The sequence below is a fragment of the Pseudomonas sp. FGI182 genome (assembly GCF_000511325.1).
GTDB lineage: Bacteria > Pseudomonadota > Gammaproteobacteria > Pseudomonadales > Pseudomonadaceae > Aquipseudomonas > Aquipseudomonas putida_Z.
On sequence record NZ_CP007012.1, the window covers coordinates 1 to 112,445 of the forward strand.

The 112,445-nt window shown below is 63.0% G+C and carries 106 protein-coding genes and 1 pseudogene; 55 read left to right on the forward strand and 52 right to left on the reverse strand.

What is annotated here, in order from left to right:
* Window positions 1-9 precede the first annotated feature (9 nt).
* Entirely contained in the window at window positions 10-351 is a 342-nt protein-coding gene (locus C163_RS26980; protein WP_155951600.1) for a hypothetical protein, read from the reverse strand.
* 168 nt (window positions 352-519) lie between these two features.
* On the opposite strand from C163_RS26980, the gene dnaA reads away from it, so the two are divergent.
* From dnaA to gyrB, 4 genes are read left to right on the forward strand one after another with little or no spacing between them, the layout of a single operon-like run.
* Window positions 520-2,058 carry a chromosomal replication initiator protein DnaA gene (gene dnaA, locus C163_RS00005; RefSeq protein WP_025337171.1) on the forward strand — a complete coding sequence of 513 codons (1,539 nt, stop codon included), beginning with the start codon at window positions 520-522 and terminating at the stop codon, window positions 2,056-2,058.
* Between the two features lie 40 nt (window positions 2,059-2,098).
* The gene (dnaN, locus tag C163_RS00010) at window positions 2,099-3,202 is read left to right on the forward strand and encodes a DNA polymerase III subunit beta (protein ID WP_003260019.1); all 1,104 of its coding nucleotides are present in this window, start codon (window positions 2,099-2,101) and stop codon (window positions 3,200-3,202) included.
* Window positions 3,203-3,217: 15 nt separating this feature from the next.
* Complete coding sequence (recF, locus tag C163_RS00015) at window positions 3,218-4,321, forward strand: DNA replication/repair protein RecF (protein WP_025337172.1); 1,104 nt, start codon at window positions 3,218-3,220, stop codon at window positions 4,319-4,321.
* A 4-nt stretch (window positions 4,322-4,325) separates the two neighbouring features.
* Window positions 4,326-6,746, forward strand: a complete 2,421-nt coding sequence (gene gyrB / locus C163_RS00020) for a DNA topoisomerase (ATP-hydrolyzing) subunit B (RefSeq protein ID WP_013970249.1) — start codon at window positions 4,326-4,328, stop codon at window positions 6,744-6,746.
* Between the two features lie 63 nt (window positions 6,747-6,809).
* Here the strand turns inward: gyrB and C163_RS00025 are convergent, their stop codons facing one another.
* Together C163_RS00025 and C163_RS00030 are read right to left on the reverse strand one after the other, a co-directional pair.
* Window positions 6,810-7,217 carry an RcnB family protein gene (locus C163_RS00025; protein ID WP_025337173.1) on the reverse strand — a complete coding sequence of 136 codons (408 nt, stop codon included), beginning with the start codon at window positions 7,215-7,217 and terminating at the stop codon, window positions 6,810-6,812.
* 227 nt (window positions 7,218-7,444) lie between these two features.
* The gene (locus C163_RS00030; RefSeq protein ID WP_025337174.1) at window positions 7,445-8,737 is read right to left on the reverse strand and encodes a sigma-54-dependent Fis family transcriptional regulator; all 1,293 of its coding nucleotides are present in this window, start codon (window positions 8,735-8,737) and stop codon (window positions 7,445-7,447) included.
* Window positions 8,738-8,959: 222 nt separating this feature from the next.
* Here C163_RS00030 and C163_RS00035 point away from each other — a divergent pair, with 222 nt between their 5' ends.
* The 3 genes from C163_RS00035 to C163_RS00045 are packed head-to-tail and all read left to right on the forward strand — an operon-like array spanning window position 8,960 to window position 11,970.
* Window positions 8,960-9,844: an MBL fold metallo-hydrolase gene (locus C163_RS00035; RefSeq protein ID WP_025337175.1), complete on the forward strand. Its 885-nt coding sequence runs from the start codon at window positions 8,960-8,962 to the stop codon at window positions 9,842-9,844.
* 39 nt (window positions 9,845-9,883) lie between these two features.
* Window positions 9,884-11,155: an FAD/NAD(P)-binding oxidoreductase gene (locus C163_RS00040; RefSeq protein WP_025337176.1), complete on the forward strand. Its 1,272-nt coding sequence runs from the start codon at window positions 9,884-9,886 to the stop codon at window positions 11,153-11,155.
* Window positions 11,152-11,970, forward strand: a complete 819-nt coding sequence (locus C163_RS00045; RefSeq protein WP_013970254.1) for a sulfite exporter TauE/SafE family protein — start codon at window positions 11,152-11,154, stop codon at window positions 11,968-11,970. The genes C163_RS00040 and C163_RS00045 overlap by 4 nt, the downstream gene beginning before the upstream one ends.
* Here the strand turns inward: C163_RS00045 and C163_RS00050 are convergent.
* Window positions 11,959-12,846 carry a LysR family transcriptional regulator gene (locus tag C163_RS00050; RefSeq protein ID WP_013970255.1) on the reverse strand — a complete coding sequence of 296 codons (888 nt, stop codon included), beginning with the start codon at window positions 12,844-12,846 and terminating at the stop codon, window positions 11,959-11,961. The genes C163_RS00045 and C163_RS00050 overlap by 12 nt on opposite strands.
* Before the next feature lie 297 nt (window positions 12,847-13,143).
* Here C163_RS00050 and C163_RS00055 point away from each other — a divergent pair, with 297 nt between their 5' ends.
* Window positions 13,144-14,790, forward strand: coding sequence for a GMC family oxidoreductase (locus C163_RS00055; RefSeq protein WP_025337177.1), 1,647 nt, complete (start codon window positions 13,144-13,146; stop codon window positions 14,788-14,790).
* A 99-nt stretch (window positions 14,791-14,889) separates the two neighbouring features.
* Window positions 14,890-16,509 (forward strand): MFS transporter, encoded by a 1,620-nt coding sequence (locus tag C163_RS00060; protein WP_025337178.1) that lies wholly within the window; start codon window positions 14,890-14,892, stop codon window positions 16,507-16,509.
* Between the two features lie 323 nt (window positions 16,510-16,832).
* Here the strand turns inward: C163_RS00060 and C163_RS00065 are convergent, their stop codons facing one another.
* From C163_RS00065 to glyQ, 4 genes are read right to left on the reverse strand one after another with little or no spacing between them, the layout of a single operon-like run.
* A complete protein-coding gene (locus C163_RS00065) occupies window positions 16,833-17,618 on the reverse strand; it encodes a 1-acyl-sn-glycerol-3-phosphate acyltransferase (protein ID WP_025337179.1) in 786 nt (261 codons plus the stop codon).
* Window positions 17,619-17,664: 46 nt separating this feature from the next.
* Window positions 17,665-18,192, reverse strand: coding sequence for a D-glycero-beta-D-manno-heptose 1,7-bisphosphate 7-phosphatase (gene gmhB / locus C163_RS00070; RefSeq protein WP_025337180.1), 528 nt, complete (start codon window positions 18,190-18,192; stop codon window positions 17,665-17,667).
* 3 nt (window positions 18,193-18,195) lie between these two features.
* Entirely contained in the window at window positions 18,196-20,247 is a 2,052-nt protein-coding gene (gene glyS, locus C163_RS00075) for a glycine--tRNA ligase subunit beta (protein WP_025337181.1), read from the reverse strand.
* Window positions 20,244-21,191, reverse strand: a complete 948-nt coding sequence (gene glyQ, locus C163_RS00080) for a glycine--tRNA ligase subunit alpha (protein ID WP_025337182.1) — start codon at window positions 21,189-21,191, stop codon at window positions 20,244-20,246. The genes glyS and glyQ overlap by 4 nt, the downstream gene beginning before the upstream one ends.
* Window positions 21,192-21,274: 83 nt before the next feature.
* Between glyQ and C163_RS00085 the strand changes: the two genes are divergently transcribed.
* Both C163_RS00085 and C163_RS00090 read left to right on the forward strand, forming a co-directional pair.
* Window positions 21,275-21,826: a DNA-3-methyladenine glycosylase I gene (locus tag C163_RS00085; protein ID WP_003260004.1), complete on the forward strand. Its 552-nt coding sequence runs from the start codon at window positions 21,275-21,277 to the stop codon at window positions 21,824-21,826.
* 41 nt (window positions 21,827-21,867) lie between these two features.
* Window positions 21,868-22,755 carry a lysophospholipid acyltransferase gene (locus C163_RS00090; RefSeq protein ID WP_025337183.1) on the forward strand — a complete coding sequence of 296 codons (888 nt, stop codon included), beginning with the start codon at window positions 21,868-21,870 and terminating at the stop codon, window positions 22,753-22,755.
* Window positions 22,756-22,872: 117 nt separating this feature from the next.
* Here the strand turns inward: C163_RS00090 and C163_RS00095 are convergent, their stop codons facing one another.
* Genes C163_RS00095 through def form a run of 5 tightly spaced genes read right to left on the reverse strand, consistent with a single transcriptional unit; the run spans window position 22,873 to window position 27,396 of the window.
* The gene (locus C163_RS00095; protein ID WP_025337184.1) at window positions 22,873-23,181 is read right to left on the reverse strand and encodes a tetratricopeptide repeat protein; all 309 of its coding nucleotides are present in this window, start codon (window positions 23,179-23,181) and stop codon (window positions 22,873-22,875) included.
* An 11-nt stretch (window positions 23,182-23,192) separates the two neighbouring features.
* Window positions 23,193-24,566 (reverse strand): Trk system potassium transporter TrkA, encoded by a 1,374-nt coding sequence (trkA, locus tag C163_RS00100; protein WP_013970264.1) that lies wholly within the window; start codon window positions 24,564-24,566, stop codon window positions 23,193-23,195.
* A 23-nt stretch (window positions 24,567-24,589) separates the two neighbouring features.
* On the reverse strand, window positions 24,590-25,900 hold the full coding sequence (rsmB, locus tag C163_RS00105; protein ID WP_025337185.1) for a 16S rRNA (cytosine(967)-C(5))-methyltransferase RsmB: 1,311 nt from the start codon (window positions 25,898-25,900) through the stop codon (window positions 24,590-24,592).
* The gene (fmt, locus tag C163_RS00110; RefSeq protein WP_025337186.1) at window positions 25,897-26,829 is read right to left on the reverse strand and encodes a methionyl-tRNA formyltransferase; all 933 of its coding nucleotides are present in this window, start codon (window positions 26,827-26,829) and stop codon (window positions 25,897-25,899) included. The genes rsmB and fmt overlap by 4 nt, the downstream gene beginning before the upstream one ends.
* A 60-nt stretch (window positions 26,830-26,889) precedes the next feature.
* On the reverse strand, window positions 26,890-27,396 hold the full coding sequence (gene def / locus C163_RS00115) for a peptide deformylase (RefSeq protein WP_003260000.1): 507 nt from the start codon (window positions 27,394-27,396) through the stop codon (window positions 26,890-26,892).
* Between the two features lie 207 nt (window positions 27,397-27,603).
* Here def and dprA point away from each other — a divergent pair, with 207 nt between their 5' ends.
* The 3 genes from dprA to C163_RS00130 all read left to right on the forward strand — a co-directional run bounded on the left by dprA (window position 27,604) and on the right by C163_RS00130 (window position 30,056).
* Window positions 27,604-28,701, forward strand: a complete 1,098-nt coding sequence (gene dprA, locus C163_RS00120) for a DNA-processing protein DprA (protein ID WP_025337187.1) — start codon at window positions 27,604-27,606, stop codon at window positions 28,699-28,701.
* Window positions 28,702-28,743: 42 nt separating this feature from the next.
* Window positions 28,744-29,301, forward strand: coding sequence for an L-threonylcarbamoyladenylate synthase (locus C163_RS00125; RefSeq protein WP_025337188.1), 558 nt, complete (start codon window positions 28,744-28,746; stop codon window positions 29,299-29,301).
* A 446-nt stretch (window positions 29,302-29,747) separates the two neighbouring features.
* Window positions 29,748-30,056 (forward strand): hypothetical protein, encoded by a 309-nt coding sequence (locus tag C163_RS00130; protein ID WP_031324379.1) that lies wholly within the window; start codon window positions 29,748-29,750, stop codon window positions 30,054-30,056.
* Window positions 30,057-30,215: 159 nt separating this feature from the next.
* On the opposite strand, the gene C163_RS00135 is transcribed toward C163_RS00130, so the two are convergent.
* A complete protein-coding gene (locus C163_RS00135; RefSeq protein WP_025337189.1) occupies window positions 30,216-31,193 on the reverse strand; it encodes an NADPH:quinone reductase in 978 nt (325 codons plus the stop codon).
* Between the two features lie 134 nt (window positions 31,194-31,327).
* Here C163_RS00135 and hemF point away from each other — a divergent pair, with 134 nt between their 5' ends.
* Both hemF and aroE read left to right on the forward strand, forming a co-directional pair.
* A complete protein-coding gene (gene hemF / locus C163_RS00140) occupies window positions 31,328-32,239 on the forward strand; it encodes an oxygen-dependent coproporphyrinogen oxidase (RefSeq protein ID WP_019098072.1) in 912 nt (303 codons plus the stop codon).
* A gap of 25 nt (window positions 32,240-32,264) precedes the next feature.
* Window positions 32,265-33,089, forward strand: a complete 825-nt coding sequence (gene aroE, locus C163_RS00145) for a shikimate dehydrogenase (RefSeq protein ID WP_025337190.1) — start codon at window positions 32,265-32,267, stop codon at window positions 33,087-33,089.
* Between the two features lie 138 nt (window positions 33,090-33,227).
* Here aroE and C163_RS00150 read toward each other — a convergent pair whose 3' ends face one another.
* The 3 genes from C163_RS00150 to betC all read right to left on the reverse strand — a co-directional run bounded on the left by C163_RS00150 (window position 33,228) and on the right by betC (window position 37,399).
* Window positions 33,228-34,793 (reverse strand): SulP family inorganic anion transporter, encoded by a 1,566-nt coding sequence (locus C163_RS00150; protein WP_025337191.1) that lies wholly within the window; start codon window positions 34,791-34,793, stop codon window positions 33,228-33,230.
* A gap of 144 nt (window positions 34,794-34,937) precedes the next feature.
* On the reverse strand, window positions 34,938-35,867 hold the full coding sequence (gene choX, locus C163_RS00155) for a choline ABC transporter substrate-binding protein (RefSeq protein ID WP_025337192.1): 930 nt from the start codon (window positions 35,865-35,867) through the stop codon (window positions 34,938-34,940).
* A 14-nt stretch (window positions 35,868-35,881) separates the two neighbouring features.
* Complete coding sequence (gene betC / locus C163_RS00160) at window positions 35,882-37,399, reverse strand: choline-sulfatase (protein WP_025337193.1); 1,518 nt, start codon at window positions 37,397-37,399, stop codon at window positions 35,882-35,884.
* A gap of 108 nt (window positions 37,400-37,507) precedes the next feature.
* On the opposite strand from betC, the gene C163_RS00165 reads away from it, so the two are divergent.
* Window positions 37,508-38,407 (forward strand): LysR family transcriptional regulator, encoded by a 900-nt coding sequence (locus C163_RS00165; protein ID WP_025337194.1) that lies wholly within the window; start codon window positions 37,508-37,510, stop codon window positions 38,405-38,407.
* A 109-nt stretch (window positions 38,408-38,516) separates the two neighbouring features.
* Here the strand turns inward: C163_RS00165 and C163_RS00170 are convergent, their stop codons facing one another.
* Window positions 38,517-39,134 (reverse strand): NAD(P)-dependent oxidoreductase, encoded by a 618-nt coding sequence (locus C163_RS00170; protein ID WP_025337195.1) that lies wholly within the window; start codon window positions 39,132-39,134, stop codon window positions 38,517-38,519.
* A gap of 52 nt (window positions 39,135-39,186) precedes the next feature.
* Between C163_RS00170 and C163_RS00175 the strand changes: the two genes are divergently transcribed.
* Window positions 39,187-39,519, forward strand: coding sequence for a DOPA 4,5-dioxygenase family protein (locus C163_RS00175; RefSeq protein ID WP_013970278.1), 333 nt, complete (start codon window positions 39,187-39,189; stop codon window positions 39,517-39,519).
* A gap of 120 nt (window positions 39,520-39,639) precedes the next feature.
* On the opposite strand, the gene trpA is transcribed toward C163_RS00175, so the two are convergent.
* Both trpA and trpB read right to left on the reverse strand, forming a co-directional pair.
* The gene (gene trpA, locus C163_RS00180) at window positions 39,640-40,449 is read right to left on the reverse strand and encodes a tryptophan synthase subunit alpha (RefSeq protein ID WP_015268450.1); all 810 of its coding nucleotides are present in this window, start codon (window positions 40,447-40,449) and stop codon (window positions 39,640-39,642) included.
* Entirely contained in the window at window positions 40,446-41,663 is a 1,218-nt protein-coding gene (trpB, locus tag C163_RS00185; RefSeq protein WP_015268451.1) for a tryptophan synthase subunit beta, read from the reverse strand. The genes trpA and trpB overlap by 4 nt, the downstream gene beginning before the upstream one ends.
* Before the next feature lie 110 nt (window positions 41,664-41,773).
* Between trpB and C163_RS00190 the strand changes: the two genes are divergently transcribed.
* A complete protein-coding gene (locus tag C163_RS00190) occupies window positions 41,774-42,670 on the forward strand; it encodes a LysR family transcriptional regulator (protein ID WP_025337196.1) in 897 nt (298 codons plus the stop codon).
* Here C163_RS00190 and C163_RS00195 read toward each other — a convergent pair.
* Window positions 42,667-42,990, reverse strand: a complete 324-nt coding sequence (locus C163_RS00195) for a YqjD family protein (RefSeq protein ID WP_003261039.1) — start codon at window positions 42,988-42,990, stop codon at window positions 42,667-42,669. The two genes, C163_RS00190 and C163_RS00195, sit on opposite strands and share 4 nt — an antisense overlap.
* A 150-nt stretch (window positions 42,991-43,140) precedes the next feature.
* On the opposite strand from C163_RS00195, the gene C163_RS00200 reads away from it, so the two are divergent.
* Together C163_RS00200 and C163_RS00205 are read left to right on the forward strand one after the other, a co-directional pair.
* Window positions 43,141-43,356 (forward strand): dodecin, encoded by a 216-nt coding sequence (locus C163_RS00200; protein ID WP_013970282.1) that lies wholly within the window; start codon window positions 43,141-43,143, stop codon window positions 43,354-43,356.
* 101 nt (window positions 43,357-43,457) lie between these two features.
* Window positions 43,458-43,679, forward strand: coding sequence for a DUF1161 domain-containing protein (locus tag C163_RS00205; RefSeq protein ID WP_003261041.1), 222 nt, complete (start codon window positions 43,458-43,460; stop codon window positions 43,677-43,679).
* Window positions 43,680-43,777: 98 nt separating this feature from the next.
* On the opposite strand, the gene C163_RS00210 is transcribed toward C163_RS00205, so the two are convergent.
* On the reverse strand, window positions 43,778-44,782 hold the full coding sequence (locus tag C163_RS00210) for an LLM class flavin-dependent oxidoreductase (protein WP_025337197.1): 1,005 nt from the start codon (window positions 44,780-44,782) through the stop codon (window positions 43,778-43,780).
* 152 nt (window positions 44,783-44,934) lie between these two features.
* Here C163_RS00210 and C163_RS00215 point away from each other — a divergent pair, with 152 nt between their 5' ends.
* Both C163_RS00215 and C163_RS00220 read left to right on the forward strand, forming a co-directional pair.
* The gene (locus C163_RS00215; RefSeq protein ID WP_013970285.1) at window positions 44,935-45,360 is read left to right on the forward strand and encodes an OsmC family protein; all 426 of its coding nucleotides are present in this window, start codon (window positions 44,935-44,937) and stop codon (window positions 45,358-45,360) included.
* A 73-nt stretch (window positions 45,361-45,433) separates the two neighbouring features.
* Window positions 45,434-45,667, forward strand: a complete 234-nt coding sequence (locus C163_RS00220; RefSeq protein WP_025337198.1) for a DUF1161 domain-containing protein — start codon at window positions 45,434-45,436, stop codon at window positions 45,665-45,667.
* 95 nt (window positions 45,668-45,762) lie between these two features.
* On the opposite strand, the gene C163_RS00225 is transcribed toward C163_RS00220, so the two are convergent.
* Both C163_RS00225 and C163_RS00230 read right to left on the reverse strand, forming a co-directional pair.
* On the reverse strand, window positions 45,763-46,176 hold the full coding sequence (locus tag C163_RS00225; RefSeq protein ID WP_013970286.1) for a hypothetical protein: 414 nt from the start codon (window positions 46,174-46,176) through the stop codon (window positions 45,763-45,765).
* Window positions 46,177-46,231: 55 nt separating this feature from the next.
* Window positions 46,232-46,645, reverse strand: a complete 414-nt coding sequence (locus C163_RS00230; RefSeq protein WP_015268455.1) for a hypothetical protein — start codon at window positions 46,643-46,645, stop codon at window positions 46,232-46,234.
* Between the two features lie 85 nt (window positions 46,646-46,730).
* Here C163_RS00230 and C163_RS00235 point away from each other — a divergent pair, with 85 nt between their 5' ends.
* Window positions 46,731-47,804, forward strand: a complete 1,074-nt coding sequence (locus tag C163_RS00235) for an aminopeptidase (protein ID WP_025337199.1) — start codon at window positions 46,731-46,733, stop codon at window positions 47,802-47,804.
* Window positions 47,805-47,922: 118 nt separating this feature from the next.
* Here C163_RS00235 and C163_RS00240 read toward each other — a convergent pair whose 3' ends face one another.
* Window positions 47,923-48,573, reverse strand: a complete 651-nt coding sequence (locus C163_RS00240; RefSeq protein ID WP_025337200.1) for an HAD family hydrolase — start codon at window positions 48,571-48,573, stop codon at window positions 47,923-47,925.
* 118 nt (window positions 48,574-48,691) lie between these two features.
* Window positions 48,692-49,240 (reverse strand): gamma carbonic anhydrase family protein, encoded by a 549-nt coding sequence (locus C163_RS00245; protein ID WP_003261048.1) that lies wholly within the window; start codon window positions 49,238-49,240, stop codon window positions 48,692-48,694.
* A 66-nt stretch (window positions 49,241-49,306) separates the two neighbouring features.
* On the opposite strand from C163_RS00245, the gene prlC reads away from it, so the two are divergent.
* From prlC to C163_RS00275, 6 genes are all read left to right on the forward strand, one after another.
* Entirely contained in the window at window positions 49,307-51,394 is a 2,088-nt protein-coding gene (gene prlC / locus C163_RS00250) for an oligopeptidase A (protein ID WP_177325752.1), read from the forward strand.
* Window positions 51,391-51,672 carry a YheV family putative zinc ribbon protein gene (locus C163_RS00255; protein WP_013970292.1) on the forward strand — a complete coding sequence of 94 codons (282 nt, stop codon included), beginning with the start codon at window positions 51,391-51,393 and terminating at the stop codon, window positions 51,670-51,672. The genes prlC and C163_RS00255 overlap by 4 nt, the downstream gene beginning before the upstream one ends.
* A gap of 124 nt (window positions 51,673-51,796) precedes the next feature.
* Window positions 51,797-53,791, forward strand: coding sequence for a M3 family metallopeptidase (locus C163_RS00260; RefSeq protein ID WP_025337202.1), 1,995 nt, complete (start codon window positions 51,797-51,799; stop codon window positions 53,789-53,791).
* A 77-nt stretch (window positions 53,792-53,868) separates the two neighbouring features.
* A complete protein-coding gene (locus C163_RS00265) occupies window positions 53,869-54,927 on the forward strand; it encodes a PA0069 family radical SAM protein (RefSeq protein WP_025337203.1) in 1,059 nt (352 codons plus the stop codon).
* 423 nt (window positions 54,928-55,350) lie between these two features.
* Window positions 55,351-56,070, forward strand: coding sequence for a carbonic anhydrase (locus tag C163_RS00270; RefSeq protein ID WP_013970295.1), 720 nt, complete (start codon window positions 55,351-55,353; stop codon window positions 56,068-56,070).
* Window positions 56,071-56,261: 191 nt separating this feature from the next.
* Window positions 56,262-57,788, forward strand: coding sequence for a SulP family inorganic anion transporter (locus C163_RS00275; protein WP_025337204.1), 1,527 nt, complete (start codon window positions 56,262-56,264; stop codon window positions 57,786-57,788).
* A 2-nt stretch (window positions 57,789-57,790) separates the two neighbouring features.
* On the opposite strand, the gene C163_RS00280 is transcribed toward C163_RS00275, so the two are convergent.
* The 4 genes from C163_RS00280 to C163_RS00295 all read right to left on the reverse strand — a co-directional run bounded on the left by C163_RS00280 (window position 57,791) and on the right by C163_RS00295 (window position 61,904).
* Entirely contained in the window at window positions 57,791-59,362 is a 1,572-nt protein-coding gene (locus tag C163_RS00280; RefSeq protein ID WP_025337205.1) for a M48 family metallopeptidase, read from the reverse strand.
* 5 nt (window positions 59,363-59,367) lie between these two features.
* On the reverse strand, window positions 59,368-59,730 hold the full coding sequence (locus C163_RS00285; protein ID WP_025337206.1) for a hypothetical protein: 363 nt from the start codon (window positions 59,728-59,730) through the stop codon (window positions 59,368-59,370).
* Window positions 59,727-61,109 carry a CHASE2 domain-containing protein gene (locus C163_RS00290; RefSeq protein ID WP_025337207.1) on the reverse strand — a complete coding sequence of 461 codons (1,383 nt, stop codon included), beginning with the start codon at window positions 61,107-61,109 and terminating at the stop codon, window positions 59,727-59,729. The genes C163_RS00285 and C163_RS00290 overlap by 4 nt, the downstream gene beginning before the upstream one ends.
* A gap of 144 nt (window positions 61,110-61,253) precedes the next feature.
* The gene (locus C163_RS00295) at window positions 61,254-61,904 is read right to left on the reverse strand and encodes a hypothetical protein (RefSeq protein WP_025337208.1); all 651 of its coding nucleotides are present in this window, start codon (window positions 61,902-61,904) and stop codon (window positions 61,254-61,256) included.
* A 369-nt stretch (window positions 61,905-62,273) separates the two neighbouring features.
* Between C163_RS00295 and coxB the strand changes: the two genes are divergently transcribed.
* Genes coxB through C163_RS00315 form a run of 4 tightly spaced genes read left to right on the forward strand, consistent with a single transcriptional unit; the run spans window position 62,274 to window position 66,515 of the window.
* Window positions 62,274-63,401, forward strand: coding sequence for a cytochrome c oxidase subunit II (gene coxB, locus C163_RS00300; RefSeq protein WP_015268462.1), 1,128 nt, complete (start codon window positions 62,274-62,276; stop codon window positions 63,399-63,401).
* A gap of 43 nt (window positions 63,402-63,444) precedes the next feature.
* Entirely contained in the window at window positions 63,445-65,034 is a 1,590-nt protein-coding gene (gene ctaD / locus C163_RS00305; RefSeq protein WP_025337209.1) for a cytochrome c oxidase subunit I, read from the forward strand.
* 10 nt (window positions 65,035-65,044) lie between these two features.
* On the forward strand, window positions 65,045-65,611 hold the full coding sequence (locus C163_RS00310; RefSeq protein ID WP_015268464.1) for a cytochrome c oxidase assembly protein: 567 nt from the start codon (window positions 65,045-65,047) through the stop codon (window positions 65,609-65,611).
* Window positions 65,612-65,627: 16 nt separating this feature from the next.
* The gene (locus C163_RS00315; protein WP_003258926.1) at window positions 65,628-66,515 is read left to right on the forward strand and encodes a cytochrome c oxidase subunit 3; all 888 of its coding nucleotides are present in this window, start codon (window positions 65,628-65,630) and stop codon (window positions 66,513-66,515) included.
* A gap of 173 nt (window positions 66,516-66,688) precedes the next feature.
* Here C163_RS00315 and C163_RS00320 read toward each other — a convergent pair whose 3' ends face one another.
* Complete coding sequence (locus C163_RS00320; protein ID WP_025337210.1) at window positions 66,689-66,892, reverse strand: twin transmembrane helix small protein; 204 nt, start codon at window positions 66,890-66,892, stop codon at window positions 66,689-66,691.
* A gap of 63 nt (window positions 66,893-66,955) precedes the next feature.
* Between C163_RS00320 and C163_RS00325 the strand changes: the two genes are divergently transcribed.
* From C163_RS00325 to C163_RS00345, 5 genes are read left to right on the forward strand one after another with little or no spacing between them, the layout of a single operon-like run.
* Complete coding sequence (locus tag C163_RS00325) at window positions 66,956-67,693, forward strand: SURF1 family protein (RefSeq protein ID WP_025337211.1); 738 nt, start codon at window positions 66,956-66,958, stop codon at window positions 67,691-67,693.
* Entirely contained in the window at window positions 67,662-68,243 is a 582-nt protein-coding gene (locus C163_RS00330) for a hypothetical protein (RefSeq protein WP_025337212.1), read from the forward strand. The genes C163_RS00325 and C163_RS00330 overlap by 32 nt, the downstream gene beginning before the upstream one ends.
* 9 nt (window positions 68,244-68,252) lie before the next feature.
* Window positions 68,253-69,332, forward strand: coding sequence for a heme A synthase (locus C163_RS00335; protein ID WP_025337213.1), 1,080 nt, complete (start codon window positions 68,253-68,255; stop codon window positions 69,330-69,332).
* On the forward strand, window positions 69,317-70,210 hold the full coding sequence (cyoE, locus tag C163_RS00340) for a heme o synthase (RefSeq protein ID WP_025337214.1): 894 nt from the start codon (window positions 69,317-69,319) through the stop codon (window positions 70,208-70,210). Before C163_RS00335 ends, cyoE begins: the two co-directional genes overlap by 16 nt.
* Window positions 70,207-70,839, forward strand: a complete 633-nt coding sequence (locus tag C163_RS00345; protein ID WP_025337215.1) for an SCO family protein — start codon at window positions 70,207-70,209, stop codon at window positions 70,837-70,839. The genes cyoE and C163_RS00345 overlap by 4 nt, the downstream gene beginning before the upstream one ends.
* Window positions 70,840-70,962: 123 nt before the next feature.
* On the opposite strand, the gene C163_RS00350 is transcribed toward C163_RS00345, so the two are convergent.
* The 3 genes from C163_RS00350 to C163_RS00360 form a co-directional block, all read right to left on the reverse strand.
* Window positions 70,963-71,733, reverse strand: coding sequence for a MetQ/NlpA family ABC transporter substrate-binding protein (locus C163_RS00350; RefSeq protein ID WP_025337216.1), 771 nt, complete (start codon window positions 71,731-71,733; stop codon window positions 70,963-70,965).
* A 64-nt stretch (window positions 71,734-71,797) separates the two neighbouring features.
* Window positions 71,798-72,469 (reverse strand): methionine ABC transporter permease, encoded by a 672-nt coding sequence (locus C163_RS00355; RefSeq protein ID WP_013970307.1) that lies wholly within the window; start codon window positions 72,467-72,469, stop codon window positions 71,798-71,800.
* Window positions 72,469-73,476 (reverse strand): methionine ABC transporter ATP-binding protein, encoded by a 1,008-nt coding sequence (locus C163_RS00360; protein WP_003256960.1) that lies wholly within the window; start codon window positions 73,474-73,476, stop codon window positions 72,469-72,471. Before C163_RS00360 ends, C163_RS00355 begins: the two co-directional genes overlap by 1 nt.
* 226 nt (window positions 73,477-73,702) lie before the next feature.
* On the opposite strand from C163_RS00360, the gene katE reads away from it, so the two are divergent.
* The gene (katE, locus tag C163_RS00365; protein ID WP_025337217.1) at window positions 73,703-75,838 is read left to right on the forward strand and encodes a catalase HPII; all 2,136 of its coding nucleotides are present in this window, start codon (window positions 73,703-73,705) and stop codon (window positions 75,836-75,838) included.
* A gap of 109 nt (window positions 75,839-75,947) precedes the next feature.
* Here the strand turns inward: katE and C163_RS00370 are convergent, their stop codons facing one another.
* The 4 genes from C163_RS00370 to zur form a co-directional block, all read right to left on the reverse strand.
* Entirely contained in the window at window positions 75,948-76,655 is a 708-nt protein-coding gene (locus C163_RS00370; protein ID WP_025337218.1) for a PA5502 family lipoprotein, read from the reverse strand.
* Between the two features lie 127 nt (window positions 76,656-76,782).
* Complete coding sequence (gene znuB / locus C163_RS00375; RefSeq protein WP_003253007.1) at window positions 76,783-77,565, reverse strand: zinc ABC transporter permease subunit ZnuB; 783 nt, start codon at window positions 77,563-77,565, stop codon at window positions 76,783-76,785.
* Window positions 77,558-78,334, reverse strand: a complete 777-nt coding sequence (znuC, locus tag C163_RS00380; protein WP_025337219.1) for a zinc ABC transporter ATP-binding protein ZnuC — start codon at window positions 78,332-78,334, stop codon at window positions 77,558-77,560. The genes znuB and znuC overlap by 8 nt, the downstream gene beginning before the upstream one ends.
* A complete protein-coding gene (zur, locus tag C163_RS00385) occupies window positions 78,331-78,816 on the reverse strand; it encodes a zinc uptake transcriptional repressor Zur (RefSeq protein ID WP_025337220.1) in 486 nt (161 codons plus the stop codon). The genes znuC and zur overlap by 4 nt, the downstream gene beginning before the upstream one ends.
* An 18-nt stretch (window positions 78,817-78,834) precedes the next feature.
* Between zur and C163_RS00390 the strand changes: the two genes are divergently transcribed.
* Window positions 78,835-79,791, forward strand: coding sequence for a zinc ABC transporter substrate-binding protein (locus C163_RS00390; RefSeq protein WP_049866745.1), 957 nt, complete (start codon window positions 78,835-78,837; stop codon window positions 79,789-79,791).
* Window positions 79,792-79,903: 112 nt separating this feature from the next.
* On the opposite strand, the gene C163_RS00395 is transcribed toward C163_RS00390, so the two are convergent.
* Together C163_RS00395 and C163_RS00400 are read right to left on the reverse strand one after the other, a co-directional pair.
* Window positions 79,904-80,854: a homoserine kinase gene (locus C163_RS00395; RefSeq protein WP_025337222.1), complete on the reverse strand. Its 951-nt coding sequence runs from the start codon at window positions 80,852-80,854 to the stop codon at window positions 79,904-79,906.
* A gap of 69 nt (window positions 80,855-80,923) precedes the next feature.
* A complete protein-coding gene (locus C163_RS00400; RefSeq protein WP_013970316.1) occupies window positions 80,924-81,211 on the reverse strand; it encodes a DUF2782 domain-containing protein in 288 nt (95 codons plus the stop codon).
* A 75-nt stretch (window positions 81,212-81,286) separates the two neighbouring features.
* Here C163_RS00400 and polA point away from each other — a divergent pair, with 75 nt between their 5' ends.
* Window positions 81,287-84,034: a DNA polymerase I gene (gene polA / locus C163_RS00405; protein WP_025337223.1), complete on the forward strand. Its 2,748-nt coding sequence runs from the start codon at window positions 81,287-81,289 to the stop codon at window positions 84,032-84,034.
* Window positions 84,035-84,435: 401 nt separating this feature from the next.
* On the opposite strand, the gene yihA is transcribed toward polA, so the two are convergent.
* Window positions 84,436-85,068: a ribosome biogenesis GTP-binding protein YihA/YsxC gene (gene yihA, locus C163_RS00410; RefSeq protein ID WP_025337224.1), complete on the reverse strand. Its 633-nt coding sequence runs from the start codon at window positions 85,066-85,068 to the stop codon at window positions 84,436-84,438.
* A gap of 201 nt (window positions 85,069-85,269) precedes the next feature.
* On the opposite strand from yihA, the gene C163_RS00415 reads away from it, so the two are divergent.
* The 7 genes and pseudogenes from C163_RS00415 (at window position 85,270) to C163_RS00445 (ending at window position 92,677) form a co-directional block, all read left to right on the forward strand.
* Window positions 85,270-85,572 carry a cytochrome c5 family protein gene (locus tag C163_RS00415; RefSeq protein WP_015268479.1) on the forward strand — a complete coding sequence of 101 codons (303 nt, stop codon included), beginning with the start codon at window positions 85,270-85,272 and terminating at the stop codon, window positions 85,570-85,572.
* A 31-nt stretch (window positions 85,573-85,603) separates the two neighbouring features.
* Window positions 85,604-86,221, forward strand: coding sequence for a cytochrome c (locus C163_RS00420; protein WP_003256951.1), 618 nt, complete (start codon window positions 85,604-85,606; stop codon window positions 86,219-86,221).
* Between the two features lie 285 nt (window positions 86,222-86,506).
* The gene (gene dsbA / locus C163_RS00425; protein WP_025337225.1) at window positions 86,507-87,139 is read left to right on the forward strand and encodes a thiol:disulfide interchange protein DsbA; all 633 of its coding nucleotides are present in this window, start codon (window positions 86,507-86,509) and stop codon (window positions 87,137-87,139) included.
* 34 nt (window positions 87,140-87,173) lie between these two features.
* Window positions 87,174-88,006 (forward strand): annotated as a pseudogene (locus C163_RS00430) (endonuclease/exonuclease/phosphatase family protein).
* A 27-nt stretch (window positions 88,007-88,033) separates the two neighbouring features.
* The gene (locus C163_RS00435) at window positions 88,034-89,977 is read left to right on the forward strand and encodes a diguanylate cyclase (RefSeq protein ID WP_025337227.1); all 1,944 of its coding nucleotides are present in this window, start codon (window positions 88,034-88,036) and stop codon (window positions 89,975-89,977) included.
* An 80-nt stretch (window positions 89,978-90,057) separates the two neighbouring features.
* On the forward strand, window positions 90,058-90,846 hold the full coding sequence (locus C163_RS00440; RefSeq protein ID WP_025337228.1) for an N-acetylmuramoyl-L-alanine amidase: 789 nt from the start codon (window positions 90,058-90,060) through the stop codon (window positions 90,844-90,846).
* A 226-nt stretch (window positions 90,847-91,072) separates the two neighbouring features.
* Window positions 91,073-92,677, forward strand: coding sequence for an EAL domain-containing protein (locus C163_RS00445; RefSeq protein WP_025337229.1), 1,605 nt, complete (start codon window positions 91,073-91,075; stop codon window positions 92,675-92,677).
* A 162-nt stretch (window positions 92,678-92,839) separates the two neighbouring features.
* On the opposite strand, the gene C163_RS00450 is transcribed toward C163_RS00445, so the two are convergent.
* Entirely contained in the window at window positions 92,840-94,621 is a 1,782-nt protein-coding gene (locus C163_RS00450) for a KinB sensor domain-containing domain (RefSeq protein ID WP_025337230.1), read from the reverse strand.
* Entirely contained in the window at window positions 94,618-95,964 is a 1,347-nt protein-coding gene (gene algB / locus C163_RS00455) for a sigma-54-dependent response regulator transcription factor AlgB (RefSeq protein ID WP_025337231.1), read from the reverse strand. Before algB ends, C163_RS00450 begins: the two co-directional genes overlap by 4 nt.
* Before the next feature lie 213 nt (window positions 95,965-96,177).
* On the opposite strand from algB, the gene C163_RS00460 reads away from it, so the two are divergent.
* From C163_RS00460 to C163_RS00485, 6 genes are all read left to right on the forward strand, one after another.
* Complete coding sequence (locus tag C163_RS00460; protein ID WP_025337232.1) at window positions 96,178-96,999, forward strand: BON domain-containing protein; 822 nt, start codon at window positions 96,178-96,180, stop codon at window positions 96,997-96,999.
* 174 nt (window positions 97,000-97,173) lie between these two features.
* The gene (locus C163_RS00465) at window positions 97,174-97,464 is read left to right on the forward strand and encodes a hypothetical protein (protein ID WP_025337233.1); all 291 of its coding nucleotides are present in this window, start codon (window positions 97,174-97,176) and stop codon (window positions 97,462-97,464) included.
* A gap of 41 nt (window positions 97,465-97,505) precedes the next feature.
* Complete coding sequence (locus tag C163_RS26045) at window positions 97,506-97,667, forward strand: DUF1328 domain-containing protein (RefSeq protein WP_003252966.1); 162 nt, start codon at window positions 97,506-97,508, stop codon at window positions 97,665-97,667.
* A gap of 2 nt (window positions 97,668-97,669) precedes the next feature.
* Window positions 97,670-98,140, forward strand: a complete 471-nt coding sequence (locus tag C163_RS00475) for an inhibitor of vertebrate lysozyme family protein (RefSeq protein WP_025337234.1) — start codon at window positions 97,670-97,672, stop codon at window positions 98,138-98,140.
* A gap of 746 nt (window positions 98,141-98,886) precedes the next feature.
* A complete protein-coding gene (gltP, locus tag C163_RS00480) occupies window positions 98,887-100,215 on the forward strand; it encodes a glutamate/aspartate:proton symporter GltP (RefSeq protein WP_025337235.1) in 1,329 nt (442 codons plus the stop codon).
* 271 nt (window positions 100,216-100,486) lie between these two features.
* The gene (locus tag C163_RS00485) at window positions 100,487-101,716 is read left to right on the forward strand and encodes a nucleoside recognition domain-containing protein (protein ID WP_025337236.1); all 1,230 of its coding nucleotides are present in this window, start codon (window positions 100,487-100,489) and stop codon (window positions 101,714-101,716) included.
* 157 nt (window positions 101,717-101,873) lie between these two features.
* On the opposite strand, the gene C163_RS00490 is transcribed toward C163_RS00485, so the two are convergent.
* From C163_RS00490 to C163_RS00530, 9 genes are all read right to left on the reverse strand, one after another.
* On the reverse strand, window positions 101,874-102,491 hold the full coding sequence (locus tag C163_RS00490) for an ABC-type transport auxiliary lipoprotein family protein (protein WP_025337237.1): 618 nt from the start codon (window positions 102,489-102,491) through the stop codon (window positions 101,874-101,876).
* Window positions 102,488-103,426: an MlaD family protein gene (locus C163_RS00495; RefSeq protein WP_025337238.1), complete on the reverse strand. Its 939-nt coding sequence runs from the start codon at window positions 103,424-103,426 to the stop codon at window positions 102,488-102,490. Before C163_RS00495 ends, C163_RS00490 begins: the two co-directional genes overlap by 4 nt.
* A gap of 3 nt (window positions 103,427-103,429) precedes the next feature.
* A complete protein-coding gene (locus tag C163_RS00500; protein WP_015268492.1) occupies window positions 103,430-104,221 on the reverse strand; it encodes an ABC transporter ATP-binding protein in 792 nt (263 codons plus the stop codon).
* Window positions 104,218-105,351 (reverse strand): ABC transporter permease, encoded by a 1,134-nt coding sequence (locus tag C163_RS00505; RefSeq protein WP_025337239.1) that lies wholly within the window; start codon window positions 105,349-105,351, stop codon window positions 104,218-104,220. The genes C163_RS00500 and C163_RS00505 overlap by 4 nt, the downstream gene beginning before the upstream one ends.
* Before the next feature lie 217 nt (window positions 105,352-105,568).
* Entirely contained in the window at window positions 105,569-106,591 is a 1,023-nt protein-coding gene (locus C163_RS00510; protein WP_025337240.1) for a DUF5924 family protein, read from the reverse strand.
* A 123-nt stretch (window positions 106,592-106,714) separates the two neighbouring features.
* Window positions 106,715-108,121 carry a pitrilysin family protein gene (locus C163_RS00515; protein ID WP_025337241.1) on the reverse strand — a complete coding sequence of 469 codons (1,407 nt, stop codon included), beginning with the start codon at window positions 108,119-108,121 and terminating at the stop codon, window positions 106,715-106,717.
* A gap of 30 nt (window positions 108,122-108,151) precedes the next feature.
* Entirely contained in the window at window positions 108,152-109,810 is a 1,659-nt protein-coding gene (locus C163_RS00520) for a Na/Pi cotransporter family protein (RefSeq protein ID WP_025337242.1), read from the reverse strand.
* Window positions 109,811-110,155: 345 nt separating this feature from the next.
* A complete protein-coding gene (locus C163_RS00525) occupies window positions 110,156-110,926 on the reverse strand; it encodes a TerC family protein (RefSeq protein ID WP_025337243.1) in 771 nt (256 codons plus the stop codon).
* A gap of 71 nt (window positions 110,927-110,997) precedes the next feature.
* Window positions 110,998-112,305 carry a CitMHS family transporter gene (locus tag C163_RS00530; RefSeq protein ID WP_015268498.1) on the reverse strand — a complete coding sequence of 436 codons (1,308 nt, stop codon included), beginning with the start codon at window positions 112,303-112,305 and terminating at the stop codon, window positions 110,998-111,000.
* Window positions 112,306-112,445 lie beyond the last annotated feature (140 nt).

Consider the following 112,445-nt stretch of genomic DNA (forward strand, 5'->3'; position numbering starts at 1 on the left):
GCCCGTAGGTCAATTTCCAACCAGTCTTTCCATATAGAGCACGTGATGGACGGTGCGTGCTTGTCCATCCCCGAAGGGTGCTTGATCGGACACACGAATTGGGGACAACATGAAAAAAAAGAAGAGACATATAAAAAGCTTTTCTGAAGAATCTATAAATCTTAAGTGGATAACCTTCTGTGGATAACCTGCTTGAGGCCATAAAATCCGGGCTGTACAGAGTTTTACAACTGTGTTCTCAACCGGTGCTGCGCTTGTTTTCTTCGTGGTCAAAAGCTGTGGATTAAATAGCTGCTTATCCACAGCAGAGTTATCAACAGGCTTGACCTCAGGGTTGTGCATAGCGCTCATGGCTGCTTATCCACAGGGCTTATTCACAGTGCGAAGAAGCCGTTTTGGTCGATAAATGGCTGTTTTGTCATGGTTCCTAACGTGTCCACATGTGGATAACTGAACGCTCGACCGGTACAATGGCGGTTTGTTTTTGCCTCATCCGGCTTTCAAACTCAGGGGATATCCGTGTCAGTGGAACTTTGGCAGCAGTGCGTGGAGCTTCTGCGCGATGAACTGCCTGCCCAGCAATTCAACACCTGGATCCGTCCGCTACAGGTCGAAGCCGAAGGCGACGAGTTGCGCGTCTATGCGCCTAACCGTTTCGTTCTCGATTGGGTCAATGAAAAGTACCTGGGTCGTTTGCTCGAGCTGTTGGGCGAAAACGGCAGCGGCATTGCGCCTGCCCTTTCCTTGTTGATCGGCAGCCGTCGCAGCTCTGCGCCACGTGCCGCACCCAACGCGCCAGTAAGTGCTGCGGTGGCCGCCTCGCTGGCCCAGACCCAGGCCCAGAGCCAGACACAGAAGGCAGTGCCGGCAGCGGTCGAACCCGTCGCCGTGGCGGCTGCCGAGCCTGTGCTGGTCGATGAACTGGCCGAGCCATCCTCGCGTGACAGCTTCGATGCCATGGCCGAGCCGGCTTCAGCGTCGGCCGGCAGTGCCCGGACCGAACAGCGCACCGTGCAGGTTGAAGGTGCGCTCAAACACACCAGTTACCTGAACCGCACCTTCACGTTCGACACCTTCGTCGAAGGTAAGTCGAACCAGCTGGCGCGCGCGGCTGCCTGGCAGGTGGCAGACAACCCCAAGCATGGTTACAACCCGCTCTTCCTTTATGGTGGTGTGGGCCTGGGTAAAACCCACCTCATGCATGCTGTGGGTAACCACCTGCTGAAGAAGAACCCGAACGCCAAGGTCGTGTACCTGCATTCGGAGCGCTTCGTCGCGGACATGGTCAAGGCGCTGCAGCTCAACGCCATCAACGAATTCAAGCGTTTCTACCGCTCGGTGGATGCGTTGCTGATCGACGATATCCAGTTCTTTGCCCGTAAAGAGCGCTCGCAGGAAGAGTTTTTCCACACCTTCAACGCCCTGCTCGAGGGTGGTCAGCAGGTAATCCTTACTTCTGACCGCTACCCCAAGGAGATCGAAGGCCTGGAGGAGCGTCTGAAGTCGCGCTTTGGTTGGGGCCTGACGGTTGCCGTCGAGCCACCAGAGCTGGAAACCCGCGTGGCGATCCTGATGAAGAAGGCCGACCAGGCCAAGGTCGAACTACCGCATGACGCGGCCTTCTTCATTGCCCAGCGCATCCGTTCCAACGTCCGTGAACTGGAAGGCGCATTGAAGCGGGTGATCGCTCACTCGCACTTCATGGGCCGCGACATCACCATCGAACTGATTCGTGAGTCGCTCAAGGACCTGCTGGCGCTCCAGGACAAGCTGGTCAGTGTGGATAACATTCAGCGTACCGTCGCCGAGTACTACAAGATCAAGATCTCCGATCTGTTGTCCAAGCGTCGTTCGCGTTCCGTGGCGCGTCCACGCCAGGTGGCCATGGCGCTGTCCAAGGAACTTACCAACCACAGTCTGCCGGAAATCGGCGACATGTTCGGTGGTCGCGACCATACGACCGTGCTGCACGCCTGCCGCAAGATCAACGAACTGAAGGAATCCGACGCGGACATCCGCGAGGACTACAAGAACCTGCTGCGGACGCTGACGACCTGATGGCCGTCTGCGCAGCTAATTGAAGGCAAGGGACTAGACCATGCATTTCACCATTCAACGCGAAGCCCTGTTGAAACCCCTGCAACTGGTCGCCGGTGTCGTCGAGCGCCGCCAGACCTTGCCGGTCCTGTCCAACGTATTGCTGGTCGTGCAAGGCCAGCAACTGTCGTTGACTGGTACCGACCTGGAAGTCGAACTGGTAGGCCGCGTGCAACTGGAAGAGCCGGCCGAGCCTGGCGAAATCACTGTCCCGGCACGCAAGCTGATGGACATTTGCAAAAGCCTGCCTAACGACGCCCTGATCGATATCAAGGTCGACGAACAGAAACTGTTGGTCAAGGCCGGTCGCAGCCGCTTTACCCTGTCGACCCTGCCAGCCAATGACTTCCCGACCGTGGAAGAAGGCCCGGGCTCGCTGACCTGCAACCTGGAACAGAGCAAGCTGCGCCGCCTGATCGAGCGCACCAGTTTCGCCATGGCCCAGCAGGATGTGCGCTACTACCTCAACGGTATGCTGCTGGAGGTTTCCCGCAACACCCTGCGAGCTGTGTCCACTGACGGTCACCGCCTGGCGCTGTGCTCCATGAGCGCACCGATCGAGCAGGATGATCGCCACCAGGTCATCGTGCCACGCAAAGGTATCCTCGAACTGGCACGCCTGCTGACCGACCCAGAAGGCATGGTCAGCATCGTCCTGGGCCAGCACCACATTCGCGCCACCACTGGTGAATTCACCTTCACTTCCAAGCTGGTGGACGGCAAGTTCCCGGACTACGAGCGCGTACTGCCCAAGGGCGGTGACAAGCTGGTGGTCGGCGACCGCCAGGCGCTGCGTGAAGCCTTTAGCCGTACTGCGATTCTTTCCAACGAAAAGTACCGCGGTATCCGCCTGCAACTGGCTGCTGGCCAACTGAAAATCCAGGCCAACAACCCCGAGCAGGAAGAAGCTGAAGAAGAAATCAGCGTGGACTACGAAGGTAGCTCGCTGGAGATCGGCTTCAACGTCAGCTACCTGCTGGACGTGCTGGGCGTAATGACTACCGAGCAAGTTCGTCTGATCCTGTCTGATTCCAACAGCAGTGCCCTGCTGCAGGAAGCTGGCAATGACGATTCTTCCTACGTTGTCATGCCGATGCGTCTGTAACCCGTAGCAGGCGAAATGTCTCTTCGACGTATCATGGTCACCGCGGTGCGCAACTTGCACCCGGTGACACTCTCACCGTCCCCCCGCATCAACATCCTTTACGGCGCCAACGGCAGCGGCAAAACCAGCGTGCTTGAGGCCGTGCACCTGCTCGGGCTGGCGCGCTCGTTCCGCAGCACCCGCCTGAACCCGGTTATCCAGTACGAACAACCGGCCTGTACCGTGTTCGGCGAAGTGCAATTGGCCGAGGGTGGCAGCAGTAACCTGGGTGTATCCCGGGAGCGGCAGGGGGAGTTCACTATTCGCATCGATGGGCAGAATGCGCGGAGTGCGGCGCAACTGGCTGAATTGCTACCGCTTCAGCTCATCAATCCAGACAGTTTCCGCTTGTTGGAAGGCGCTCCGAAAATACGCCGCCAGTTCCTGGATTGGGGGGTGTTCCACGTGGAACCTCGTTTTCTGCCAGCCTGGCAACGGCTGCAGAAGGCACTGCGGCAGCGGAACTCATGGTTGCGGCATGGTACACTTGACCTAGCTTCGCAAGCCGCCTGGGACCGGGAATTGTGCCTGGCCAGCGCGGAAATAGATGAATACCGTCGCAACTACATCAAGGCCTTGAAGCCCGTCTTCGAGCGAACCCTGAGCGAACTGGTCGAGCTGGACGGGTTGACCCTTAGCTACTACCGAGGCTGGGACAAGGACCGGGAACTGCAAGAAGTACTCGCTTCCTCTCTCCTTCGCGATCAGCAGATGGGCCACACCCAGGCCGGTCCGCAGCGTGCTGATCTGCGTCTTCGTCTGGCTGCCAACAATGCAGCCGACATCCTGTCGCGTGGTCAGCAAAAGCTGGTGGTGTGCGCATTGCGCATTGCCCAAGGCCACCTCGTTAGTCAGGCTCGCCGCGGTCACTGTATTTATCTCGTGGATGACTTGCCGTCCGAACTGGACGACCAGCATCGCCGCGCGCTGTGTCGCTTGCTTGAAGAATTACGCTGCCAGGTGTTCATCACCTGTGTAGATCACGAATTACTGAGGGAAGGCTGGCAGACGGAAACGCCAGTTGCTTTGTTCCACGTGGAACAAGGCCGTATCACCCAGACCCACGACCATCGGGAGTGAATGCATGAGCGAAAATCAAACGTACGACTCCTCCAGCATCAAGGTGCTGAAAGGTTTGGATGCCGTGCGCAAGCGCCCCGGCATGTACATTGGCGACACCGATGATGGTAGCGGCCTGCACCACATGGTCTTCGAGGTGGTCGACAACTCGATCGACGAAGCCCTCGCCGGTCACTGCGATGACATCACCGTCATCATCCACCCGGACGAATCCATCAGTGTGCGCGACAACGGTCGCGGCATTCCGGTCGACGTGCATAAAGAAGAAGGCGTTTCCGCAGCCGAGGTCATCATGACCGTGCTGCACGCTGGCGGTAAGTTCGACGACAACTCCTACAAGGTATCCGGCGGTCTGCACGGCGTAGGTGTTTCTGTAGTGAACGCCCTGTCCGAGAAACTGGTACTGACCGTTCGCCGTAGCGGCAAAATCTGGGAACAGACCTACGTTCACGGTGTTCCACAGGCGCCGATGGCGGTTGTCGGTGACAGCGAAACCACCGGTACCCACATCCACTTCAAGCCTTCGGCTGAAACCTTCAAGAACATCCACTTCAGCTGGGACATCCTGGCCAAGCGTATCCGCGAGCTGTCGTTCCTCAACTCGGGCGTTGGCATCCTGCTGAAGGATGAACGTAGCGGCAAGGAAGAGTTCTTCAAGTACGAAGGCGGCCTGCGTGCGTTCGTCGAATACCTGAACACCAACAAGACCCCGGTCAACTCCCAGGTATTCCACTTCAACGTCCAGCGTGACGATGGCGTGGGTGTTGAAGTCGCCCTGCAGTGGAACGACAGCTTCAACGAAAACCTGTTGTGCTTCACCAACAACATTCCGCAGCGTGATGGCGGTACTCACCTGGTGGGCTTCCGTTCCTCGCTGACCCGTAGCCTGAACAGCTACATCGAACAGGAAGGCCTGGCCAAGAAGAACAAGGTGGCGACCACTGGCGACGACGCCCGTGAAGGCCTGACCGCGATCATCTCGGTGAAGGTGCCGGACCCTAAGTTCAGCTCGCAGACCAAGGACAAGCTGGTCTCCTCGGAGGTGAAAACCGCCGTGGAACAGGAGATGAACAAGTACTTCGCCGACTTCCTGCTGGAAAACCCGAACGAGGCCAAGGCCGTCGTTGGCAAGATGATCGATGCTGCCCGTGCCCGTGAAGCGGCACGTAAAGCCCGTGAAATGACTCGCCGTAAAGGCGCGCTGGATATTGCCGGCCTGCCAGGCAAACTGGCGGACTGCCAGGAAAAGGACCCTGCTCTTTCCGAACTGTACCTGGTGGAGGGTGACTCCGCGGGTGGCTCGGCGAAGCAAGGCCGCAACCGTCGTACCCAGGCGATCCTGCCGTTGAAGGGTAAAATCCTCAACGTCGAGAAAGCGCGCTTCGACAAGATGATCTCGTCCCAGGAAGTGGGCACGCTGATCACTGCACTGGGCTGCGGTATTGGCCGCGAAGAGTACAACATCGACAAGCTGCGTTATCACAACATCATCATCATGACCGATGCTGACGTTGACGGTTCGCACATCCGTACCCTGCTGCTGACCTTCTTCTTCCGTCAACTGCCGGAGCTGGTCGAGCGCGGCTACATCTACATTGCCCAGCCACCGCTGTACAAGGTGAAGAAAGGCAAGCAGGAGCAGTACATCAAGGACGACGAGGCCATGGAAGAGTACATGACCCAGTCGGCCCTGGAAGATGCCAGCCTGCACCTGGACGAGTCGGCACCAGCGGTTTCCGGTGTACAGCTGGAAGCATTGGTGAATGAATTCCGTAGTGTCATGAAGACACTCAAGCGTCTGTCGCGCTTGTACCCGGAAGAGCTGACCGAGCACTTCATCTACCTGCCGGAGGTGAGCCTGGAACAGCTGGGTGACCACGCTGTGATGCAAGCTTGGCTGGCCCAGTTCCAGGAACGTCTGAACAACAGCCAGAAGTCCGGCCTGGTTTACAAAGCCAGCCTGCGCGAAGACAAAGAGCGCAACGTATGGTTGCCAGAAGTGGAAGTTACCTCCCACGGCCTGGCCAGCTACGTCACCTTCAACCGGGACTTCTTCGGCAGTAATGACTACCGTACCGTAGTCAACATTGGTGCCAAGCTGTCCAGCTTGTTGGGCGAAGGTGCTTACGTGCAGCGCGGTGAGCGCCGCAAGGCAATTGTCGAGTTCAAGGAAGGCCTGGACTGGCTGATGAACGAAACCACCAAGCGCCACACCATCCAGCGATACAAAGGGCTGGGCGAGATGAACCCTGAGCAGCTGTGGGAAACCACCATGGACCCAACCGTCCGCCGTATGCTCAAGGTCACCATCGAGGATGCGATCGCAGCCGACCAGATCTTCAACACCCTGATGGGTGATGCGGTCGAGCCGCGTCGTGACTTCATCGAAAGCAACGCGCTGTCGGTATCGAACCTGGACTTCTGATCCGGTGTAGATCGCCAGGCACTAAAAAGCCCGCGGAAGCGGGCTTTTTAGTGCCTGTAGAAATCAGTAACCGCTGAGGACGTTCACGATCACACCACTGGCAATAGCCACCAGCACATAGTCCCCGTTCACATACAACCAACGGTGATCACGCGGTGGCGCATACAGGTGGCGTGCTTTCCAGTCGGTCACCCAGTAACGGTCGCCACGGTAATGTGGGTCAACCACATGGCCACGCTGCCACTGCTGATGCGGAACCGGCATGCCCTGTTGTGGGCGGAAGTTCGGGTCGCGGTAGGCGGGACCGTGGCCATTGTCATGTCGGCCTTGGTACTGTGGCTGACCATGCGGTGGGTTGCCCTGGTGCGATGGGCCGCCATCATGCCGGTCAGGTGGGCCTGGCTGCGCGAAACCAGCCAAGGGGGCGCTGAGCATGAGCGCGGCGCAGATCACGGTCAGGGTTTTCTTCATTTTGCGGTCCTCTGCATGTTGACGCCTGGCGAGAGCTGACTGGCTGCCAGGTTCGGTTAACTGATCAGACCACAATCATTCCCGCTTAATGTCAGGACAGAGGTAAAGGTCCGGTAAAGGTCCGTGAAGCGCCATCACTATGGGAGCGGGTATTGCGCCGTATTCGGGGCCTGTACAGTACCTGTGGGAGCTGGCTTGCCGGCGATACGGCCAGCACAGCCAACGCGTCAATTCAGGCCAAGCTCCTTCAACCGGCGATACAGCGTGCGCTCGCTCAGGCCAAGGTGACGGGCCAGTTCACTGCGCGAGCCCTTGAACTGTTCCAGTGCCTGCGCCAGCTCACCCAGGTGATTGCGCCGGCCACCTGTCTTGATCGCCCCCGCCGGGCCAATATCCTCCGGCAAATGCTCGGGCCGGATCAGCCCGTCATCGGCAAACAAGCGCGCCCTTTCCAGAATGTTGCGCAGTTCGCGAATGTTGCCCGGGAATGGATGCAGCCCAAGCTGCTGCAAAGCTTCGTCGCTCAGCCTGGGCGTCGGTTTGCCAGCCATGCGCTGCAGCAGGCTCTGGGCGAGCAAGGGCAGGTCTTCCACCCGTTCGCGCAACGCCGGCAGACGGATCGGGAAGCCGCTGATGCGGTAGTACAGGTCTTCACGGAAGGTGCCGTCCGCGACCATTTGCCTGAGCGGTTTATGGGTTGCCGACACCAGGCGAAAATCCGAATGCACTGTGCGCAGGCTACCCACCGGGCGGAAGCTGCCGGACTCGATCAGGCGCAGCAGCTTCACCTGCATCGCCAGCGGTACCTCGCCAATTTCATCGAGGAACAGAGTGCCGCCATGCGCCGCTTCAGCCAGGCCGATCTTGCGCTGGTTGGCGCCGGTGAACGCGCCCTTCTCGTAGCCGAACAACTCGCTTTCGAACAACGACTCGGTCAGGCCGGTACAGTCGACCACCACCAATGGGCCGTTGGCCCTGGGGCTGCCCACGTGCACCGCGCGGGCGAACAGTTCCTTGCCGGTACCTGACTCTCCCTGCAGCAACACCGGGATCTGCGCCGGCGCCGCACGTTGCAGGCTGGCCAGGGCCGCCTTGAACGCCGGTGCCCGGCCGACCAGGCCTTGCTCCTGAGGCTGCGCCGACGCGAGGGTGATGCTGGTCAGGCGTTCGACAAAGGCCACCACCCTGCCCTGCTCATCCAGGATCGGTCGCAGCTCGACATCCACATGCTCGGGGCCGCGTGGCGTGTGATGAATGTGCAACACCCGCTCTGGAACCTTGCTTTGCCACGCCTTGCGCATCGGGCAATGCTCGCCGGCCTGGTCGCAAGGCACGGCGTAGTGGTGCGAGACCTTGTGGCATTTCTCACCCAGCGGCGCCTGCTCATGGCGACCGAACTGGCGGCGATAGGCAGCGTTGGCCGCCAGGATGTTGTAGTCGGTATCCAGCACGATGGTTGGCAGGGCATCGTGCTCAAGATAGGAAACCAAAGCTAGGATGAGGGGATGGGCTTCAGGCATGACGGCACCGATTGGATGACCGGCGCAGGGTAACAAGGACTGCCAAACACTGCCATTGGCTGACAGTCGACTGCCATCTGCGCTGCCACTGTCGTCGGCAATTGTCAGCAACGGGCCGGTTTCATTGGCCCAAGCGCAGGAAAATGCCTGGCATGCATCTTGATAAACCTCCTGGCACTGCCTGCGCCTGTACAAGGCTGGGCGGATAAATTGGAGAACGCGATGATCATCGGCAACAACCTGCACCTGGACGCTTTTTACGACAAGGCGACCTCGACCATCAGCTACCTGGTAATGGACGGCGAAACGCGCAAGTGTGCGTTGATCGACAGTGTCCTGGACTATGACCCCAAGTCGGGGTGTACCTGCACGGCTTCTGCGGACCAGTTGATTGACCGGGTGAAGGAGCTGCGAGCTGAGGTGCAGTGGGTGCTGGAAACCCATGTGCATGCCGACCACCTTTCGGCGGCGGCCTATTTGAAGGAAAAGCTTGGCGGCCATACCGCCATCGGCGCACACATCACCCAGGTACAGAAAGTCTTCGGTGCCCTGTTCAACGCCGAGCCTGGCTTCGCCCGCGATGGCAGCCAGTTCGATGTGTTGTTCGAGGACGAGGAAGGTTTCCGCATTGGCAACCTGCATGCCCGCGCGTTGCACACCCCGGGGCACACGCCTGCGTGCATGAGCTTCATGATCGAGGACGCCGGCGAGACAGCGGTGTTCGTCGGCGACACCTTGTTCATGCCCGACTACGGTACCGCCCGTTGCGACTTCCCTGGGGCCGATGCCCGCACCCTGTACCGCTCGATCCGTCGCCTGCTGGCCTTCCCCGACCAGACCCGGCTGTTCATGTGCCACGACTACCTGCCAGGTGGCCGTGACATGCAGTACGTCACCACCGTGGCCGAGCAGCGCGCCAACAATATTCATATCCACCAGGGCATCGATGAGGACAGCTTCGTCGCCATGCGTGAAGCCCGCGACAAGACCCTCGACATGCCCGTGCTGATCCTGCCTTCGGTGCAGGTGAACATGCGCAGCGGCCAATTCCCCGCGCCGGAAGATAACGGTGTGAGCTACCTGAAGATTCCGCTGAACAAGCTGTGACCGCCCTGCCCCATAACCAGATTTACAGGATTTACCGCCATGCCTGCCTTGTTGTCCCCTGCCAATACCGACCACCACAAAGTGGTCATCGTCGGTGCCGGCGCTGCCGGAATCGCCACCGCTTCCAGCCTGATCAGCCGTGACCCGTCGCTGGATGTGACCTTGATCGACCCCGCCGAAGTGCATTACTACCAGCCCGGCTGGACCATGGTCGGTGCCGGTGTGTTCAAGGCGCCAAGCACTGCCCGCACCATGGCCTCGACCATTCCGCGCGGTGTGCGCTGGATAAAGGCACGTGTGCAGGGGTTCGACCCGCTGGGCCAACTGGTCCTCCTCGAAGGCGGCCGCGCGATCAGTTATGAACAGTTGGTGGTCTGCCCCGGCCTCAAGCTGGATTGGGCGGCCATTGATGGCCTCAGCGAGACCTTGGGCCGCAACGGCGTCACCTCCAACTACCGCTACGACCTGGCGCCCTACACCTGGGAACTGGTACAGAAGCTCAAGCAAGGCCGAGCCCTGTTTTGCCAGCCGCCCATGCCGATCAAGTGCGCAGGCGCGCCGCAGAAGGCGCTGTACCTGTCTTGCGACCACTGGCTGCGGCACGGTCACCTGGGGGCTGTGAAAGCCAGCTTCTTCAATGCCGGCGCAGTGTTGTTCGGAGTGGCGGACTACGTGCCCGCACTGATGAAGTACATCGACAAGTACGCCGTGGACCTCAATTTTTCCCACCGCCTGGTCGCCGTGGACGGCCCGAACAAGCGCGCCACCTTCGTACGCACCTTGGCCGATGGCAGCAGCGAAACCCGTGTCGAGGCCTTCGACATGCTGCACGTGGTACCGCCGCAGGTGGCACCGGACTTCATTCGTGAAAGCCCGTTGGCCGACAGCGCCGGCTGGGTCGATGTCGACCCGCACACCCTGCGCCATCGCCACTTCACCAATGTCCATGCCCTTGGGGACGTGACCAACACCAGCAATGCCAAGACCGCCGCCGCTGCACGCAAGCAGGCTCCGGTCGTGGCCAACAACGTGCTGGTGGCCCTGGGCAGGTTGCCTACCCTGGCCCAGTACGATGGTTATGGCTCGTGCCCGCTCACCGTCGAGCGCGGCAAGATCGTCCTTGCCGAGTTCACCTATGGTGGCAAGCTGGCTCCAAGCTTCCCCAACTGGTTGCTGGATGGCCGCAAGCCGACGCGTCTGGCCTGGTTGCTCAAGGCGCAGGTGCTGCCACCCTTGTACTGGAAAGGCATGCTCAAGGGCCGCGAGTGGCTGGCACGGCCACAGCCGTTGGTAGCCGAGGGCCGGCAGTGATCGAACATCAAATACTGGGAGCGGGCCTGGGCGCGATCATCGGTGCCGTGCTGGCGTTGACCGGTGCCGGCGGTGGCATTCTCGCAGTGCCTTTGCTGGTGTTCGGCCTGGGGTTGTCGATGGTCGAGGCGGCACCGGTCGGCCTGCTGGCCGTAGGCATGGCGGCAGCGGTGGGTGCTGTGCTGGGCTTGCGGCAGGGCCTGGTGCGCTATCGGGCGGCGCTGTTCATCGCATTGATCGGTGTGGCAGCGGCGCCGTTCGGGCTGATGCTGGCGCACCGCCTGCCGAACACGCCGCTGCAGTTGGTGTTCGCCGGGGTGTTGGTGTATGCCTGCCTGCGCATCTGGCGCAAGGCGGCCAAGGAGCTGCGCGGCGAAGCCAATGATGCCCATCGCTACATCGAACCCTGCGTGCTGAACCCGCTGCAGGGCCGTTTGCGCTGGACCCTGCCCTGCGCGCGCGCCCTGGCCTTCACCGGCGCATTGTCCGGGCTGCTGTCCGGCCTGCTGGGCGTGGGTGGTGGCTTTGTCATCATCCCGGCCCTTAACCGCTACACCAACCTGCGCATGGCCAGCATCGTCTCCACTTCGCTGGCGGTGATCGCACTGGTGTCCACCGGCAGTGTGGTCAGCGCCAGCCTGGCAGGGGTCATGCACTGGCAGGTTGGCGCCCCGTTCGCCGTCGGTGCGGTGCTCGGCCTGCTGCTGGCGCGGCCATTGGCGGCCAGGCTGGCCGGGCCGCGCTTGCAGCAGATGTTTGCCGTGGCCGGTTGGGCTGCGGCCCTACTGCTGGCCGGCAAGGCGCTACTGGGCTAGCAGCTCGCTCTGTTCTGCCGCGCACAGCGCCAGCAGGTAGTCCCACACTACCCGCAGGCGCACCGACTTGTGCAGTTCGCGGCGGGTGCAGATCCAGTAGCTGCGCTGGATGGTTTCGCCAGGCAGCACGCGCACCAGCGTCGGGTCGTGGCGGGCCATGTAGTTGGGCAGTACGGCGATGCCCAACCCGGCGCGGGCGGCGGTTTGCTGGGCGATCACGCTGGTGCTGCGAAACACCACGTTGGGGGCCCGGCAGAAGCTGTTGAGAAACAGCAGTTCCTGGCTGAACAGCAAGTCGTCGACGTAGCCGATCCAGCTGTGCCGGGCCAGGTCCTCGCGGTTGCGCAGCGGGGGCGCGCGATCCAGGTAGTCCTGGCTGGCGTACAGGGCCAGGCGATAGTCGGTGAGCTTGCGGGTGATCAGCAGGTCGGCGTTGGGCCGTTCCAGGTGGATGCTGATCTCCGCCTCGCGGTTGAGGATGCTGACGAAGCGCGGCACTGCCACCAGCTCCACTTCCAGGCCGGGGTAGCGGTCGAACAGCGCATTCATGCGCGGGGTGAAGAACATGATGCCGATGCCTTCGGTCACCCCCAGGCGAATTTTGCCCAGCGGCGTGATGGCCTGGGTGATTTCTTCCTGCGCCAGCAGGGCGACGTTTTCCATGGCTTCGGCGTGCTTGAGCAGGGCCTGGCCCGAGGGGGTCAGTTCATAGCCCTGGGCATGCTGCACGAACAGCGCAGTACCCAGGCTTTGCTCGATGCTCTCGATGTGCCGGGCCACGGTGCTGTGAGTGGTGTTGAGGCGCTTGGCGGCGGTAAGCAGGCGGCCGCTGCGCTGCAACTCGAGGAAAAACCGCAGATCGTTCCAGTCGAACATGCTTGTCCCTATGCATCCAGACCGCGCGAACCTTTGTAGGAGCGGCCTTGTGTCGCGATGGGGCGCGCAGCGGCCCTGAATTCAGCAAACTCGGTCTACCTGAAGGACCACATGTGCTGACTCAGGGCCGCTGCGCGCCCCATCGCGACACAAGGCCGCTCCTACAGGACCGCGCCGTTGCCGTGATGATCGCTGTGCTAAAACGCACAGCGGCTGCGCGAAATCTCGTGTTTCCTCCACGAAATTACTCACTAAGATGGATCGGGACAAGAATAATAATCAGGCCCGAGGTTGCACATGCCATCAGCCGATTCTGTCTTCGACTACGTGGTCGTAGGGGCCGGTCCCGCCGGTTGCCTGTTGGCCAATCGTTTGTCCGCCGACCCTTCCTGCCGAGTGCTGCTGCTGGAAGCGGGTGGGCGCGACAACTATCCCTGGATCCATATCCCCGTCGGTTACCTCTATTGCATCGGCAACCCGCGCACCGACTGGTGCTTCAAGACCGAGGCTCAGGCCGGCTTGGGCGGTCGTGCGCTGGGCTATCCACGCGGCAAGGTGCTGGGTGGCTGCTCTTCTATCAACGGCATGATCTACATGCGCGGCCAGGCCGCCGACTACGACCGTTGGGCCGAGCAAGGCAACGACGGCTGGGCCTGGAAGGACGTACTGCCGTTGTTCAAGGCCAGCGAAAGCCACTTTGCCGGCGCCAGCGAGCACCACGGTGGTGATGGCGAATGGCGGGTCGAGCGCCAGCGCTACAGCTGGCCGATCCTCGATGCCTTCCGTGAGGCCGCCGAGCAAAGCGGCATCGGCAAGGTCGATGACTTCAATACCGGCGACAACCAGGGCTGTGGATATTTCCAGGTCAACCAACGCAGCGGTGTGCGCTGGAACGCTTCCAAGGCTTTCCTGAGGCCGATCAAGGACCGCCCCAACCTCACCGTGCTGACCGGCGTTCAGGTTGACCAGGTGCTGCTCAACAACACCCGTGCACGGGCGGTAAAGGCGTTCTGGCAGGGTGCCTGGCACGAGTTTGCGGCACGTCGCGAGATCATCCTCTGTGCGGGTGCTGTGGGCTCTCCCGGTATCCTGCAGCGCTCCGGCATCGGCCCGCGGCGGTTACTGGAAAGCCTGGGCATTGGCGTGCGTCACGACATGCCCGGTGTTGGCGGCAACCTGCAGGATCACCTGCAACTGCGCCTGATCTACCAGATCCGCAATACCCGTACATTGAACCAGATGGCCAACAGCCTGTGGGGCAAGATGGGCATGGGCCTGCGCTACCTCTATGACCGCAGTGGCCCGCTGGCCATGGCGCCGAGCCAACTGGGTGCGTTCGTGCGTTCGAGCCCGGAGCAGGCCACCGCCAACCTGCAGTACCACGTGCAGCCGCTGTCACTTGAGCGCTTCGGCGAGCCACTGCACAGGTTCCCGGCCTTTACCGCCTCGGTGTGCAACCTGCGCCCGGCCAGCCGCGGGCGTATCGATATCCGCAGCAGCGACATGAACAGCACACCGCTGATCGACCCCAACTACCTCAGCGACCCCCGGGACCTGCGTGTTGCCGCCGATTCCATTCGCCTTACCCGGCGTATCGTCCAGGCCCCTGCCCTCGCTGCGTTCGACCCAAAGGAATACCTGCCGGGCCCAGCCCTGCAAACCGAAGAAGAGCTGTTCGAAGCCGCCGGCAAGATCGGCACCACCATCTTCCACCCGGTAGGCACCTGCCGCATGGGCAATGGCGAACTGGACGTTGTGGATAACCAGTTGCGCGTGCACGGCATCCCTGGCCTGCGCTTGGCGGACGCCTCGATCATGCCGCAGATCACCTCCGGCAATACCTGTTCACCCACCCTGATGATCGCCGAGAAGGCGGCGCAACTGATCCTCAAAGGAGCTGCCACCCAGACCTATCTGAACGAAGACGCGATACCGACGCCCTGACCCCGGGGTGCGTGCAGTACCGGCAGCTGGCGGTCAGAAGCTGCCGACAGTGGAACAACAAGAATAATCACTGTGGCCTGCGGGCCGAGGACAGCAACGATGTCGGATTACATCCAAGAGCAGGGTGCGGCGGCCAGCAGCTCCAGCCGTCGTGAAGAACGCAAGATCATTTTCGCGTCATCCCTCGGGACTGTTTTCGAGTGGTATGACTTTTTTCTCTATGGTGCGCTGGCAGCGGTCATCAGCAAGCAGTTCTTCGCTGGCGTGAACGACACCACCGCCTTCATCTTCGCCCTCATGGCCTTTGCCGCCGGCTTCCTGGTGCGGCCATTCGGCGCGCTTGTGTTCGGCCGGCTGGGCGACATGATCGGGCGCAAGTACACCTTCCTGGTCACCATCGTGCTGATGGGCCTGTCCACCTTCGCGGTGGGGTTGTTGCCCACCTACGCCAGCATCGGCATCGCGGCACCGATCATCCTGGTGGTCCTGCGCATGCTGCAGGGGCTGGCGCTGGGTGGTGAATACGGCGGTGCGGCCACCTATGTGGCCGAGCATGCACCGCCCGGCAAGCGCGGTTTCCACACGGGTTTCATCCAGTCCACCGCCACCCTTGGCCTGTTGTTGTCGCTGGTGGTGGTGCTGGGTAGCCGCTATATCAGTGGCGACCAGTTCGAAACCTGGGGTTGGCGCCTGCCGTTCCTGCTGTCGATCGTGCTGCTGGCGATTTCCACCTGGATCCGCATGAGCATGCACGAGTCGCCGGCCTTCGTGAAAATGAAGGCCCAGGGCAAGGTCAGCAAGTCGCCGATCCGTGAGTCGTTCACCTCCTGGCCGAACCTGAAAGTGGTGCTCACCGCCCTGTTCAGCATCAACGCCGGGCAAGCCGTGACCTTCTACACGGCGCAGTTCTACGTGCTGTTCTTCATGACCCAGATGCTGAAGATGGACCCGGCCCAGGCCAACACCCTGCTGATCATCAGCGTGGTCATTGGTGCGCCGTTCTTCGTGTTCTTCGGCTGGTTGTCCGACCGTATTGGCCGCAAGCCGATCCTGATGCTCGGCCTGCTCCTGGCCACGGTGCTGTACTTCCCGCTGTTCAAGGCGCTGAGCCACTACGCCAACCCACAGATCGACGCGGCCAGCCGCCAGGCGCCGATCGTTGTCACTGCCGACCCGCAAGGCTGCACCTTCCAGTTCGACCCGGTGGGCAAGGCGCGTTTCGACAGCCCGTGCGACAAGGTCAAGACCTTCCTGGTCAAGCAGGGCCTACCGTACAGCTCGGTGGATGTGGCCGGCAGCGATGTGGTGGTCAACATCGGTGACAAGACCATCAACGGCTTCGACGAAGCAGCCATGCGTGCTGCGGTGGAACAGGCCGGCTACCCGGCCAAGGCCGACCCTGGGCAGGTCAACCAGGTGATGGTGGTGGTGCTGATCGTGGCGATGATCCTGATCGCGACCATGACCTATGGCCCGCTGGCGGCGGTGATGGTCGAGCTGTTCCCGACCCGCATCCGCTACACCTCCATGTCGCTGCCCTACCACATTGGCAACGGCTGGTTCGGTGGCTTCCTGCCAACGGTGTCGTTCGCGCTGGTGGTGTATACCGGGGATATCTTCTACGGGCTGTGGTACCCGGTGCTGGTGACCGGGGTCAGCCTGGTGGTGGGGATTTTCTGCCTGAAAGAAACCAAGGACGTGGATATCGACAAGATCTGACGGTTGGCACGGGCTTCTTGTAGGAGCGGCCTTGTGTCGCGAAAGGGCCGCAAAGCGGCCCCGGGGCATCAGCAGTGATGCGCAAATTGCTGGGGCTGCCTTGCAGCCCTATCGCGACACAAGGCCGCTCCTACACCGATCACCCACACCCGCATGAGCCCATAAAAAAACCGGCTGTAAAAGCCGGTTTTCTTATGCCCCGAAAAAACTTATGCACGATTTTCAGAAAAATGTCATACACAGAAATAAACAGCTAATTCAAACACTTAGCTATCACTTCAAGCTTTTAATCCAAAAACAGTTCACAAGTTATCCACAGATGGTCAGGCCATCTGTTCCTGGGGTTTTTCCTCTGCTGGCGGCAGCGAACCCATGGCCCGCTGGGTCGCTTCGTTCCATGCCGCGGCGCGGTCGTTGAGCTCGGCGATGGCCCGTGGCCCGGTGCCGTTGGCGTACATCGGTTCGCCAATCACCACCTCGATGGTGCCAGCGCGCTTGCCCCAACCGGTCTTCGGCCAGAACTTGCCGGCGTTATGGGCAATCGGCAGCACCGGCAGCCCGGCATTCACTGCCAGCGCGGTGCCGCCACGGGAGAACTTGCCCATGGTGCCGAATGGCACGCGAGTGCCTTCCGGGAAGATCAGCACCCAGGTCTTCTGCTTGAGCAGCTCGTCACCCTTGCTGGCTACCTGGCGCAGGGCTTCCTTGGGGTTATCGCGGTTGATCGCGATCGGCCGCAGCATGGCCATGGCCCAACCGAAGAACGGCACGTACAGCAACTCGCGCTTGAGCACCTGGCTCAGCGGCGAGAAATACTGGGAAAGGAAGAAGGTTTCCCAGGTGCTCTGGTGGTTGGACAGGATCACGCAAGGCTCATCAGGCACGTTCTCGGCGCCAGTGATCTTGTAGTCGATACCCAGGATGGTGCGCACCAGGAACAACGCGCAACGGCACCAGTACACGTTGATGAACTTGTAGCGCTTGGGGAACGACAGGAACGGCGCGACGAAGAAGCTCAGCGAGCACCACAGCAGCGAACTGGTGCCCAGCAGCAGGTAAAAAAGAAAGATTCTGATCGCCTGCAGGATCGACATAGTGGCTTGTACCATTGCGGGGCATGCCCGCCTGAGAAAAATGCGCCCGAAGGCGCACTGTTTAAATTAGTTCTCTGGCGATAGCTGCCAGATCGTCGAAAATCAGTGTAGTTTCCGGGACGCCTTTTTCCAGGGTCCGCTCGCCCTTGCCGGTTTTCACCAGCACGGGTTGTGCACCGACGGCCAGGGCGGCCTCCAGGTCACCTTTGCTGTCGCCAACGAACCAGACGCCTTCCAGGCCGACCTGGTAATGCTCGGCGATCGCCCGCAGCATGCCAGGCTTGGGCTTGCGGCAATCGCAGCCTTCGTCCGGCCCGTGCGGGCAATACACGATGTGACCCACCTCGCCACCCTGCTCGGCCACCAGCGCGCGCAGGCGCGCGTGCATGGCTTCGAGGGTTGCCAGCGCATAGTAGCCACGGGCAATGCCGGACTGGTTGGTGGCCACGGCCACCGTCCAGCCCGCCTTGCTCAACTGCGCGATCGCTTCGACCGAGCCAGGGATCGGCACCCACTCGTCCAGCGTCTTGATGTAGGCGTCGGAGTCGTAGTTGATGACTCCGTCACGGTCGAGAATCAGCAGTTTCAAGGCTTACCCCAGCAGCGAAATGTCGGCCACGCCCAGGAACAGGCCGCGCAGGCGGCTGAGCAGGGCATAACGGTTGGCGCGTACCTTGGCATCCTCGGCGTTGACCATCACCGCCTCGAAGAAGGCGTCGACCGGGTCACGCAGGGCCGCCAGGCGGGCCAGCGATTCGCTGTACTGGCGTGCAGCAGCCATCGGTTGCACGGCCTGGTCGGCCTGCTGGATGGCCGAGTACAGGGAGAACTCGTTGGCGTTGTCGAAGTACTTCGGCTCGACGTGATCGGCGATGGCGCCTTCGGCCTTGCTCAGCAGGTTCGACACGCGCTTGTTCACCGCGGCCAGGGCCTCGGCTTCCGGCAGCTTGCGGAAGGCTTGTACGGCTTGCACGCGCTGGTCGAAGTCCAGGGCAGAACCTGGCTGCAGGGCACGTACCGACAGGTAGGTGGCCACGTCGATGCCTTCGTCTTCGTAACGCGCACGCAGGCGGTCGAAGATGAACTCCAGCACCTGTTCGGCCAGGCCGGCGGCCTTGACCTTGGCGCCGAACTGCTTGACCGCGAACTCGACCGCACCGGTCAGGTCCAGGTCCAGCTGCTTCTCGATCAGGATACGCAGCACGCCCAGGGCGGCACGGCGCAGGGCGTACGGGTCCTTGCTGCCGGTAGGCAGCATGCCGATGCCGAAGATGCCGACCAGGGTGTCGAGCTTGTCGGCGATGGCCACGGCAGCACCGGTGAGGGTCTGCGGCAGCTCGGCGCCAGCACCGCGCGGCATGTACTGCTCGTTCAGGGCCAGGGCCACATCTTCCGGCTCACCGTCGTTGAGCGCGTAGTAGTAACCGGCAACACCCTGCATCTCAGGGAATTCGCCGACCATCTCAGTGGCCAGGTCGCACTTCGACAGCAGGCCGGCACGGCCGGCGCGCTGGGCGTCGCCGCCGATCAGCGGGGCGATGAAGGCGGCCAGCCTGGAAACGCGCTCGGCCTTGTCGTAGACGGTACCCAGCTGAGCCTGGAACACCACGTTCTTCAGGCGCTCGTTGAAGGTTTCCAGCGGCTGCTTCTTGTCCTGCTTGAAGAAGAACTCGGCATCGGTCAGGCGTGGGCGCACGACCTTCTCGTTGCCTTGCACGATCTGCTTCGGGTCGCGGCTTTCGACGTTGGCCACGGTGATGAAGCGCGGCAGCAGCTTGCCTTCGCTGTCCAGCAGGCAGAAGTACTTCTGGTTGTCCTGCATGGTGGTGATCAGGGCTTCCTGCGGCACTTCGAGGAAACGCTCCTCGAACGAGCACACCAGCGGCACTGGCCACTCGACCAGGGCGGTCACTTCGTCCAGCAGTGCCGGCGGCACGATAGCGCTGCCTTCCTGCTGCATGGCCAGTTCGGCGGTACGCTTGCTGATCAGCTCGCGGCGCTCGGCGAAGTCGGCCAGCACGTAGGCTTTGCGCAGGTCTTCGACGTAGTTGGCCGGGGTGGTGATGACCACGTTTTCCGGGTGGTGGAAGCGGTGGCCACGGGATTCACGGCCGGCCTTCTGCGACAGGATGGTGCAGTCGACCACCTGGTCGCCCAGCAGCATCACCAGCCATTGGGTCGGGCGCACGAACTCTTCACGGCTGGCCGCCCAGCGCATGCGCTTGGGGATCGGCAGGTCGTTGAGCGAATCTTCGACGATGGTCGGCAGCAGGCCAGCGGTGGCCTTGCCCGGGATGTGCTGGGAGAAACGCAGCTTGGCGCCGGTCTGGTCGATTTCCGACAGATCCACACCGCATTTCTTGGCAAAGCCCAAGGCAGCCTGGGTCGGCTCGCCGTCTTTGAAAGCAGCCTGCAGGGGCGGGCCGTCGATATTGATGCTGCGGTCAGGCTGCTGCACGTCCAGCTGGCGGATCAGCACGGCCAGGCGACGCGGCGCGGCGTAAACCTGCTTGCCGGTGTAGTTCAGGCCAGCGGCCTGCAGGCCTTTCTCGATACCAGCCAGGAAGGCTTCGCCGAGGCTGGCGAGGGCCTTCGGTGGCAGCTCTTCGGTGCCCAGTTCTACCAGGAAATCTTGAGCACTCATTGCGCAGCCTCCAGCTTAGCCAACACTTCGTCACGCAGTTCAGGGGTGGCCATCGGGAAGCCCAGGCGTGCGCGGGCTTGCAGATAGCTTTGCGCCACGTCCCGGGCCAGGGTACGTACACGCAGGATGTAGCGCTGGCGCTCGGTTACCGAGATTGCACGGCGGGCGTCCAGCAGGTTGAAGGTGTGCGAGGCCTTCAGCACCATTTCATAGGTCGGCAGCGGCAGGTCCAGCTTGATCAGGCGGTTGGCTTCGCTTTCGTAGAAGTCGAACAGCTCGAACAGCTTCTCGACGTTGGCGTGCTCGAAGTTGTAGGTCGACTGCTCCACCTCGTTCTGGTGGAACACGTCACCGTAGGTGACCTTGCCGAACGGGCCGTCGGCCCACACCAGGTCGTACACCGAGTCGACGCCCTGGATGTACATGGCCAGGCGCTCCAGGCCGTAGGTGATTTCACCGGTGACCGGGTAGCACTCGATACCGCCTACCTGCTGGAAGTAGGTGAACTGGGTGACTTCCATGCCGTTGAGCCAGATTTCCCAGCCCAGGCCCCAGGCGCCGAGGGTCGGCGACTCCCAGTTGTCTTCGACGAAGCGAATGTCGTGGACCAGCGGGTCCAGGCCGATGGCTTTCAGCGAGCCGAGGTACAGCTCCTGGAAGTTGGCCGGGTTGGGCTTCAGTACCACCTGGAACTGGTAGTAGTGCTGCAGGCGGTTGGGGTTTTCGCCATACCGCCCGTCGGCAGGGCGACGGCTAGGCTGCACATAGGCGGCGTTCCAGGTTTCTGGACCCACGGCGCGCAGGAATGTAGCGGTGTGGAAAGTGCCGGCGCCTACTTCCATATCGTAGGGCTGAAGCACCACACAACCTTGCTCGGCCCAGTAGTTCTGCAGGGCGAGGATCAGGTCTTGGAAGGTACGCACGGCTGGCGTAGGCTGGCTCACGAAATTCACCTGTATCTGGGGATGCGGATGTAAAGAGCGGGAGTATAACCTGATTCGCCTCGCCCTCTACTCATTGGAGCCTTATGCCACGCTGCTTTTGGTGTACCGACGATCCGTTGTACCAGGCCTACCATGACCAGGAATGGGGAACGCCCCAGCGTGACCCGGCGTTGCTGTTCGAGATGCTTTTGCTCGAAGGGTTCCAGGCAGGGCTTTCGTGGATCACCGTTTTGCGTAAGCGCGAGCGTTATCGCGAGGTGATGCACGGCTTCGATCCGGTGAAACTCGCCGTCATGAGCGACGAACGCATCGAGGAGCTGATGCAGGATGCCGGCATCATCCGCAACCGCCTCAAGCTCAAGGCTGCCAGGCGCAATGCCCAGGCCTGGCTGGCTGTGGACAACCCTGCCGACTGGCTCTGGTCATTCGTTGGTGGTGCGCCGAAGATCAACCACTTCACGGGCCGCAGCGAGGTACCAGCGGTTACCGATGAAGCCAAGGCGATGAGCAAAGCCCTGCAGAAAGCCGGCTTCACGTTCGTTGGCCCGACCATCTGCTATGCCTTCATGCAGGCCACCGGCATGGTCATGGACCACACCACCGATTGCGATCGCTACGCCGCCTTGTTGCGCTGAGGGGTTACAATGCGCGCCTTGCTGAAATAAGGAATTCGCCTGTGGAAAAGTTCAAGGGCGCCCTGATGGTCGGGGTGCTGCGTCTGTTTGCCAAGCTGCCCTGGGGCGCTGTGCAGCGCGTCGGCGCCGGTATCGGCTGGCTGATGTGGAAGGTCCCCAACGGCTCGCGCAATGTCGTGCGCATCAACCTGGCCAAGTGCTTCCCGGAGATGGACCCGGTCGAGCGCGAGCAGCTTGTTGGCCGCGCGTTGAAGGATATCGGTAAATCCTTCGTCGAAAGTGCCTGTGCCTGGATCTGGCCGCCGCAGCGCTCGCTGGAGCTGGTCAAGGAAGTGCATGGCCTGGAAGTGCTGGAGCAGGCCCTGGCCTCGGGCAAGGGCGTGGTCGGCATCACCAGCCACCTGGGCAACTGGGAAGTGCTGAACCACTTCTACTGCAACCAGTGCAAACCGATCATCTTCTACCGCCCGCCGAAGCTGAAGGCGGTGGATGACCTGCTGCGCGAGCAGCGGGTGCAGATGGGCAACCGCGTGGCGCCTTCGACCAAGGAAGGCATCCTCAGCGTGATCAAGGAAGTGCGCCGTGGTGGCCAGGTAGGTATTCCTGCCGACCCGGAGCCGGCAGAGTCGGCGGGGGTGTTCGTGCCGTTCCTGGGTACCCAGGCGCTGACCAGCAAGTTCGTGCCGAACATGCTGGCCGGGGGCAAGGCGGTGGGGGTGTTCCTGCATGCCCTGCGGCTGCCGGATGGCTCGGGCTTCAAGGTGTTCCTGGAGGCGGCGCCGGAAGAGATGTACAGCACCGACGTGACCGTGTCGGCAGCGGCGATGAGCAAGGTGGTCGAGCGCTATGTGCGCGAGTACCCGAGCCAGTACATGTGGAGCATGAAGCGCTTCAAGAAGCGCCCGGCTGGCGAGCCGCGCTGGTACTGATATTTCTGGGGGCGCTTCGCGCCCCTTTCGCGACACAAGGCCGCTCCTACAAGGGATCGCGGTCTCCTGTAGGAGCGGCCTTGTGTCGCGATGGGCTGCAAAGCAGCCCCGGCGATTTCAGACCTTGTTCAGTTTCTTCAGAAACACGGTCATCTCTTTCTCGGCCTGCTTGTCCCCATGGGCCTGCGCCGCCACGATCCCCTCCTCCCAGGCCTTGCGCGCCGCCGCCAGGTCACCCTGCTGCTGATGCGCCTTGCCCAGCAGTTTCCACGCCGCCGAGTACTTCGGGTCCTGTTCCACGCACCGTGCCAGATGCACTGCCGCTTCAGCACCATTGCCTTCGTCCAGCCAGGCCTTGCCCAGGCCGAACCTCAACAACGGGTTATCCACACCCTTGGCCAGCATCTTCTCCAGCGATTCGCGCATGCCCTGTGCTCCTAGAAGAAACTCAAGCCGACGTGGAACAGCTTCTCCACATCCCGAATATGCTTTTTATCCACAACGAACAGGATCACATGGTCGCCCGATTCGATCATGGTGTCGTCGTGGGCAATCATCACCTCTTCGTCACGAATGATCGCGCCGATGGTAGTGCCCGGCGGCAGGGCGATGTCTTCGATCGCCTTGCCGACCACCTTGCTCGACTTCGAATCCCCGTGCGCCACCGCTTCGATAGCTTCGGCAGCGCCACGGCGCAGCGAGTGCACGCTGACGATGTCGCCCCGGCGCACGTGCGCCAGCAAGGTGCCGATGGTGGCCAGCTGCGGGCTGATGGCGATGTCGATGTCGCCACCCTGCACCAGGTCGACATAGGCCGGGTTGTTGATGATGGTCATCACCTTGCGCGCACCCAGGCGCTTGGCCAGCAGCGACGACATGATGTTGGCCTCGTCGTCGTTGGTCAGGGCCAGGAAGATGTCGGCGTCGGCGATGTTCTCCTCCAGCATCAGGTCCTTGTCCGAGGCGCTGCCCTGCAGCACCACGGTGCTTTCCAGGGTGTCGGAAAGGTGTCGGCAACGGGCCGGACTCATCTCGATGATCTTCACCTGGTAGCGGCTTTCGATAGCCTCGGCCAGGCGTTCGCCGATCTGCCCGCCACCGGCGATGACCACACGTTTGTTGGTTTCGTCGATACGGCGCAGCTCACCCATCACCGCGCGGATGTCCTTCTTCGCGGCGATGAAGAACACTTCGTCGTCGGCTTCGATCACCGTGTCGCCCCGCGGGGTGATCGGGCGGTCGCGGCGGAAGATGGCCGCCACGCGGGTGTCGACGTTGGGCATGTGCGCGCGGATCTGGCGCAGTTGCTGACCTACCAGCGGGCCGCCGTAGTACGCCTTCACTGCCACCAGTTGGGCCTTGCCTTCGGCGAAGTCGATTACCTGCAGCGAGCCCGGGTGCTCGATCAGGCGCTTGATGTAGTTGGTCACCACCTGCTCGGGGCTGATCAGGACGTCGACCGGGATATGGTCGTTGTCGAACAGCTCTTCGCGGGTCAGGTAGGCCGACTCGCGCACCCGGGCGATCTTGGTCGGCGTGTGGAACAGCGAATAGGCCACCTGGCAGGCGACCATGTTAGTCTCGTCACTGTTGGTTACCGCCACCAGCATGTCGGCGTCGTCGGCACCGGCCTGGCGCAGCACCGTAGGCAGCGAGCCGCGGCCTTGCACGGTGCGGATGTCCAGGCGGTCGCCCAGGTCGCGCAGGCGGTCGCCGTCCGTGTCGACCACGGTGATGTCGTTGGCTTCGCTGGCCAGGTGCTCCGCCAGCGTACCGCCTACCTGCCCTGCGCCGAGGATGATGATCTTCATCCGCTACTCCCTACCTTTTGTTCTTATCCGCGCGAGGCGGCGATCTTGATCAGCTTGGCATAGTAGAAACCGTCGTGGCCGCCTTCCTGGGCCAGCAACTGGCGGCCGTGGGGCTGGCGCAGGCCGGCTTCGGTGGCCAGGTCCAGCTCACGGGCGCCCGGGGTGCGGGCGAGGAAGGCATCGATCACTTCGGTGTTCTCGGTCGGCAGGCTGGAGCAGGTTGCGTACAGCAGCATTCCGCCCACTTCCAGGGTCGGCCACAGGGCATCGAGCAGCTCGCCTTGCAGCGTGGCCAGGGCCGGGATGTCGTCGGCCTGACGGGTCAGCTTGATGTCCGGGTGACGGCGGATCACGCCGGTGGCCGAGCACGGTGCGTCGAGCAGGATGCGCTGGAACGGCTTGCCGTCCCACCAGCTGGCGGTGTCGCGGGCATCGCAGGCGATCAGCTCGGCGTCCAGTTGCAGGCGGTCGAGGTTCTCGCGCACGCGGGTCAGGCGCTTGGCTTCGAGGTCGATGGCCACCACGTGGGCCAGGCCGGCTTCGGCTTCCAGCAGGTGGCAGGTCTTGCCGCCTGGTGCACAGCAGGCGTCGAGCACGCGCTGGCCGGGGGCCAGTTCCAGCAGGTCGGCGGACAGCTGCGCGGCTTCGTCCTGCACGCTCACCCAGCCTTCGGCAAAGCCTGGCAGGCCGCGCACGTCGCAGGCTTCGGCCAACACGATACCGTCACGGCTGTACTGGCAGGCGCTGGCGCCAATACCTGCCTCGGCCAGCAGTGCCAGGTAGGCATCGCGGCTGTGGTGGCGACGGTTGACCCGCAGGATCATCGGCGGGTGGGCGTTGTTGGCGGCGCAGATGGCTTCCCACTGCTCCGGCCAGAAGGCCTTGAGCGACTTCTGCAGCCAGCGCGGGTGGGCGGTGCGTACCACCGGGTCGCGTTCCATGCCGGCCAGCAATTCTTCGCCTTCGCGTTGGGCGCGGCGCAGCACGGCGTTGAGCAGGCCCTTGGCCCACGGCTTCTTCAGCTTGTCGGCACAGCCGACGGTCTCGCCGATGGCCGCGTGGGCCGGGATACGGCTGTAGAACAGCTGGTACAGGCCGACCAGCAGCAGCGCCTGCACATCGGCATCGGCGGCCTTGAACGGCTTCTGCAGCAGCTGCGCGGCCAGCAGGTCGAGGCGTGGCTGCCAGCGCGCGGTGCCGAACGCCAGGTCCTGGGTCAGGCCGCGGTCGCGTTCATCGACCTTGTCCAGTTGCGCCGGCAGCGAGCTGTTCAGCGAGGCCTTGCCACTGAGCACAGCGGCAAGGGCACGGGCGGCGGCGAGGCGTGGGTTCATTGGCCCAGCACCTTGCCGCTGGCGAATTTCTCGCGACGGCTGTTGAACAGGTCGCTGAAGTTCAGCGGCTTGCCGCCGGGCAGTTGCAGGCGGGTCAGGCTCAGCGCCTGATCACCGCAGGCGACCACCAGGCCGTCCTTGCTGGCGGAGAGGATCTCGCCGGGGGTGCCTGTCGCTGTGGACAAGTTGGCGGCCAGCACTTTCACGCTTTCGCCATCGAGGGTGCTGTGGCAAACCGGCCACGGGTTGAAGGCACGGATCAGGCGTTCCAGCTCGACGGCCGGGCGGCTCCAGTCGATGCGTGCTTCGTCCTTGTTCAGCTTGTGCGCGTAGGTGGCCAGGGCATCGTCCTGCACTTCACCGTGCAGCGAACCATCGGCCAGGCCGGCGATGGCTTGTACGACTGCGGGCGGGCCCATCTCGGCCAAGCGGTCGTGCAGGCTGCCGCCGGTGTCTTCGGCGCTGATCGGGGTGACCACCTTGAGCAGCATCGGGCCGGTATCCAGGCCCGCTTCCATACGCATCACGGTCACACCGCTCTCGGCGTCGCCGGCTTCCACGGCGCGCTGGATCGGTGCGGCACCGCGCCAGCGTGGCAGCAGGGAGGCATGGCTGTTGATGCAGCCCAGGCGCGGGATATCCAGCACCACCTGCGGCAGGATCAGGCCATAGGCGACCACCACCATCAGGTCCGGCTTCAGCGCGGCCAGTTCGGCCTGGGCTTCGGCGTTGCGCAGGGTCGGCGGCTGGAACACCGGGATGTCATGGGCCACAGCCAGTTGCTTGACCGCGCTCGGCATCAGCTTCTGGCCGCGGCCGGCCGGGCGGTCGGGCTGGGTGTAGACGGCCACGATCTCGTACGGGCTGTCGAGCAGGGCCTTGAGGTGTTCGGCGGCAAACTCTGGAGTGCCTGCAAAGACGATGCGCATGGAGTTCTCGCTTCAAAAAAGAAAAAGGCTTGCCGGAGCAAGCCTTCTGGAAGGTGGGGATCAGGCTTGCTGGCGGTGCTGCTTTTCCAGCTTTTTCTTGATCCGGTCGCGCTTGAGCTGCGACAGGTAGTCGACGAACAGCTTGCCGTTGAGGTGATCGAATTCGTGCTGTACGCACACCGCCAGCAGGCCTTCGCACTCCAGCTCGTATGGCTTGCCGTCGCGGTCCTGGGCCTTGACCCGCACACGCAGCGGGCGGTCGACGTTCTCGTAGAAGCCAGGTACCGACAGGCAGCCTTCCTGGTACTGGCCCATGTCATGGGTCAGCTCTTCGACTGTGGGGTTGATGAAGACGCGCGGCTCGCTGCGGTCTTCACTGAGGTCCATGACCACGACCTGCTGGTGCACGTTGACCTGGGTGGCGGCCAGGCCGATGCCAGGGGCTTCGTACATGGTTTCAAACATGTCGTCGATCAGCTGACGCAGGGCGTCGTCGAACACCGTCACCGGCTTGGCGATGGTGCGCAGGCGCGGGTCCGGGAATTCGAGAATGTTCAAGATGGCCATAAGGTCAGGCAGTCACTGTGCGTTCGGTTGAAAACTGAGCACACATAATAAAGGGAAACGGGGATTTCAGCACCTGGCAAAGCTCGGCTAGGGTTTTCAAGGGCCGCTTATAGCCCATTCGATGGACAGGTTGTCAAAGCGTTATCAACAAAGTTATCCACAGTTTTTGCCACGTCGATGGCCCCAATACGATCAAGGATGATCCCCATGCAGACCTACCATTCGTCGCCTCTTCCGCCTGCCGAACTGGAGGCGCGATTACGCCTGCACCGGCTGCCGGAAACGGGATTGCGTCGTTTTAACACCTTGCTGGATGCCTTTGGCAGTGCCTCTTCGGCACTGTGCGCACCGGCCGGCGCGTGGCGCGCATTGGGCATACCACAGGCCACTATCGATGCCCGGCGCAGTGCCGAAGTACGTGAGGGTGCACTGGCTGCAATGGCCTGGTTAGAGCGCCCGGGCCAGCATTTACTGATGTGGGATGGCCCTGGCTACCCGCCACTATTGGCGGAAATCGACGATGCCCCTCCGCTGCTTTTCGTCGCTGGCAACCCGGCCTTGCTCGAGCGCCCACAGCTGGCAATTGTGGGCAGCAGGCGTGCTTCACCCCCGGCGCTCGATACTGCTGCGGCATTTTCCCGCTACCTGGCGCAGGCCGGTTTCACCATTACCAGCGGCTTGGCCGTGGGCATCGACGGTGCCGCTCATCGGGCCGCATTGCAGGCTGGTGGGGGCACGGTTGGCGTGCTCGGTACGGGGTTGCAAAAACTTTATCCACAGCGCCACAAGTCGCTTGCGCAAGCGATGATCGACAATGGTAGCGCGCTGGTTTCCGAGTACCCGCTGGATGCCGGGCCGCTGCCCGGCAACTTCCCGCAGCGCAATCGCATCATCAGTGGCCTGTCGCTGGGCGTGCTGGTGGTCGAGGCCAGCCTGGCCAGTGGTTCGCTAATCACCGCGCGGCTGGCTGCCGAGCAAGGCCGCGAGGTGTATGCCATACCGGGCTCCATTCACCACCCCGGTGCCAAGGGCTGCCACCAGTTGATCCGTGACGGCGCGCTGCTGGTGGAGAGCGTGGAGCAGATATTGGAAAGCCTGCAGGGCTGGCAGAACCTGCCGCCTGCGGTTGTGGATAAATTCGACCATCCCCTGCTCGCCCTGCTGCATGCTGCGCCACAAACCAGCGAAAGCCTGGCCCACTGCAGCGAGCTGCCGCTGGCCGACGTGCTGGCGCAGCTGACCGAACTGGAGCTGGAAGGCCGGGTCAGCAATGAAGCCGGGCGTTGGTTTGCCCGCGCGGGCTAAGTACACTGCTCACAAGCAAGGTATATAGGCGGAGTAACAGAAATGGTGAGCAGTTTTCGTGTGCAACAAGCCGCACGTGAGATCCGGGCGGGCGCAGTGATCGCCTACCCTACGGAAGCGGTCTGGGGCCTGGGCTGCGACCCGTGGAACGAGGACGCGGTGTATCGCCTGCTGGCGCTGAAGTCGCGGCCAGTGGATAAAGGCCTGATCCTGGTAGCCGACAACATCCGCCAGTTCGACTTCTTGTTCGAGGATTTCCCCGAAGACTGGATCGACCGCATGGGCAGCACCTGGCCGGGGCCGAACACCTGGCTGGTACCGCACCAGAACCTGTTGCCCGAGTGGGTGACCGGGGAGCATGACACCGTGGCGCTGCGGGTCAGCGACCACCCGTTGGTGCGCGAGCTGTGTGCGTTGGTGGGGCCGTTGATTTCCACTTCGTGCAACCCGGGCGGGCGCCCGGCGGCGAAGACCCGGTTGCGGGTGGAGCAGTACTTCCATGGGCAGCTGGATCTGGTACTGGGCGGGGCATTGGGTGGAAGGAAGAACCCGAGTGTGATCCGTGACCTGGTGACTGGCGAAGTCGTTCGCCCGGGCTGATACCGCTGGCGAGGGCTTCGCCCTCGATCGCCGGCAAGCCAGCTCCCACAGGGATTTCACAAGGCTTGAAGGCAATGCTGGACCTTGTGGGAGCTGGCTTGCCGGCGATTGGGCCGCAAAGCGGCCCCAGAACCCCGCAGATTTTTCTGATTTTGTCTCGAATGGCTGTCCAGCTTGTGGCTTGGGAAATATCCTACGAGCCGCGTCCTCTGCCATCACCTTCTCAGTGGGAACCTCTGCCCTTAGGCTTCAGCCGTCGCCGAATAACTCGGCGATCGGGTGTGGTAACCCGGGTTCTGGGTGATCTTGGCAGTCCATGGCGGCTGTTCGCAGGAGGCTTCGTGCCTGCTGGGTTTTAGATCTCCCACCCGGTTTACCACCCTGCGTACAGCTGCCACCTATTCGTGTGGTAACGACTGGGTGGTGCCATGAAGCGAGATCTAGTGATGAAGAAGATTGTCCCCGATCCACCCCTACCCTGCACATCCACCCGCCCCTTCGGCCGCTGCGACGCCGGCCACGAACCGCTGTTCACCGTAAACCCGAACATTTCCGCCGAGGACGCCTTGGTTCATGTAGCTCTGTATCTGCGAGGCGCCTACGAAACGGGCTCGAAAGCCCTCGAGTACCTGCGCGAAGAAGGCCGTGGCATGTATTGGTCGAGCCTGCATTCCATTGAATTGGCGGAGGGATTGGTGGAGGCGATTCTCGATGGTATCGAGTCGATACCAACCACCCGTCCCCCACAGGCATAGCGCCATATTCAAGGCCGACGCAGTACCTGTGGGAGCGGGCGCGCCCGCGAACACCGGCGCAGCCGGTGCCATGCACCGCGGTGCTTGCTTCGCGGGCATGCCCGCTCCCACAGGGATAGCGCTGTATTCAACGCCGACGCAGTACCTGTGGGAGTGAACTCAAGGAAGCAGAATTGTGGAACCCACAGTCCGCCGAGCCGACAGCTCCGCCTGTGCCTTGGCCGCCTCACTCAGCGGATACCGCTGTTGGATATCCACAACCAGCTTGCCGCTACCAATCATCGCAAACAGGTCATCGGCCATGGCCTGGGTATTCTCGGCATTGTTGGCATAGGTCGCCAACGTCGGCCGGGTCACATACAGCGAGCCCTTCTGCGCCAGGATACCCAGGTTCACCCCGCTCACTGCTCCCGAGGCATTGCCAAAGCTCACCATCAACCCGCGCGGCTGCAGGCAGTCCAGCGAGGTCAGCCAGGTGTCGGCACCCACACCGTCATACACCACCGGGCATTTCTTGCCGTCGGTCAGCTCCAGCACCCGCTGGGCCACGTCTTCACGGCTGTAGTCGATGGTCGCCCACGCCCCCAGCGCCTTGGCCCGCTCGGCCTTCTCGGCAGAGCTCACGGTCCCGATCAGCTTGGCGCCCAAGGCCTTGGCCCACTGGCACGCCAACGAACCCACGCCGCCAGCTGCTGCGTGGAACAGGATCACGTCACCCGCCTTCACCTCATAGGTCTGCTTCAGCAGGTACTGCACGGTCAAACCCTTGAGCATCACCGCTGCCGCCTGCTCGAAGCTGATGTTGTCGGGCAGCTTCACCAGGTTGGCTTCCGGCAGCGTGTGCACCTCGCTATACGCGCCCAGCGGGCCGCCGGCATGGGCCACGCGGTCACCCACTTTCAGCCGGGTCACGCCCTCGCCCACGGCCTCGACCACGCCAGCCGCTTCAGTGCCCAGCCCCGAAGGCAGGGATGGCGGCGCATACAGCCCGCTGCGGAAGTAGGTATCGATGAAGTTCAGGCCGATCGCATGGTTACGCACACGCACCTGCTGTGGCCCTGGCGGGGCAGGTTCGAACTCCACAAACTGCAGCACTTCCGGGCCGCCATGCTGGCTGAACTGGATACGCTTGGCCATCTCGCACTCCTGTCGTATGGGTCGGGAAAGGCCTTCTATCGGACGCCTTTGCTTGATCGCCGTCAACTGCGGCGCGCGGGCTGGGGGTGGTATGCTACGCGGCGAATTCTTCCCTGCCCGTTCCTGGTGACCCGATGACTAGCCGCACCGAGGCCGTGAAAGCCTACCTGCTCGACCTGCAAGACCGCATCTGCTCTGCCCTCGAAGCTGAAGACGGCGGCGCCCGCTTCGTCGAGGACGCCTGGGTGCGCGAAGCCGGTGGCGGGGGCCGCACGCGGGTGATCGGCGATGGCAAGGTGATCGAGAAAGGCGGGGTCAACTTTTCCCACGTGTTCGGCGCTGGTCTGCCGCCGTCGGCCAGTGCCCACCGCCCCGAGCTGGCGGGCCGTGGCTTCGAGGCCCTGGGCGTGTCGCTGGTGATCCACCCGCACAACCCGCATGTGCCCACTTCCCACGCCAACGTGCGCTTCTTCATTGCCGAAAAGGAAGGTGAAGAGGCTGTCTGGTGGTTCGGCGGCGGCTTCGACCTGACCCCGTACTACGGCAATGAAGAAGACTGCATTCACTGGCACCGTGTGGCCGAGCAGGCCTGCGCGCCGTTCGGCGCCGACGTGTACCCGCGCTACAAGGCCTGGTGCGACCGCTACTTCCACCTCAAGCACCGTGGCGAGCCACGCGGCATCGGTGGCCTGTTCTTCGATGACCTGAACGAGTGGGACTTCGACACCTGCTTCGCCTTCATCCGCGCCATCGGCGACGCCTACGTCAACGCCTACCTGCCGATCATCCAGCGCCGCAAGGACACCCCTTACACCCCGCAGCAGCGCGAGTTCCAGGAATACCGCCGTGGCCGCTACGTGGAGTTCAACCTGGTCTACGACCGTGGCACCCTGTTCGGCCTGCAGTCCGGTGGCCGCACCGAGTCCATCCTCATGTCGCTGCCGCCGCAGGTGCGCTGGGGCTACGACTGGAAGGCCGCGCCCGGCAGTGAAGAAGCGCGCCTGACCGAGTACTTCCTGCAGGACCGCGACTGGCTCGGCCAGTAAGCCTGTGGACAATCAAGGAGCCGTCATGGACCAGTATGTCGTTTTTGGTAACCCCATCGGCCACAGCAAGTCGCCGCTGATCCATCGCCTGTTCGCCGAACAGACTGGCCAGGACCTGGAATACGCCACCCTGCTGGCGCCGCTGGACGAGTTCAGCGACTGCGCGCGCGGCTTCTTCAAGCAAGGCCGCGGTGGCAACGTCACCGTGCCGTTCAAGGAAGAGGCCTTCCGCCTGTGCGACAGCCTGACCCCGCGTGCCCAGCGCGCTGGCGCGGTGAACACGCTGAGCAAGCTGGCCGATGGCAGCCTGCAGGGCGACAACACCGATGGCGCTGGCCTGGTGCGCGACCTGACGGTGAATGCGGGGGTCGAGCTGGCGGGCAAACGCATTCTGATCCTGGGTGCTGGTGGCGCGGTGCGTGGCGTGCTGGAGCCGATCCTGGCGCACAAGCCGCAGTCGCTGGTGATTGCCAACCGGACTGTGGAGAAGGCCGAGCAGCTGGCGCGTGAGTTCGATGAGCTGGGGCCGGTGGTAGCCAGCGGGTTTGCCTGGTTGCAGGAACCGGTGGATGTGATCATAAATGCCACCTCGGCGAGCCTGGCCGGTGAGTTGCCGCCGATTGCCGACAGCCTGGTCGAGGCGGGGCGCACGGTTTGCTACGACATGATGTATGGCAAGGAGCCTACGCCGTTTTGCCAGTGGGCAGAGAAGCTGGGGGCGGCCAAGGTGCTGGATGGGCTGGGGATGCTGGCTGAGCAGGCGGCTGAGGCGTTCTTTATCTGGCGTGGGGTGCGGCCGGATACGGCGCCAGTGTTGGCTGAGTTGCGCCGGCAGCTGGCTCGGGGCTGAGATTGTTGGGGGCCGCTTTGCGGCCCATCGCAGGCAAGCCAGCTCCCACAGGGATATCACAAGGCCTGAGGCCGGCGCTGTCCCTGTAGGAGCTGGCTTGCCTGCGATGGGCTGCAAAGCAGCCCCAATATCTCAGCCTCACTCCTCAAACCGGATCGGGCACAACTCCACCCCTTCCAGCTTCTGCAATTCCTCGATCACCTGCGGCCTGGCCCGGTGCAGGGTCAGACTCCCCCCCGCCCGCCGCAACCGCCGCGCCTCGCGGTGCAACATATCCACACCCGAGTAATCGATGAAGTTCACCTGCCGCGCATCGATCACCACATGCGGCCCCTGGCAGCGCTGCAAGCGCACCTGCAGGTAATGCGCCGCACCAAAGAAGATCGACCCGCCCACCCGCAGCACGTCCGCCTCCCCTTCACGGCTTTGTTGCACCCGTGGCCGCGAGGTGCGCTTCAGATAGAAGAACAGCGACGCCAGCACTCCGGCATAGATCGCCGTCTGCAGCTCCAGCAACAAGGTCGCTGCCGCCGTCAGCGCCATTACCAGAAACTCCGAGCGGCTGACCCGGAACAGCGCACGAATCCCCCGGTGGTCCACCAACCCCCAGCAGATCAGCAGGATGCTGCCGGCCATGGCCGGAATCGGCAGGTGCGCGATCAGACCGGCCCCGGCAACGGCGAACACCGCCACCCACAGCGCCGAGAATACCCCGGCCATGGGCGAGCGGGCGCCGGCGTCGTAGCTCAGCCCGGAGCGGGTGAAGGAGCCGGAAGACAGGTAGCCAGAGAAAAACGCACCGACGATGTTCGACAGGCCCTGTGCGCGTATTTCCTGGTCTGCGTCGATCAACTGCTCTGAACGTGCCGACAACGAGCGGGCAATCGACAGACTGGTGACCAACCCGAGCATGCCCACTGCCACGGCGCTGGGCAGCAGGCGCAGGATCAGTTCCACATCCAGCAAGGGCAGTGGGCTGAAGGGTGGCAGTTGGCCGGTGAATGCCGGCACACGCGGCACATGGCCAAAGAACCCAGGCAGCAGCCAGGCCAGCAGGCTTACCAAAATCAGGCTTATCAACAGGCTGGGCCAGCGTGGGCGCCAGAGCTTGAAGGCCACGCCGATCGCCACTGTGGCCAGGCCCAGAATCAAGGACGGCAGGTCGACCTCGCCGGCATGGCTGGCCAGGTCCTGCACGGTCTTCAGCGCCGTGGCCTGGCTTGGCAGGTCCATGCCCAGCAGGTTGGGCAGCTGGCCCAGGGCAATGACGACAGCGGCGCCCAGGGTGAAGCCGAGCACCACGGAATGGGAGACGAAATTGACCAGTGCGCCGAAGCGCAAAAGCCCCAGCAGCAACTGGAAGATGCCGCCGAGGAAGGTCAGCAGCAGCACCAAGGTGACATAGTCGGCGCTGCCGGCCACGGCCAGCGGGCTGATGCTGGCGTAGAGGACGATGGAGATGGCAGCCGTCGGGCCACAGATCAGGTGCCAGGACGAGCCCCACAGGCAGGCGATCAGCACTGGCACGATGGCGGCGTACAGCCCGTATTCGGCCGGCAGGCCGGCGATCAGGGCATAGGCGATGGATTGCGGCAGGGCGAGGATTGCACCGCTCAGGCCCACCAGCAGGTCCTGGCGCAGGCTGCGGCCCGATTGGCGGGGGAGCCAGGAGAGGAAGGGCAGCAGGTGAGTGAGGCGATGCATGGGTTATCCACATTCCTTACTGTTTCGCCAATCCCTGTGGGAGCGGGCGCGCCCGCGAAGAAGCCGCCGCGTTGGATGGCACCGGCTTCGCCGGTGTTCGCGGGCATGCCCGCTCCCACAGGGATAGAGGTTTTGCTTGTGAGGTTACAGTTTGGCTTTGACGGCCTCCAGCGCATTGCCATCGGCCTTGGTCGTCACCCCGGCCAACCACCCTTCCAGCAACTCGGGGTGCGCCTTCAGCCAAGCCTTGGCCGCATCATCGAAGCTGATCTTCTTGTCCACAACTTCGGCCATGATGGTGTTTTCCATGTCCAGCGTGAACTTCAGGTTGCCCAGCAGCTTGGCCGCATTCGGGCAGGCTTGTGGATAACCCTTGCGGGTCAGGGTATACACCTCGCCCTTGCTGCCAAACCATTTTTCCCCGCCGCTCAGGTAATGCATCTTCAGCTTCACGTTCATCGGGTGCGGGGTCCAGCCGAGGAAGGTGATGAACTGCTGTTTCTTCACCGCCCGGTCGACCTGCGCCAGCATCGCCTGCTCGCTGGACTCCACCAGCTTCCACTGGCCGAGGTTGAATTCATTCTTGTCGATGATTTCCTTCAACGACAGGTTGGCCGGTGCCCCGGAACCGATCCCGTACAGCTTCTTGTCGAACTGGTCGGCGTGTTTCTGCAAGTCGGCAAAATCCTTCACCCCGGCATTCCACACATAGTCGGGCACTGCCAGGGTGAACTCGGTTCCTTCCAGGTTGCGTGAAAGCTGCTGCACATCGCCGTTGGCGATGAACTTGTCATGAAAGCCCTGCTGTGCCGGCATCCAGTTGCCGAGGAAGGCATCGACGCGGCCATCCTTGAGGCCGCCGTAGATGATCGGCACGGCCAGGCTGTCGATTTTCACCTGGTAACCCAGGCTTTCCAGAAGCAGGCGGGCCAAGGCGTTGGTCGTGGCGATGTCGCTCCAGCCGGGGTCGGCCATCTTCACGGTGGTGCATTGCGCGTCGCTGTCGGCGGCGTGGGCCGTGGCGGTACCCAGGCTCAGGGCCAGGGCGAACACGGCGGCGGAGAACTTGTACATGGCGGCCTCTTTTCTCAATCCAGGGGGGCGGGCTGTGGATAACGTGCCTTGCGCTCGAGGTCGTCGAGATCGATGTGGTTGCGCATGTACTGTTGGCTGGCATCCACCAACGGTTGGTGGTCCCAGCTTTTCAGCTTGCCGATGGCCAGCGCCTCGGCCACCAGGCGGCGGCGCCGCTGGCTGGCAAGAACCTGCTGGCGCAGGCTGGGGATATCCCAACGTTGCTGTGCTTCATCGACAAATGCCTGCAGCAGCGCTTGGTGTTCCGGGCTGCCGGTGAGGTTCTCCCGCTCGTGCGGGTCGCGGCTCAGGTCATAGAGTAGGCATGGGTCGTCTTCGCTGTACACGAACTTGTACGGCCCGCGGCGGATCATCATCAGCGGGCCGACGGTGCCTTCGGCCATGTATTCGCCGATCACTTCGTCATGGCCGCCCTGCCCTTGCAGGTGGCCGACCAGCGAGCGGCCATCCAGGTGCAGGTGGTTATCCACAGCACCTCCGGCCAGCTCGACCAGGGTCGGCAGCAGGTCGCAGGTAGACACCGAGGCACTGACCCGGGCTGGCGCGAAGCGCTTCGGCGCGTGCACCAGCAGCGGCACCCGCGCCGACATCTCGAACCAGTGCATCTTGTACCAGAGGCCACGCTCGCCAAGCATGTCGCCGTGGTCGCCGGAGAACACGATCAGGGTGTCGTCGGCCAGGTTGCATTCCTCCAGGGTCTGCAGCAGCAGGCCGATATTGTCATCGATGTAGCTGCAGGCGCCGAAGTAGGCACGGCGGGCGTCACGGATCTTGTCCACAGGCAGCGGCTTGTTCCACAGGTCGTAGACCTTCAGCAGGCGCTGTGAGTGCGGGTCGAGTTCTGCCTGGTCGAATTCGGCGCGGGGCATGGGGATATCCACACCCTCGTAGCGATCCCAATAGCGCCGGGGGATGGTGTAGGGGTCGTGCGGGTGGGTCATCGACACGGTCAGGCAGAACGGTCGGCCATCGTTTTCGCGCACATGGTCGTACAGGTACTGGCGCGCCTTGAACACCACTTCCTCATCGAAATCCAGCTGGTTGGTGCGCACGCACGGGCCGGCCTGCAGTACCGAGGACATGTTGTGATACCAGCTCGGGCGCACGTCCGGCTCATCCCAGTTCACCGCCCAGCCGTAGTCGGCGGGGTAGATGTCGCTGGTCAGGCGTTCTTCGTAGCCATGCAGCTGGTCCGGGCCGCAGAAGTGCATCTTGCCCGACAGCGCGGTGCGGTAGCCAAGGCGGCGCAGATAGTGGGCGTAGGTCGGCACATCGGCGGGGAAGTCGGCGGCGTTGTCGTAGGCGCCGATGCGACTGGGCAACTGGCCGCTGACCAGGGTAAAGCGCGACGGCGCGCACAACGGGCTGTTGCAGTAAGCCGAGTCGAACACCACCGCCTGTTCGGCAAGGCGGCTCAGGTGCGGCATCTGGATCGGCGAAGAGGCGTAGATCGGCAGCAAGGGCGCGGCCATCTGGTCGGCCATGATGAACAGGATATTCGGGCGCGTCATGGTGGCTTCCATCGTTGAGGGTTATGCGAACCGCTTGCCTATCAAGATGCGACTGTGGATAACATGGGTAAAGCCCACGGTGGGCAATGACTGGGATTAGCCACGCTTATGTTTGACCACCTTGCCGAGCTGTCGCTGGATACCTTGCGCGTGTTCGAGGCCGCCGCACGGTTGCGCGGCTTTACCGCCGCGGCGCTGGAGCTGGGTACCACGCAGCCAGCGGTGAGCCAGCAAGTAAAACGGCTGGAGGCACAGTTGGGCACGCGCCTGTTCGACCGCATTTACCGGGGTATCGAGCTGACCGAGGCTGGCCAGGTGCTGTTCGAACAGGTGCATCAGGGCCTGCAGGCCATGGAGGACGGCATCGCCCAGGCCAGTGGGCGCGGCCAGCGCGAAGTGCTGCAGGTGGCTACCGACTTCGCCTTTGCGGCGTTCTGGCTGATGCCACGGCTGCAGCGTTTTCACGAGGCTTATCCACAGGTGGACGTGAGCCTGGTGACCGGTGAGCGCAGTCAGGGCATGTTGCGACCGGACATCGATGTGGCGGTGCTGTTTGGCGACGGGCGTTTTCACCAGGGCGAGAGCCGCTGGCTCTTCGATGAGGAGGTTTTCCCTGTATGCAGCCCCCGGCTGATTCATGGCAAACCCTTGTCAGCCGTGGCTTTGCAACGATTGCCCTTGCTGCACTTGAAGGGCGAGCAGGCTAGCCGTTGGTTTGACTGGGCGGGGGTGTTTCGCGGGTTTGGTGTGGCCAGCCCGCCGCCGGCCGGGCAGTTGCGGTTTGATAACTATACGTTGCTGATCCAGGCGGCGATTGCCGGGCAAGGGGTGGCGATTGGCTGGGGGCACCTGGTGGATGGGCTGGTGGAGCAAGGGTTGCTATGCCGGCCGTTGGAGGGGAGTTTGCGCTCGGCGCGCGGGTATTACGCGGTGCTGCCACCACGCAAGCGGCGTGGGGCGTTGATCGAGCGGTTTGTGGATTGGCTGGAGCAAGAGCGTAGCCTTTGAGATTTTGGGGCCGCTTTGCGGCCCATCGCGACACAAGGCCGCTCCTACAAGGCCGGCCCGTGTAGGAGCGGCCTTGTGTCGCGATGGGCTGCACAGCAGCCCCGGCAATCTAGACCACGAAGTTCAGATGCTCGCCCCGGTGCAAATCCAGCTCCAGCATATCCACCATCCCTGCCGCGACCCTGGCCAGGTGCCGCAACGGCTCGGCCAACCCCGGCTCCAGCGTACCTTCGGTGCTGCGAAAATGCTCCATCCCCAACCCGGCCAGTTCCTGCGGGGCATTGATCAGCGTCCAGTGCAAGGGACTGCGCTGTAACCCGTCCACCACCTGGTCCACACATTCCCGCTCCGCCTCGCTGTACTTGCCCGGCTCATCCAGCACATCGAAATCGCCCACCAGCAACAGCCGGCGTATAGTCGTACGCTTCAGCCCCGCCACCAGCGCCTCGCTCATGCGGGCTTGCCCGGGCAGATCGCCCGGCGCCAGCGTCGACAACAGGGCAATTACTGCCGACCCGCCAGCCGCGCCCTGCTCCGCCTGGTCGGCATCGCCCAGCCCGCCTATCTTGAAATGCAGGCCGGGGCGCGGTGCATGGCGGTTGAGGTCGTCGACCACGGCGGTGACTTCGTGCTGGCGCGACAGCAGCTCTACCATCAGGGCGTTGCCCAGGCTGCTTTCAGGCCCGAACAGGACCAGTTTGAACACTGGGGTTTCGGCGTTTTTCACTGCATCACTCCCTTTGCAGGTGGTGATGGTTGGACCGCAATCAGGAGTTATCGTGCAGAGGATCAAGGGTTACCACGCCCACGTTTACTACGACGCAGCGACCATGGACCAGGCCCGTGAACTGTGCGAGGAGGCGGCGCGGCTGTTTCCCGTGACCATGGGGCGCATGCACCAGAAACCGGTGGGGCCGCACCCGGACTGGAGCTGCCAGCTGGCCTTCGAACCGGAGTTTGTGGGGGTGGTGCTGCCGTGGTTGGCGCTGTATCGGAAGGGGTTGGTGGTATTCATGCACCCGCTGACCGGGGATGAGCTGGCGGACCACCGTGACCATGCGATCTGGATGGGGGCGGTGCGGCCGCTGGATCTGTCGATTTTCGGGGGTTAGATCTTCATGGTCTGTACTGGCCTCATCGCCGGCAAGCCAGCTCCCACAGGGATATCACAGGGCCTGAGGGCGGCGCTGTACCTGTGGGAGCTGGCTTGCCGTCGATGAAGGCGACGCGGTTTAACGGCGGGCGCCGCGCACCCCTTCAGCCAGTGCCGAGCACAGGCTCAATACATCGTTGACTGCCTGCTCGGCACTCTTGGCCTGGGCAATCTTGTCGACCAGTGCCGAGCCCACCACCACGCCGTCCGACAGGCGGGCAATGGCCGCAGCCTGCTCCGGCGTACGAATGCCAAAACCAACGCTGATCGGCAGATCGGTATGCCGACGCAGGCGGGCAATGGCTTCGGTCACGTGCTCGGTGGTCGCCGAGCCGGCGCCGGTCACACCAGCCACCGACACGTAGTAGACGAACCCGGAGCTGCGCTCCAGCACGCGCGGCAGGCGCGCGTCGTCTGTGGTCGGGGTGGTCAGGCGGATGAAGTCGATACCCGCAGCCTGGGCCGGGGTCGCCAGTTCGGCGTCGTGCTCTGGCGGCAGGTCGACGATGATCAGGCCATCGACACCCGCTTGCTTGGCTTCGGCCACGAACTTTTCCACGCCAAAGCGGTGGATCGGGTTGTAGTAACCCATCAGTACGATCGGTGTGGCCTGGTTATCCACACGGAATTCGCGAACCATCTGCAGGGTCTTGGCCAGGGTCTGACCGGCTTCCAGGGCACGCAGGGTGGCCAGCTGGATGGCCACGCCGTCGGCCATCGGGTCGGTGAACGGCATGCCCAGTTCGATCACATCGGCACCGGCTGCCGGCAGGCCCTTGAGGATCTGCAGCGAGGCGTCATAGCCCGGGTCGCCCGCGGTGACGAAGGTGACCAGTGCCGAGCGGCCTTCGGCCTTCAGCTCGGCGAAGCGTTGTTCAAGACGGCTCATGCCTGTTTCTCCTGGGCGGCCATGTGGTTCATGACGGTTTGCATGTCTTTGTCGCCGCGGCCCGACAGGCACACGACCATCAGGTGGTCCTTGGGCAGCTTCGGTGCGCGCTTGATCGCCTCGGCCAGGGCGTGGGAGCTTTCCAGGGCCGGGATGATGCCTTCCAGGCGGCAGGTGGCGTGGAACGCATCCAGCGCTTCGTCGTCGGTGATGCTGACGTACTCGACACGCTTCACTTCGTGCAGGTAGGCGTGCTCCGGGCCGATGCCCGGGTAGTCCAGGCCGGCGGAAATCGAGTGGGCGTCGGTGATCTGGCCGTCTTCGTCCTGCAGCAGGTAGGTGCGGTTGCCGTGCAGCACGCCCGGTACCCCGCCGTTCAGACTGGCGGCGTGCTTGTCGGTGTGCACGCCATGGCCACCGGCTTCGACGCCGATGATCTGCACGCTTGGCTCTTCGAGGAACTCATGGAACAGGCCCATGGCGTTGGAGCCGCCACCGACGCAGGCAACCAGGCTGTCTGGCAGGCGGCCTTCCTTCTCTTGCAGCTGGGCGCGGGTTTCCTTGCCGATGATCGACTGGAAGTCGCGGACCATGGCCGGGTACGGGTGCGGGCCGGCCACGGTACCGATCAGGTAGAAGGTGTCTTCGACGTTGGTGACCCAGTCGCGCAGGGCCTCGTTCATGGCGTCCTTCAGAGTGCCGGTGCCGGCGGTGACCGGGACGATCTCGGCGCCCAGCAGCTTCATGCGGAACACGTTGGCCTGCTGGCGCTCGATGTCGGTGGCGCCCATGTAGATCACGCAAGGCAGGCCGAAGCGGGCAGCGACGGTGGCGGTGGCCACGCCGTGCATGCCGGCGCCGGTTTCGGCGATCAGGCGCTTCTTGCCCATGCGCTTGGCCAGCAGCACCTGGCCGATGCAGTTGTTCACCTTGTGCGCGCCGGTGTGGTTGAGTTCTTCACGCTTGAAGAAGATCTTCGCGCCGCCGCAGTGCTCGGTCAGGCGCTCGGCGAAGTACAGCGGGTTGGGGCGGCCGATGTAGTCGCGCTGGAAGTAGGCCAGCTCTTCGAGGAACTTGGGGTCTGCCTTGGCCGCTTCGTATTCGCGGGCCAGGTCCAGCACCAGTGGCATCAGGGTTTCGGCCACGTAGCGGCCGCCGAACGAGCCGAACAGGCCGTTGGCGTCGGGGCCGGGGCGGTATTGGGACTGGGTCATGGGGCGCTCCAGGGCGTAATGAATGAGTGATGGGCTTTACTCTAACCACGGCAAGCCCGGCTGAAAACCGATAAGATTGCGCAAACTTGTCAGAAAAACTCACAGGTAAAATGGCCCACGACCTCCCTCCTCTCAATGCCCTGCGGGCCTTCGAGGCTACCGCACGGCTCAACAGCGTCAGCCAGGCGGCCGAAGCGCTGCACGTCACCCATGGCGCCGTCAGCCGGCAGATCAAGGTACTTGAAGAGCACCTGGGCGTCGCGCTGTTCGTGAAGGACGGGCGTGGCATCAAACTCACAGATGCCGGCGTACGTCTGCGCGATGCCAGTAGCGAAGCCTTCGACCGCCTGCGCAGCGTGTGCGCCGAGCTCAGCCACGATGTCAGCGAGGCGCCGTTCGTGCTGGGCTGCTCGGGCAGCCTGCTGGCTCGTTGGTTCATCCCGCGGTTGGGCCGGCTACAGGCGGATTTGCCAGAGCTGCGTCTACACCTGTCGGCCGGTGAAGGCGATCTGGACCCGCGGCGGCCAGGGCTGGATGCGCTGCTGGTGTATGCCGAGCCGCCATGGCCGGCGGACATGCAGGTGCATGTGCTGGCCGAGGAGCGCATCGGGCCGGTGCTCAGCCCGCATTTCGCCGGTTTCGAGCGCTTGCAGGGCGCGCCGGCCAAGGCTTTGCTGGGCGAAGCGTTGCTGCACACCACCTCGCGCCCGCAGGCTTGGCCGACCTGGGCGCTGGAACAGGGGTTGGAGCCGGCGACCCTGCACTATGGCCAGGCTTTCGAGCACCTGTATTACCTGCTGGAAGCTGCGGTGGCCGGGTTGGGTGTGGCGATTGCGCCGCAGCCGCTGGTCGCTGATGACCTGCGGGCGGGCCGTTTGAGTGCGCCGTGGGGCTTTTCACCTACCCCTGCGGCATTGGCGCTGTGGGTGCCCAGGCGCGCCGCGGACGGGCGCGCCGAGCAGTTGGCGCAGTGGCTAAGGGCAGAACTGGCGCGACAGGGCGCTTAGTTGCGTTTGCACATCAGGTACGCCGCCAGCAGGCCTAGCGCGCCAATGGCGACGCCGGCGGTGGTGTATGGGTGTTCCTGGGCATAGTCGCGGGTGGCGATGCCGGTCTGGCGGGTGCGGTGCTTCACTTCCTCGTAGGCATCGCTCAACAGGTGGCGCGAATGACGCAGGGCACTCTCGGCGTTGCTGCGGATTGCCTTCACCGATTTCTGGGACTCCTCCGACGCATCATGCTTGAGGTTTTCCAGGCTTTTCAGAAGGCTCTCGATCTCCGCTTCCATGCTTTCCAGGGACGTTCTACGCAGCGAATTGCGGTGCATGTTGACTCTCCTTTGCAGTATGGACTGTAAGGATTGCGACCTTGGGCCCGCAGGAAAGTGCGATCGAACTTTCGCCAATGGTGACCGCTCGCAGGTAAACCAGGCCTGCGCTGCTAGGCTCAATCTCACCATCATCCGAGGAGAGCGCTCATGACCGATCATCACACCTACAAGAAGATCGAACTGGTGGGGTCTTCGACCACCAGCATCGAAGAGGCGATCAACAATGCCCTGGCCGAAGCCGGCAAGAGCATCAAGCACCTGGAGTGGTTCGAGGTGATAGATACCCGTGGCCATATCCGTGACAACAAGGCGGCGCACTTCCAGGTCACGCTGAAGGTCGGCTTCCGCATCGCCAATAGCTGAAACACTGCCGGGCTGGATGAGCCCGGCATGATGGGGTATTTAGGGAGGGGGCGCCTTGGCGGGCGCCCTTTCTGATTTCATCTGCACAAGGAAAGCGAGTGATGAACAAACTGATTCTGGCGCTGGGCCTGATGACCCTGGCCGGTGGTGCGCTGGCGGCGGGCAAGCCGTGCGAGGAGCTCAAGGCAGAGATTGCGGCCAAGCTGGATGCCAAGGGTGTTACCGGCTACAAGCTGGAGATCGTCGACAAGGGCGACCCGGCCGGCAAGGTGATTGGCAGCTGCGAGGCTGGTACCAAGGAGATTGTGTACCGGCGCGGCTAATGTGCTGGCTTCTTCGCGGGCTCGCCCGCTCCCACAGGGATATCACAGGCCTGAGAGCGACGCTGTACCTGTGGGAGCGGGCAAGCCCGCGAAGAAGATCACGCGGCCTTGAGAGCCTGCGCCATCAGTTCATAGGACCGAATCCGGTCCGCATGCTCATACAAATCACAGGTAAAGATCAGTTCATCTGCCCCGGTCTGCTCCAGCAGCACTTCCACCTTGGCCCGCACCTTCTGCGGGCTACCGATCATCGCCAGGCCGAGGAAGCTGCCCACCGCATCCCGTTCATGGGGTAGCCACAACCCGTCCATGCTTTCCACCGGCGGCTTCTGCATCAGGCTCTGCCCGCGAATCAGCGCGAGGATGCGCTGGTACACCGACGTGGCCAGGTACTCGGCCTTTTCGTCGGTTTCCGCCACCACCATGGGGATGCCCAGCATCACATACGGCTTGTCCAATGTGGTCGAGGGCTTGAAGTGGTTGCGGTACACGCGGATCGCCTCGTGCATGTAGCGCGGCGCAAAGTGCGAGGCGAAGGCGTAGGGCATGCCGCGCATGCCGGCCAGTTGAGCGCTGAACAGGCTGGAGCCGAGCAGCCACATCGGTACGTCGGTGTCGTGCCCTGGCACGGCGATCACTTTTTGATCATCGGTACGCGGGCCGAGGTAGCGTGACAGTTCCTCGACATCGTCCGGGAAGTCATCCGGGCCGCCGGCGCGGTCGCGGCGCAGGGCGTAGGCGGTCATCTGGTCGGAACCCGGCGCGCGGCCCAACCCCAGGTCGATGCGCCCCGGGTACAGGCTGGCCAGGGTGCCGAACTGCTCGGCGATCACCAGCGGCGCATGGTTGGGCAGCATGACCCCGCCAGAGCCCACGCGAATGCTCGAGGTACCCCCCGCCAGGTAGCCGATCAGCACCGAAGTCGCCGAACTGGCGATGCCGTCCATGTTGTGGTGCTCGGCCACCCAGAAGCGGTTGTAGCCAAAGCGCTCGACGTGCTGCGCCAGGTCCAGCGAGTTGCGCAGCGACTGCGCCGGGCCGGCGTCGGCGCGTACTGGCACCAGGTCGAGGGTGGAAATCTTCAGGTCACGCAGCTGCGTCATGGAGCCTCCGCAAAGGTATTTGGCCACAGGCCTTTTCAACTCTGTATGGGCACATTCGACGGATTCAATGCTTGCCGTGCGATTGCTCTGAACTTGCCGTAGGCGGCTGACCTCTGAAGCCATAAGCATGTAACCCGAGACCAGGAGGCATCATGAAAAAGACAGCATCGGCGATCTGGCAAGGTGGCCTGAAGGACGGCAAAGGCCTGCTTTCTACCGAAAGCGGCGCGCTAAAGCAGAACCCCTACGGCTTCAACACCCGTTTCGAGGGCTCGCCCGGGACCAACCCGGAGGAGCTGATCGGCGCGGCGCACGCCGGCTGCTTCTCGATGGCACTGTCGATGATGCTGGGCGAAGCGGGTTTCACCCCGGACAGGATCGACACCGCTGCCGAAGTGACACTCGACAAGCAAGCTGATGGCTTTGCCATTACGGCGGTGCATCTGGTGCTCAGAGCCAAGGTGCCTGGGGCGAGTGAAGCGCAGTTCTTGCAGATCGCCGACAAGGCCAAGGCCGGGTGCCCGGTGTCCAAGGTGCTGAACGCGAAGATCAGCCTGGATGCGGCGCTGGTGGGTTGAAGCAGTGCAATGAGGGCGGTTTGTTGTAGTCTAAACAGCGTCGGCAGCACGCTGCCCTTTCAGGAGCCGTTTCATGATTCGCTTAGCAATCACCGTGTTGGCTTCCCTGGTCGCCACATCTGCGCTGGCGGCGGTCAAGCCGTGCGAGGAGCTCAAAGCCGAGATCGAGGCCAAGATCCAGGCCCAGGGTGTTTCGTCCTATACCCTGGAGATCGTGCCCAACAGCGAGGTCAAGGACCAGAACATGGTCGTCGGGACTTGCGATGGTGGGACCAAGAAGATCATTTATCAGAAGAATGATCGGTAGGTTCAGGATTTTGGGGGCCGCTTTGCGGCCCTATCGCGACACAAGGCCGCTCCTACAGGGATCGCGTATCTCCGTAGGAGCAATGCAGCCCCAGGTCAAGGAATGCAGAACACCTCGCTAGGCTCGTTCACCACCACCTTGCGGCTGCCGTCATACAGCAGCACCTGCGGTTCCATCACCGGCGCCCGTGCCTCCAGGCGATAGCGTTCACCGGCCTTGAAGTTGTCAAAGCGCACGGTCAGGTAGCAGGTTCGGTCCCTGGGCTGGGTCATGAGGCCGCCCCCATATATCTCGTAATCGAAGCGCACTACCAGTTCGTGCTTGCCTGGCGTCACCTGGAAGTAACGGCCATCCTCCAGGCGCTTGCCGTCGAGGCGGTCGGCCATGATCACCCTGCCGGGAGTCATGGTGTACAGGTCGACCCAGGCCTGCTTTGGGTCGACGGGGGGCAAGGGGCTGGCGCAAGCCCCCAGTGCACTGAGGGCGATCAGCATCATGGGCTGGCGCATGGCAAGACTCCCACTTGCGATTCATAGGCTACAAGCATAGCGCCGTTTGTGCGTTTCAGGTGCGCTGGCAGCCTGCAGGCAAGCCCTGGCCAACCAGTTTTTGCTGATGGTCGTAGAGTTTGATCCAGGGGCGGAAACCGATGCTGCCAGCCTGCAGCTGGTAGCGCTGGCCGGCACTGAAATCCTTGAAGGTCAGTTTGACCTGGCAATCCCGCCACAAAGGCTCCTCGACCGGGCCGATATTGCTGGGGGTAACCGGAAACTGGTAGCGCACGGTCAGCTCGTGGCTGCCGGGCTGTACTTCGAAATAACGGCTGTCGGCCCAGTCGCGTTCATCTACCTGCACGGCGTGCAGCGAGGTGTTGTCGTAGGGCGTGAGGTCGATCCAGGCCTGGTTCGGGTCCGGGTCTGGCAAGGTCGAACAGGCGGATATCAGCAACAGTGACCCGGTGACCAACAGTGCACGCATGGCGAAACTCCCCCTTGGCGAGATAGTCTTGGAGTGAATCGGCCTTGAGCGAGTCAGACAGTCCCGGATGCTTCGACTTATTCTTATGCAGCGCTCAGGCCCTGGGCCACTCGACCTTGTTTTCACCCGTTTGGTTCCCCTGCTTGCGGTGCTCCTGCTGAACGGTTGCAGCAGCGCCGCCTACTATGGGCAGTTGGCCGAGGGCCAGTGGCAGCTGCTACGCGCACGGCAGCCGGTGGATCAGGTAGTGGCCAACCCGGCCACTTCAGCGCAATTGCGCGCGCGCCTGGAACACGCCAAGCAGGCACGGGCATTTGCCAGCCAGCAGCTGAAGCTGCCGGACAACCGCAGCTACCGGGTGTACGCCGACCTTGGCCGGCCTTACGTGGTATGGAATGTGTTCGCCACCCCCGAGCTGTCGTTGCAGCCAGTGACGCACTGCTTCCCGATCGCAGGGTGTGTGGCCTATCGCGGCTATTACCAGCAAGGCGCGGCGCGTGGGGCGGCGGCGTTGATGCGCCAGGACGGCATGGATGTGTATGTGGGCGGCGTGGAGGCCTATTCGACCCTGGGCTGGTTTGACGACCCGATCCTGTCGTCGATGGTGGGCTGGAGCGACGAGCGCCTGGCCACGCTGATCTTCCATGAGCTGGCCCACCAGCGCTTCTATGTGCAGGACGACACCGAGTTCAACGAGTCGTTTGCCTCCTTCGTCGAGCAGGAAGGCACGCGGCAATGGCGCGTGGCGCGGGACCTTGCTGCCTCTGGCGGGGAGCAGGGGCAGCAGCGTGAGCAATTCGTACGGTTGGTGCTGGCCAGCCGCGAGCGATTGCAGGCGATTTATGCCGGGCCTCTGGATGATGCGCAGAAGCGGGCGGCCAAGCAGGCGGAGTTCGAGCGGCTTAGGCGGGAATACCGGCAGGTGCGTGATGCCCAGTGGGGTGGTGACAAGCGCTATGACGCCTGGATGTATGGGCCGATGAGCAATGCCAAGTTGCTGCCGTTCGGGCTGTATGACCAGTGGGTACCGGCGTTTGCGGCGGTGTTCCGTGAGGTTGACGGGGATTGGCAGCGTTTTTATCACCGGGTCGAGCAATTGGGGCGGTTGCCGATCGATGAGAGGAAGGCAGCCTTACGGAGGTTGATGGTTAGCCGGTGAGATTTTGGGGCCGCCTTGCGGCCCATCGCGACGCAAGGCCGCTCCTACAGAAGGTACGCGATCGCTTGTAGGAGCGGCCTTGTGTCGCGATGGGCTGCAAAGCAGCCCCCCAGGGCCATCAAGCCTTGAGGAACGCCTGATGCATCTCGGCCAAGGTAGTAAAGTGGTAGGCCGGCTCTTCGGCCATCAACTCTTCCTGGCTACCAAACCCGTACCCCACCGCCACCGCCTGCAAGCCATTGCTGCGCGCACCGATCAGGTCATGCTTGCGGTCGCCGATCATCAGCGTCTGCGCCGGGTCCAACCCTTCTTCATCAAGCAGGTGGCGAATCAGCTCGACCTTGTTGGTGCGCGTGCCATCCAGCTCACTGCCGTAGATCACCTTGAAGTGGTGGTCGAAGGCGAAGTGCCGGGCGATTTCACGGGCGAACTTCCACGGCTTGGAGGTGGCGATGTACAGCGTGCGACCCTGGCCGTTGAGTGCTTCGAGCAGCTCCGGCACACCTTCGAACACCAGGTTTTCGTACAGGCCGGTGACGCTGAAGCGTTCCCGATAGAAGTTCACCGCATCCCAGGCCTTGGCTTCGTCGAAGCTGTAGAACTGCATGAAGGCCTGCAGCAGGGGTGGGCCGATGAAGTGCTCGAGGCGGGTGAGGTCCGGCTCGTCGATGCCAAGTTTGGCCAGGGCATACTGGATCGAGCGGGTGATGCCCTGGCGCGGGTCGGTCAGGGTGCCGTCGAGGTCGAAGAGGATGTTTTGCTGGTGCATTTGCGGGTTCCACTTGAGTGCTGCGTGGCCTTCTTCGCGGGCTTGCCCGCTCCCACAGGACGGCACTGGCCTTGAAGGCTTCGCTAGACCTGTGGGAGCGGGCGCGCCCGCGCAGGGGTTATTCCGGTTGGTCGTAGCCTTCGGCCAAGTGCTGGTCCTTGAGCTTCACGTAGTTACTGGCGCTGTAGGCGAAAAATGCGTGTTCTTGGTCGTTCAGCAGTCGGGCCTGTTTCACCGGGCTGCCCATGTACAGGTAGCCACTGACCAGGCGCTTGCCCGGCGGTACCAGGCTGCCGGCGCCGATGATCACTTCGTCTTCGACGATGGCGCCGTCCATGATTGTGCTGCCCATGCCGACCAGGATGCGGTTGCCCAGGGTGCAGCCATGCAGCATGACCTTATGGCCGATGGTCACTTCGTCACCGATGATCAGCGGGAAGCCGTCCGGGTTGAACGGGCCGGCATGGGTAATGTGCAGCACGCTGCCGTCCTGCACGCTGGTACGCGCGCCAATGCGGATTCGGTGCATGTCGCCGCGTATCACGGTCAACGGCCAGACAGAGCTGTCTTCACCGATTTCCACGTCCCCCAGCACTACCGCCGATCGGTCGACGAAGGCCCTGGGCCCAACTTTCGGAGTGTGTTGCTGGAAGCTTCGGATGGCCATGATAGCGTCTCTCATCTGTGCCGATAGGCAGGCTGCCTGCTGCGGTCGGCGTCGATTGTAATTAAGATGGGGCAGTGTTTCTTCTGCCAAGGTATCCAAACCGTGAGTGCGAACAACCCGCTTCTGCAGTCCTACGATCTGCCGCCCTTCTCGCAAATCCGTGCCGAACACGTATTGCCGGCAATCGAAGCGATCCTGGCCGACAACCGTAAAGCCATTGCCGAGATCCTCGAAAAGCAGGGCAAGAACCCTACCTGGGCTGGCCTGGTGCTGGCCATGGACGAGCTGAACGACCGCCTGGGCGCCGCCTGGAGCCCGGTCAGCCACCTCAATGCGGTGTGCAACAGCGCGCAGCTGCGCGAAGCCTACGAGTCGTGCCTGCCAGCGCTGAGCGCCTACTCTACCGAACTGGGCCAGAACCGTGCGCTGTTCGAAGCCTACCAGGCGCTGATCAACAGCCCCGAGGCCGCCGGTTTCGACGTGGCGCAAAAGACTATCCTCGAGCACGCCCTGCGTGACTTCCGCCTGTCGGGTATCGACCTGCCGGCGGATAAACAGCAACGCTACGCCGAAGTGCAGAGCAAGCTCAGCGAGCTGGGCAGCCGTTTCTCCAACCAGCTGCTCGACGCTACCCAGGCCTGGACCAAGCACGTTACCGACGAAGCCACGCTGGCCGGCCTGACCGACTCGGCCAAGGCGCAGATGGCTGCCGCCGCCCAGGCCAAGGGCCTCGACGGCTGGCTGATCACCCTGGAATTCCCCAGCTACTACGCGGTGATGACCTACGCCAGCGACCGCGCCCTGCGCGAAGAGCTGTACGCCGCCTACTGCACCCGCGCCTCGGACCAGGGCCCGAATGCCGGCCAGTTCGACAACGGCCCGGTGATGCAGGAAATCCTCGGCCTGCGCCAGGAACTGGCCGAACTGCTGGGCTACAAGAACTACGCCGAGCTGAGCCTGGCCACCAAGATGGCCGAGTCCAGCGACCAGGTGCTGAGCTTCCTGCGTGACCTAGCCAAGCGTTCCAAGCCGTTCGCCGCCCAGGATCTAGAGCAGCTCAAGGCCTACGCAGCCGAGCAGGGCTGCCCTGAGCTGGCCAGCTGGGACGCCGGCTACTTCGGCGAGAAGCTGCGCGAGCAGCGTTACAGCGTGTCGCAGGAGGCCCTGCGCGCCTACTTCCCGATCGACAAGGTGCTGGGTGGCCTGTTCAGCATCGTGCAGCGCCTGTACGGCATCGAGATCGCCGAACTCAAGGGCTTCGACAGCTGGCACCCGGATGTGCGCCTGTTCGAGATCAAGGAAAATGGCCAGCACGTCGGCCGCTTCTTCTTCGACCTCTACGCCCGCGCCAACAAGCGTGGCGGCGCCTGGATGGATGGCGCGCGTGACCGTCGCCGCACAGCCGCTGGCCAGTTGCAGAGCCCGGTGGCCAACCTGGTGTGCAACTTCACCCCGGCCGCGCCCGGCAAGCCGGCGCTGTTGACCCACGATGAAGTCACCACCTTGTTCCATGAGTTCGGCCACGGCCTGCACCACATGCTGACCCGCATCGAGCATGCCGGTGTATCCGGCATCAACGGCGTGGCCTGGGACGCGGTCGAACTGCCGAGCCAGTTCATGGAAAACTGGTGCTGGGAGCCGGAAGGCCTGGCACTGATCTCCGCCCACTACGAAACCGGTGCCCCACTGCCCCAGGACCTGCTGGACAAGATGCTGGCGGCGAAAAACTTCCAGTCGGGCATGATGATGGTGCGCCAGCTGGAGTTCTCGCTGTTCGACTTCGAGCTGCATGCCACCCATGGCGACGGCCGCAGCGTGCTGCAGGTGCTCGAAGGCGTGCGCGACGAGGTGTCGGTCATGCGCCCACCGGCGTACAACCGCTTCCCCAACAGCTTTGCGCACATCTTTGCTGGTGGTTATGCCGCGGGCTACTACAGCTACAAGTGGGCCGAAGTGCTGTCGGCCGACGCCTTCTCGCGCTTCGAGGAAGAAGGCGTGCTGAATGCCGAAACCGGCCGTGCCTTCCGTGAGGCTATCCTGGCACGCGGTGGTTCGCGCGAGCCGATGGAGCTGTTCGTCGACTTCCGTGGCCGTGAGCCTTCCATCGATGCCTTGCTGCGCCATAGTGGCCTGAGCGAGGACGCTGCAGCATGAGCGAGGTAGCCGTGAACAAGACCAAGAAACGCTTCATTGCCGGGGCGGTATGCCCGGCGTGCAGCGAGACCGACAAGTTGATGATGTGGAACGAAGACGGCGTACCGCACCGCGAGTGCGTGGCCTGCGGCTTTACCGACACCCTCAACGAGCAGGGCTTGTCGGTGCCGAAGGAACTCGGCACCCGGGTCAACCATCTGGAGCCGAAAGCCGCGCCGGCCAAGGTACAGACGGTGCAGTTCTTCCCCAACCCGAAGCTGAAGAAACCGGCTGAATAAAGCCGTCGTGCCGCCCGGGCGTCGTGCCCGGGCCGGCATGCCCGGGTGGTAGATAGTCAGGCCACCTGCTGCACGCTGGCCATGCAAGCTCGCCTGCTCTTCTCTACGAGCAAGGTGTTGCACCATGGACAACCCCCTTCTGCAAAATAGCCGTATCCCCGTCGATTATCCGTCGATCACGCTTCAAAACATGCAAGTTGCATTCGACCACGTGCTGTTGGCGCACGAGCAAGGCATCGAACGCATCATCCGCGACCAGCAGGCACTGCCAACCTGGGATGACATGGTGCTGGCGGTGGACGGGCTGGATAGTCAGCTTCTGACGGTGTTGTATGCTGCCTCGCCATTGGTTGGTCGGGACGAAGCCTGGGCCGGTGCCATTTTTGACTTCTTCGCCAAGGCCACGGAGCGGTTCGAACAGAAGTTCACCAATTCCGCACTGCAGGCCCTGTATGAGCGCTTGGCCAACAGCGACATCGGCAAGCAGCTGGATGCCCAGAAACGCGCCACGTTGCGCTGGCATCTGCACAAGTTCGCCTCCAGTGGCGCATCGCTCGACCCCGCAGGCAAGGTTCGCCTGGCCGAATTGCTGAAACAGATCGGCATTGCGCGCGAGGCTTTTCGCAGCAACATCAACCGACCAGGGCTGAGCATCACGGATGAATCCGAACTGAGTGGTGTACCTCAACGCATCCGTGACGAGCTGGCTACAAGGGCACAGGAGGCGGGTGAGCCGGGTTGGTTGATTGCGTGTGAAAGCGTGACCACCGACGCCGTGCTCAAACATGCTGACAACAGGCAGCTGCGCGAGCGCGTGTACCGGGCTTATAACACCCGAGGCGTCGGCCTCGGCCAACAGCAGGATAATCGCTCGCACCTGGAGCAATTGGCGAGGCTGCTGGAAGAAAAGGCCCACCTGCTCGGCTTTGCCAGCCATCTGGAGCAGAGCCTGCAGATGAAGAGCGCAGGTTCGGTTGCCCAGGTGCGCGGCTTTCTTCATGACCTGGCCGACCATGTGCGGCCGGCCGTGCTGCAGTGGCGTGCAGATATGCAGCGCCAGGCCGCAGCCAAAGGGCTGGGGAATGTCCAACCCTGGGACATTGCCTACCTGCAAGCCTCGTCGCGCGAGGTGCTTTCCACCGAAGCCTTGCGCGTACACTTCCCGCTGAATGCCGTGGTCAGCGCATTGCAGCAGTTGGCGGAAAAACTGTTTGGTGTAACGCTGCTGGCCAAGCCGCTGGCTACCTGGGATGACAGCGTGCAACCGTTCGAGGTGTGGCAGGACAACGCCTTGATCGGTTTCCTGTACCTGGACGCCGTACAGCATGCCGGCAAGCAACCTGACTCGGTATTCACCACCTACATTCGCAACCGCCGGGTCGATGCCGAGGGCATCTTCCAGGCGGCCTCGGTGGTGGTCTACAGCGACGTGCCCGCAGCGCTGCCGGGTAGCCAGCCGTTGCTGGATCATCTGTCACTGCGCAAGCTATTCCATGAGTTTGGCCATGCCTTGCACCATTTGCTGGTGCGCACGACCAACCACGTGATGTCCAATGTCACCGAACTCGGTACCGATGGCGTGGAGCTGTTCGGCAAGCTGTTCGAACGTTGGGTCTGGGACGCGGATTACCTGGTGGAGATCTCTTCGCCCCTCCAGGATGGCAGCAAGCTTTCCCGGCCCCGGGTCGATGAATGCCTGCGCCGCTTGCGGCAGCAAGGTGTGGAAGAAACCGCGCGCGACCTGAGCATGGCGCTGTTCGACCTGGACCTGCATGGCATGCCGAACGATGGCCGGTCCCTCGAGCAGCGCCTGGGCGATGCCCGTGAACATTGTGGCTACTGGCCCCTGGCCGAATTCGAGCACCCGGCGCATGCCTTCGACCATCTGGTAAACGGCTACGATGCCGGTTACTACGCCTACCTGTGGTCGGACGTGCACGCCTTCGACCTGTTCACCCGCTTCGAGGCCCAAGGCCTGCTGGACCGGGCCACAGGCCGGGCGCTGCAGGAGACATTGCTTGCCCCAGGGGCATCCCGACCGTTGCGTGAAGGTATCGAGGTGTTCCTCGGCCGGCAGTCGAGCCAACTGCCCTTTCTGCGTTGGCATGGCCTGAAGTAAACGTGCGCTGACCGGAGGTGCTGGCAAGAATCAAGCAGGCAATATACTGTATATGAATACAGTATCCGGGGTAGGCCATGATTCCTCCAGCACCGCAAAAGGGCCGTGGCACGGCGCACAATCCGCACAACCGCTTTGCCCCCAGCCATTCGGTGGCGGAGGATGACGGCTGGTACCAGGAGGTGCCGCAAACCCAGGGCACCGAGGTGCGGGTAGAGACGGCCAAGTCGGTGATCAGCCGCAACACCTCGCCCGACCTGCCCTTCGACCGCTCCATCAACCCTTACCGTGGCTGCGAGCACGGTTGCATCTACTGCTATGCCCGCCCTTCCCACGCCTACTGGGACCTTTCCCCCGGCCTGGATTTCGAGACCAAGCTGATTGCCAAGACCAACGCCGCCGAGGTGCTCGCGCAGCAGCTGAGCAAACCGGGTTACGTGTGCGCGCCGATCAACCTGGGTTCCAATACCGACCCGTACCAGCCGATCGAACGTGAACAACTGCTGACCCGGCGCCTGCTCGAAGTGCTGCTGCGTTTTCGCCACCCGGTAACCATCGTCACCAAGGGGTCGCTGGTGTTGCGCGACCTTGACCTGCTGGCCGAGATGGCTCGCCAGCGCCTGGTGCGGGTGATGATCAGCCTGACCACGCTGGACGATGACTTGAAACGGGTGCTGGAACCGCGTGCGGCGTCACCCAAGGCGCGCTTGCGGGCGATCCGCGTGATGCGCGAGGCGGGAGTGCCGGTGGGCGTGTTGTGTTCGCCGATGATTCCGATGATCAACGACAGTGAACTGGAACGGCTGCTGGAGGCGGCGAGGGAGGCAGGTGCACAGAGCGCAGCCTACATGATGTTGCGCCTGCCGCTGGAAGTGGCACCGTTGTTCGAGCAATGGCTGCAGGACCATTACCCGCAGCGGGCGGCGCATGTATTGAGCCTGATCCGCCAGAGCCGCGGCGGCGAACTGTATGACAGCCGGTTTGGTGCACGCATGCGCGGTGAAGGCGTGTTTGCCGAGTTGCTGGCGCAGCGCTTTGCCAAGGCCATGAAACGGCTGGAGTTCGAGGGGCGAGAAGCGCAGGCGCTGGATTGTTCGGCGTTTTGCCCGCCGGGGGGGCAGATGGCGCTGTTCTGATGTTGGACCCATTGCACGGCCCTTGTGGGAGCGGGCGCGCCCGCGAACACCGGCGCAGCCGGTGCCATGTACCGAGTTGCCTCCTTCGCGGGCACGGCCGCTCCCACAGGTTCTGCGCAGGTTCCGGGTTCCCGCATGGGGCGCATTGCCAGCCCTCAATGCAACTAATCCAAGTTGATAATTGCAGTAATGGCTCTTGGCAGTTGATGTTTTTTTGCTATTATCCAATACCCGCCTTTCCTATCTGGAACACCCGTTCTAGAGCCTTCGAATTAAGTTTCAGTTAAGTTTTCCCCGCTAGCGTAGGAAATCAGTCTTCACCGACTGTGATCTATGGCCCGTGCGTGTCATCTAAATCCCTGCATAGCCAGAATCTTTCACCGGTAAAATGGATTTACCTACACACCGTCAAGAGGATGAATCATGCCCGTCAAGGACCCATCCAAGGTCGTACCGCAGGTCCCCGCGGAGAGCGCCGATGCCGCCCTGAAGCACATCGTCGACGGCTTCCTGCGTTTTCACCATGACGTTTTCCCCGAGCAGCAAGAGCTGTTCAAGAAGCTTGCCACCGCGCAAACCCCGCGCGCCATGTTCATTACCTGCGCCGACTCGCGCATCGTTCCCGAGCTGATCACCCAGAGTTCGCCTGGCGACCTGTTCGTGACCCGTAACGTCGGTAACGTGGTACCGCCTTATGGCCAGATGAACGGCGGCGTTTCCAGCGCCATCGAGTACGCCGTGCTGGCGTTGAAAGTGCATCACATCATCGTCTGCGGCCACTCCGACTGCGGCGCCATGCGTGCCGTACTCAACCCGCAATCGCTGACCAAGATGCCGACCGTGTCCGCCTGGTTGCGCCACGCAGAAGTGGCCCGCACCGTGGTCGAGAACAACTGCTCGTGCGGCAGCGAACACGAAACCATGCAAGTGCTGACCAAGGAAAACGTCATCGCCCAGCTGCATCACCTGCGCACCCACCCTTCGGTGGCTTCGCGCCTTGCAGCCGGTGAGTTGTACATCCATGGCTGGGTCTACGACATCGAGACCAGCAAGATCGAAGCCTACGACGCCGCCAGCGATACCTTCCTGCCCCTGGCTGCTGGCGAGCCGGTCCCCTGCGCTACTCCGAGAGGCCGCTACTAAGCGACCCATCCACCCGCTTGAACCTTGATAGCCGGCTGCACCCTGACGGGGTGTGGCGCGGCCTTCGGCTGCCTTGAATTCCCTGACTGCCTGCCGGCACGCCCGCTGGCGGCCCGCGCCTGCGCGCTCGTCAGGGGCAAACGTGCCCACGGCCAGGGGAATGGCTGTGTGACAGAGAAAGGAGAAACACGGTGAACATTACACAGTTGAAAGCGGCCCTGCCGCGTGAGTTGCTGGCGTCGGTGGTGGTCTTCCTGGTGGCCTTGCCGTTGTGCATGGGCATTGCGATCGCTTCGGGCATGCCGCCGGCCAAAGGCCTGATTACCGGCATTATCGGCGGCATTGTAGTAGGTTTCCTTGCCGGTTCGCCGCTGCAGGTCAGTGGTCCGGCCGCCGGCCTGGCGGTATTGGTGTTCGAGCTGGTACGCCAGCATGGCATGGCCATGCTCGGGCCGATCCTGCTGCTGGCCGGCTTGCTGCAGTTGCTGGCCGGGCGCCTGCGCCTGGGCTGCTGGTTCCGGGTTACCGCGCCGGCGGTGGTGTACGGCATGCTGGCAGGGATTGGCGTGCTGATCGTGCTGTCGCAGGTGCATGTGATGTTCGATACCGCGCCGCAACCATCCGGCATGCAGAACCTGCTGGAGTTCCCGGCGACCGTGGCTGCGGCCCTGCCACAGGAAAGCGCCGGCTCCGGTTGGATGGCCGGTGCGCTGGGCCTGGGCACCATCGCCATCATGTGGGGCTGGGAGCGCCTGCGGCCGCAGCGGCTGCGCTTCGTCCCGGGTGCCCTGCTGGGCGTGTCGGCCATGACGGCCATCAGCATGTGGCTGGCCTTGCCGGTGAACCGCGTACAGGTGCCGGCCGACCTGTCCGAGGCCATCGACTGGATCCGCCCTGGTGACTTGATGCAACTGGCCGACCCTACCCTGTTGGTCGCCGCTTTTGCCCTGGCCTTCATCGCCAGTGCAGAAACCTTGTTGTCGGCTGCAGCGGTTGACCGCATGCACAGCGGCCAGCGTTCGGACTTCGACCGTGAGCTGTCGGCCCAAGGCATCGGCAACATGCTGTGCGGGGTGCTCGGCGCGTTGCCGATGACCGGGGTGATCGTGCGTAGCTCGGCCAATGTGCAGGCGGGAGCGCAGACCCGGGCTTCGGCGATCTTCCATGGCCTGTGGCTGCTGGCGTTCGTGGTGGCGCTGAGCAGCGTGCTGCAGCAGATCCCGGTGGCGAGCCTGGCGGGTGTGCTGGTGTTTACCGGGGTCAAACTGGTGGATTTCAAGGCGTTTCGTGGGTTGGGCCGCTATGGCCGCATGCCGATGTTCACCTACGCGGCGACGGCGCTGGCGATCATCTTTACCGACCTGCTGACTGGCGTATTGCTGGGCTTTGCCCTCACTGTGCTGACGCTGGCGCTCAAGGCGGCACGCTTGAGGATCAACCTGGTCCAGCTGGAGCGGCGCGGGCACATGGAACTGCGCCTGAGCGGGGCCGCGACTTTCCTCAAAGTCCCCGCCCTGACCCAGATCCTGGAGAGCGTACCCGCGGGTACGCATCTGCATGTGCCGCTGGCGAACCTCAGTTATATCGACCACTCGGTCCTGGAGCTGCTTGAGGACTGGGGGCGCGCGTGTCGCGCTTGCGGCTCACGCTTGTCCATCGAGCAGCGCGGGCTCAAGCGCCGTGTCGAAGGGCGCTTGCGCAGGGCCGCTCAGGTCTGAGCTCAGGCGGATTTGGGTACCAGCTTGTGGCACTGCTCTTTGCGGCTGGGGTATTGCTCGCACTTGCGCAATACCTGCTGCACCTGGCTATCGGCTTTCAATTGACGGTTGGCCATGAGTTTCTCGGTTATGAACAGCTCCTCGGAGCCCAGGTTGCGCTCGGCTTTGTCGATCATGGCAAGCGCTGCCTGGGGGTCGCCGTTTCTCAGGTGGTGGCCGATCATCAGGTCGTAGATCGAAGGGCTGGCCAGCGACCAATCCTGGATCGCCTGCAAGTCGGCGAGTGCGGCCCGGCTATTGCCCTGCGCCATGTGCAGGCTGAACGCTGCCCGACGAATACCGGGCTGGTCGCTGACCGGCGAGGCCAGCGCACGGGCGATGAAGGCTTCGGCTTCTGGGGTTTTCTTCTGCTCCAGAGCGGTAGTCGCGGCATAGGCGTCGCGGTACCCCTGCAGTGAGTGTTGCACGGTGGCGGCATCTCGCACCTTTGGCCAGCTGCGTCGATCGACCCGCGCCCGCGACTGCTGCTTGTATTCACGTTGCAGGTACTGGCGAAGGTCGTTGTCACGCTCGATGGGCGACATGTGCGAGCGGGAAAAATACTGGCCGGTGGAGGCAATCGCGGTGCCCAGGCCCTGGTTGAGCAGCGTTTGCAGCTCGCGGGTGGTGGCATTGATGTCGAGTTTCTTGAGGGACTCGGTCATGGCCACCTGGCGCTCCTCGAGGAAGCCAACCAGCAGGGGCTTCTGCTTACCCTGGAAGTCGTTCAGGCGTTGCAGGCTCACGCTCGACGCACGCGGGGCATAACCTGCGCGAATCATCAGGTCCGCACCGAGCAAGTCGGCCTGGTCTTCCTGGGTGCGGCCCCAGGCAGTGCTCCAGACGTTGTCCGAGAAGCTGTTGGCCAAAGCGGTATAGAGAACGGTGTTGCCGATGGTCTTCTGTGTACCCAGCGGGTCTTTGCTGAAGAACTTGCCGGTGGAGCGGTCCAGGCCGGTATTCTTGGCCATTGCCGCGATCACCACGGTGCTGGCGACGTTGGTCATCAGCTCTTTCTGCTGTTGGAATGCGGCCAGACGGTCGTGGTGGCGCAGTAGCACATGGCTCATCTCGTGGCCCAGCATGGCCGCAATCTCGTCTTCGCTCTCGACGTTCTCGAGCATGCCTAGGGGCACGAAGATATTGCCGTAAGGATCGGCCGAAGGGCCGAACGCATAGCTGTCGACGATACGCACCTGCAAGGTCGGTGCTTGCCCTGGCCAACTTTTGGCAAGGCGGGTGACGATGCCTTGCAGGTAGGCTTCCAACTGCGGGATCCGCACCAGGTTCTGCTGACGGATCTCATCGGCTGGCAGGGCTCGGCCATCGAAGCTCAGGCGCAGCTGGCCGGCGTGCTGCAGGTCCAGCCGGTAGTACTGGCGCACCTCGGTGTGTTCGACATAACGGCCTTCCAGGCGCGACTGGGTGGAGGGGCCCACCAGGTTCATCAACGCGTCGTTGGCACCGTTCAGTGTCTGGCAACCACTGAGCAGGCTGAGTGTGGAAACCGCGAGGGTAGCGAAGACGCCCTTCATTCCCTTCATTTGGCGCACCCAGCACCGTAACCGAGGGTTGAATTGTTCTGGTGGTCATCCGCCAGGTTGGTGGAAAGTTTCTGGCAGGGCATCGTGACGATGTTGAGCGGTGGATTGACGCGTACGCTCATGGTATCCAGCCAGACCTTTTCCCCAGCGAGATCGACTTGGACCAAGTCCAGTTCCTTGTTCCATTGCAGCACCTCGATGGCCTGTTTTGGCAGGCTGCTGCGGGCGACATCGCGTAGCGCCTTGCCCTGCTCGTCTAGCACCGGCAGTGGGTCGTCGATGACCGCCTCGATCATGGGGGCGGCGAACAGGCTGTGGCTGAACAACGCCGAGAACAGGAAAAGGAAGGTCTTGCTCATCTCTGGGTTCCTTGAGTAGAAAATTCCGAGTGGTTTGGCGCCCTGTTTTCGAAAAGGGCCTGGATCCTTGCACTGAACAGCGTCAGGGATAGCAGCAGCAGCCCGAGGAAGTTGGCCGGGGTGTAGTTGTTCAACCACAGCCCCACGCTCAGGCCGCTCAATAGCACCAGCACCACGACCCATGCGCCCAGAGGCTCGAGCCGCATGCGGGCGCGCTGGCCATTGCCGGTAACACTGAACAATGGAGCTTCGAGGGTGCCTTTGAGGAGCGTGATAACACCCAGCAGCGCCAGTTCGATCAAGTCGAGAACGTCCACCGAGCCGGTGAAGGGAATGCCCAGTTCGGCCAGACTGGGCGTTGCGCGGTAATAGTCCATGCCCCAGTCAATGAGGTTGTCCAGCGCCATTGCATGCAGGTACACGCCAGGGATCTTGCCGTGCAGCGGCGACAGCGTGACGTCACCGGTACCGGAAATGTGCGCACCCACCAATACCAGTTTGCCCTGCAGCAGCTGCCTGATCAGCGCCTGGTCGTCGGGGTCGGTGACCTCCAGGTCGCTGGCCGACAGCGTCAGGTTGTAGGGGCAGTTCGATTGGGCGTTGTTGCCGAGCTTCCAGAACACAGCTTGCATCAGTTGGTCGACGAGGCCTGGCACAGTGCAGGCGCCAATGTCGGACACCTGTGCCTGCAGGGGGGACTGATGCACGCCCCATTGCACGGTCATGGGCGGACGCTGGGCAGCTGCCATGGCATCGGCTGGCAGGGAAGCGCAGGTATGTCGGCGGCAGTATTCGCGGTACAGCTGCAATGCAGGGGTTTCCAGTACACCCAGTGGAGTCGGGACGGCCAGTGGGTATTGGCTGCCATAGCCGCTCCAGCTGACCAGTGCCGGGGTGCTGACCTGGGCCAGGCGCGGCAGGACATTCACGGCACCTTCGCTACCGCGCTCAAGGCCAGAGTTGGCCAGCATCAGGGGAATGCCCTGTTGTCGGTAACGCTCGAACACGTTGGCCAGAACCTGGCTTTCCATGCGTGGAGCCTGCCCGGGCACCGTGCGGGAGTGGTCATGGCTGTACAGCAGGTCAATGAACACTGCGCCAGGCCTGTAGGCGAGCAGGCGCTTGAACAGTTTGCTCTGTTCGTTATAGGGCAATGGCCAGTAGGTATCGTTGCGCAGCAGGTAGCTGTCGTCGATCAGGACCACGACGACCTGGCGTTGCCCGGCATCGGCATACCCGCTTGCCAGCAGGCGATTGAGCCAGCGCGCCGATGCATCGTCCGTGGAACTGGCCAGGCCAATGGGGTCCAGCAGGGCGATCAGGGCCAGCGAAAGCCCGAACAGCCATTGGTGCATTGAAATACGTGACAGTCTGAGCATCCATGCCTCGATCCAAAGGATGAGGCATTCTGCCATCATTGCTCAGTGATTCGAAAGTGCCATTATTCTTCTGCCAGGTATGTCTGCCAGTCAGTTAAATGAGAGGGTCCGCAAGGCGAACCCCAAGATTTCAAGGGCAATTTTTCAGGCGGGGTTCTGCTGCAGCTCGAGCCCCACGCTCAGTTGCCGTGACAGGCACGGCCAGCGCTTCCACGCCGCGCCTGTTTCCGGGCTGCTCAATTTCTCGCGGTAGGCTTCCACCGATTCCACCGCGAAGCTTTCATCATTCAACATTTCGTCCACCGAGTGGTGCACCACTTCGTCCAGCTGGTTGGCAAACGTCTCGCCAATCAAATGGTGGGCAATCAGGTTGGCGACGGTGGTGTCGACCGGGATCAGCGGCTGCTGGAAGTGACGGATGTACAGGTCGTTTACCTCTTCCACCAGGCGGTGCGCCAGGTAGGCCTCATCCAGCAGGCAGTCCAGGCCCACATGCCCTTGCATCACGCTGGGCGGCTGCAGGAAGTAGGCTTCGGCGATTTTCAGTACAGGTTTGATCTGCGATTCGATCCCGGCCTCGCGGGCGACCTCATGGGCGGCCTCCAGCAGTTCCGGAACCTGGTCGATGTAGGCGCTGACGAAGCGCGCCAAAGTACCCTGGGCGTCCTGCTCAGGCAGTTGGATCGAGGGGTGCAGGTGGGGCAGTTGCAGCTCGAGACGCTTTTTCAGTTGGCCGGTCTGGCCTTCGTGTTGATGGGCTTGGCTTACCTGCTCGCGTACAGCAGCGATGTTCATGACAACTCCAGGGACATTACGTTTCAAACGGAAGACACTAAATTAGCTCGGTATACAGAATACCTAAGACGCATTTGTTATAAGTCGCGCAAACGTGTGCATGCTCAGGCATATCGAAATGCCATTATTGCGCCATACCCTATCAAGCGCGCGGTTTTCAGGGCGTTCGGCCCTTTCATTAAGTTCATTTCACGGCCTTCGTTGCGTGCCGTTGGTCGCTGTCTATACTCCCGGTGAACGTGATTCGTTGATGAGGCCCAACTGCTTTTAGCAGGGGCTCGGTCGTCGAAGCCAGGCAGTCTTGACCACCGTTCCCTCTTGCCGCAGGCCACGCCTCCGGGACTACAAGAACGAGAAGGGGAACCCGCAATGATGCGACATCCACATGTCTGGATGGGCCTCCTGTTGTGGTCGGTTTTTGGTCAGGCGAACGCCGCCTGGACCGTGAACATGCACCCAGGGGCGACGGAAGTCTCCAACGCCGTCTTCGACCTGCACATGACCATCTTCTGGATCTGCGTGATCATCGGCATCGTTGTCTTTGGCGCGATGTTCTGGTCCATGGTCATCCACCGCCGTTCCACCGGCCAGCAGGCTGCGCATTTCCACGAGCACACCTGGGTGGAAATCCTCTGGACCGTGGTCCCCTTCCTGATCCTGGTGGCCATGGCCATCCCGGCCACCAAGACCCTGATCGACATCTACGATGCCAGCGAGTCGGACATCGATATCCAGGTTACCGGCTACCAGTGGAAGTGGCACTACAAATACCTGGGCCAGGACGTGGAGTTCTTCAGCAACCTGGCCACCCCCACCGAGCAGATCCACAACAAGGCACCCAAGGACGAGCACTACCTGCTCGAAGTCGACCAGCCGCTGGTGCTGCCGGTGGGCGCCAAGGTGCGTTTCCTGGTGACTGCTGCCGACGTCATCCACTCCTGGTGGGTGCCGGCCTTCGCGGTCAAGCGTGATGCCATCCCCGGCTTCGTCAACGAAGCCTGGACCCGTATCGAGAAGCCCGGCATCTACCGTGGCCAGTGCACCGAGCTGTGCGGCAAGGACCACGGTTTCATGCCGGTGGTGGTCGAGGTCAAGTCCAAGGCCGACTACGACACCTGGCTGGGCGAGCGCAAGGCCGAAGCTGCCAAGCTCAAGGAGCTGACCAGCAAGGAATGGACCCTGGAGGAGCTGGTGGAACGTGGTGACAAGGTCTACCACACCACCTGCGTGGCCTGTCACCAGGCCGAAGGCCAGGGCCTGCCGCCGATGTTCCCGGCGCTCAAGGGCTCGAAGATCGCCACCGGGCCGAAGGAAGCCCACCTGGGCATCGTCTTCCACGGCAAGCCCGGCACTGCCATGGCCGCGTTCGGCAAGCAGCTCTCGGAAGTCGACATCGCCGCCGTGGTCACCTACGAGCGGAACGCCTGGGGCAACAACAAGGGTGACATGGTCACGCCGAAGGACGTGCTGGCGCTGAAGCAGGCAGAAGCGCAATGAACCGGGTTACTCGCGGCAATCAATGGATTGCAGGAGACAGGACATGAGTGCAGTGATCGACGACCACGCCCACGGCCATGACCATGCGCACGGCCCGGCCAAGGGCCTGATGCGCTGGGTGCTGACCACCAACCACAAGGACATCGGCACGATGTACCTGTGGTTCAGCTTCATCATGTTCCTGGTCGGCGGCTCGTTCGCCATGGTGATCCGCGCCGAGCTGTTCCAGCCCGGCCTGCAGATCGTCCAGCCGGAGTTCTTCAACCAGATGACCACCATGCACGGCCTGATCATGGTGTTCGGTGCGGTGATGCCGGCCTTTGTCGGCCTGGCCAACTGGATGATCCCGCTGATGATCGGCGCGCCCGACATGGCCCTGCCGCGGATGAACAACTTCAGCTTCTGGCTGCTGCCGGCGGCTTTCCTGCTGCTGGTCTCGACCCTGTTCAGCCCGGGCGGCGGGCCCAACTTCGGCTGGACCTTCTACGCCCCGCTGTCCACCACCTACGCGCCGGCCAGCGTCACCTTCTTCATCTTTGCCATCCACCTGATGGGCATCAGCTCGATCATGGGCGCGATCAACGTGATCGCCACCATCCTCAACCTGCGCGCCCCGGGCATGACCCTGATGAAGATGCCACTGTTCGTCTGGACCTGGCTGATTACCGCATTCCTGCTGATTGCGGTGATGCCGGTGCTGGCCGGCGTCGTGACCATGATGCTGATGGACATCCACTTCGGTACCAGCTTCTTCAGTGCCGCCGGCGGTGGTGACCCGGTGCTGTTCCAGCACGTGTTCTGGTTCTTCGGCCACCCTGAGGTGTACATCATGATCCTGCCGGCCTTCGGCGCGGTCAGCTCGATCATCCCGGCGTTCTCGCGCAAGCCGCTGTTCGGCTACACCTCGATGGTGTACGCCACCGGCGCCATCGCCTTCCTGTCGTTCATCGTCTGGGCCCACCACATGTTCGTGGTCGGTATCCCCGTGGTCGGCGAGCTGTTCTTCATGTACGCCACCATGCTGATCGCCGTGCCTACCGGGGTGAAGGTGTTCAACTGGGTCAGCACCATGTGGGAAGGCTCGCTGACCTTCGAAACGCCGATGCTGTTCGCCATCGCCTTTGTCATCCTGTTCACCATCGGCGGTTTCAGCGGGCTGATGCTCGCCATCGCCCCGGCGGACTTCCAGTACCACGACACCTACTTCGTGGTGGCGCACTTCCACTATGTGCTGGTGCCTGGGGCGATCTTCGGCATCTTCGCCTCGGCCTACTACTGGCTGCCGAAATGGACCGGCCACATGTACGACGAAACCCTCGGCAAGCTGCACTTCTGGCTATCGTTCGTCGGCATGAACATGGCCTTCTTCCCCATGCACTTCGTGGGGCTGGCCGGCATGCCACGGCGGATCCCCGACTACAACCTGCAGTTCGCCGACTTCAATATGGTGTCGTCGATCGGCGCGTTCATGTTCGGCGCCACGCAGATCTTCTTCCTGTTCATCGTCATCAAGTGCATCCGCGGCGGCGCGCCGGCACCGGCCAAGCCATGGGATGGCGCTGAGGGCCTGGAGTGGTCGATCCCTTCGCCTGCGCCCTACCACACCTTCCAGACGCCACCGGAAGTGAAATAGGAACCGTGCCATGAACGGCCTTTCACTGAAACGCCTGGTATTGCGCCTGTTGATGCTGACGGTGGTGATGTTCGCCTTCGGCTTCGCCCTGGTGCCTATCTATGACGTGATGTGCAAGGCCTTCGGCATCAACGGCAAGACCGGAGGGCAGTACGAAGGCAGCCAGGTCAGCGACCCGACGCGTTCGGTGCGGGTGCAGTTCATGTCGACCAATGCCAGCGACATGGTCTGGGACTTCTACTCCACCGCCGACCAGTTGGAGGTCAACCCGGGTGCGGTGAACCAGATGATCTTCATCGCCCACAACCCGACCGACCGGCCGATGAGTGCGCAAGCCATCCCCAGCATCACCCCGGCCGAGGCTGCGGCGTACTTCCACAAGACCGAGTGCTTCTGCTTCACCCAGCAGGTGCTGCAGCCCGGCGAACGCATCGAGATGCCGGTGCGCTTCATCGTCGACCGCGACCTGCCGGCCAGCGTGAAGCACCTGACACTGGCCTACACCTTGTTCGACATCACCGCTCGCCACCCGCCGGTCGCGCATGTCGCGGCCCAGGACGTCCAGGGCGCCCGTTAAGGGAAGGAGAACAGCAATGGCAAGTCATGAGCACTACTACGTTCCGGCGCAGAGCAAGTGGCCGATCATCGCCACCATCGGCATGTTCATCACGGTGTTCGGCCTGGGTACCTGGTTCAACGACATGAAGGCCGGCCACCCCGAGTCGCACGGGCCGCTGATCTTCTTCATCGGCGCGTTGTTCCTGGCCTACATGCTGTTCGGCTGGTTCGGTTCGGTGGTGCGGGAGAGCCGCGCGGGGCTGTACAGCCCGCAACTGGACCGCTCGTTCCGCTGGGGCATGAGCTGGTTCATTTTCTCCGAGGTGATGTTCTTCCTGGCGTTCTTCGGTGCGCTGTTCTACGTGCGCGTGCTGGCCGGGCCGTGGCTGGGCGGTGAAGGGGCCAAGGGTGTTGCGCACATGTTGTGGCCGACCTTCGAATTCACCTGGCCGCTGCTGCACACGCCCGACCCGAAACTGTTCCCGCCGCCCAAGGAAGTGATCGACCCGTGGCACCTGCCGCTGATCAACACCATCTTGCTGGTCAGCTCCAGCGTGACCATCACCATCGCCCACCATGCCCTGCGTCGCGGCCACCGTGGCCCGCTGAAATTCTGGATGGCGCTGACCATCGTCCTAGGCGCCAGCTTCATCGCGTTGCAGGCCTACGAGTACCACGAGGCCTATACCAAGCTGGGGCTGACGCTGGGGTCGGGTATCTACGGCGCGACGTTCTTCATGCTCACCGGCTTCCACGGCGCCCACGTGACCCTGGGCACGATCATCCTGATCGTGATGTTCGTGCGCATCTTGCGCGGGCATTTCAACCCGGAGAAACACTTTGGTTTCGAGGCGGCCAGTTGGTACTGGCACTTCGTCGATGTGGTGTGGGTGGGGTTGTTCATCTTTGTCTACGTACTCTGACAGCCGACTGCGAACCCTTGTAGGAGCGGCCTTGTGTCGCGATGGGGCGCGTAGCGGCCCCAAAGCAGCCAAGGCGCTCTGCCAGGTGAATCAGGGTTGCAGGTTTTGGGGCCGCTTTGCGGCCCATCGCGACGCAAGGCCGCTCCTACAAGGAAACGCGCAAGGTTCAGGTATCAGAAGGGGGCGTGCGAGACCAGCTGACCGCTGATGAAGCCCCAGGCGACAAGGCCGATGGTCAGCGCCGCCAAGGTCACCCGCACGGTCAGCGCTTTCAGTAAACGGGTCGAGCTTTCATCGTCCTTGACCAGAAACACCAGGCCGCTGAACAGGCTGGCAATCGTGGCCAACAGCATCAGGACAATCGCGGCCTTGAGCATGGCGATACTCCGGGGGGATGCGGTGATGTGGATAAGTATAGCGATCGGCCCGACGAGGCTCCGATGAGGCCGTTTCGTCCGGGCTGGGTACCAACTCTGGTGGTGCTTGCGCTGCTGCCGGGGCTGATCGCGCTTGGCTGCTGGCAACTCGGCCGTGCCGAGGAAAAGCGCGTGCTGCTGGCCGCCTATGCCGAGCGGCGGGTCGAAGCGCCCGTGGCCACGGCCCAGCTGACAGCGAACCAGGACAATGCCTTCCGCCGCGTGCATCTCTATGGCCGCTTCGACGACGAGCACAGCCTGCTGCTGGACAACCGCATGCGTGATGGCCAGGCCGGTGTCGAGCTGCTGCAACCCTTCCATGATCAGGCCAGCGGCGTGTGGCTGCTGGTCAACCGCGGCTGGCTGCCCTGGCCGGACCGCCGCGTGCCGGTGCATTTCGATACCCCTGCCCAGGCGTTGGCGCTGGACGCTTCGGTGTATGTCGCGCCTGGCAGCACGTTCCAGCTGCACCCCGACCCTGCAGGCGGCCAATGGCCGCACCTGCTGACTGCCGTGGATGCCGCGCAGCTATGGCAACAGCTCGATCGCGAAGGCTTCGCCCATGAGCTGCGCCTGGAACCCGGCCCGGCGACCTATCGCCTGGACTGGCCGGTCGTTGCCATGGGCCCGGAAAAACACCTGGGTTACGCCGTGCAGTGGTTTGCCCTGGCAACCACTTTGGTACTGCTCTACCTCTACTTCGGCTGGCACCACAACAAGGAGAAACGCCATGGCCACCGCCACTCCACTGGAAGTGCCTGAACGTAGCAAACCCAGAGCCCGCGGGCGTTTGCAGCTGCTGTTGATTCTGCTGGTGGTGCTCGGGCCGATGGTTCTGGCCACCAGCATGTACAAGCTCAAGTTCTGGGTGCCGGACGGCCGCAGCTACCACGGCGTGATGATCGGCAACGGTGAGAGCCTTTCCGATATCGGCGTGGCGGGCCAGGACGAGCGCTGGCAGCTGCTGGTGAGCACACCCACAGCCTGTGCCGAGGATTGCCAGCGGCTGGTGTACCTGGCCCGGCAGATCCAGGTCGGCCTGGGCCGTGATGCCAGCCGTGCCAGCCATGCCCTGGCGGCCGCCCAGCCGGCAAGTGCCGACTACCAGGCGTTGCTCGGCCGCGAATACCCACAGTTGCAGCGTTACCCGCTGGATGCGCAACGCTACCTGCAAAAGGTCGGCGAGGCCGGCCCGCAGCTGTGGATCGTCGACCCACACGGCAACCTGGTGCTGCGCTACGACGCCAAGGTCAACGGCAAGCATGTGCTGGACGACCTGCGCCACCTGCTCAAGCTGTCCAACATCGGCTAGGAGCCTGCCATGGCCAGACCCGGATTCCGCCTTGCTGTGTTCGCCACCTTGCTGGCACTGCTGGTCGTCCTGCTCGGTGCCTATACCCGCCTGACCCACGCCGGCCTCGGCTGCCCGGACTGGCCGGGTTGCTACGGCTTCATCAGCGTGCCCAAGAGCGAAGCGCAGCTGGCTCATGCCGAGCTGCATTTCCCCGAACACCCGGTGGAAGCCGCCAAGGGCTGGGCCGAGATGGTCCACCGCTACTTCGCCGGCACCCTGGCGATGGTGATCGCCCTGCTCGCCTTGCAGGCGCTGCGCCGGCATGCCCGCGATGGCCAGCCTTATCGCCTGCCCTTGCTGCTGCTGGGCGTGGTGCTGGCCCAGGCAGCCTTCGGCATGTGGACGGTCACCCTCAAGCTGTGGCCGCAGGTGGTCACCGCGCATCTACTCGGTGGCTTCACTACCCTGAGTTTGTTGTTCCTGTTGTCCCTGCGTCTGTCGCGGGCCTTTGCGCCCTTGCCAAAGCTGCCATTGAGCCTGCGCCGGATCGCCGCGCTGGCCTTGCTGGTGGTGATCGGCCAGATCTCCCTGGGCGGCTGGGTCAGTGCCAACTACGCGGCCGTCGCCTGCATCGACCTGCCCACCTGCCACGGCCAGTGGTGGCCGGCGGCGGACTTCAGCAACGGGTTCCACCTGACCCAGCACGTCGGGCCCAATTACCTGGGCGGGCAGCTGGACAGTGATGCGCGCACGGCCATTCACATCAGCCACCGCCTGGGCGCATTGCTGGTGACCTGTGTGCTGCTGATGCTCAGCTGGAAGCTGCACCGCTGCGGCCTCCCTGGCCTGGCGCGGCTGGTGCTGCTGGCGCTGGTGGTGCAAGTCGGCCTGGGCATCAGCAATGTGCTGCTGCACCTGCCGCTGGCCGTAGCCGTGGCGCACAACGCTGGTGGGGCGCTGTTGCTGCTGAGCATGGTGCTGGTGAACTACCGCATCCGTGTGGTCGACAAGTTTCGCGTGGGTGTCGGCCATGGCTGGCGCCTGCGGCCCTTGGCTGGCGTGGGCATTTCCCACCACATGAGGAATGATTCGTGGCGACGCTTCTGAGCACACAGAGGGCCAGCTGGCGTGATTACCTGGAGCTGACCAAGCCCAAGGTGGTGGTGCTGATGCTGATCACCTCGCTGGCGGGTATGTTCCTTGCCACCCGTGCGGGTGTCAGCTGGAGCGTGCTGCTGTTCGGCAACCTGGGCATCGGCTTTTGTGCAGGCGGCGCGGCGGTGGTCAACCATGTGGTGGACCGACGCATCGACGCGCTGATGGCGCGTACCCACAAGCGGCCGCTGGCCCAGGGCCGTGTCGAGCCGCTGCCGGCGCTGCTGTTCGCCCTGGCGCTGGCGCTACTGGGCATGGCCCTGCTGCTGGTGTTCACCAACGCCCTCACCGCCTGGCTGACACTGGCTTCCCTGCTCGGCTATGCGGTGCTCTACACCGGTTTTCTCAAGCGCGCCACGCCGCAGAACATCGTCATCGGCGGTTTGGCTGGAGCCGCCCCGCCGTTGCTGGGCTGGGTGGCGGTCAGCGGCCATGTCAGCGCCGAGCCCCTGTTGCTGGTGCTGATCATCTTCGCCTGGACCCCACCACACTTCTGGGCCTTGGCCATCCACCGCAAGGAGGAATACGCCAAGGCCGATATCCCGATGCTGCCGGTGACCCACGGCGAGCGCTACACCAAGCTGCATATCCTGCTGTACACCCTGGTATTGCTGGCGGTAAGCCTGCTGCCGTACGCCATCCACATGAGCGGCCCGCTGTACCTGGCCTGCGCCCTGGTGCTGGGCCTGCGCTTCCTGCAATGGGCCTGGGTGTTGTACCGTGGCAGCCGGCCGCACGCAGCGATCGGCACCTTCAAGTACTCTATCGGCTACCTGTTCGCGCTGTTCATCGCGTTGCTCCTCGACCACTACCTGTTGCTGAACCTATGACCCGAACCCAGAAAACCGTCTTCATCCTCGTTGCCCTGGTCGCGTTGATCCTGGGCCTGACCGTCAACAAGGTGCTCAATGGCCGCGACCAGCCCAACCCCACCGAGCTGATCGATGCCGGCATCATCCTGCTGCCGCAGAGCCGTACCGTGGCCGATGTGACCATGACCAACCAGGACGGCCAGACGGTGCAACTGGATGACCTGAAGGGCAAATGGTCGCTGTTGTTCTTCGGCTACACCTACTGCCCGGACATCTGCCCGACCACCCTGGCCCAGCTGCGCCAGGTGAAGAGCGAGCTGCCCAAGGAGGCCGTCGACCGGCTGCAGGTGGTGCTGGTGAGCGTTGACCCGAACCGCGACACGCCGAACCAGCTGAAGCAGTACCTGGGTTATTTCGACAAGGATTTCGTCGGGGTGGCGGGGTCGATCGAGGATACCCAGAAGCTGGCCAATGCCTTGAGCATTCCGTTCATTCCGGCCGATACCAGCAAGCCGGGGTATACCGTGGATCACAGCGGCAACCTGGCGGTTGTGGGGCCGGATGGGCGTCAGCGCGGGTTCATTCGGGCGCCGTTCAACAACCAGAAGCTGGTGGCGCAGTTGCCCGGGCTTGTGAAGCGGGATTGAGATTTTTGGGCCTGCTGCGCAGGCCTATCGCGACACAAGGCCGCTCCTACAGGGGAATGCGATCCCATGTAGGAGCGGCCTTGCGTCGCGAATGGGCCGCAAAGCGGCCCCGGGGATTTCGGATCAGAACGCCGGAACCACAGCGCCTTTGTACTTCTCGTTGATGAACTGCTTCACCTCAGGCGAGTGCAGCGCAGCAGCCAGCTTTTTCATGGCGTCCGAGTCCTTGTTGTCCGGGCGGGCAACCAGGATGTTCACGTAAGGCGAGTCGCTGCCTTCGATGACCAAGGCGTCTTTCTCCGGGTTCAGCTTGGCTTCCAGCGCGTAGTTGGTGTTGATCAGGGCAGCATCGACCTGGGTCAGCACGCGCGGGATGGTGGCTGCTTCCAGCTCACGGAACTTCAGGCTTTTCGGGTTCTCGGCAACATCCTTCACGGTGGACAGGATGTTCTTGTTGTCCTTCAGCTTGATCACACCGGCCTTGTCCAGCAGCAGCAGCGCGCGGCCGCCGTTGGTGGCGTCGTTGGGGATGACCACGGTGGCGCCGGAGGACAGCTCGTCCAGCTTCTTGATCTTGGTCGAGTACACGCCCAGCGGCTCGATGTGCACGCCGGCAACGCTCACCAGGTTGGTGCCCTTGGCCTTGTTGAACTCATCCAGGTACGGCTGGTGCTGGAAGAAGTTGGCGTCCAGGCGCTTTTCGGCCACCTGCACGTTCGGCTGGATGTAGTCGGTGAATTCCTTGACCTTCAGCTCCACCCCCTCTTTCGCCAGTGCAGGTTTGACGAAATTGAGGATCTCGGCGTGCGGTACCGGGGTAGCAGCAACGGTCAGGGACTCGGCGTGGGCCGAGAAGGCCGCGACAGCGGCGACAACAGCAAGCAGCTTCTTCATTGATCACTCCTTGTGAGGGCCGCGACGGCCCCCGAACGGGTCGGCCGGGCCGACCCCATTGGGGTTACTTACGGGAAAAATGCACGACCAGTTTGTCGCCCACGCTCTGCAGGACTTGAACCAGTACCAGCAACAGCACCACGGTGACGACCATCACGTCGGTCTGGAAACGCTGGTAGCCGAAGCGGATGGCCAGGTCGCCCAGGCCGCCGGCGCCGACCACACCGGCCATGGCGGTGTACGACACCAGGGTGATGGCGGTGACGGTAATGGCCGCGAAGATGCCCGGGCGGGCCTCCGGCAGCAGTGCGCTGGTGATGATCTGGCGGGTGGTGGCGCCCATCGACTGGGTGGCTTCGATGATGCCGCGGTCCACTTCACGCAGGGCGGTTTCCACCAGGCGCGCGAAGAACGGCGTGGCACCTACCACCAGCGGCGGAATGGCGCCGGCAACGCCCAGCGAAGTGCCGGTGATCAGCACGGTGATCGGGATCATCACGATCAGCAGGATGATGAACGGCAGCGAGCGCAGGATGTTGACGATCAGCGACAGCAGCGCATACACACCCTTCTGCTCGAACATCTGTTTCGGCCCGCACAGGAACAGCAGCACGCCCAGCGGCAGGCCGAGCAGCACGGTGAAGAACAGCGAGCCGAACAGCATGATCATGGTGTCGACGCTGGCCAGCCAGATTTCGGCCCAGTCGACGTTGGCAAAGAAATTCAGGGCGTCCATCAACGCAGTACCTCCATATGTACGTCAGCTGCCTTGAAGCGGGCAAACGCCGCTTCCATGTCACCGCCGATCAGGGCGAGGGTGAGCTGGCCATAGGGGACATCCTTGATGCGGTCGATACGCCCGGCGAGGATGCTGTAGTCCACGCCGGTTTCGCGGGCCACGGTGCCCAGCAGCGGCGCGTAGGTGGCATCGCCCTGGAAGGTCAGGCGCACGATACGGCCCGGCACATGGGCGAAGTCGTCCCGCTGCTCGCCTTCGTCGACCTGCTCGTCTTCCTGGACGAAGCGCTTGGTGGTGGGGTGCTGCGGGTGCAGGAACACCTCGGCCACCGAGCCCTGCTCGACGATCTGGCCGGCGTCCATCACTGCCACGCGGTCGCAGACCCGGCGGATCACGTCCATTTCGTGAGTGATCAGCACGATGGTCAGCTTCAGCTCACGGTTGATTTCGGCCAGCAATTGCAGGACCGAGGCGGTGGTTTGCGGGTCGAGGGCGCTGGTGGCCTCGTCGCACAGCAGGATCTTCGGGTTGGTGGACAGGGCGCGGGCGATGCCGACGCGCTGCTTCTGGCCACCGGACAGCTGCGCCGGGTACTTTCTGGCGTGGTCGGAAAGGCCGACGCGGGCCAGCAGCTCGGTCACGCGCTTGTCGATTTCGCTGCGCGACAGCTCGCCGGCCAGGGTCAGTGGCAGGGCGACGTTGTCGGCGACGGTCTTGGAGGCCAGCAGGTTGAAGTGCTGGAAAATCATCCCGACCTGCTGGCGGAAACCGCGCAGCTGGCTGGCGTTGAACGCGGTAACGTCTTCGCCGTCGACGATGATCTTGCCGCCGGAAGGCTCTTCCAGGCGGTTGATCAGGCGCAGCATGGTGCTCTTGCCGGCGCCGGAATGGCCGATCAGGCCGAACACCTGGCCATCTTCGATGGTCAGGCTGGTCGGATTCAGTGCGGGGATTTCCCTACCGGCGACGCGGTAGGTCTTGTGTACCTGTTGGAACTCGATCACGTAGCGAACCTTGTGGGGCGCATGGAATTTGGGTCAGCGGTTGGCTGGGGTCGCGCATTTTAGCCTTTTCCCATAGCTGTTCTTAGCATTTATTTCGTAATGCACCAATCCTTCGGGCATATCGCGACAACCGGTAATCCTGATTGAACGCTCGGCAAAGCCTCCCGGTCACTACTTGCACAAGCCCGAAACGGGTACGCCTGAAGACTGACGAGGAGAGCCGACCATGCCCAGCAAGAACACGGACGCGCCGAAGCACAGCGAAGCCGCTGGCACCCAGACCCCGGACCGGGCCAACACCAACGCCAAGTTACAGAGCCTGGAGGCTGACCGTAGCGATGCGACGGGTCATGCGCTGCGCACCAACCAGGGGGTGCGCATCGCTGACAACCAGAACACGCTGAAGGCCGGAGATCGAGGCCCCTCGCTTCTCGAAGATTTCATCATGCGCGAGAAGATCACGCACTTTGACCACGAACGCATCCCTGAGCGCATCGTGCATGCGCGAGGGACGGGGGCGCATGGCTATTTCCAGAGCTATGGCAACCACGCCGAACTGACCAAGGCGGGCTTCCTGCAGGACCCGGAGAAAATCACGCCCGTGTTCGTGCGATTTTCCACGGTACAGGGCCCGCGTGGCTCAGCCGACACCGTGCGTGACGTAAGGGGCTTTGCGGTCAAGTTCTACACCGATGAAGGCAACTTTGACCTGGTGGGCAACAACATGCCGGTGTTTTTCATCCAGGATGCGATCAAATTCCCGGATTTCGTCCACGCCGTAAAGCCAGAGCCGCACAACGAGATCCCGACCGGCGCTTCGGCCCATGACACCTTTTGGGATTTCGTCTCGCTGGTACCGGAGTCGGCCCATATGGTCATGTGGGCGATGTCGGACCGTGCTATCCCGCGCAGCTTGCGGATGATGGAAGGTTTCGGGGTGCATACCTTCCGCCTGATCAACGCCCAGGGCGTAGCCAGTTTCGTCAAATTCCACTGGAAGCCGCGCCAGGGTGTGCACTCCTTGCTATGGGACGAAGCGCAGAAGCTGGCAGGCAAGGACGCTGATTTCCAGCGTCGCGACTTGTGGGAGGCTATCGAGACGGGCGATTACCCTGAATGGGAATTGGGTGTGCAGATTGTGCCGGAAGCCGACGAGCACAAATTTGATTTCGACCTGCTGGACCCGACCAAGATCATCCCGGAAGAACTGGTGCCGGTTACACCTTTGGGCAAGATGATCCTGAATCGCAACCCGGACAACTTCTTTGCTGAAGTGGAGCAGGTGGCGTTCTGCCCGGGTCATATCGTGCCTGGTATCGACTTTACCAACGACCCCTTGCTGCAGGGGCGGCTGTTCTCCTACACCGACACGCAGCTTAGCCGCCTGGGCGGGCCCAACTTCCACCAGATCCCCGTCAACCGCCCCGTCGCTCCTAACCACAACAACCAGCGTGACGCCTTGCATCAGCATGTGGTTCACAAAGGTCGCGCATCCTACGAGCCCAATTCCATCGACGGTGGCTGGCCGAAGGAAACGCCACCAGCCGCGCAGGATGGCGGCTTCGAGAGCTACCAGGAGCGTATCGATGCACACAAGATCCGCCAACGCAGCGATTCGTTCGGCGACCATTTTTCGCAGGCGCGGTTGTTCTTCCAGAGCATGAGCCCGACCGAGCAGCAGCACATCATCAAGGCTTACAGCTTTGAACTGGGCAAGGTGGAGCGGGAGACGATCCGTGCTCGGGAAGTGAATGAGATTCTCGCCAATATCGACCTGAAGCTGGCGGCTGCGGTTGCTGCCAACCTCGGTTTGCCTGCTCCGAGCGCGGGCACTGTTCAAGTGAAGGGAAGCCAGCTTGCGCAGTCGCCTGCCCTGAGCCAGATGAACCACCCGGGTTCGGTTGGCATCAAGGGGCGCAAGATTGCCGTGCTGGTAGCAGATGGCATAGACGCTGCCAGCGTGGACAAGTTGGTCAAGGCCCTGGAAGCACAGAGTGCCCGGCCATTGCTCCTGGGGCCGACCTCAGCACCGGTGAAGGCTGCGCACGGCAAGCAACTGCCGGTGGATGCTTCCATGGAGGGGATGCCATCGATCATGTTCGACGGAATTGTCGTGCCGGGTGGCAAGGCTTCGACCGATGCGCTGGCGACCAGCGGGTTGGCCAAGCATTTCCTGCTGGAGGGCTACAAGCACCTGAAGGCGATGGTGTTGACCAAAGAGCTTTTGGGCAGCTTGGGGCTGAAGGAAGACAAGGGGTTGCTGCTGGGAGATGAGCAGAAGACCGTGGATGCCTTCGTCAAAGCGGTAGAAGGGCATCGGGTGTGGGAGCGGGAGGCGGCTGCGGAGGCTGTGCCTGCCTAAGGGGCTGCTTTGCAGCCCATCGCGACACAAGGCCGCTCCTACAGGAGATCGCATTCCCTTGTAGGAGCGGCCTTGTGTCGCGAAAGGGGCGCGCAGCGCCCCCAGATTCTTAACGCTGATGCGGAACCAGAACTACCTGCGCCGGCAACGACCGCTGAATCTCATGCTTCTGCTTCAACTCGAACCCGCTGTCGATCTTGCGCACGCGCTTCTCCAGCAAGGTCTTCAGCCAAGGCGCATCCTCGGTGCGCGGCACCTGGAACACCACGTCGCACTGGTAGCTCACCACATCGGCGGCAATGTCATCCAGCTGGCGACGCATGGCGCGGCTGTCGGTAGTCTTCAAGGCCACGACGGTGCTCGGTGCAGCCGGGTCGATGATGCGCGCCTTGGGCTTGGCCTCGGCCGCTTTCAGCGCCGCTTCAGCCTTCTCCAGCTCGGCTTTGCGCGCCTGGGTCACGGTATCGCCACCAGTCACTGCCGGGGCCTGCGGCATCAGCGCGCGGGCACGGGCCAGGGCGGTGGCGGCAGCGTTCACATCACCCTTCTGCAGGAAGATCTGGCTGCGTTGCAGGTAGGCTTCGGCAAGCTGGCGCTGGTATTGCTCCAGGCGCGCGTCGTCCGGCGCCTGGGCCTGCAAGGCTGCCAGCTGGTCTTCGGCGGTGGCCAGCTCGTTGCTGGCGATGTTCTGTTGCAACTGCTGCCAGGCATCGGCTTGGGCAGGTGCGGTGGCCTGTTCGACCGGCGCGCTGGAACACGCAGCCAGGAACAGGGAAAACGCGGCAACAAGCAGATAACGGGAGGCGAACGGCTTCATTCCTGCGACTCTCTATTTGCGCAAAAAGCGAGCAAGTCTACACCCAGGTGCGCACGCTCGAAAACAAGTCTTACAGACCCTTTACGTGCGAAAAGGTTGCAGGGCGCGCCTTCACGCGCCCTGTTTTTCAGCGTTTTGGCAGGGCCAGGCTCAGCAAGAATAGCACCGCCGCGCAGACCACGATCGACGGGCCGGCGGGGGTGTCCTTGAACCAGGACATGGCCAGGCCGCCGCATACCGCGGTCACGCCGAGCAGGCTGGCGCCCAGGGCCATCTGCTCGGGAGAGCGGGCGTGACGTTGCGCCGCAGCGGCAGGAATGATCAGCAGCGAGGTGATCAGCAGCACGCCGACGATCTTCATGGCCACGGCAATCACCACCGCGATCAGCAGCATCAGCGCCATGCGCAGCCCGGCCACTGGCAGGCCTTCGACCATGGCCAGCTCTTCGTGCACGGTGACTGCCAGCAATGGCCGCCACAGCGCAGCGAGCAGCAGCAACACCAGCGCGCTGCCGCCGAGGATCCAGGCCAGGTCGGTGGTGCTGATGGCCAGCAGGTCGCCGAACAGGTACGCCATCAGGTCGATGCGTACGTCATGCATGAAGCTCAGCACTACCAGGCCCAGCGACAAGGTGCTGGGGGCGAGGATGCCGAGCAGGGTATCGGAGGCCAGCGGCTGGCGTTGCTGCAAGGTCACCAGCAAGATCGCCAGCAACAGGCAGCCCACGGTTACCGCCAGCGCCGGGCTGACGTCCAGGGCAAAGCCCAGGGCCACGCCGAGCAGGGCGGCGTGGGACAGGGTGTCGCCAAAATAGGCCATGCGCCGCCACACCACGAAGGATCCCAGTGGGCCGGCCACCAGCGCCAGGGACAAACCGGCAAGCAGGGCGTAGAGAAGAAAATCAGCCATGCTTGCAGTGCGCTCCGTGAACATGGGTGCCAGGGGCGACCACCGAGCCGTGCAGGTCGTGGCTGTGGTCGTGATGGTGGTGGTAGATGGCCAGGCTGGGTGCAGCGGTCTGGCCGAACAGCTCGACGAATGCCGGGTCGCCGCTTACCTGCTCGGGGTGGCCCGAACAGCACACGTGGCGGTTCAGGCATACCACCTGGTCGGTGGCGCTCATCACCAGGTGCAGGTCGTGGGAAACCATCAGCACGCCGCAGCCGTGGCGGTCGCGCAGGCGGGTAATGAGGTTGTACAGCTCGGTCTGGCCGACCACGTCTACGCCCTGCACCGGCTCGTCGAGCACCAGTAGCTGGGGTTCGCGCAGCAGGGCGCGGGCCAGCAGCACGCGCTGCATCTCGCCGCCGGAAATGGTCTGGATCGGGCTGTCGATGACCTGCTCGGCACCCACTTCCTGCAACGCCGACAAGGCTGCCGCGCGGTCTACACCGGGCACCAGGCGCAGGAAGCGCAACACCGACAGCGGCAGCGTGGCATCGACCTGGATCTTTTGCGGCATGTAGCCGATGCGCAGTTTCGGCTTGCGCCATACCTTGCCGCGGTGCGGCTTGAGCAGGCCGAGCACGGCGCGCACCAGGGTGGTCTTGCCCGCGCCGTTCGGGCCGATCAGGGTGACGATCTGGCCAGGTGCGACCGACAGGTCAATGCTGTCGAGCACCGCCTCGCCACCGAAGGTGACGCCGACCTGCTCCAGGCGGATCAGTGCATCGCTCATGCCGCGCTCCGGCAATTGCTGCACAGGCCGACCACTTCCACCGTCTGGGTCTCGACCGTGAAGCCCACGCCCTTGGCGCTGCTGATGATGGCGTCGCTGATACTGTCCTGTTCCAGCTCGATGGCCACATGGCAGGCCCGGCAGATCAGGAACTGACCCTGGTGCAGGTGTTCCGGGTGGCTGCAGCCGATGAAGGCGTTGAGCGAGGCGATGCGGTGCACCAGGCCGTTTTCCAGCAGGAAGTCCAGCGCACGGTACACCGTGGGGGGCGCGGCGCGGCGGCCGTCCTGCTCACTGAGCACGGCGAGGATATCGTAGGCGCCCAGCGGCTTGTGGCTTTGCCACACCAGTTCCAGCACTCGACGGCGCAGCGCGGTCAGGCGCAGGCCCTGGCGGGTGCACAAGGCGTCGGCTTCAGCCAGTGCGCTGTGTACGCAATGGGAATGATCGTGAGGACGGTTGGCCAGCGGCGTGATGGACATGGGCAGCGACGGTTCTGGATGGAGACGTTATTATGTTACCTGTTTCTGACGACTCGAGTATTCACCGTGTCCCGATTCCTAGTCCTTTTTGTCGCTTTCATCGCATTTTCCGCCCAGGCCGACGTGCGCGTGCTGACCAGTATCAAACCCCTGCAGCAGATTGCCGCCGCCGTGCAGAATGGTGTTGGCAACCCCGAGGTATTGCTGCCGCCGGGTGCTTCGCCGCACCACTACGCGCTGCGCCCGTCCGACGTACGGCGGGTGGGCGATGCCGACCTGCTGTACTGGATCGGCCCGGACATGGAGGGCTTCCTGCCGCGGGTACTGGGCAATCGCAGCAAGGCCACGGTGGCCGTGCAGGCGCTACCGGGCATGAAGCTGCGGCATTTTGGCGAGGACAGCCATTCCCACGAGGAAGAAGACCACGACGACCATGATCATGACCACCGCCCGGGCAGCCTGGACGCGCACCTGTGGCTATCGTCGGTCAACGCGCGGGTTATTGCAGCGAAAATGGCGGCTGACCTGGCGCAGATCGATCCGGCCAATGCGGCGCGCTACCAGAGCAACCTCAAGGCCTTCGACGAACGCCTGAACGCACTGGATGGGCGGATCAAGGCGCGGGTGGCCGGGATTGCCGGCAAGCCGTACTTCGTGTTCCACGAAGCATTCGACTACTTCGAGGCCGAGTATGGCCTGAAGCACACCGGGGTGTTCAGCGTGGCGTCCGAGGTGCAGCCGGGTGCGCAGCACGTGGCAGCCATGCGCAAGCGCCTGCAGGAAGTGGGCAAGACCTGTGTGTTCAGCGAACCGCCGCTGCGGCCGCGGCTGGCCGAGACCTTGACCGCCGGGCTGCCGGTGCGCCTGGCCGAGCTGGATGCCCTGGGCGGTACCGACCCGGTGGATGGCAAGGGCTATGAGCGCTTGCTGGAGAAGCTGGGTGGCGACCTGGTTGGGTGCCTGGAGCAGTTGTAAGCCTGTACCGGCCTCTTCGCGGGCACGCCCGCTCCCACAGGTACAACGACAACCTTGAGGTTTGTGTTATCCCTGTGGGAGCGGGCATGCCCGCGAAGAAGCAGAAGCTGGACTAGAGGGCGAACGGCAGGTGCAAAGCCACCTGCTGACGCTGCGCCAAACGCACTTCGAACTCGCTCGGGTCGTGGATCATCACATCCATCCCGGCAAACGATTCCGCTGCAATCAGGCGCGACAGCCAGAAGCGTACGCAGCCTACCCGCAACATCTCCGGCCACAGCTCGGCTTCGGCGGCGGTGAACGGCCGCAGCGCCGCATAGGCCGCCAGCAATGCCTGGGCGCGTGGCACATCGATCGCGCCGTGTTCATCCAGGCACCAGTCGTTCACGGTGATGGCGATGTCATACAGCATCGGCCCGGAACAGGCGTTGTAGAAGTCGATCACACCGGTCAGGTGGGTGCCTTCGAACATCACGTTGTCGCGGAACAGGTCGGCGTGCAGGTTGGCCCGTGGCAGGGCCAGGATCTGTGTCTTGTGTGCGCTGATTTCATCCAGCGCCGGCTGCAGCAGCGCGGCTTGCTCGGCGGTAAGGCGCGGCAGCAGCTCGGCACCCGAGGCCAGCATCCAGTCCAGGCCGCGGTCGGTGCGGCGCTCGATGATGTGTTCGCGGGTAGCCAGGTGAATGTGCGCCAGCAGCTCGCCGACCTGGGCGCAGTGCTGGGCGTTCGGTGCCTTGATGTGCTTGCCCGACAGCCGTGGCTGCAGCAGCGCCGGCTTGCCGCACAGCTCGCGCAGGCCATTGCCGTCGCGGTCGCGTATGGCATAGGGCACCGGCATGTCGGCTGCGTGCAAAGTGTCCAGCAGCTCGATGAAGAACGGCATGTCCTCGCTGGGCCCGCGCTCGATCAGCGTCAGGACGAACTCCCCCTGTTCGAGGCTGACGAAGAAATTGCTGTTCTCTGTGCCGGCGGCGATGCCCTGGAAATCGAGCAGACGACCCAGCGCGTACGGCGCCAGAAAGGTTTCCAGCTCAGGCCGGGTCACGGGGGTGAAGACTGACATGATGAAAAATTGCCCATACGGGCACTTCCGCCGGGAAGTGCCGGGTTGATGTGAACGGTGCGCGTCAGATTACCACTCGAAGATCTTCCAGGACGGAATCAGCATGTCCGGCTGGTCGGATCGAATGAAATTGCCATCAGAGCCATCGGCGCGTACCAGGAAATAAGGCTTGCCGTTTTTCGGCGTGATCTTGATCGCATACAGGAACCCGTTCTGCCGGTACTCCTGGATGGTTTTGTCGCCTTCCGTGCGAATGGTCACCTCGGGATCGGCCGAGGGGGCGTCGTCCGCCGCCAGGGTGACGACAGGCATGGTGGCCAACAGACCGAGCAGTAACAGGCGATTGAGTGTACGCATGATAACCTTGTCCCTTTGTCGTCAATGATTCTGGCTATTCTAGCGCCGGACCCGTCGAAAAGGTTGATTCTGCTCATGAGCCAAGCGCCCCTCGTCCTGGTGGACGGTTCCTCCTACCTGTACCGCGCCTTCCACGCGCTGCCGCCGTTGACTACCTCCAAAGGCATGCCGACCGGCGCGGTGAAGGGGGTGCTGAACATGCTCAAGAGCCTGCGCAAGCAATACCCCGACAGCCTGTTCGCGGTGGTGTTCGACGCCAAGGGTGGCACCTTCCGCGATGCCATGTTCGCCGAATACAAGGCCAACCGCCCAAGCATGCCGGACGACCTGCGGGTGCAGATCGAGCCGCTGCACGCCAGCGTCAAGGCGCTGGGCTACCCACTGCTGTGCGTCGAGGGGGTCGAGGCCGACGACGTGATCGGCACCCTGGCGCGCAGCAGCGCCGCGCTGGGCCGCCCGGTGATCATCTCGACCGGTGACAAGGACATGGCGCAGCTGGTGGACGGGCACATTACCTTGGTCAACACCATGACCGGAAGCGTGCTGGACGTGGCTGGCGTGCACGAGAAATTTGGCGTCGGCCCGGAACATATCATCGACTTCCTGGCGCTGATGGGCGACAAGGTCGACAACATCCCCGGTGTGCCGGGCGTGGGCGAAAAAACCGCGGTGGGCCTGCTGACCGGTATCGGCGGCGGCCTCAGCGACCTGTACGCCAACCTGGACAAGGTCCCGACGCTGGCCATTCGCGGCGCCAAGACCCTGCCGGCCAAGCTGGAAGAGCACCGCGACGCGGCGTTCCTGTCTTATGAGCTGGCTACTATCAAGGTCGACGTGCCCCTGGATATCGAAGTAGATGCCCTGGTGTGCGGCGAGCCTGATCGCGACGCGTTGCTGGCGCTGTACACCGAGATGGAATTCAAGAGCTGGGTCGCCGAGGTGCAGCGTGACGCTGCCAAGGCCGGTGACGACATCGCGCCGATCGCGGAGCCGGTGGCCAAGACCGAGCCCAGTTACGAAACCATTCTCGACCAGGAACGTTTCGACTTCTGGCTGGAGAAGCTGCGTCAGGCGCCACTGTTCGCCTTCGACACCGAGACCACTGGCCTGGACGCACAGCAGGCGCAGCTTGTCGGCCTGTCGTTCGCCGTCGAGCCGCATGAAGCGGCCTATGTGCCGCTGGCCCACGACTATGAAGGCGCGCCGGTCCAGCTGGACCGCGCCGCCGTGCTGCTGGCGCTGAAGCCTCTGCTGGAAGACCCGACCAAGGCCAAGGTCGGGCAGAACGCCAAGTACGACATCAACATCCTCGCCAATGGCTCGCCCGCCATCGAAATGCGCGGCGTTGCGTACGACACCATGCTCGAGTCGTACGTGCTGAACTCCACCGCCACCCGTCACGACATGGACAGCCTGGCGCTGAAGTACCTCGACCACACCACCATCGCCTTCGAGGACATCGCCGGCAAGGGCGCCAAGCAGCTGACCTTCAACCAGATCCACCTGGACAAGGCCGGCCCCTACGCTGCCGAAGACGCCGACATCACCCTGCGCCTGCACCAGGCGCTGCAGGCGCGCCTGGCGCAGACGCCGAGCGTGCAGCCGGTGCTGATGGACATCGAGATGCCGCTGGTGCCGGTGCTGGCCAAGATCGAGCGCCAGGGGGCGCTGGTCGATGCCGCGCTGCTGCAGGTGCAGAGCGGTGAGCTGGGGGTGAAGATGGCCGAGCTGGAGCAGCGCGCCTATGAGCTGGCCGGTGAGGAGTTCAACCTCGGCTCGCCCAAGCAGCTGGGCGCGATCCTCTACGACAAGCTGGGCATGCCGGTGCTTAGCAAGACCACCAAGGGCCAGCCATCCACGGCAGAAGCGGTGCTCGACGAACTGGCCGAGCAAGGCTACCCGCTGCCGGAGGTACTGATGCAGTACCGCAGCCTGAGCAAGCTCAAGAGCACCTACACCGACAAGCTGCCGGGGCAGATCAACCCGCGCACCGGGCGTATCCACACCTCCTACCAGCAGGCGGTAGCGGCCACCGGCCGGCTGTCGTCCAGCGACCCGAACCTGCAGAACATCCCGATCCGCACTGCCGAAGGCCGGCGCATCCGTCAGGCCTTCGTCGCCAGCCCGGGCTACAAGCTGCTGGCGGCGGACTACTCGCAGATCGAGTTGCGCATCATGGCCCACCTGGCCAAGGACGAAGGCTTGCTGCATGCCTTCCGCAACGACCTGGACGTGCACCGCGCCACGGCGGCGGAAGTGTTCGGCGTAGCCCTGGAAGACGTCACCACCGACCAGCGCCGCAGTGCCAAGGCCATCAACTTCGGCCTGATCTACGGCATGAGCGCCTTTGGCCTGGCCAAGCAGATCGGCGTCGACCGCAAGCAGTCGCAGGATTACATCGACCGCTACTTCGCCCGCTACCCGGGCGTGCTGGCCTACATGGAGCGCACCCGCGCCCAGGCGGCGGAGCAAGGCTTTGTCGAAACCCTGTTCGGCCGCCGCCTGTACCTGCCGGATATCAATGCCAAGAACCCGGCCCTGCGCAAAGGCGCCGAGCGCACGGCGATCAACGCCCCGATGCAGGGCACTGCGGCCGATATCATCAAGCGGGCCATGGTCAATGTGGATAACTGGTTGAGCGAGAGCGGGCTGGACGCCCGGGTGATCCTGCAGGTACACGACGAACTGGTGCTGGAAGTGCGCGAGGACCTGGTTGAGCAGGTGAAAGATGAAATTCGCCAGTACATGAGCAAGGCCGCGCAGCTGGATGTACCGCTTCTGGTCGAGGCGGGAATTGGTGCGAATTGGGACGAAGCTCACTGATCGGGCGGGGAAAGCTGTGTAGGATCCGTGATGTAGGGATGCGGATCCTGGCACCGCTCAGTGCCAGTAGTGCTGAGGCTTCATGAAACTATCGCAAATAGTTTTCAGGGCTTTGGAACTAAACCGGTGAAGCGGAACTCAGAGTAACTGAATGGCTGGTGAAGCCTTTCGATGCTCCTATGTTGTGTTAAGTGTTGGCAGATATCTGGACCCCGCCCTAGCGGTCCGGACTTGGACCCCGAACTTCCCCCTCCCCATACGAAGTCCGGGGTTTTTTTTGCCCGGAATTTGACTTATGGCTAATAGAGAGCCCTGTGGGAGCGGGTTTACCCGCGAATGCGATGTCGGATGCACCGCCGCATTCGCGGGTAAACCCGCTCCCACAGGTTACAAGCAAACCTTCAAATGACTGGCTTGTCTTCCAGCCCCATCCAGTCCGCCAGCACCCGGTAGGCCTCTTCCACGCCCAGGCGCTTGGGCGCCGAGAACAGCTGGATGGTCACGCCGTCGCCCCAACCCTTGCGGATTTCCGACTGCACCTTGAGCAGAGTGTTCTTGCCCGCGCCGTGGGTCAGCTTGTCGGCCTTGGTCAGCAGGATGTGCATCGGCATGCTGCTGGCCTTGGCCCAGTCGAGCATCATCTTGTCGAAGTCGGTCATCGGGTGGCGCACGTCCATCATCAGGATCACGCCACGCAGGCACTCCCGGCTACCCAGGTAGGCTTCCAGGTGTTTCTGCCAGTGCTGCTTGAGCGGAATCGGGACTTTTGCATAACCGTAGCCTGGCAGGTCGACCAAACGCCGTTCATCGTCCAGACTGAAGAAATTCAACAGCTGGGTGCGCCCGGGGGTTTTCGAGGTGCGCGCCAGGCTGGCATGAGTCAGGGTGTTGAGGGCGCTGGATTTGCCGGCGTTGGAGCGGCCGGCGAAAGCCACCTCGTAACCCTGGTCGTCCGGGCATTGTTCGACCTTGGCAGCGCTGAGGGCGAATTTGGCTTTCTGGCAGAGGCCGAGGATGGGGTTCTTGACTTGCATGGGATATCCGATGTGGGTGTTGCCTGACTCTATAGGCCCGAGCCTGGCAAGCGGTGTCGTTTCCGTTTGGATGGCGGAAGTATATAATGCCCCAGTTTTTGTGTGCTCATTCTCCCGGCGAAGGAGAACGGGCATGGGGTGTCGAACAATAGCTCGCGCAACAGAACGCAGCGCGGCCCCCAACCCTGAAGGTCGTTCCGCATGGCGAAATGGCTGCTTGCTGTCGGTATGTTCCTGCCGTTTTTCAGCGCACAGGCTACACAGGATCCCGAGGTGTTGTACAACCGCACGTGTGCGGCCTGTCACACCGGGCAGTTGCCACAGGCACCCAGGCAGGGTGACCGGGCAGCATGGGAGCCAAGGCTGGCGCAAGGCATGGATGTACTGGTGAAGCACGTGACCCAGGGTTTCAAGGCTATGCCGCCGCGTGGATTGTGCATGGACTGCAGTGCCGAGGACTACCGTTTGGTCATCCTTTGGATGAGTGGCAGTCCCGATACATAACATTTCACCCTTAGCCGTGTTGGATTAGCTGATGAACAAACTAGTCGTGAGTCTGCTGTTGACCTTGGGTGTCGCAGGTGCGGCCACTGCTGCGCAACCCGTCAAAGGCGATGCCGCCGCCGGCCAGGCCAAGACGGCCGTCTGTGGCGCTTGCCACAACCCCGACGGCAACAGCCTGGCACCGAACTTCCCGAAACTGGCCGGCCAAGGCCAGCGCTATCTCGAAAAACAATTGCACGATATCAAGTCGGGCAAGCGTACCGTGCTGGAGATGACCGGCATGCTGGCCGCATTCAGCGACCAGGACCTGGCCGATATCGCCGCCTACTTCTCCAGCCAGAAAGGCAGCGTGGGCGCGGCCGATCCCAAGCTGGTCGAACGTGGCCGGGCGCTGTTCAACGGCGGCGACCTGGAAAAAGGCATGCCTGCCTGCACCGGCTGCCACTCGCCGAACGGCGCGGGTATCGCCCTGGCCGGCTTCCCGCACCTGGGCGGGCAGCATGCACAGTACGTGACCAAGCAGCTCACCGACTTCCGCGAAGGCAACCGCACCAACGATGGCGATGCCATGACCATGCGCACCATCGCCGGCAAGCTGAGCAACCACGACATCGAGGCGCTGGCCAGCTACATCCAGGGCCTGCACTGAGGCCCTTCGGCCGCTTGTGATGGCCCTATCGCAGGCAAGCCAGCTCCCACAGATGCTGCATATGGCTTGAGGTCGATGCGCTCGAGGTGGGAGCCGGCTTGCCTGCGATAGGGCCATTACAGGCGGCGCATTAACCTTCAGTTAATGTTGTAGGCCAATGATGAAAGGGCGGCCGGACCGCCCTTTTTTCCGTCCGCAGCCGTTACACTACAGAACTCGGCCCCTTCCCGGCCTGTCTCAGTGCAGGTCGCGTCGTGGCGACCAATGACTGCCCAGGAGTAAAGCATGCGTAAACTGATTCTCAGCGCCGCGCTGGTCGCTGCCAGCGTATTCGGTATGACTGCCGTCCAGGCCGCCGAGCCTGTCGCCGGCAAGGAATACCTCGAGCTGAGCAACCCTGTTCCGGTTTCCGTGCCTGGCAAGATCGAAGTGGTCGAGCTGTTCTGGTACGGCTGCCCACACTGCTACCACTTCGAGCCGACCATCAACCCGTGGGTTGAAAAACTGCCCAAGGACGTCAACTTCAAGCGCGTACCAGCCATGTTCGGTGGCCCATGGGACGCCCACGGCCAGATGTTCCTGACCCTCGAAGCCATGGGCGTCGAGCAGAAGGTACACGCCGCAGTGTTCGATGCCATCCAGAACCAGAAAAAGCGCCTGACCGACCCGCAGGACATGGCCGACTTCCTCGCCACCCAGGGCGTGGACAAGGACAAGTTCCTCGCCACCTTCAATTCGTTCGCCATCAAGGGCCAGGTCAACCAGGCCAAGGAACTGGCGAAAAAGTACGAGATCACCGGCGTACCGAGCATGGTGGTCAACGGCAAGTACCGCTTCGACCTGGGTACTGCCGGCGGGCCGGAAGGCGTACTGAACGTTGCCGACCAGCTGATCGCCAAGGAGCGCGCCGCTAAGTAAGCGGCGTAACCCATGCGCCGCTTCAGAACCGCGCGTGGCATTGGCCTGCACCAGCCGCAGGTCAACGAGCATCACTTGCAGGCCCCTGGCCTGCCCGAGGATGGTCGTCTGCGGCTGCTCAGTTTCAACATCCAGGTGGGCATCAGCACCGAGCGCTACCGGCATTACGTGACCCGCAGCTGGCAGCACCTGCTGCCGCACAACGGGCGTGCCGGCAACCTGCAGAAGATTGGCCAACTGCTGGGCGACTTCGACCTGGTGGCCTTGCAGGAGGCCGATGGCGGTAGCCTGCGCTCGGGCTATGTCAACCAGGTCGAGCACCTTGCCCACCTGGGTGCCTTCCCCTACTGGTACCAGCAACTCAACCGCAACCTTGGGCGTTTTGCCCAGCACAGCAATGGCGTGCTCAGCCGCCTGAAGCCACAACTGCTCGAGGATCACCCATTGCCCGGCCCGGCTGGGCGTGGTGCGATTCTGGTGCGCTTTGGCGAGGGCGAAGATGCGCTGATCGTGGTGATGATGCACCTGGCCCTCGGCGCCAAGACCCGCGCCTTGCAACTGGGTTACATCCGCGAGCTGATTGGCGGTTACCGCCACCAGGTGCTGATGGGCGACATGAATACCCATGCCACCGACCTGCTGGAGCACTCGCCGTTGCGCGACCTGGGCCTGATTGCCCCACAAGTCGAGGCCACCTTTCCCAGCTGGCGTCCACAGCGTTGCCTGGACCACATACTGCTCAGCCCAAGCCTCACGCTGGAGCGTGTCGAGGTGCTGGCGCAGCCAATTTCCGACCACCTTCCCGTTGCTGTCGAGATTCGATTGCCTGATGCATTGACTGTGGATACGCTGCCGGTCCTGAGCTAATTGCCATCACCGTTTGCGGACCCGGGCATGACTGAAGACGCTGAGCGCTGGAAAGAAAAATACCTGAAAAGCATCGAGCAGCAGGAAAAGCTCGAGCGCCGTTGGGACGCCCGTCTCGACCTGCTGCGTCGCGGCCTGGTACGCAGCACCCTGGCTGCCGAAGGCAGTGACAAGGTGGTGGACCAGTGCATGAAGGAAATGCGCGAGGTTATCCGCAGCGACAACATGGACGCTGGCCTTGCCGGGCTGATTCCGCGTCTTGAGAAGGCGGTGCTGGACTCCGAACAGCGCCGGGAAGCTCGCATGAATCAGGTCAGCGATGCGCTGACCGCTCTGGTCGACCAACTGCAAGGCCTGCCATTGCCGAACGATGTGTCGCGGCCGTTGAAAAAGCTGGCGAAGAAGCTCGACGGTGGCGTGGCCCAGTCACGCGACCTGCCACCGTTGCTGGGCGAGTTGAGCGGCTTGCAGGGCCGCGCGCTGTCAGCCCTGGGTAAGTCGGGGGAGGATGCCCGCCCCGGCTTCTTGCAGCGCTTGTTCGGCAGCCGCGAGGATAATGCGCAAGGCGAGCCAGCGCTTGTGCCGCTGGCGCTGCCGGTTGCCGGGGCGCAGCCCTTGGCGGCACCGGCCAACGTCGGTGCTCCGCAGCCCGACGACGTGGACGCGCTGCAGCCGCTGCCAGCCTCATCAGCATCTGTTGTCGAGGCGCCCGTAGTGCCAGAGCCCGCGCTGGAGACACCTGGCCCGGCGCTGATCGAAACGGCCGAACTGTCACCAGCCCCGCTGCCGCAGCCGCTACCGGACGATGTGCCGGCACCGGAAGCTGTCGCCAGCGAGCCTCCGGCTGAAGCAGGACCGGCGCAAACACTCGAACAAACCTTCGGCGAAGACGGCCCCTATGCCCTGCCCTACGCGGTGGAGCCGCCCTACAGCCAGGTTGCCGAGCACATCGAGCATACCCTGATCGGCCTGCTCGATGACCTCAGCCTGCCGGAGCGACACAAGGCCCAGGCGCTCGAGATGCGTGAACGGGTCGCCCGCGGCTTGAATTGGTATGAGCTGATCCCGGTGCTGGATGACCTGGCTGTGCTCATGCTGGCGATCACCGACAGCGGCCAGCACGAATTCGAAACCTACCTGCAGCAGCTCAACGAACGCCTGGAGGGTTTCCAGAGCCACCTTCACGAGGCCAGCGCCGGCCATGCCGACAACAGCTCGGCCGCCCGCGAGCTGGATACACAGCTGCGGGAGCATGTCGACGGGCTGCAGAGCAGTGTGCAAGGTGCCGCCGACGTCGACAGCCTCAAGCACATCCTGGAAAACCGCCTGGAAGGCCTGTTGGTGACCATGGACGAGCACAAGCACGAGCGTGATCGCCGCGAACAGGAGCTGGCTGGGCGCCTGCAAGGGCTGTCGGAGCGGGTGGCGAACATGGAGCACGAGGCGCTCGGCTACCGCGAGCACTTGGAAGAGCAGCGCCAGAAGGCCTTGCTCGACCCCCTCACCGGTTTGCCCAACCGTGCGGCCTGGAGCGAGCGGGTCGAGCGCGAAATGCTCGAATGGCAGGCACACGGCGGCCATCTGGCGATGGCGATCCTCGACCTGGACCATTTCAAGCGTATCAACGACAGCTATGGGCACCTGGCCGGCGACAAGGTACTGAAGATTGTCGCCGACCAGTTGCGCAAGCGCCTGCGCAGCGGTGACTTCATCGCCCGCTTCGGCGGCGAGGAGTTTGTGCTGTTGCTGCCGCAGACCTCGCCGGCCGCCGCTGCCCAGATAGCCGAGGTGCTACGGGCCACGGTCGAGGCGTGCCCGTTCCACTTCAAGGGCGAACGGGTGGTGATCACCACGTCCATCGGCCTGGGTGCATTCCGTTCCGGCGAGCGCGGCGACCAGGTACTCAAGCGCGCCGATGCGGCGCTGTACCGGGCCAAGGAGTCGGGGCGCAACCGCGTCGAGCAGGCATAGCCGGCAGCCGCTGACTCGCGGCAAGCACGGCCCTTGGGGAGCACGTTATACTGTAGCGCTCATACGCTGAGGCTACTGACGTGCTTTCCACGCTTAAAAAAACCCTGATTTCCTTCCTGCTGTTGTCTGTCGCCGGTTGCTCGACAGGCCTGCGCATCGACCGTAGCCACCCTTCGGTCAACCAGGACAACCGCATCCAGTTCGTTGTCCTGCATTACACCAATGCTTCGCTGGAGCGTTCCCTGGCGTTGCTGACCCATGGCGAAGTCAGCAGCCATTACCTGATTGGTGACGGCCCGGCGACGGTGTATCAGCTGGTGGATGAGAACCGCCGCGCCTGGCATGCCGGTGATAGCCAGTGGCAGGGGCGGACCTGGCTGAACTCCTCGTCCATCGGTATCGAAATCGTCAACCCGGGCTTCACCGATACGCCGAATGGCCGGGTCTGGCACCCTTACAGCGAAGCGCAGGTCCAGTCGCTGATCGCGCTGCTCAAGGACATCGTCAAACGCAACAACATCGAGCCACGGCACATCATTGGCCACAGCGATATCGCACCGCTGCGCAAGCTTGACCCGGGGCCGCTGTTCCCGTGGAAGCGCCTGGCCGACGCCGGATTGGGTGTCTGGCCGGATGCAAATGCCGTGGCACGGCAGCAAGCCTATTTCAGCGTCAACCCGCCGAGCGTTGGCTGGTATCAGCAGGAGCTGGCGCGGTTTGGCTATGCGATAGAGCAGACCGGGGTACTGGATGTTGCCACCCGCCATGTGATCGCCGCGTTCCAGATGCGTTTCCGCCCGCAGCGCTTCGATGGCATGCCGGATGCGCAGACGGCGGCGATGCTGCAGGTGCTCAACCGGATGCGTTGAGCTGCCAAGGTGGGACGGGCTCTTGTGTAGAAGCGGCCTTGTGTCGCGACGGGCTGCACAGCAGCAGGATCTTGGTTCCAGCACAAACTGCCGGGGCCGCTTTGCGGCCCTATCGCGACACAAGGCCGCTCCTACAACAGGCCCTCGGCGATTGTAGCGAAGCGCCAAACGGCGAGGTGATTCCTGATTCAGTTGCTATACCTTAGTTATCAACTGGATGCCCTCGATGTCAGCCTTCATCGCCTTGATGCGCCAAATTTTTTACCGTCCCTGGATGCTGGCCACATTGGCAGCACTGGCCAGCGCGGCACTGTTGCTCTCAGCCAGCATCGGCATTGCCCTGCAACAGATGAAGCAAAGCGAGAGCGCACAGATGAATGCCCAGGGCGAGCGCTTTCTCGAGCGCCTCGAGCAGGTGTTCGGCCAGTTGCGCGAAGGGGTCGACCTGCTGCAGGCGCAGCCCTTGCGCGGCTGCAGCCCGGCGATGCTGACGGCGTTGCAGCAGGTAGGCCTGAGTTCACGCTTCATTTATGAAGCGGCATACGTGGATGGGGATATTGCCTGTTCGAACCGCGGTGATGAGCGGGCGTTCGAACCCTTGCGGGTCCCCGACATCCAGGGACCGACCTACAGCTACTGGCTGAACACAACGACCGAGCCGAACGAAAACCTGGCCGCGTTGATGCTGGGGAGGGGCAAGTTCGTGGTATCCACCTCTCGTGGGCACCTGACCGATGTGGTCGACCTGCCCCCGGGCGGCAGCCTTGTGGTGGTGCTGGACAACGGTACCCGGGCCATCCCTGTGCTGGGCCCACCACAGGTATGGCCGCCACCCTCGGCCTGGTCGACCAGCCACAAGTCGCTGCTCGAGCTCAGCGACCGCCTGATCTACCGCATGCCGACCAAGTCACCGGACTACCAGCTGGTGCTGATTGCTCCGCGGGCGAGCCTGCCGTTGAGGATGAACGGCATGCTCTGGCTGCTGTTCCCCGGCAGTGTGCTGGCGGCCTGTTGTATCGGCTGGCTGGTGCTGCAACTGATCCTGCAGCGGCGGTCGATGAGCTCGGAGTTGCAGAATGCCTTGCGCCGCGGCGAACTGCAGGTGCTCTACCAGCCGATCTTCGAGCTCGACAGCCGGCGCTGTGTCGGGGCCGAGGCCCTGGTGCGCTGGCGTCGCCCGGACGGCACCCTGACCAGCCCGGACCTGTTCATCCCGCTGGCGGAAAACACCGGGCAGATTCGCCAGATCACAGACTTTGTCCTGCAGCGTGTGCTGGAACAGTTAGGGCAACTGCTGCGCTCGCACCCCAACCTGTACATATCGGTGAACCTGGCAGCTTGCGATGTGATGGTGCCGCGTATTGGTCGGGTAGCTGCGCGCTTGCTGGCAATGCACCGGGTGGCGGCCAGCCAGATTGCCTTCGAAGTGACCGAGCGCGGCCTGATCGATGTGGTGGTGGCGCGCGACAATCTGCAGGCGTTACGTGCAGTAGGGCATCAGGTGCTGATCGACGATTTTGGTACGGGTTATTGCAGCCTGGCCTACCTGCAGACCCTGCCGGTGGACTGCCTGAAGATCGACAAGGCCTTTATCGATGCCCTTGGGCATGACGCCGCCAGCAGCGGTGTTGCCCCGCATATCATCCGCATGGCCCACGACCTGCACCTGCGGGTGATTGCCGAAGGCATCGAGTGTGAAGACCAGGCGGTGCTGCTGAACAGCGAAGGGGTCAATTATGGCCAGGGCTGGCTGTTTGCCCGGCCACTGAATGCCCGGCAGTTTGCCGAACTGGTGACCCGCGGACGGCTGCCGCGGCGGGTTGAGCATTGAGTGATTGCTGCTGGACTGCGAGATCTCTGTAGGAGCGGCCTTGTGTCGCGATAGGGCTGCGGAGCAGCCCCAGCAATTTGTGCACTGGTGCTGAAATCCTGGGGCCGCTTGGCGGCCCTATCGCGACACAAGGCCGCTCCTACAGAGGGCAGTCACAGGCCGTCAGACCGGCAGTGCCATGTAGAACTGGGTCCCCTGCCCCGGTCTGGAAAACACGCCCATGCGCCCGCCATGCAGTTGCACGATCTCTTTGCACAACGCCAGCCCCAGCCCCGCGCCGCCTTTCTTGCGCCCTACCTGCACGAAGGGCTCGAAGATGCGCCCCTGTTGCCCATAGGCAATGCCCTCTCCGTTGTCCTCGACACTGATGATCACCCGCTCCGCATGCCGTCGTGCATGCAAGCGGATACGCCCGCCGCTGGCGGTATGGCGGATGGCGTTGTGCAACAGGTTGTCCAGCACCCGGTCGAGTTGGGCGACGTCGGCCTGGATACGCGGTAGCGGCGGCTCCAGCTCCGTGATCAGCTCGATCTGCTTGTACACCGCCGGCTCGGCAAAGCGCTGTTGTGCACGCTCCAGCAATTCGTCGATGGCGCAGGGAGCCAGCTCGAGCTTCTGCATCCCGCTCTGGTAGCGGCTGAAGTTGAGCAGGTCGTTGATCAACTGGGTCAGGCGCTGCATTTCCTCGCCGATGGTTTCCAGCAGGTCATGTTCGCGCGCCTCGGGCGGAAACTTGAGCCGCTCACGCAACAGGCCGAAGGCCATGTGCATGCCGGTCACCGGGGTGCGCAGCTCATGGGAAGCACGCAGCACGAATTCGCTGCGCACGCGTTCGAAGGCTCGCTGCTCGGTTACATCGTGCAGCACCATCACCGCGCCCAGGATCGGCCCTTGCGGGTGGCTGACCGGAGTCAGGCTGTAGGCGAGCAGGCGCGTTTCGTCATCGACCTCCATGTTCAGGTCGTCCGGCTGGCGGTCGAGGTTGCCGCCGCGCAGTACCTGGCGTAGCTGCTGCTCCAGCTCCGGGCGCTGCAGGGCTTCGGCCAGGCTGCTGCCCACGCGGCTATCGTTCCAGCCCAGCTGGCGTTGCGCCACCGGGTTGAGGTGCTCCAGCCGGCCTTGGCGGTCGATGATCAGCAGGCCATCGTCAATGCTGTCCAGTACCGCCTGCAAGCGTTGCTGGCCGGCCAGCAGTTCATCGACGTTGGTGGCCTGGTGCTTGCGCAAGGCATCGGCCATCAGGCCGAAGCGGCGGGTCAGCTGGTTAAGTTCGGTGGCCTGGGTGACCGGCAGGGTTACGTCGAAATTACCCTTGCCGAGTTGGTCGGCCGCTATGGCCAAGGCTTCGATCGGCTGGCCGAAGCGCCGGGCAATGTTGTGCGCGGTGATGAAGCCCAGCACCAGCACCACCAAGCCCATCAGGCCAAGTACGCCGCTGACCAGCAAGGCGTGGTCGCGGGTGTGCTCCTCGCTGCGGGTGATGTGCTCCAAGGCCTGCTTGTGGGAATCGATCAGGTCGGTGCGGACCTGGTTGAACGCGGCCCCCAGTGGTTGTTCAACCCCCATGCTGCGCGAAGGCGCCGGGCTGTCGCGGTAGGCCTGGAGAAAAGCCTGGTAATTGCTGCTGGCCTTGCTGAAGCCGGTGCGCTCGCCACCTTGGTCCAGCCCTTGGTTGAGCAGGGTCTGGAAGTTGTCCTGCAGCAGCCGCAGGTTTTCCGGGGCGGTCTCGTCATCGAGGATCAGGGTCAACTGTTCGCCAAGGTTCTGGCGCAACTTCAGCCCGATTTCCAGGGCGTGGGTGGTATCGCGCACCAGTCGCTGTTGCACCGTGGCCATCTGCAGCACGCTGACCAGGCCCAGCAGCAGCCCGAGCAGGGCCACGGTGACCAGCGCCGAAATGCTGAGGAAAAGCCGCGTGCGCAGCTTCATGGGCGGCCACCTCATAGGTTGTACTGCTTGCGCTTGCGGTACAGGGTGGAGGCATCGATCCCCAGGGTCTTGGCGGCTTGGTCCAGGGTGTCGCTTGCGGCGAGCACCGCACCGATGTGGGCGCGTTCCAGCTCATCCAGGCTCAGCGCGGCGCCAACCCGCGGGGCATTGCCTGCGGGCTGCTCGCCCATGCCCAGGTGGCTGATTTCCACGCGTTCCTGCGGGCAGATGATGCTGGCCCGCTCCACCACGTTGCGTAATTCGCGAATGTTGCCGGGCCAGCGGTAGTTGAGCAGGGCCGTACGGGCTTCGTCACTGAAGCCGCGGGCAGGCCGGGAGTATTCCTTGACGAAGCGGGCGAGAAAGCGGTCGGCCAAGGTCAGGATGTCTTCACTGCGCTCGCGCAGGGGCGGCAGGTGCAGGGTGATGACGTTCAGGCGATACAGCAGGTCTTCGCGGAAGCGGCTTTCACGCACCATCTCTTCGAGGTTGAGGTTGGTGGCGGCGAGAATCCGCACATCGGCGCGACGGGTGACCGGGTCGCCGACGCGCTCGTATTCCTTGTCCTGGATGAAGCGCAGCAGTTTGGGCTGCAAGGTCAGTGGGAAATCGCCGATCTCGTCGAGGAACAGCGTGCCCCCATCAGCCTGGTTGACTCGCCCCAGGGTGCTTTCGCTGGCGCCGGTGAAGGCACCGCGGGTGTGACCGAATAGCTCGCTTTCCATCAGCTCGGCGTTCAGTGACGGGCAGTTGATGGTCACGCAGGATTTGCGCGCGCGCTTGCTCCAGCCGTGGATGGCCCGGGCCAGCTCACCTTTACCTGTGCCCGACTCGCCAAGGATGAGGATGTTGGCGTCGGTGGTAGCGACCTGGCGGGCGGTTTCCAGTACCGCCATCATGGCCGGGCTGTGCGAGTCGAGGCCGTCCTTGGGTTTGCGTACTTCACCTTCCAGGGCCTCCAGGCGCGCGGAAAGCTGGCGCACTTCCAACTGCTTGGAGGTAGCCAGGCGCAGCTGGTCGGGGCTGCACGGTTTGACCAGGTAATCGGCGGCGCCTGCCTGGATCGCGTCTACCGCCGTATCGATCGCCGAGTGTGCGGTGACGATCACCACCCGCATCCATGGGGCCTGGATACGCATCTGCGCCAGCACATCGAGGCCGTTGTCCTCGCCCAGGCGCAAATCGAGGAAGCACAGGTCGAATACCTGGCGCTGCAGCAGGGCTTCGGCCTGAGCAGCGCTGTTGGCCGTCGCCACGCTATAGCCCTCGTCCTCCAGGCAGTAGCGGAAGGTGCGCAGGATCGCGGACTCGTCATCCACCAGCAGAATGCGGCCTTGGTTGTCCTGGGCTGACTCCATGTGCTGCGCTCCTTTAGGAAAGATCTTCATTTAGTGTGGGAAAAATCGGGCAAGTTGCATGGTCCATTGTGAAGGAACCTGTCCTTTGCATGCTAGCAAATGGCCAATCAACGCTTGGAAGGCCGCGATATCCCGATGATTTCTTTAGAGGTCCACGGTGGCACATTGGTTGCGAGGATTTTTAGCTTTTGCTCTACAAAAGGAGGCACTGCCATGTCCTTTTCCATTCGCACCGCCGTGTTGGCAACCACCCTGCTGCCGATGTTCACCCCGGCATTCGCCGGCCCGGTGCAGGACGCCCGCCTGGAGGGGGCCCTGCAAACTGCCCTGTCGCTGAACCGCATGCTCGACCCGTTCCGTATCCAGGTCGAGGTGGACGGCAAGCAGGCGCGGCTTTCCGGTGAGGTGGAGAACGACGTCGAGCGCCAGCTGGCCGAGCATGTGGCGCTGGCTACCCGTGGCATCGAGCAAGTCGACAACCAGCTGCGGGTCAATGCCCAGCTGGTGGAGCGCCCGCTGGCGCTGCGTGCCTATGCCCAGCGCCTGGAGGATGCCACCCTGGCCGCGGTGATCCGTGCGCGGCTGCTATGGAGCCGCACCACCGAGAAGGCGCCTATAGATGTACAGAGCAGCGAAGGTGTGGTGACCCTGCGCGGCAAGGTCGACAGTGCCGAGGCCAAGGAGCTGGCCGGCGTGGTGGCGCGTACCACCGAGGGTGTGCACCTGGTCAACAACCTGGTCAGCCTCGATAGCGCCGCCATGGCCAAGGCCCGGGAAACCCCGGTGGGGACGCCGACTGGGCCGCAACCGAGCGACAGCTGGATCATCGACAAGATCCAGAACAGCTACCGCTTCAGCCGTAACCTCGATGGCCTGAACCTGAAAGTGGCCAGCGAGGAGGGTTTGGTACGGCTTTCGGGCGAGGTGGTCAGCAGCGAGCAGAAAACCATTGCCGTGGAAATCGCCCGGCAGATCATCGGCGTGCGCGGGGTGGATGCCGACCTGCTCAAGGTGGCGACCAAGGTCGAGGGCTGATCGTGCAATTCGCACGACGGCCCGGGCGGCATCGTGCAGGATACGTCCTTGCTGGTTTTGCAGGATTCACATAACTATATGATTTAAATGAATTTTATTTGATTCGTAAGGCTGGCATGCAGGCTGCAATTACCTGTTCAGGTTTGAACAAGAATTACAGCAGGAGGAGCCGGCATGACCCGCCAATCCGTCAACCGCTTGCAGAGCGCTGCACTGCCCCTGAGCCAGGTGCTTTCACTCGGCCTGGCGCTGTTGCTGACCTTGGCCGCTGGCCTCTTCTATTACAGCTGGCAGACCGCGCGCCTGACCGAGCAAGTGGCGGCGCAGACCGCCCTGTTGACGCAGATTCAGGCAACCCGTGCCAATACCTTGGTCAAGGCCGCCGACCCGCTTCCAACTGGCCAGGCCACCGCGTCGCCGGCCACCCTGGAAAGGGTCGTACCCCAGGACCGCTGGGTGTTCTGACCGCTGGCCTTAACGATTTCAAAAAAGAAAGGAGAACCACCATGCTGAGTTGGGCTATCACTTTCCTCATCATCGCCATTGTCGCCGCCGTACTGGGCTTCGGTGGTATCGCGGGCGCTGCCACCGGTATCGCGAAGATTCTGTTCATTGTCTTCCTGGTGCTGTTCGTAGCCTCCTTCTTCTTTGGACGTGGACGAGGTTGAAGATGGGCAGGAAGCGTTGGACATCCCTGGCTGCCGCCCTGTTACTGGGCGGCAGTGCGGCGGCGATGGCGGCCAATGACGGCCAGGTCCGGGTCGACCAGCTGCTCGGCTCGGACCCGGAGTACCGGGAAACCTGGCAGGACACGATTGAAGGCGAGGAACGTCTGCCTGATTGGGTGGTCAATCTGACCGGCAGTGCCCAGCAGCAGATGTCTGCCGTTACCGAAGACGGCGACAAGTACTTGGTCGGCCCATTGTGCGAACGCCAGGACAACTGCACCTACAAGCGCCTGATCGTGGCGTTCAGCTGGGACAAGGACGATGCCTACGGGATGCTCGTGGAGGTACCCGAAGGTTTGCCGAGCGACAAGTCGCCCACCCGTCACGCGCAGTACCGCTGGCTGGGTAAGCCGGACGACGGCATGAAGGCGATGCTGCAGGAGCAGCTCAAGCGTGACCCGAACTGGTACTGAGCATTTGCACCCGGTACGGAGGAAAGGTCATGCACTGTCACGAAATAGAAGCTGAACCTTTCTATATTTTCAGCCTTCTATGATGCGCCGCCCCGAGGAGGGGCTGCACATGACCAAGGGGCCGGGCTGTTCTGATTGTTGCAGGATCGGAGTGGCCTAGGGGTACAGGGAGTGCCTCCAGCAATGGGCCGGGTCAGGAAAGGCGGAATCGGAAGTTTCAGGTCGGCGATGCCATAGGGGCATCTGACCAGACCTGGCTTCCGAGGAGCCATGTAGGAAACGTCTCTTCCCTGCGCGATTTTCTCTTCGAGACACATTTTGTCTCGACCGTACATCAATTTTTTTTCGATCAGCCTGGCGCTTGTTCAAGTGGCATTTCGGCCATTCGGATTGTCGAACAAGCCATCGCCCCTGTCCTTTTTACCCTGCCAAATCTGCCTAAATATGGCGGTTTGGTCTTGTTCGGGATTCCGAACGTTGTAAATCAAGCACTTGCGAACCTCCCGTTTTGGTCAAAAATGTTATGCATAAACGGCATGGGGTATGCGCTTCCGGCATTAGATTTCCCCCTTTGCCATCGCAATAGTTGCCGCCTTTTTCGCCGGCCCGAGCGCCCTGTCGCTCGCCTGCGGTGTCCTTACATGAAGGTGCCGGACGGAAGCATCTGCTGCTCGTGACCTAGCCAACGGCTCTGTTACGCGCGTTTCCGTTGGGTGCCCATGACCACTAGAACAAAGGGTAAAGACATGAAGAAGGCAAAACTGAGCCTCGCCTGGCAGATCGTCATCGGTCTGGTCCTGGGTGTTGCAATCGGCGCGCTACTGAATCATTTCAGTGCAGAAAAGGCATGGTGGATCAGCAACGTCCTCCAGCCCGCTGGTGACATCTTCATTCGCCTGATCAAGATGATCGTCGTCCCGATCGTGATTTCGTCGCTGATCGTGGGTATCGCCGGGGTTGGCGACGCGAAGAAACTGGGCAGCATCGGCCTGAAGACCATCATCTACTTCGAAGTGGTGACCACCATCGCCATCGTCGTGGGCCTGGTGTTGGCCAACCTGTTCCACCCGGGCGCCGGCATCGACATGAGCACCCTGGGTACCGTGGACATCTCCAAGTACCAGGCTACCGCGGCCGAAGTGCAGCATGAGCACGCGTTCATCGAAACCCTGCTGAACCTGATCCCGTCGAACATCTTCGCAGCGCTGATGCGTGGCGAAATGCTGCCGATCATCTTCTTCTCGGTAATGTTCGGCCTGGGCCTGTCGAGCCTGCAGGCAGAGCTGCGCGACCCGCTGGTGCGTACCTTCCAGGCGGTTTCCGAGACCATGTTCAAGGTCACCCACATGATCATGAACTACGCCCCTATCGGCGTGTTCGCCCTGATCGCCGTGACCGTCGCCAACTTCGGTTTCAGCTCGCTGCTGCCGCTGGCCAAGCTGGTGCTGCTGGTGTACTTCGCCATCGCCTTCTTCGCCTTCATGGTGCTGGGCCTGGTTGCCCGCCTGTTCGGCTTCTCGGTGATCAAGATCATGCGCATCATGAAAGATGAGCTGATCCTCGCCTACTCCACCTCCAGCTCGGAGACCGTGCTGCCGCGCGTGATCGAGAAGATGGAGAAGTACGGTGCACCGAAGTCGATCTGCTCGTTCGTGGTACCGACCGGCTACTCGTTCAACCTCGACGGCTCGACCCTGTACCAGAGCATCGCGGCCATCTTCATTGCCCAGCTGTATGGTATCGACCTGTCCTGGAGCCAGCAGCTGCTGCTGGTGCTGACCCTGATGGTCACTTCCAAGGGTATCGCTGGCGTACCGGGTGTTTCCTTCGTGGTGCTGCTGGCCACCCTGGGCAGCGTGGGTATCCCGCTGGAAGGCCTGGCCTTCATCGCCGGTGTCGACCGCATCATGGACATGGCCCGTACCGCCTTGAACGTTGTGGGTAACGCTCTGGCAGCCCTGGTCATCGCCCGCTGGGAGGGTATGTACGACGCCGCCAAGGGCGAGAAGTACTACGCCTCGCTGATGGCCGGCAAACAGGAAGCGGCCATGGTTGGCGAAGCTGCCAAGCGCTGAGCCTGACTGCTGTTTGACCCAAAGCCCCGACTTGTCGGGGCTTTTTGTTGCCTGTGAGATCTTGGGAGCCAATTGCGAACCCTTGTAGGAGCGGCCTTGTGTCGCGAAAGGGCCGCAGAGCGGCCCCGGCAATTTGTGCAGCGGAGCTGAAATCTTGGGGGGCGCTGCGCACCCCTTTCGCGACACAAGGCCGCTCCTACAAAGGATCGCGATCGCCAGTCACAGGCCCCGATACGCTATCATTCGGGCATTTTTCAGGGGGAACACACGGATGCTCAACGGCCTTTGGCTTGGCTTTTTCCTGGTGGCGGCAGTGTCCGCCCTGGCCCAATGGCTGGTAGGCGGCAACGCCGGCATCTTCGCGGCGATGGTCGAGAGCATCTTCGCCATGGCCAAGCTGTCGGTCGAGGTGATGGTGCTGCTGTTCGGCACGCTGACCCTGTGGCTGGGCTTTCTAAAGATCGCCGAGAAGGCTGGCATCGTCGAGTGGCTGGCCAAGGTGCTCGGCCCGCTGTTTGCCCGGCTGATGCCGGAAGTCCCGCCCGGCCACCCGGCCCTGGGCCTGATCACCATGAACTTCGCCGCCAACGGCCTGGGCCTGGACAACGCCGCCACGCCGATCGGCCTGAAGGCCATGCGCGCACTGCAGGAGCTGAACCCCAGCAGCACCACGGCGAGCAACGCGCAGATCCTGTTCCTGGTGCTCAACGCCTCGTCGCTGACGCTGCTGCCGGTGACCATCTTCATGTACCGGGCCCAGCAAGGCGCGGCGGACCCGACCATGGTGTTCCTGCCCATCCTGCTGGCCACCAGCGTCTCGACCCTGGTCGGCCTGCTGTCGGTGGCGGTGATGCAGCGCCTGCGCCTGTGGGACCCGGTAGTGCTCGCCTACCTGATCCCCGGTGCCTTGCTGCTGGGCGGGTTCATGGCCTTTCTCGGCACCCTCTCGGCGGCCGCGCTGGCGAGCCTGTCGTCGATCCTGGGCAACCTCACGTTGTTTGGCGTGATCATCCTGTTCCTGGTAATCGGCGCCTTGACGCGGGTGAAGGTGTATGAAGCCTTTGTCGAAGGCGCCAAGGAAGGCTTCGATGTGGCGAAGGGCCTGTTGCCTTACCTGGTGGCGATGCTGGTGGCGGTGGGTGTATTGCGGGCCTCAGGCGCACTGGAGCTGGCCTTGGACGGCATTCGCCATGCGGTGACCTGGCTGGGCCTGGACACCCGCTTCGTCGAAGGCCTGCCCACGGCACTGGTCAAGCCGTTCTCCGGCAGTGCGGCGCGAGCGATGCTGATCGAGACCATGCAGACCCACGGTGTGGACAGCTTCCCGGCGCTGGTAGCGGCGACGATTCAGGGCAGTACCGAAACCACCTTCTACGTGCTGGCGGTTTACTTTGGTGCGGTGGGTATCCAGCGCGTGCGCCATGCCGTCGGTTGCGCATTGCTGGCGGAGTTTTCCGGTGTCATCGCAGCGATCTTCGTCTGCTACTGGTTCTTCGCCTGACTTATCTGCTTGGCATGCGCGGGCATTTGTAGGAGCGGCCTTGTGTCGCGACGGGGCGCGAAGCGGCCCCCGAATGTTAGCGTCAATGCAGAAATCGTCGGGGCCGCTTTGCGGCCCATCGCGACGCAAGGCCGCTCCTACAAAAGCAGGCAGGGCTTCAGTGAGCAGGAACGCTGGCTGCTTGCGCAATGGTCCAACTCACCACCTGCCCGGTCAGCTGGTCGCAGGCCTTCCCGAAGCCGGCAACCACCGCTGACACCTGCTTGTCGGCCAGCGGCTGGCGGATTTCGAAGCGTTTGCTGGCCAGAATGCGCTGGCTGCGGCCCTGGACCAGGCGTGCGTCATAGCGGATCACTACCTCCACCGCCCCGCCCTCGCGGTATTCGGTCTGGAACGCCTGCAGCTCGCCAGCCAGCTCGTAGTCGGCCTGCAGGTTGCTGTCGTCGGCGCTAAGGCGCTGTACCTGGCCGTCACGCTGGAAACCGTCGAGCAGGCGGTTGCGCAGCAGCACCGGTACTGCGTCGCTCCAGCGCGCGCCTTTGTAGCTGCTGACCACATCGCCCTGGGGAATCACGGCAATCCGTGGCCCGGCCAGCACTTCGCTGGCCAGCGGCTTGTTCAGGCGCAATGACCAGTCCAGCGCCGGCGCCGTCCGGCCGGGCTGGTTCACCGGCAGACGGTACAGGTCGAAGGGCTCGCTCTGCGGCAGGATCGAGCAGGCACTGGCCAGGCTCAGTGCGGCCGCCAGGGCCAGCAGGCGCAGCGACGGTTTCATGGTTGGAACTCCTTGTTGTTGTCGCGGCCGAGCAGGTAGCCGCTAGGGTCGGCCTCCAGTTGCCGGGAAATGCCTTTGAGTGCATTGAGGGTTTCGCGCAGCTCGCGAATCGCTGGGGTCAGCTGGTTCAGGCCCTGGGCACCGTCGCCGATGGCTTCGCGGTTGTCCTCGAGCAGGCGGTTGATGGTGGCGGTGCTCTCGGCCAGTGACTGCATGGCCTGCTCGGCGCTGCCGATTGCCTGCTTGCCTTCGCTGCCCAGCAGGCCGTTGGCATTGCGCATCAGTGCCTGGGTTTCGGCCAGGGTGGCGCTGGCCTGCTTGCCCACCTGCACCAGTTGCTCGATGGCCTGGGTGATGCTGCCGTGCTGGCCAGCGAAGGCGCCGGTGGTCTTGTCGAGGTTGGACAGGGTGTTGCTGAGGTGGTCGATGTTGTCCTCGGAAAACATCTGGTTGGCGTTGTGCAGCAGCAGGTTGATGTTGGTCACCAGGTCGCTGCTGTCATTGAGCAGGCGCGAGATTGGCGAGGGCGATGCGATGATCACCGGCAGCTTGCCGTCCTTGCCTTTCAACTCGGGGCTTTGCGGGGTGCCCCCGCTGAGCTGGATGAACGAGTTGCCGGTCACGCCGGCCAGGGTCAGCTTGGCCTGGGTGTCTTCCTTAACCGGGGTGTCAGCGCTCAGGCGCACCCGTGCCAGTACCCGGCGCGGGTCTTTCGGGTCCAGGCGCAGGGTGGACACGTCGCCTACCTTGATGCCGTTGTACTGCACCGGGCTGCCACGGGACAGGCCGGAGACGGCTTCGTTGAACACCACTTCGTAGTCCTTGAAGGCGTCGTCGACACTGGACTTGGCCAGCCACAGGCCGAACAGCATGGCGCCGGCCACCACCAGGACGGTGACCAGGCCGATAAGAACGTGATGGGCTCGGGTTTCCATTGCTCAGCGCTCCTGCCCGGCACGGGTGGCGGCCTGCTCGGCTGCGCGCCCGCGTGGGCCATGAAAGTATTCTTGAATCCAGGCGTCGTTGGTCTGCTCGACCTCGGCCAGTGGGCCGGCCACCAGGACCTTCTTCTGCGACAGCACGGCGATGCGGTCGGTAATGGTGTACAGGGTGTCGAGGTCGTGGGTGATGAGGAACACCGACAGGCCCAGGGCGTCACGCAGGGTCAGGATCAACTGGTCGAAGGCGGCGGCGCCGATCGGGTCCAGGCCAGCGGTGGGTTCGTCGAGGAACAGGATGTCCGGGTCCAGTGCCAGGGCCCGGGCCAGCGCGGCGCGCTTGATCATGCCCCCCGACAGCGAGGCCGGGTACTTGTCAGCGGCCGAGATCGGCAGCCCGGCCAGGGCCAGCTTCACTCCGGCCAGGTGCTCGGCATCGGCACGGGACAGCCCGGCGTGCTCGATCAGCGGCAACGCCACGTTTTCGGTGACGGTCAGCGAAGAGAACAGCGCACCCTTCTGGAACAGCACGCCGAAGCGCCGCTCGACCAGTGAACGCTGCTCTTCGCGCAGGCCGGCCAGGTCCTGGCCGAACACCTTGATCTGCCCTTCGTCGGGCCGCCGCAGGCCGACGATGCTGCGCAGCAGCACCGACTTGCCGCTGCCCGACCCGCCAACCACGGCGAGGATCTCGCCGCGATACAGGTCGAGGTCGAGGTTTTCGTGCACGCTCTGGCGGCCGAAGCGGTTGCAGATGCCGCGGGCCTCGATCACGCGTTCCTGGCCACTCACCAGCCCATCTCCATGAAGAACAGTGCGGCCACCGCATCCAGCACGATGACCACGAATATCGACTGCACCACCGCCGAGGTGGTGTGTGCGCCCACCGATTCGGCGCTACCGCTGACCTTGAAGCCTTCCAGGCAGCCGATGGCGGCGATCAGGAAGGCGAAGAACGGTGCCTTGGCCAGGCCGACCAGGAAGTGCTGCACGCCGATGTCGCTTTGCAGCAGCGACAGGAACATGGCTGGCGAGATGTCCAGTGACAGCGCGCACACCACCGCACCGCCGACGATGCCGCAAATCATCGCGATGAAGGTCAGCAAGGGCAGCGAAATCAACAGCGCCAGTACGCGCGGTACCACCAGCATCTCCATGGGGTTCAGGCCAAGGGTGCGGATGGCATCGATTTCCTCGTTGGCCTTCATCGAGCCGATCTGCGCGGTGAACGCGCTGGCGGTGCGGCCGGCCATGAGGATAGCGGTCAGCAGCACGGCGAACTCGCGCAGGAACGAGAATGCCACCAGGTCGACGGTGAAGATGGTCGCACCGAAATCGGCCAGCACCGTGGCGCCGAGGAAGGCCACCACCGCGCCCACCAGGAAGGTCAGCAGGGCGACGATGGGCGCGGCGTCCAGGCCGGTCTGTTCGATGTGCGCCACGACCGGGGTGAAGCGCCAGCGATGAGGTTGCAGGGCGCGGCGCAGCAGGGTTTCGAGAATCAGGCCAACGAAGCCGAGCACCTGCATGGTGTCTTGCCACAAGGTACCGACGGCGCAGCCGATGCGTTCCAGCAGCAACAGCAGCACGTTACGCTCGGGTTCCTTGACCGGGATGCAGTAGTCCTGCACCGAGCAGTAGACGTTCTTGAGCAGGGCGCGGCTGGCTTCGGGCAGGCCGTGGGTGCAGCGCGACAGGCGCTCGGAGCCGAGCAGTTCGGCCAGCAGCGAGGCACCGGCGGTATCCAGGCGGCCTAGTTGGCTGAGGTCGGCGACGGTATCGGCAGCGTATTGCGCGCGCAGGCGCTCGCTCTCACGCTTGAGGCTGGCGTAGTGCGCCAGGGTCCAGTCACCGGTAATGCGCAGGCAGGCCGGTTGGCTACTGGTGTCCAGGGTGGCGCTGGGGGTGGTCATCGGCTCCATGCTACTGACTCGGCGCTAAGGCTTAGGGCCTGATCATAGCGCAGCGGGCATGGGCTGTTTGGTGATTATGTGCTGTGCGCGTATCTGCAGCAGGGACCTGTAGGAGCAGCCTTGTGCTGCGAAGGGGCCGCAAGCGCCGACTGGAATGGTCTGGCTGTACCGGCCCTTTCGCAGCACAAGGCTGCTCCTACACAGGGATTGCGCAAGGCAGGGATAACTACCCAGCCGGCGCTTCGTCGACCACCTTGAAGCGCAGCACGCCGATGACCTGCCCATCTTCGGTCAGTACCCTCACCTGCCACTTGCCCACCGGGTTCGGCGGGAAGTTCTGCTTGTGCGTCCAGGCCCGGTAGCCTTCCTTGCGCCCGCCGTGGATGTCCAAGGCAATGCGGTCGACTTCCTGGCCGTCCTTTTGCCACACATGGTAGATCCGCTCGTTCAGGCCGCGTGGCGCGTTGATCGCGGTATAGGCGTACAGGCCGCTGCTACGGATGCGGCTGGCAGCAATTTCGTCCAGCGAATCGCCCGGCTGGCGGTTCAGCACTTCGGTGCTGACCGCCACTTCGGTCATCCACAGGGTCGCTGGCGGCACCCAGGAACGCAGCAGCCAGCCCCCGCCGCCGACCGACAGGGTGACCAGCACCAGGGCCACGGCGCGGCGCCAGTTGTTGATCGGGAAGCTGCTGGCCAGGCTGGGGAACGACAGGGCCATGGCTGCAATCAGGGCCAGCTTGAAGCTTTGCGCTGTGGTCAGGTGCAGGATGATCGGCAGCGCGGTCAGCAGGGCGGCGAACAGGGTCAGGGTATGCAGCGCCAGGAACAACCAGCGCCGCGGTGCCAGCCACTTGTAGTACAACGGGTCGATGATCGAAATCAGCCCGGCGGCACCGAGCAGGCCGGTGAACACCAGTTGGCCGCTGTTCCAGGTGGTGGTGATGAAGAAGAACGGCAGTACGAAGAACAGTGATTCCTGGTGGATCATCTGCGTCGCGTAGCGCAGCAATGGCTGCGGTATTTCGCGGTTGAAGGTGCGCGCGAACAGGCCGGTGAGGGTGTTTTCCAGCATCAGCCAGAGCCAGCTGACCAGCATGAGCACAGCTACCCAGCTGGCCAGGCCAGCCTGACGGTCGACCAGGATGAAACTGCCGATGCCGGAGAGGAAACCACCGAGCGCGATGATGCCGGGGTAGCGTTTGAGCAGTTCGATGATGCGCTGGACGATGTGGGGGATTTGGGGCATTGGGGGCTACAACAGAAAGGATATGGTGGCTGTGCCGGCCTCTTCGCGGGTGAACCCGCTCCCACAGGGACCGCGTTGCGATACCCTTGAAGGGGCCGGTACTGGCAAAAGGATACCGTCGTTTCACTGCTCGCGTGTAGCACCGCTCGGCTTTTCCGGACCATGCCGACGCCAGCGCAACAGCCCCGCTGCCAGGATCAGCCCCAACAGCAAGGCAACCAGCCCGTAGAGCTCATCATAGCCAAGCAATGGTTTCTCGATACGCACATAGCCATCCTCCTTGAGCAGTTCCTTCAGCGCCTCGTTGGCCTGCGCCAGGCTGACCTGGCGCAGCTTGCGCACCGGGTTGACGAAGCGCCCGTCGCTATAGTCGTTCAGCGCGCCCCAGTAGTAGTCGGCCAAGGCGCTGTTGCCCTGGGTGCTCCAGCTTTCCTTGGCGACGCTGGCGTACTTGATGCGCTCGAAGGTGTCCGGGTCGAGGCCTTCCTTGCGCAGGTGGTCGAACAATTTCTGCATCACCTCGACCGCCTGGTCGATATCCTCGCGCTCTAGGTCGGCATTGAGGCTTAGCAGGCCGGTGTCGCCAAAGCTTTCGCGTTTTGCCGAAGGGCCGTAGGACAACCCATTGCGCAGGCGCAGCTGGTCGTACAGCGCCCAGTCCAGGTAGTGCGACAGCAGGTCGAGGGTGGCCTGGTGGTCGTTGTCCAGCACCGGCTCGACGAACAGCCAGTGCAGCTTGACGCTGTCACCCAGCCAGCCGCGGGTCAGGTCGCGGCGCTGTGCAGCTTGCTGGCCGATGCTTTCCAGGGTGCGGCGTTCCTCCGGCTCGGTGGCGGGCAGTTCGCCAAAGGTGCGCTCCAGGTAGGCCGGCAGCAGGCGGTCGAGGCCGCCGACCACGATCAGGGTCATGTTGTTGGCCGCGTACCAGCGGTCACGCAAGGTGTTCACCTGCTCCAGGGTCATGTCGTCGAGGTTGGAGCGCTCCGGGCATTTCAGGCCCAGCTCGGTGGCCAGCTGGTCACTGGCGGGGTGGCCGATGTCCTGGCGGTCGAGCCAGCGCTGCAGGTGGCCATAGTGGCCGCCATCCTCGCGCTCGATGATGCGCTTGGCGGTGGCCAGGGCCTTGGCATCGATGCGGGTGTCGTGGATCACCGCCAGCAGCAGGTCGAGGACTTTGCGCTGGTTGCGCGCCGGGGCTTCGATGACGAAGGTGGTGTCGGCGCTGCTGGTGTAGGCGTTCCACTCGCCGCCCAGCGATTGCAGGCGCTCTTCCAGGCCGCCCTCGCCAGTTTCGTCGATGCCGCTGAACAGCAGGTGTTCGAGCAGGTGCGGCAGCTCTTTCTGCTCGCAACTGAAGTCATCCAGGCCGACGCCGACCACCAGGCGAATCGCCACATGGTCACGTTCATAACCGTTTTTCAGGATGACCTGCAGGCCATTGGGCAACAGGTAACCTTCAACCCGCGAGCGGTCGAGGGCGAATGAGGGCAGGCTGCAGATCAGCAGGCAAACGAACATCAGGCAACGCATGGGCGAGCTTGGGTCCTCAGGTAGGCGAAATCACGGCAGACGGGCTTCGTCCGGCACGCTGTCGAGCATCAGCCCGCCCGTGTCCGAGCCGCCCAGTACCACATAGGCACTGCTACAGAACAAAGAGTTCAACCGTTTCATGTCGGCGATCAGCTCCAAGTGTAGCGAACTGGTCTCGATACTTTGCACTACCTTGCGCTGCAAGCGGCTGACATGGGCGTGGGCAAGGCGCCGCTCCTGGGCGCGAAAACGGCGTTTTTCCCGCAGCAGCAAGCGGGCGCTTTCCGGGTCGGCGCTGAGAAACACCGACAAGCCCAGGCGCAGGTTGGCCAGCAGCTGTTCCTGCAAGCCGGTCAGCTCTTCCAGGCCCACCTGGGAGAACTCCCGGCGTTGGCTGGTTTTCTGCTGTTGGACCTTGCGCAGCATGCGCTCGATCAGGTCGCAGGCCAGCTTGAGGTTGATCGCCAGTTCGATGATTTCCGCCCAGCGGCGGTTGTCCTGTTCGCTGAGGTCTTCACGCGACATCTGCGCCAGGTACAGCTTGATCGCGCTGTACAAGGCTTCGGCGTCCTCGCCGAGGGCGCGGACCTGCTGCGGCAAGGCGGCCTGGGTACCGCGCAGGGCACCGAGCATGGCTTCGAGCAGGCTGTCGACGATATCGCCCAGGCGCAGGGTTTCGCGGGAGGCGTTGGCCAGGGCCAGGCTGGGTGTTTCCAGCGCCGAGGTGTCGAGATGGCGCGGGCGAATCTGCCCGTTGCCGTTTTCCCGTTCGGGCAGCAGGGTGTTGCACAGCCGGCCCATGGGTTTGACCGTGGGCAGCATGATCAGGCAACGCAGCGTGTTGTAGAGCAGGTGGAAGCCGATGACCAGCTCCTGTGGGCTGAAGCTCAGTGAGTCCATCCAGCCCACCAGCGGGTGCAACGCGGGGATGATCAGCAGCAGGCCGATCAGCTTGTACAGCAGGCTGCCCAGAGCCACCCGGCGTCCGGCGGCGTTTTGCATGCTGGTGCTGATGAAGGCCAGCAGCCCGCTACCGATGTTGGCGCCCACCACCAGGCCGATGGCCACCGGCAGGCTGATCACTTCGGCACCGGCCAGTGTTGCGGTGAGCAGCACGGCCGCCAGGCTGGAATAGGAAATCATGGCGAACAGAGCGCCGACCAAGGCATCGAGCATGATGTCACCGGTCAGCGAGGCGAACAGCACCTTCACGCCTTGGGCGTGGGTAATCGGCGTAGCTGCCTGCACGATCAGCTCCAATGCCAGGATGATCAGGCCAAGCCCGATGCCTACCCTGCCCAGCTGGCCGGCCCTCGTCTGTTTGCGTGATAGGAAGAAGATAACACCCAGGAAGATCAGCAGCGGCGACAGCCAGGACAGGTCCAGGGTCAGCACCCGCGCCATCAGCGCGGTACCCACGTCGGCGCCGAGCATGATTGCCAAGGCCGGGGTCATGGCCATCAGGCCCTGGCCGACGAACGAGGTGACGAGCATGGCGGTGGCGTTGCTGCTTTGCACCATGGCCGTGACCAGAATGCCGGCGACGAACGCCAGCGGGCGTTTGCTCATGTTCTGGCTGATGATGCGCCGCAGGCTCGAGCCGAATACCCGAAGGATGCCGGTACGCACGATGTGGGTGCCCCAGACCAGAAGCGTAACGGCCGAGAGCAGGTTGAGCAGGGTCAGCATGGCGACGGCCCCCTGTTGCATTGGCCCAGAGGGCCAAGAGACGAAGCGTGAGCGTTTGAAGAATTTTCAGTGCTCACTCAAAGCTTTAGTTGTTTTGCGTAGCTGTCGCCAGCTTCGCATGGCTGCCGTTTATTTGAAACATACCGGAAATGAATGATTGCCTGTGCCGGCCTCTTCGCGGGCACGCCCGCTCCCACAGATACCACACCACCCTCAGGGCCAGTGATATCCCTGTGGGAGCGGGCGTGCCCGCGAAGAGGCCAGTACAGCAAATGGCAGAATTCAGTAATCCGGGCATGAAAAAGGGCCCAGCGAAGGGCCCTTTATGTCCTGCACTTCCTGATCTTATTGACCCGGAATGTCCTTGCGCAGTTTCACCGGTTCATGCTCTTTGCCGTTCTTGCGGGCCAAGGCAGTGCGCATGCGGATGTTGATGGCTTCCACCGCCAGCGAGAACGCCATGGCGAAGTAGACGTAGCCCTTTGGTACATGCACGTCGAAAGCTTCGGCGATCAGCACGGTACCGACCACGATCAGGAACGATAGTGCGAGCATCTTCAGCGACGGGTGCTTGTCGATGAAGTCGCTGATGGTGCCGGCGCACAGCATCATCACCAGCACGGCGACGATGATCGCGGCGATCATCACCGGTACGTGGGACACCATGCCCACCGCAGTGATCACCGAGTCCAGCGAGAACACGATGTCGATGATGGCGATCTGGATGATGGTGTAGAAGAACTTGCCACCCGCGCCTTTCGGCTCTTCCGGGTTCTCGTCTTCGCCTTCCAGGCCGTGGTAGATCTCTTGCGAGCTTTTCCACAGCAGGAACAGGCCACCAAAGAACAGGATCAGGTCACGCCCGGAGATGCCCTGGCCCAGGACCACGAACAGGTCGGCGGTAAGGCGCATGACCCAGGTGATCGACAGCAGCAGCATGATACGGGTGACCATGGCCAGGGCCAGGCCGAAGATCCGGGTGCGCGGCTGCATGTGCTTGGGCATGCGGCTGACCAGAATCGAGATCATGATGATGTTGTCGATACCGAGGACGATCTCAAGCGCGGTAAGGGTGAAAAAGGCAACCCAGATTTCCGGGCTGGTCAGCCATTCCATGTGTTTTCCTTCGAACGGTAAAGGCGACGCGCCCGGATCAGGGCGCGTCGCGTTAGGGAAATACGCGTTTATTAAAGACTACTGAACAGCGGGAAAATGCCCATCAGCAGCGCGGCGAGCATTATGCACAGGCACACCAGCACTGCCCACTTCAAGGTGAAGCGCTGATGATCGCCGAACTCGATGCCGGCCAGGGCCACCAGCAGGTAGGTGGAGGGTACCAAGGGGCTGAGCAGGTGTACCGGTTGCCCGACGATCGACGCACGGGCCATTTCCACCGGGCTGATGCCGTAGTGGCTGGCAGCTTCGGCCAGCACCGGCAGCACGCCGTAGTAGAACGCGTCGTTGGACATGAAGAAGGTGAACGGCATGCTCACGATAGCGGTGATCACCGCCAGGTATGGGCCCAGCGCCTCGGGGATGACCGAAAGCAGGCTCTTGGACATGGCGTCGACCATGCCGGTGCCTGAGAGGATGCCAGTGAAGATGCCGGCGGCGAAGATCAGCCCGGTGACCGCCAGCACGCTGCCGGCGTGGGCGGCAATGCGGTCCTTCTGCTGCTGCAGGCACGGGTAGTTGACGATCATGGCGATGCTGAAGGCGATCATGAACAGCACTGGCAGCGGCAGCACGCCGGCAATCAGCGCGACCATCAGGGCAGCGGTCAGGGCGCCGTTGAAGTACAGCAGTTTTGGCCGGCGCGCGTCCGGGTACTGCGAAACGGTGATTTCGCTGTGGTCGATGTCGTCGGTGGGCAGGTGCAACTCGCCCAGGCGGGCACGTTCACGCTTGCCGTACATGTAGGCGATGGCCAGGATTGCCAGCACGCCGAACAGCATGGCCGGGATCATCGGCACGAAGATGTCCGACGGGTCCACGTGCAGGGCGCTGGCGGCGCGGGCGGTCGGGCCACCCCAGGGGGTCATGTTCATCACCCCGCCGGCGAGAATGATCAGGCCGGCCATGATCCGCGGGCTCATGCCCAGGCGGCTGTACATTGGCAGCATGGCGGCGCAGCAGATCATGTAGGTGGTGGCGCCGTCACCGTCGAGCGAGACCACCAGGGCCAGTACTGCGGTGCCGACGGAGACTTTCAGCGGGTCACCCTTGACCAGCTTGAGGATCTTGCGCACGGCCGGGTCGAACAGGCCGGAGTCGATCATCAGCGCGAAATAGAGGATGGCGAACATCAGCATCACGCCGGTAGGTGCGAGCTTGCTGATGCCCTCGAGCATCATCGGGCCGATCTTGGCGGAAAAACCGCCGAACAGGGCGAACAGGATCGGTACCAGGATCAGCGCGATCAAGGCCGAAAGGCGCTTGGTCATGATCAGGTACATGAAGGTGATGACCATGGCAAAGCCGAGGAAGGTCAGCATGGCAATACTCCAGGCGTGGCGCGGCGAAAGGAACGTCGATTCGGGCGGATCAGCGCGTTTGGCGCTGTGCGGGGAGCATGCGGAGGGGGGCTACGGAAAGTCGGGCACAGGAATACATCAGAATCACCATTGTTGTTGTT

Excerpts from the sequence above, each read along its gene's own strand:
- C163_RS26980 (WP_155951600.1), bottom strand. The coding sequence starts at position 351 with ATGAGCGCTATGCACAACCCTGAGGTCAAGCCTGTTGATAACTCTGCT.
- dnaN (WP_003260019.1), top strand. The coding sequence starts at position 2,099 with ATGCATTTCACCATTCAACGCGAAGCCCTGTTGAAACCCCTGCAACTG.
- recF (WP_025337172.1), top strand. The coding sequence starts at position 3,218 with ATGTCTCTTCGACGTATCATGGTCACCGCGGTGCGCAACTTGCACCCG.
- gyrB (WP_013970249.1), top strand. The coding sequence starts at position 4,326 with ATGAGCGAAAATCAAACGTACGACTCCTCCAGCATCAAGGTGCTGAAA.
- C163_RS00025 (WP_025337173.1), bottom strand. The coding sequence starts at position 7,217 with ATGAAGAAAACCCTGACCGTGATCTGCGCCGCGCTCATGCTCAGCGCC.
- C163_RS00030 (WP_025337174.1), bottom strand. The coding sequence starts at position 8,737 with ATGCCTGAAGCCCATCCCCTCATCCTAGCTTTGGTTTCCTATCTTGAG.
- C163_RS00035 (WP_025337175.1), top strand. The coding sequence starts at position 8,960 with ATGATCATCGGCAACAACCTGCACCTGGACGCTTTTTACGACAAGGCG.
- C163_RS00040 (WP_025337176.1), top strand. The coding sequence starts at position 9,884 with ATGCCTGCCTTGTTGTCCCCTGCCAATACCGACCACCACAAAGTGGTC.
- C163_RS00050 (WP_013970255.1), bottom strand. The coding sequence starts at position 12,846 with ATGTTCGACTGGAACGATCTGCGGTTTTTCCTCGAGTTGCAGCGCAGC.
- C163_RS00055 (WP_025337177.1), top strand. The coding sequence starts at position 13,144 with ATGCCATCAGCCGATTCTGTCTTCGACTACGTGGTCGTAGGGGCCGGT.
- C163_RS00060 (WP_025337178.1), top strand. The coding sequence starts at position 14,890 with ATGTCGGATTACATCCAAGAGCAGGGTGCGGCGGCCAGCAGCTCCAGC.
- C163_RS00065 (WP_025337179.1), bottom strand. The coding sequence starts at position 17,618 with ATGGTACAAGCCACTATGTCGATCCTGCAGGCGATCAGAATCTTTCTT.
- glyS (WP_025337181.1), bottom strand. The coding sequence starts at position 20,247 with ATGAGTGCTCAAGATTTCCTGGTAGAACTGGGCACCGAAGAGCTGCCA.
- C163_RS00085 (WP_003260004.1), top strand. The coding sequence starts at position 21,275 with ATGCCACGCTGCTTTTGGTGTACCGACGATCCGTTGTACCAGGCCTAC.
- C163_RS00095 (WP_025337184.1), bottom strand. The coding sequence starts at position 23,181 with ATGCGCGAATCGCTGGAGAAGATGCTGGCCAAGGGTGTGGATAACCCG.
- trkA (WP_013970264.1), bottom strand. The coding sequence starts at position 24,566 with ATGAAGATCATCATCCTCGGCGCAGGGCAGGTAGGCGGTACGCTGGCG.
- rsmB (WP_025337185.1), bottom strand. The coding sequence starts at position 25,900 with ATGAACCCACGCCTCGCCGCCGCCCGTGCCCTTGCCGCTGTGCTCAGT.
- fmt (WP_025337186.1), bottom strand. The coding sequence starts at position 26,829 with ATGCGCATCGTCTTTGCAGGCACTCCAGAGTTTGCCGCCGAACACCTC.
- def (WP_003260000.1), bottom strand. The coding sequence starts at position 27,396 with ATGGCCATCTTGAACATTCTCGAATTCCCGGACCCGCGCCTGCGCACC.
- dprA (WP_025337187.1), top strand. The coding sequence starts at position 27,604 with ATGCAGACCTACCATTCGTCGCCTCTTCCGCCTGCCGAACTGGAGGCG.
- C163_RS00125 (WP_025337188.1), top strand. The coding sequence starts at position 28,744 with ATGGTGAGCAGTTTTCGTGTGCAACAAGCCGCACGTGAGATCCGGGCG.
- C163_RS00130 (WP_031324379.1), top strand. The coding sequence starts at position 29,748 with ATGAAGAAGATTGTCCCCGATCCACCCCTACCCTGCACATCCACCCGC.
- C163_RS00135 (WP_025337189.1), bottom strand. The coding sequence starts at position 31,193 with ATGGCCAAGCGTATCCAGTTCAGCCAGCATGGCGGCCCGGAAGTGCTG.
- hemF (WP_019098072.1), top strand. The coding sequence starts at position 31,328 with ATGACTAGCCGCACCGAGGCCGTGAAAGCCTACCTGCTCGACCTGCAA.
- aroE (WP_025337190.1), top strand. The coding sequence starts at position 32,265 with ATGGACCAGTATGTCGTTTTTGGTAACCCCATCGGCCACAGCAAGTCG.
- C163_RS00150 (WP_025337191.1), bottom strand. The coding sequence starts at position 34,793 with ATGCATCGCCTCACTCACCTGCTGCCCTTCCTCTCCTGGCTCCCCCGC.
- choX (WP_025337192.1), bottom strand. The coding sequence starts at position 35,867 with ATGTACAAGTTCTCCGCCGCCGTGTTCGCCCTGGCCCTGAGCCTGGGT.
- betC (WP_025337193.1), bottom strand. The coding sequence starts at position 37,399 with ATGACGCGCCCGAATATCCTGTTCATCATGGCCGACCAGATGGCCGCG.
- C163_RS00165 (WP_025337194.1), top strand. The coding sequence starts at position 37,508 with ATGTTTGACCACCTTGCCGAGCTGTCGCTGGATACCTTGCGCGTGTTC.
- trpA (WP_015268450.1), bottom strand. The coding sequence starts at position 40,449 with ATGAGCCGTCTTGAACAACGCTTCGCCGAGCTGAAGGCCGAAGGCCGC.
- trpB (WP_015268451.1), bottom strand. The coding sequence starts at position 41,663 with ATGACCCAGTCCCAATACCGCCCCGGCCCCGACGCCAACGGCCTGTTC.
- C163_RS00190 (WP_025337196.1), top strand. The coding sequence starts at position 41,774 with ATGGCCCACGACCTCCCTCCTCTCAATGCCCTGCGGGCCTTCGAGGCT.
- C163_RS00195 (WP_003261039.1), bottom strand. The coding sequence starts at position 42,990 with ATGCACCGCAATTCGCTGCGTAGAACGTCCCTGGAAAGCATGGAAGCG.
- C163_RS00200 (WP_013970282.1), top strand. The coding sequence starts at position 43,141 with ATGACCGATCATCACACCTACAAGAAGATCGAACTGGTGGGGTCTTCG.
- C163_RS00205 (WP_003261041.1), top strand. The coding sequence starts at position 43,458 with ATGAACAAACTGATTCTGGCGCTGGGCCTGATGACCCTGGCCGGTGGT.
- C163_RS00210 (WP_025337197.1), bottom strand. The coding sequence starts at position 44,782 with ATGACGCAGCTGCGTGACCTGAAGATTTCCACCCTCGACCTGGTGCCA.
- C163_RS00215 (WP_013970285.1), top strand. The coding sequence starts at position 44,935 with ATGAAAAAGACAGCATCGGCGATCTGGCAAGGTGGCCTGAAGGACGGC.
- C163_RS00220 (WP_025337198.1), top strand. The coding sequence starts at position 45,434 with ATGATTCGCTTAGCAATCACCGTGTTGGCTTCCCTGGTCGCCACATCT.
- C163_RS00225 (WP_013970286.1), bottom strand. The coding sequence starts at position 46,176 with ATGCGCCAGCCCATGATGCTGATCGCCCTCAGTGCACTGGGGGCTTGC.
- C163_RS00230 (WP_015268455.1), bottom strand. The coding sequence starts at position 46,645 with ATGCGTGCACTGTTGGTCACCGGGTCACTGTTGCTGATATCCGCCTGT.
- C163_RS00235 (WP_025337199.1), top strand. The coding sequence starts at position 46,731 with ATGCAGCGCTCAGGCCCTGGGCCACTCGACCTTGTTTTCACCCGTTTG.
- C163_RS00240 (WP_025337200.1), bottom strand. The coding sequence starts at position 48,573 with ATGCACCAGCAAAACATCCTCTTCGACCTCGACGGCACCCTGACCGAC.
- C163_RS00245 (WP_003261048.1), bottom strand. The coding sequence starts at position 49,240 with ATGGCCATCCGAAGCTTCCAGCAACACACTCCGAAAGTTGGGCCCAGG.
- prlC (WP_177325752.1), top strand. The coding sequence starts at position 49,307 with ATGGGGCAGTGTTTCTTCTGCCAAGGTATCCAAACCGTGAGTGCGAAC.
- C163_RS00255 (WP_013970292.1), top strand. The coding sequence starts at position 51,391 with ATGAGCGAGGTAGCCGTGAACAAGACCAAGAAACGCTTCATTGCCGGG.
- C163_RS00260 (WP_025337202.1), top strand. The coding sequence starts at position 51,797 with ATGGACAACCCCCTTCTGCAAAATAGCCGTATCCCCGTCGATTATCCG.
- C163_RS00265 (WP_025337203.1), top strand. The coding sequence starts at position 53,869 with ATGATTCCTCCAGCACCGCAAAAGGGCCGTGGCACGGCGCACAATCCG.
- C163_RS00270 (WP_013970295.1), top strand. The coding sequence starts at position 55,351 with ATGCCCGTCAAGGACCCATCCAAGGTCGTACCGCAGGTCCCCGCGGAG.
- C163_RS00280 (WP_025337205.1), bottom strand. The coding sequence starts at position 59,362 with ATGAAGGGCGTCTTCGCTACCCTCGCGGTTTCCACACTCAGCCTGCTC.
- C163_RS00285 (WP_025337206.1), bottom strand. The coding sequence starts at position 59,730 with ATGAGCAAGACCTTCCTTTTCCTGTTCTCGGCGTTGTTCAGCCACAGC.
- C163_RS00290 (WP_025337207.1), bottom strand. The coding sequence starts at position 61,109 with ATGCTCAGACTGTCACGTATTTCAATGCACCAATGGCTGTTCGGGCTT.
- C163_RS00295 (WP_025337208.1), bottom strand. The coding sequence starts at position 61,904 with ATGAACATCGCTGCTGTACGCGAGCAGGTAAGCCAAGCCCATCAACAC.
- coxB (WP_015268462.1), top strand. The coding sequence starts at position 62,274 with ATGATGCGACATCCACATGTCTGGATGGGCCTCCTGTTGTGGTCGGTT.
- ctaD (WP_025337209.1), top strand. The coding sequence starts at position 63,445 with ATGAGTGCAGTGATCGACGACCACGCCCACGGCCATGACCATGCGCAC.
- C163_RS00310 (WP_015268464.1), top strand. The coding sequence starts at position 65,045 with ATGAACGGCCTTTCACTGAAACGCCTGGTATTGCGCCTGTTGATGCTG.
- C163_RS00315 (WP_003258926.1), top strand. The coding sequence starts at position 65,628 with ATGGCAAGTCATGAGCACTACTACGTTCCGGCGCAGAGCAAGTGGCCG.
- C163_RS00320 (WP_025337210.1), bottom strand. The coding sequence starts at position 66,892 with ATGCTCAAGGCCGCGATTGTCCTGATGCTGTTGGCCACGATTGCCAGC.
- C163_RS00325 (WP_025337211.1), top strand. The coding sequence starts at position 66,956 with ATGAGGCCGTTTCGTCCGGGCTGGGTACCAACTCTGGTGGTGCTTGCG.
- C163_RS00330 (WP_025337212.1), top strand. The coding sequence starts at position 67,662 with ATGGCCACCGCCACTCCACTGGAAGTGCCTGAACGTAGCAAACCCAGA.
- C163_RS00335 (WP_025337213.1), top strand. The coding sequence starts at position 68,253 with ATGGCCAGACCCGGATTCCGCCTTGCTGTGTTCGCCACCTTGCTGGCA.
- C163_RS00345 (WP_025337215.1), top strand. The coding sequence starts at position 70,207 with ATGACCCGAACCCAGAAAACCGTCTTCATCCTCGTTGCCCTGGTCGCG.
- C163_RS00350 (WP_025337216.1), bottom strand. The coding sequence starts at position 71,733 with ATGAAGAAGCTGCTTGCTGTTGTCGCCGCTGTCGCGGCCTTCTCGGCC.
- C163_RS00355 (WP_013970307.1), bottom strand. The coding sequence starts at position 72,469 with ATGGACGCCCTGAATTTCTTTGCCAACGTCGACTGGGCCGAAATCTGG.
- katE (WP_025337217.1), top strand. The coding sequence starts at position 73,703 with ATGCCCAGCAAGAACACGGACGCGCCGAAGCACAGCGAAGCCGCTGGC.
- C163_RS00370 (WP_025337218.1), bottom strand. The coding sequence starts at position 76,655 with ATGAAGCCGTTCGCCTCCCGTTATCTGCTTGTTGCCGCGTTTTCCCTG.
- znuB (WP_003253007.1), bottom strand. The coding sequence starts at position 77,565 with ATGGCTGATTTTCTTCTCTACGCCCTGCTTGCCGGTTTGTCCCTGGCG.
- znuC (WP_025337219.1), bottom strand. The coding sequence starts at position 78,334 with ATGAGCGATGCACTGATCCGCCTGGAGCAGGTCGGCGTCACCTTCGGT.
- zur (WP_025337220.1), bottom strand. The coding sequence starts at position 78,816 with ATGTCCATCACGCCGCTGGCCAACCGTCCTCACGATCATTCCCATTGC.
- C163_RS00390 (WP_049866745.1), top strand. The coding sequence starts at position 78,835 with ATGGAGACGTTATTATGTTACCTGTTTCTGACGACTCGAGTATTCACC.
- C163_RS00395 (WP_025337222.1), bottom strand. The coding sequence starts at position 80,854 with ATGTCAGTCTTCACCCCCGTGACCCGGCCTGAGCTGGAAACCTTTCTG.
- C163_RS00400 (WP_013970316.1), bottom strand. The coding sequence starts at position 81,211 with ATGCGTACACTCAATCGCCTGTTACTGCTCGGTCTGTTGGCCACCATG.
- polA (WP_025337223.1), top strand. The coding sequence starts at position 81,287 with ATGAGCCAAGCGCCCCTCGTCCTGGTGGACGGTTCCTCCTACCTGTAC.
- yihA (WP_025337224.1), bottom strand. The coding sequence starts at position 85,068 with ATGCAAGTCAAGAACCCCATCCTCGGCCTCTGCCAGAAAGCCAAATTC.
- C163_RS00415 (WP_015268479.1), top strand. The coding sequence starts at position 85,270 with ATGGCGAAATGGCTGCTTGCTGTCGGTATGTTCCTGCCGTTTTTCAGC.
- C163_RS00420 (WP_003256951.1), top strand. The coding sequence starts at position 85,604 with ATGAACAAACTAGTCGTGAGTCTGCTGTTGACCTTGGGTGTCGCAGGT.
- dsbA (WP_025337225.1), top strand. The coding sequence starts at position 86,507 with ATGCGTAAACTGATTCTCAGCGCCGCGCTGGTCGCTGCCAGCGTATTC.
- C163_RS00435 (WP_025337227.1), top strand. The coding sequence starts at position 88,034 with ATGACTGAAGACGCTGAGCGCTGGAAAGAAAAATACCTGAAAAGCATC.
- C163_RS00445 (WP_025337229.1), top strand. The coding sequence starts at position 91,073 with ATGTCAGCCTTCATCGCCTTGATGCGCCAAATTTTTTACCGTCCCTGG.
- C163_RS00450 (WP_025337230.1), bottom strand. The coding sequence starts at position 94,621 with ATGAGGTGGCCGCCCATGAAGCTGCGCACGCGGCTTTTCCTCAGCATT.
- algB (WP_025337231.1), bottom strand. The coding sequence starts at position 95,964 with ATGGAGTCAGCCCAGGACAACCAAGGCCGCATTCTGCTGGTGGATGAC.
- C163_RS00460 (WP_025337232.1), top strand. The coding sequence starts at position 96,178 with ATGTCCTTTTCCATTCGCACCGCCGTGTTGGCAACCACCCTGCTGCCG.
- C163_RS00465 (WP_025337233.1), top strand. The coding sequence starts at position 97,174 with ATGACCCGCCAATCCGTCAACCGCTTGCAGAGCGCTGCACTGCCCCTG.
- C163_RS26045 (WP_003252966.1), top strand. The coding sequence starts at position 97,506 with ATGCTGAGTTGGGCTATCACTTTCCTCATCATCGCCATTGTCGCCGCC.
- C163_RS00475 (WP_025337234.1), top strand. The coding sequence starts at position 97,670 with ATGGGCAGGAAGCGTTGGACATCCCTGGCTGCCGCCCTGTTACTGGGC.
- gltP (WP_025337235.1), top strand. The coding sequence starts at position 98,887 with ATGAAGAAGGCAAAACTGAGCCTCGCCTGGCAGATCGTCATCGGTCTG.
- C163_RS00485 (WP_025337236.1), top strand. The coding sequence starts at position 100,487 with ATGCTCAACGGCCTTTGGCTTGGCTTTTTCCTGGTGGCGGCAGTGTCC.
- C163_RS00490 (WP_025337237.1), bottom strand. The coding sequence starts at position 102,491 with ATGAAACCGTCGCTGCGCCTGCTGGCCCTGGCGGCCGCACTGAGCCTG.
- C163_RS00495 (WP_025337238.1), bottom strand. The coding sequence starts at position 103,426 with ATGGAAACCCGAGCCCATCACGTTCTTATCGGCCTGGTCACCGTCCTG.
- C163_RS00505 (WP_025337239.1), bottom strand. The coding sequence starts at position 105,351 with ATGGAGCCGATGACCACCCCCAGCGCCACCCTGGACACCAGTAGCCAA.
- C163_RS00510 (WP_025337240.1), bottom strand. The coding sequence starts at position 106,591 with ATGCCCCAAATCCCCCACATCGTCCAGCGCATCATCGAACTGCTCAAA.
- C163_RS00515 (WP_025337241.1), bottom strand. The coding sequence starts at position 108,121 with ATGCGTTGCCTGATGTTCGTTTGCCTGCTGATCTGCAGCCTGCCCTCA.
- C163_RS00520 (WP_025337242.1), bottom strand. The coding sequence starts at position 109,810 with ATGCTGACCCTGCTCAACCTGCTCTCGGCCGTTACGCTTCTGGTCTGG.
- C163_RS00525 (WP_025337243.1), bottom strand. The coding sequence starts at position 110,926 with ATGGAATGGCTGACCAGCCCGGAAATCTGGGTTGCCTTTTTCACCCTT.
- C163_RS00530 (WP_015268498.1), bottom strand. The coding sequence starts at position 112,305 with ATGCTGACCTTCCTCGGCTTTGCCATGGTCATCACCTTCATGTACCTG.